Annotated in this window: 98 protein-coding genes and 2 pseudogenes (2 of these 100 cut by a window edge); 41 read left to right on the top strand and 59 right to left on the bottom strand. The window is 69.0% G+C overall.

The window, feature by feature from the left end; translation table 11 throughout:
- On the top strand, positions 1-1,422 hold the 3' end of the coding sequence (locus ACYVF6_RS31725) for a tetratricopeptide repeat protein (protein WP_460526360.1). The gene continues 2,265 nt to the left of window position 1, outside the view; only the last 1,422 of its 3,687 coding nucleotides appear in the window; the start codon falls outside the window, past its left edge; it ends in the stop codon at positions 1,420-1,422.
- Between the two features lie 174 nt (positions 1,423-1,596).
- Entirely contained in the window at positions 1,597-1,857 is a 261-nt protein-coding gene (locus tag ACYVF6_RS31720; protein ID WP_460526358.1) for a hypothetical protein, read from the top strand.
- Between the two features lie 75 nt (positions 1,858-1,932).
- On the opposite strand, the gene ACYVF6_RS31715 is transcribed toward ACYVF6_RS31720, so the two are convergent.
- The 21 genes from ACYVF6_RS31715 to ACYVF6_RS31615 form a co-directional block, all read right to left on the bottom strand.
- Positions 1,933-2,616 (bottom strand): RNA polymerase sigma factor, encoded by a 684-nt coding sequence (locus ACYVF6_RS31715; protein ID WP_460526356.1) that lies wholly within the window; start codon positions 2,614-2,616, stop codon positions 1,933-1,935.
- An 18-nt stretch (positions 2,617-2,634) separates the two neighbouring features.
- A complete protein-coding gene (locus tag ACYVF6_RS31710) occupies positions 2,635-3,468 on the bottom strand; it encodes a S8 family peptidase (protein WP_460526354.1) in 834 nt (277 codons plus the stop codon).
- A complete protein-coding gene (locus ACYVF6_RS31705; protein WP_460526352.1) occupies positions 3,465-4,193 on the bottom strand; it encodes a GAF domain-containing protein in 729 nt (242 codons plus the stop codon). The genes ACYVF6_RS31710 and ACYVF6_RS31705 overlap by 4 nt, the downstream gene beginning before the upstream one ends.
- 317 nt (positions 4,194-4,510) lie before the next feature.
- Positions 4,511-5,584 carry a zinc ribbon domain-containing protein gene (locus ACYVF6_RS31700; RefSeq protein WP_460526350.1) on the bottom strand — a complete coding sequence of 358 codons (1,074 nt, stop codon included), beginning with the start codon at positions 5,582-5,584 and terminating at the stop codon, positions 4,511-4,513.
- Between the two features lie 569 nt (positions 5,585-6,153).
- Positions 6,154-6,747, bottom strand: a complete 594-nt coding sequence (locus ACYVF6_RS31695; protein WP_460526348.1) for a phage tail protein — start codon at positions 6,745-6,747, stop codon at positions 6,154-6,156.
- Positions 6,748-8,700, bottom strand: a complete 1,953-nt coding sequence (locus ACYVF6_RS31690) for a baseplate J/gp47 family protein (protein ID WP_460526346.1) — start codon at positions 8,698-8,700, stop codon at positions 6,748-6,750. It abuts the gene before it with no gap.
- A gap of 46 nt (positions 8,701-8,746) precedes the next feature.
- Positions 8,747-9,157, bottom strand: coding sequence for a GPW/gp25 family protein (locus ACYVF6_RS31685; RefSeq protein ID WP_460526344.1), 411 nt, complete (start codon positions 9,155-9,157; stop codon positions 8,747-8,749).
- 3 nt (positions 9,158-9,160) lie between these two features.
- On the bottom strand, positions 9,161-9,553 hold the full coding sequence (locus tag ACYVF6_RS31680) for a PAAR domain-containing protein (protein ID WP_460526342.1): 393 nt from the start codon (positions 9,551-9,553) through the stop codon (positions 9,161-9,163).
- A 33-nt stretch (positions 9,554-9,586) separates the two neighbouring features.
- Entirely contained in the window at positions 9,587-11,302 is a 1,716-nt protein-coding gene (locus ACYVF6_RS31675; protein WP_460526339.1) for a type VI secretion system Vgr family protein, read from the bottom strand.
- Between the two features lie 28 nt (positions 11,303-11,330).
- A complete protein-coding gene (locus ACYVF6_RS31670; RefSeq protein ID WP_460526337.1) occupies positions 11,331-12,038 on the bottom strand; it encodes a CIS tube protein in 708 nt (235 codons plus the stop codon).
- A gap of 9 nt (positions 12,039-12,047) precedes the next feature.
- Entirely contained in the window at positions 12,048-12,476 is a 429-nt protein-coding gene (locus ACYVF6_RS31665) for a phage tail protein (RefSeq protein ID WP_460526335.1), read from the bottom strand.
- A 20-nt stretch (positions 12,477-12,496) separates the two neighbouring features.
- A complete protein-coding gene (locus tag ACYVF6_RS31660) occupies positions 12,497-15,049 on the bottom strand; it encodes a hypothetical protein (protein ID WP_460526332.1) in 2,553 nt (850 codons plus the stop codon).
- 186 nt (positions 15,050-15,235) lie between these two features.
- A complete protein-coding gene (locus tag ACYVF6_RS31655) occupies positions 15,236-15,409 on the bottom strand; it encodes a DUF6760 family protein (RefSeq protein ID WP_460526330.1) in 174 nt (57 codons plus the stop codon).
- The gene (locus ACYVF6_RS31650) at positions 15,406-15,774 is read right to left on the bottom strand and encodes a hypothetical protein (protein ID WP_460526328.1); all 369 of its coding nucleotides are present in this window, start codon (positions 15,772-15,774) and stop codon (positions 15,406-15,408) included. Before ACYVF6_RS31650 ends, ACYVF6_RS31655 begins: the two co-directional genes overlap by 4 nt.
- A gap of 122 nt (positions 15,775-15,896) precedes the next feature.
- The gene (locus ACYVF6_RS31645) at positions 15,897-16,346 is read right to left on the bottom strand and encodes a phage tail protein (RefSeq protein ID WP_460526326.1); all 450 of its coding nucleotides are present in this window, start codon (positions 16,344-16,346) and stop codon (positions 15,897-15,899) included.
- 29 nt (positions 16,347-16,375) lie between these two features.
- Complete coding sequence (locus ACYVF6_RS31640; RefSeq protein WP_460526324.1) at positions 16,376-17,923, bottom strand: phage tail sheath family protein; 1,548 nt, start codon at positions 17,921-17,923, stop codon at positions 16,376-16,378.
- A 6-nt stretch (positions 17,924-17,929) separates the two neighbouring features.
- On the bottom strand, positions 17,930-18,655 hold the full coding sequence (locus ACYVF6_RS31635) for an eCIS core domain-containing protein (protein WP_460526322.1): 726 nt from the start codon (positions 18,653-18,655) through the stop codon (positions 17,930-17,932).
- 598 nt (positions 18,656-19,253) lie between these two features.
- The gene (locus tag ACYVF6_RS31630) at positions 19,254-20,927 is read right to left on the bottom strand and encodes a sigma-70 family RNA polymerase sigma factor (RefSeq protein WP_460526320.1); all 1,674 of its coding nucleotides are present in this window, start codon (positions 20,925-20,927) and stop codon (positions 19,254-19,256) included.
- A 319-nt stretch (positions 20,928-21,246) separates the two neighbouring features.
- Positions 21,247-21,435 (bottom strand): hypothetical protein, encoded by a 189-nt coding sequence (locus ACYVF6_RS31625; protein ID WP_460526318.1) that lies wholly within the window; start codon positions 21,433-21,435, stop codon positions 21,247-21,249.
- 374 nt (positions 21,436-21,809) lie between these two features.
- A complete protein-coding gene (locus ACYVF6_RS31620; RefSeq protein WP_460526316.1) occupies positions 21,810-22,004 on the bottom strand; it encodes a hypothetical protein in 195 nt (64 codons plus the stop codon).
- Positions 22,005-22,228: 224 nt separating this feature from the next.
- Positions 22,229-22,744, bottom strand: coding sequence for a DinB family protein (locus ACYVF6_RS31615; RefSeq protein WP_460526314.1), 516 nt, complete (start codon positions 22,742-22,744; stop codon positions 22,229-22,231).
- Between the two features lie 134 nt (positions 22,745-22,878).
- On the opposite strand from ACYVF6_RS31615, the gene ACYVF6_RS31610 reads away from it, so the two are divergent.
- Positions 22,879-23,304, top strand: a complete 426-nt coding sequence (locus tag ACYVF6_RS31610; protein WP_460526312.1) for a RidA family protein — start codon at positions 22,879-22,881, stop codon at positions 23,302-23,304.
- A 19-nt stretch (positions 23,305-23,323) separates the two neighbouring features.
- Here ACYVF6_RS31610 and pdxR read toward each other — a convergent pair whose 3' ends face one another.
- Positions 23,324-24,787 (bottom strand): MocR-like pyridoxine biosynthesis transcription factor PdxR, encoded by a 1,464-nt coding sequence (gene pdxR / locus ACYVF6_RS31605; RefSeq protein ID WP_460526310.1) that lies wholly within the window; start codon positions 24,785-24,787, stop codon positions 23,324-23,326.
- A 121-nt stretch (positions 24,788-24,908) separates the two neighbouring features.
- Between pdxR and ACYVF6_RS31600 the strand changes: the two genes are divergently transcribed.
- The 3 genes from ACYVF6_RS31600 to ACYVF6_RS31590 all read left to right on the top strand — a co-directional run bounded on the left by ACYVF6_RS31600 (position 24,909) and on the right by ACYVF6_RS31590 (position 27,571).
- Complete coding sequence (locus tag ACYVF6_RS31600) at positions 24,909-25,406, top strand: YybH family protein (RefSeq protein WP_460526308.1); 498 nt, start codon at positions 24,909-24,911, stop codon at positions 25,404-25,406.
- A 143-nt stretch (positions 25,407-25,549) separates the two neighbouring features.
- Positions 25,550-26,326, top strand: a complete 777-nt coding sequence (locus ACYVF6_RS31595) for an RING finger protein (protein ID WP_460526306.1) — start codon at positions 25,550-25,552, stop codon at positions 26,324-26,326.
- On the top strand, positions 26,327-27,571 hold the full coding sequence (locus ACYVF6_RS31590; protein WP_460526304.1) for an ImmA/IrrE family metallo-endopeptidase: 1,245 nt from the start codon (positions 26,327-26,329) through the stop codon (positions 27,569-27,571).
- Here ACYVF6_RS31590 and ACYVF6_RS31585 read toward each other — a convergent pair.
- Entirely contained in the window at positions 27,556-29,166 is a 1,611-nt protein-coding gene (locus tag ACYVF6_RS31585; RefSeq protein ID WP_460526302.1) for an alkaline phosphatase D family protein, read from the bottom strand. The genes ACYVF6_RS31590 and ACYVF6_RS31585 overlap by 16 nt on opposite strands.
- Before the next feature lie 424 nt (positions 29,167-29,590).
- Positions 29,591-30,226 (bottom strand): DUF1330 domain-containing protein, encoded by a 636-nt coding sequence (locus ACYVF6_RS31580; protein WP_460526300.1) that lies wholly within the window; start codon positions 30,224-30,226, stop codon positions 29,591-29,593.
- 95 nt (positions 30,227-30,321) lie between these two features.
- On the opposite strand from ACYVF6_RS31580, the gene ACYVF6_RS31575 reads away from it, so the two are divergent.
- On the top strand, positions 30,322-30,921 hold the full coding sequence (locus tag ACYVF6_RS31575) for a TetR/AcrR family transcriptional regulator (protein ID WP_460526298.1): 600 nt from the start codon (positions 30,322-30,324) through the stop codon (positions 30,919-30,921).
- Positions 30,922-31,082: 161 nt separating this feature from the next.
- A pseudogene (locus tag ACYVF6_RS31570) lies at positions 31,083-31,398 on the top strand (transposase); the annotation flags it as partial.
- An 819-nt stretch (positions 31,399-32,217) separates the two neighbouring features.
- On the opposite strand, the gene ACYVF6_RS31565 reads toward ACYVF6_RS31570, so the two are convergent.
- Entirely contained in the window at positions 32,218-33,372 is a 1,155-nt protein-coding gene (locus ACYVF6_RS31565; RefSeq protein WP_460526296.1) for an IS256 family transposase, read from the bottom strand.
- Positions 33,373-33,511: 139 nt separating this feature from the next.
- Here ACYVF6_RS31565 and ACYVF6_RS31560 point away from each other — a divergent pair, with 139 nt between their 5' ends.
- Positions 33,512-33,787: a hypothetical protein gene (locus ACYVF6_RS31560; RefSeq protein ID WP_460526294.1), complete on the top strand. Its 276-nt coding sequence runs from the start codon at positions 33,512-33,514 to the stop codon at positions 33,785-33,787.
- Between the two features lie 11 nt (positions 33,788-33,798).
- Here the strand turns inward: ACYVF6_RS31560 and ACYVF6_RS31555 are convergent, their stop codons facing one another.
- From ACYVF6_RS31555 to ACYVF6_RS31540, 4 genes are all read right to left on the bottom strand, one after another.
- Positions 33,799-35,265, bottom strand: a complete 1,467-nt coding sequence (locus tag ACYVF6_RS31555) for an alpha/beta hydrolase family protein (protein ID WP_460526292.1) — start codon at positions 35,263-35,265, stop codon at positions 33,799-33,801.
- 84 nt (positions 35,266-35,349) lie between these two features.
- A complete protein-coding gene (locus ACYVF6_RS31550; protein WP_460526290.1) occupies positions 35,350-35,967 on the bottom strand; it encodes a DUF2461 domain-containing protein in 618 nt (205 codons plus the stop codon).
- A 10-nt stretch (positions 35,968-35,977) separates the two neighbouring features.
- Positions 35,978-36,418 (bottom strand): EF-Tu/IF-2/RF-3 family GTPase, encoded by a 441-nt coding sequence (locus ACYVF6_RS31545; RefSeq protein ID WP_460526288.1) that lies wholly within the window; start codon positions 36,416-36,418, stop codon positions 35,978-35,980.
- A gap of 28 nt (positions 36,419-36,446) precedes the next feature.
- Positions 36,447-37,163, bottom strand: a complete 717-nt coding sequence (locus ACYVF6_RS31540; protein WP_460526286.1) for an NAD-dependent epimerase/dehydratase family protein — start codon at positions 37,161-37,163, stop codon at positions 36,447-36,449.
- A gap of 128 nt (positions 37,164-37,291) precedes the next feature.
- Here ACYVF6_RS31540 and ACYVF6_RS31535 point away from each other — a divergent pair, with 128 nt between their 5' ends.
- Complete coding sequence (locus ACYVF6_RS31535; protein ID WP_460526284.1) at positions 37,292-37,795, top strand: hypothetical protein; 504 nt, start codon at positions 37,292-37,294, stop codon at positions 37,793-37,795.
- Positions 37,796-38,724: 929 nt separating this feature from the next.
- Entirely contained in the window at positions 38,725-39,660 is a 936-nt protein-coding gene (locus tag ACYVF6_RS31530; RefSeq protein WP_460526282.1) for an RNA polymerase sigma factor, read from the top strand.
- A gap of 3 nt (positions 39,661-39,663) precedes the next feature.
- Here ACYVF6_RS31530 and ACYVF6_RS31525 read toward each other — a convergent pair whose 3' ends face one another.
- Positions 39,664-40,626 (bottom strand): epimerase, encoded by a 963-nt coding sequence (locus tag ACYVF6_RS31525; protein ID WP_460526280.1) that lies wholly within the window; start codon positions 40,624-40,626, stop codon positions 39,664-39,666.
- Between the two features lie 848 nt (positions 40,627-41,474).
- On the opposite strand from ACYVF6_RS31525, the gene ACYVF6_RS31520 reads away from it, so the two are divergent.
- On the top strand, positions 41,475-42,122 hold the full coding sequence (locus tag ACYVF6_RS31520; RefSeq protein ID WP_460526278.1) for an RNA polymerase sigma factor: 648 nt from the start codon (positions 41,475-41,477) through the stop codon (positions 42,120-42,122).
- A 261-nt stretch (positions 42,123-42,383) separates the two neighbouring features.
- On the top strand, positions 42,384-42,668 hold the full coding sequence (locus ACYVF6_RS31515; protein WP_460526277.1) for a hypothetical protein: 285 nt from the start codon (positions 42,384-42,386) through the stop codon (positions 42,666-42,668).
- Positions 42,669-42,782: 114 nt separating this feature from the next.
- Here the strand turns inward: ACYVF6_RS31515 and ACYVF6_RS31510 are convergent, their stop codons facing one another.
- Positions 42,783-43,064 carry a hypothetical protein gene (locus ACYVF6_RS31510; RefSeq protein ID WP_460526275.1) on the bottom strand — a complete coding sequence of 94 codons (282 nt, stop codon included), beginning with the start codon at positions 43,062-43,064 and terminating at the stop codon, positions 42,783-42,785.
- Between the two features lie 69 nt (positions 43,065-43,133).
- Positions 43,134-43,997: a lysostaphin resistance A-like protein gene (locus ACYVF6_RS31505; RefSeq protein WP_460526274.1), complete on the bottom strand. Its 864-nt coding sequence runs from the start codon at positions 43,995-43,997 to the stop codon at positions 43,134-43,136.
- 194 nt (positions 43,998-44,191) lie between these two features.
- Here ACYVF6_RS31505 and ACYVF6_RS31500 point away from each other — a divergent pair, with 194 nt between their 5' ends.
- Positions 44,192-47,005: a PKD domain-containing protein gene (locus ACYVF6_RS31500; RefSeq protein ID WP_460526273.1), complete on the top strand. Its 2,814-nt coding sequence runs from the start codon at positions 44,192-44,194 to the stop codon at positions 47,003-47,005.
- Positions 47,002-47,724 (top strand): AMIN-like domain-containing (lipo)protein, encoded by a 723-nt coding sequence (locus ACYVF6_RS31495; RefSeq protein ID WP_460526272.1) that lies wholly within the window; start codon positions 47,002-47,004, stop codon positions 47,722-47,724. Before ACYVF6_RS31500 ends, ACYVF6_RS31495 begins: the two co-directional genes overlap by 4 nt.
- Before the next feature lie 148 nt (positions 47,725-47,872).
- Here the strand turns inward: ACYVF6_RS31495 and ACYVF6_RS31490 are convergent, their stop codons facing one another.
- Genes ACYVF6_RS31490 through ACYVF6_RS31480 form a run of 3 tightly spaced genes read right to left on the bottom strand, consistent with a single transcriptional unit; the run spans position 47,873 to position 50,078 of the window.
- Positions 47,873-48,412, bottom strand: coding sequence for an ROK family protein (locus tag ACYVF6_RS31490; RefSeq protein ID WP_460526271.1), 540 nt, complete (start codon positions 48,410-48,412; stop codon positions 47,873-47,875).
- Entirely contained in the window at positions 48,409-49,149 is a 741-nt protein-coding gene (locus ACYVF6_RS31485) for a phytanoyl-CoA dioxygenase family protein (RefSeq protein ID WP_460526269.1), read from the bottom strand. The genes ACYVF6_RS31490 and ACYVF6_RS31485 overlap by 4 nt, the downstream gene beginning before the upstream one ends.
- Positions 49,150-49,190: 41 nt before the next feature.
- Positions 49,191-50,078, bottom strand: coding sequence for a helix-turn-helix domain-containing protein (locus ACYVF6_RS31480; protein ID WP_460526268.1), 888 nt, complete (start codon positions 50,076-50,078; stop codon positions 49,191-49,193).
- A 1,215-nt stretch (positions 50,079-51,293) separates the two neighbouring features.
- Between ACYVF6_RS31480 and ACYVF6_RS31475 the strand changes: the two genes are divergently transcribed.
- On the top strand, positions 51,294-51,527 hold the full coding sequence (locus tag ACYVF6_RS31475) for a hypothetical protein (protein ID WP_460526267.1): 234 nt from the start codon (positions 51,294-51,296) through the stop codon (positions 51,525-51,527).
- Here the strand turns inward: ACYVF6_RS31475 and ACYVF6_RS31470 are convergent.
- The 4 genes from ACYVF6_RS31470 to ACYVF6_RS31455 form a co-directional block, all read right to left on the bottom strand.
- A complete protein-coding gene (locus tag ACYVF6_RS31470) occupies positions 51,517-56,400 on the bottom strand; it encodes an AAA domain-containing protein (protein ID WP_460526266.1) in 4,884 nt (1,627 codons plus the stop codon). The genes ACYVF6_RS31475 and ACYVF6_RS31470 overlap by 11 nt on opposite strands.
- A gap of 68 nt (positions 56,401-56,468) precedes the next feature.
- Positions 56,469-57,173, bottom strand: a complete 705-nt coding sequence (locus ACYVF6_RS31465; protein WP_460526265.1) for a formylglycine-generating enzyme family protein — start codon at positions 57,171-57,173, stop codon at positions 56,469-56,471.
- Positions 57,174-57,245: 72 nt separating this feature from the next.
- Positions 57,246-58,535, bottom strand: a complete 1,290-nt coding sequence (locus tag ACYVF6_RS31460; protein WP_460526264.1) for a DUF4041 domain-containing protein — start codon at positions 58,533-58,535, stop codon at positions 57,246-57,248.
- Positions 58,536-58,565: 30 nt separating this feature from the next.
- Positions 58,566-59,564 carry a hypothetical protein gene (locus tag ACYVF6_RS31455; RefSeq protein ID WP_460526263.1) on the bottom strand — a complete coding sequence of 333 codons (999 nt, stop codon included), beginning with the start codon at positions 59,562-59,564 and terminating at the stop codon, positions 58,566-58,568.
- Positions 59,565-59,828: 264 nt separating this feature from the next.
- Between ACYVF6_RS31455 and ACYVF6_RS31450 the strand changes: the two genes are divergently transcribed.
- The 6 genes from ACYVF6_RS31450 to ACYVF6_RS31425 all read left to right on the top strand — a co-directional run bounded on the left by ACYVF6_RS31450 (position 59,829) and on the right by ACYVF6_RS31425 (position 69,882).
- On the top strand, positions 59,829-61,550 hold the full coding sequence (locus tag ACYVF6_RS31450) for a prenyltransferase/squalene oxidase repeat-containing protein (RefSeq protein ID WP_460526262.1): 1,722 nt from the start codon (positions 59,829-59,831) through the stop codon (positions 61,548-61,550).
- Positions 61,551-61,667: 117 nt separating this feature from the next.
- Positions 61,668-62,510 carry a viperin family antiviral radical SAM protein gene (locus tag ACYVF6_RS31445; RefSeq protein ID WP_460526261.1) on the top strand — a complete coding sequence of 281 codons (843 nt, stop codon included), beginning with the start codon at positions 61,668-61,670 and terminating at the stop codon, positions 62,508-62,510.
- A gap of 924 nt (positions 62,511-63,434) precedes the next feature.
- Positions 63,435-64,475, top strand: a complete 1,041-nt coding sequence (locus tag ACYVF6_RS31440) for a mechanosensitive ion channel family protein (RefSeq protein WP_460526260.1) — start codon at positions 63,435-63,437, stop codon at positions 64,473-64,475.
- Positions 64,476-64,564: 89 nt separating this feature from the next.
- A complete protein-coding gene (locus ACYVF6_RS31435; RefSeq protein ID WP_460526259.1) occupies positions 64,565-68,293 on the top strand; it encodes a LamG-like jellyroll fold domain-containing protein in 3,729 nt (1,242 codons plus the stop codon).
- Positions 68,294-68,309: 16 nt separating this feature from the next.
- A complete protein-coding gene (locus ACYVF6_RS31430) occupies positions 68,310-69,095 on the top strand; it encodes a hypothetical protein (RefSeq protein WP_460526604.1) in 786 nt (261 codons plus the stop codon).
- A gap of 127 nt (positions 69,096-69,222) precedes the next feature.
- Complete coding sequence (locus ACYVF6_RS31425) at positions 69,223-69,882, top strand: lytic polysaccharide monooxygenase auxiliary activity family 9 protein (RefSeq protein ID WP_460526258.1); 660 nt, start codon at positions 69,223-69,225, stop codon at positions 69,880-69,882.
- A gap of 60 nt (positions 69,883-69,942) precedes the next feature.
- Here the strand turns inward: ACYVF6_RS31425 and ACYVF6_RS31420 are convergent, their stop codons facing one another.
- The 3 genes from ACYVF6_RS31420 to ACYVF6_RS31410 form a co-directional block, all read right to left on the bottom strand.
- Positions 69,943-70,524, bottom strand: coding sequence for a TetR/AcrR family transcriptional regulator (locus tag ACYVF6_RS31420; RefSeq protein ID WP_460526257.1), 582 nt, complete (start codon positions 70,522-70,524; stop codon positions 69,943-69,945).
- A gap of 8 nt (positions 70,525-70,532) precedes the next feature.
- Entirely contained in the window at positions 70,533-71,501 is a 969-nt protein-coding gene (locus ACYVF6_RS31415) for an amidohydrolase family protein (protein WP_460526255.1), read from the bottom strand.
- A gap of 284 nt (positions 71,502-71,785) precedes the next feature.
- Positions 71,786-72,760 carry a sigma-70 family RNA polymerase sigma factor gene (locus ACYVF6_RS31410; protein WP_460526254.1) on the bottom strand — a complete coding sequence of 325 codons (975 nt, stop codon included), beginning with the start codon at positions 72,758-72,760 and terminating at the stop codon, positions 71,786-71,788.
- Between the two features lie 110 nt (positions 72,761-72,870).
- Here ACYVF6_RS31410 and ACYVF6_RS31405 point away from each other — a divergent pair, with 110 nt between their 5' ends.
- Positions 72,871-73,008, top strand: coding sequence for a hypothetical protein (locus tag ACYVF6_RS31405; protein WP_460526252.1), 138 nt, complete (start codon positions 72,871-72,873; stop codon positions 73,006-73,008).
- On the opposite strand, the gene ACYVF6_RS31400 is transcribed toward ACYVF6_RS31405, so the two are convergent.
- Genes ACYVF6_RS31400 through ACYVF6_RS31375 form a run of 6 tightly spaced genes read right to left on the bottom strand, consistent with a single transcriptional unit; the run spans position 72,989 to position 83,279 of the window.
- Positions 72,989-73,288, bottom strand: coding sequence for a hypothetical protein (locus ACYVF6_RS31400; protein WP_460526251.1), 300 nt, complete (start codon positions 73,286-73,288; stop codon positions 72,989-72,991). The two genes, ACYVF6_RS31405 and ACYVF6_RS31400, sit on opposite strands and share 20 nt — an antisense overlap.
- A gap of 40 nt (positions 73,289-73,328) precedes the next feature.
- Positions 73,329-74,786 carry a COG1470 family protein gene (locus tag ACYVF6_RS31395; protein ID WP_460526250.1) on the bottom strand — a complete coding sequence of 486 codons (1,458 nt, stop codon included), beginning with the start codon at positions 74,784-74,786 and terminating at the stop codon, positions 73,329-73,331.
- A 22-nt stretch (positions 74,787-74,808) separates the two neighbouring features.
- Positions 74,809-76,305 carry a hypothetical protein gene (locus ACYVF6_RS31390; RefSeq protein ID WP_460526249.1) on the bottom strand — a complete coding sequence of 499 codons (1,497 nt, stop codon included), beginning with the start codon at positions 76,303-76,305 and terminating at the stop codon, positions 74,809-74,811.
- Positions 76,305-78,398: an ATP-binding protein gene (locus ACYVF6_RS31385; protein ID WP_460526248.1), complete on the bottom strand. Its 2,094-nt coding sequence runs from the start codon at positions 78,396-78,398 to the stop codon at positions 76,305-76,307. The genes ACYVF6_RS31390 and ACYVF6_RS31385 overlap by 1 nt, the downstream gene beginning before the upstream one ends.
- Positions 78,391-79,065 carry a Pvc16 family protein gene (locus tag ACYVF6_RS31380; protein WP_460526247.1) on the bottom strand — a complete coding sequence of 225 codons (675 nt, stop codon included), beginning with the start codon at positions 79,063-79,065 and terminating at the stop codon, positions 78,391-78,393. The genes ACYVF6_RS31385 and ACYVF6_RS31380 overlap by 8 nt, the downstream gene beginning before the upstream one ends.
- Positions 79,066-79,079: 14 nt before the next feature.
- On the bottom strand, positions 79,080-83,279 hold the full coding sequence (locus ACYVF6_RS31375; RefSeq protein WP_460526246.1) for a DUF7933 domain-containing protein: 4,200 nt from the start codon (positions 83,277-83,279) through the stop codon (positions 79,080-79,082).
- A gap of 145 nt (positions 83,280-83,424) precedes the next feature.
- On the opposite strand from ACYVF6_RS31375, the gene ACYVF6_RS31370 reads away from it, so the two are divergent.
- On the top strand, positions 83,425-84,816 hold the full coding sequence (locus ACYVF6_RS31370) for a COG1470 family protein (RefSeq protein WP_460526245.1): 1,392 nt from the start codon (positions 83,425-83,427) through the stop codon (positions 84,814-84,816).
- 127 nt (positions 84,817-84,943) lie between these two features.
- Here ACYVF6_RS31370 and ACYVF6_RS31365 read toward each other — a convergent pair whose 3' ends face one another.
- Positions 84,944-85,420 carry a response regulator transcription factor gene (locus tag ACYVF6_RS31365; protein ID WP_460526244.1) on the bottom strand — a complete coding sequence of 159 codons (477 nt, stop codon included), beginning with the start codon at positions 85,418-85,420 and terminating at the stop codon, positions 84,944-84,946.
- A gap of 368 nt (positions 85,421-85,788) precedes the next feature.
- On the opposite strand from ACYVF6_RS31365, the gene ACYVF6_RS31360 reads away from it, so the two are divergent.
- The 3 genes from ACYVF6_RS31360 to ACYVF6_RS31350 all read left to right on the top strand — a co-directional run bounded on the left by ACYVF6_RS31360 (position 85,789) and on the right by ACYVF6_RS31350 (position 87,277).
- Complete coding sequence (locus tag ACYVF6_RS31360; RefSeq protein ID WP_460526243.1) at positions 85,789-86,469, top strand: hypothetical protein; 681 nt, start codon at positions 85,789-85,791, stop codon at positions 86,467-86,469.
- A gap of 89 nt (positions 86,470-86,558) precedes the next feature.
- On the top strand, positions 86,559-86,957 hold the full coding sequence (locus ACYVF6_RS31355) for a MerR family transcriptional regulator (RefSeq protein WP_460526242.1): 399 nt from the start codon (positions 86,559-86,561) through the stop codon (positions 86,955-86,957).
- Positions 86,924-87,277: a thioredoxin family protein gene (locus ACYVF6_RS31350; protein WP_460526241.1), complete on the top strand. Its 354-nt coding sequence runs from the start codon at positions 86,924-86,926 to the stop codon at positions 87,275-87,277. The genes ACYVF6_RS31355 and ACYVF6_RS31350 overlap by 34 nt, the downstream gene beginning before the upstream one ends.
- Positions 87,278-87,505: 228 nt before the next feature.
- On the opposite strand, the pseudogene ACYVF6_RS31345 reads toward ACYVF6_RS31350, so the two are convergent.
- A pseudogene (locus ACYVF6_RS31345) lies at positions 87,506-87,988 on the bottom strand (O-antigen ligase family protein); the annotation flags it as partial.
- A 580-nt stretch (positions 87,989-88,568) separates the two neighbouring features.
- Here ACYVF6_RS31345 and ACYVF6_RS31340 point away from each other — a divergent pair.
- From ACYVF6_RS31340 to ACYVF6_RS31330, 3 genes are all read left to right on the top strand, one after another.
- Positions 88,569-89,873 carry an anthranilate synthase component I family protein gene (locus tag ACYVF6_RS31340; protein WP_460526240.1) on the top strand — a complete coding sequence of 435 codons (1,305 nt, stop codon included), beginning with the start codon at positions 88,569-88,571 and terminating at the stop codon, positions 89,871-89,873.
- 126 nt (positions 89,874-89,999) lie between these two features.
- Entirely contained in the window at positions 90,000-90,893 is an 894-nt protein-coding gene (locus ACYVF6_RS31335) for a sigma-70 family RNA polymerase sigma factor family protein (protein ID WP_460526239.1), read from the top strand.
- Between the two features lie 82 nt (positions 90,894-90,975).
- Positions 90,976-91,428, top strand: a complete 453-nt coding sequence (locus ACYVF6_RS31330) for a carboxymuconolactone decarboxylase family protein (RefSeq protein WP_460526238.1) — start codon at positions 90,976-90,978, stop codon at positions 91,426-91,428.
- Positions 91,429-91,464: 36 nt separating this feature from the next.
- Here the strand turns inward: ACYVF6_RS31330 and lepB are convergent, their stop codons facing one another.
- From lepB to ACYVF6_RS31310, 4 genes are read right to left on the bottom strand one after another with little or no spacing between them, the layout of a single operon-like run.
- Complete coding sequence (gene lepB, locus ACYVF6_RS31325; protein ID WP_460526237.1) at positions 91,465-91,908, bottom strand: S26 family signal peptidase; 444 nt, start codon at positions 91,906-91,908, stop codon at positions 91,465-91,467.
- A 5-nt stretch (positions 91,909-91,913) separates the two neighbouring features.
- Entirely contained in the window at positions 91,914-93,761 is a 1,848-nt protein-coding gene (locus ACYVF6_RS31320; RefSeq protein WP_460526236.1) for an ABC transporter ATP-binding protein, read from the bottom strand.
- Positions 93,762-93,764: 3 nt separating this feature from the next.
- The gene (locus ACYVF6_RS31315; RefSeq protein WP_460526235.1) at positions 93,765-94,250 is read right to left on the bottom strand and encodes a hypothetical protein; all 486 of its coding nucleotides are present in this window, start codon (positions 94,248-94,250) and stop codon (positions 93,765-93,767) included.
- Between the two features lie 12 nt (positions 94,251-94,262).
- Positions 94,263-94,811, bottom strand: a complete 549-nt coding sequence (locus ACYVF6_RS31310; protein ID WP_460526234.1) for a MauE/DoxX family redox-associated membrane protein — start codon at positions 94,809-94,811, stop codon at positions 94,263-94,265.
- Positions 94,812-94,915: 104 nt separating this feature from the next.
- Here ACYVF6_RS31310 and ACYVF6_RS31305 point away from each other — a divergent pair, with 104 nt between their 5' ends.
- Positions 94,916-95,059 carry a hypothetical protein gene (locus ACYVF6_RS31305; RefSeq protein ID WP_460526233.1) on the top strand — a complete coding sequence of 48 codons (144 nt, stop codon included), beginning with the start codon at positions 94,916-94,918 and terminating at the stop codon, positions 95,057-95,059.
- 173 nt (positions 95,060-95,232) lie between these two features.
- Here ACYVF6_RS31305 and ACYVF6_RS31300 read toward each other — a convergent pair whose 3' ends face one another.
- Positions 95,233-95,691 (bottom strand): MarR family winged helix-turn-helix transcriptional regulator, encoded by a 459-nt coding sequence (locus tag ACYVF6_RS31300; RefSeq protein WP_460526232.1) that lies wholly within the window; start codon positions 95,689-95,691, stop codon positions 95,233-95,235.
- Between the two features lie 166 nt (positions 95,692-95,857).
- Here ACYVF6_RS31300 and ACYVF6_RS31295 point away from each other — a divergent pair, with 166 nt between their 5' ends.
- The 4 genes from ACYVF6_RS31295 (at position 95,858) to ACYVF6_RS31280 (ending at position 103,590) form a co-directional block, all read left to right on the top strand.
- The gene (locus ACYVF6_RS31295; protein ID WP_460526231.1) at positions 95,858-96,925 is read left to right on the top strand and encodes an alkene reductase; all 1,068 of its coding nucleotides are present in this window, start codon (positions 95,858-95,860) and stop codon (positions 96,923-96,925) included.
- A gap of 26 nt (positions 96,926-96,951) precedes the next feature.
- The gene (locus ACYVF6_RS31290; RefSeq protein WP_460526230.1) at positions 96,952-98,319 is read left to right on the top strand and encodes an MFS transporter; all 1,368 of its coding nucleotides are present in this window, start codon (positions 96,952-96,954) and stop codon (positions 98,317-98,319) included.
- 76 nt (positions 98,320-98,395) lie between these two features.
- Entirely contained in the window at positions 98,396-100,711 is a 2,316-nt protein-coding gene (locus tag ACYVF6_RS31285; protein ID WP_460526229.1) for a family 43 glycosylhydrolase, read from the top strand.
- Positions 100,708-103,590: an alpha-glucuronidase family glycosyl hydrolase gene (locus ACYVF6_RS31280; RefSeq protein WP_460526228.1), complete on the top strand. Its 2,883-nt coding sequence runs from the start codon at positions 100,708-100,710 to the stop codon at positions 103,588-103,590. Before ACYVF6_RS31285 ends, ACYVF6_RS31280 begins: the two co-directional genes overlap by 4 nt.
- Here the strand turns inward: ACYVF6_RS31280 and ACYVF6_RS31275 are convergent.
- Genes ACYVF6_RS31275 through ACYVF6_RS31265 form a run of 3 tightly spaced genes read right to left on the bottom strand, consistent with a single transcriptional unit; the run spans position 103,574 to position 106,880 of the window.
- Entirely contained in the window at positions 103,574-104,608 is a 1,035-nt protein-coding gene (locus tag ACYVF6_RS31275) for a LacI family DNA-binding transcriptional regulator (protein WP_460526227.1), read from the bottom strand. The two genes, ACYVF6_RS31280 and ACYVF6_RS31275, sit on opposite strands and share 17 nt — an antisense overlap.
- Positions 104,609-104,658: 50 nt before the next feature.
- Positions 104,659-105,258 (bottom strand): TetR/AcrR family transcriptional regulator, encoded by a 600-nt coding sequence (locus ACYVF6_RS31270; RefSeq protein ID WP_460526226.1) that lies wholly within the window; start codon positions 105,256-105,258, stop codon positions 104,659-104,661.
- Entirely contained in the window at positions 105,258-106,880 is a 1,623-nt protein-coding gene (locus ACYVF6_RS31265; RefSeq protein WP_460526225.1) for an MFS transporter, read from the bottom strand. The genes ACYVF6_RS31270 and ACYVF6_RS31265 overlap by 1 nt, the downstream gene beginning before the upstream one ends.
- Positions 106,881-107,178: 298 nt before the next feature.
- Here ACYVF6_RS31265 and ACYVF6_RS31260 point away from each other — a divergent pair, with 298 nt between their 5' ends.
- From ACYVF6_RS31260 to ACYVF6_RS31245, 4 genes are all read left to right on the top strand, one after another.
- A complete protein-coding gene (locus tag ACYVF6_RS31260) occupies positions 107,179-108,561 on the top strand; it encodes an ammonium transporter (protein WP_460526224.1) in 1,383 nt (460 codons plus the stop codon).
- Complete coding sequence (locus ACYVF6_RS31255; RefSeq protein ID WP_460526223.1) at positions 108,558-108,896, top strand: P-II family nitrogen regulator; 339 nt, start codon at positions 108,558-108,560, stop codon at positions 108,894-108,896. Before ACYVF6_RS31260 ends, ACYVF6_RS31255 begins: the two co-directional genes overlap by 4 nt.
- On the top strand, positions 108,893-111,181 hold the full coding sequence (locus ACYVF6_RS31250; protein WP_460526222.1) for a [protein-PII] uridylyltransferase: 2,289 nt from the start codon (positions 108,893-108,895) through the stop codon (positions 111,179-111,181). The genes ACYVF6_RS31255 and ACYVF6_RS31250 overlap by 4 nt, the downstream gene beginning before the upstream one ends.
- A gap of 104 nt (positions 111,182-111,285) precedes the next feature.
- Complete coding sequence (locus tag ACYVF6_RS31245) at positions 111,286-112,767, top strand: serine hydrolase (protein ID WP_460526221.1); 1,482 nt, start codon at positions 111,286-111,288, stop codon at positions 112,765-112,767.
- Positions 112,768-112,781: 14 nt separating this feature from the next.
- Here ACYVF6_RS31245 and ACYVF6_RS31240 read toward each other — a convergent pair whose 3' ends face one another.
- A complete protein-coding gene (locus ACYVF6_RS31240) occupies positions 112,782-113,576 on the bottom strand; it encodes a helix-turn-helix domain-containing protein (protein WP_460526220.1) in 795 nt (264 codons plus the stop codon).
- Between the two features lie 65 nt (positions 113,577-113,641).
- On the opposite strand from ACYVF6_RS31240, the gene ACYVF6_RS31235 reads away from it, so the two are divergent.
- Positions 113,642-114,133 (top strand): hypothetical protein, encoded by a 492-nt coding sequence (locus ACYVF6_RS31235; protein ID WP_460526219.1) that lies wholly within the window; start codon positions 113,642-113,644, stop codon positions 114,131-114,133.
- Positions 114,134-114,164: 31 nt separating this feature from the next.
- Positions 114,165-114,610 carry the beginning of a hypothetical protein gene (locus ACYVF6_RS31230; protein ID WP_460526218.1) on the top strand. It continues 496 nt past the right edge of the window, so 446 of the gene's 942 nt are visible here — the first part of the coding sequence; its start codon is at positions 114,165-114,167; its stop codon lies off the right edge, out of view.

Genomic DNA, 114,610 nt, shown 5'->3' with positions numbered 1-114,610 from the left:
GGCGATCTGCTGCGATCCGGCCGCCCGCAACAGGGCGGCGGCGAGCGCCGGGCAGCGTTGCTTTCCCTGCACTACAGCCTGGCGAAACGGCATCAGGACTGCTGGGAGTGGTCGCTGATCGCGGCGGAACGTGCCACCCACGATGCGGCGCCGGTCGAGGCCGTGGCCTTCCTCGGAAGGGCCCTGGAGTCGGCGAAGACGGCAGGCGTGGACGGGTCCGGGATCGCGCGTGTGCAGGAGCAGCTCGGCGACGCCGCCGAGGTGGCCGGGCTGTACGACCAGGCGGTCGAGGCGTACCGGCGGGCGCGGAAGCTGCGCTCCGACGACCCGGTGGCGGTCGGTGACCTGCTGCGGAAGCAGGGTGATGTCGCCGAGCACGAGGGCAGGTATCCCGTCGCGCTGCAGCTCTACAAACGCGGCTTCCGGGCCCTGGAAAAAGCCGGCGACACCGCGACGGTCGCGCGGGTCAAAGTCAAACTGATGTCGATGTACGCCTCGATCAGACTTCGGCAGGGAAGATATTCCGAAGCGATCAAAGTGCTGGAAGACGCCGTGCATCTGGCCGAGCTCAGCGCCGACCTCGCCTCGCTGGCGCATACCTATTATCTGCTCGATTGGGCGCACACTGATCTCGGGCAACCCGATCCGCAATATCGGGCGCTCGCGCTGCCTATATACGAAGAATTGGGCGACTGGCGCGGGCAGGGAAATGTGTTGAACAACCTGGGCGTCGACGCCTATTACGAAGGTCGATGGGACGACGCCGTCGAGCTCTATCGGCGTAGCCTGGAGGCCTGTGAGCGCGTAGGAGCGAGCGTGCTGGCCGCCGCGGCGACACACAACATCGGGGAGATTCATTGTGACCAGGGCTATTTCGCCGAGGCTCGGTCCGAGCTGCACGCGGCGCTCGAGATCTGGCAGCTGAGCGGATATCCGGGTGCGGCGATGGCGATCGCCAACCTAGGGAGGCTGGCCGCGCGTACGGGTGCGTTCGAGACGTCCGAGGCGTTGATCGCCGAAGCGATGGCAGACCTCGACCGGATCGGGGCGGACTCGCTTGTTGTCGATGTGGAGATGCGGGAGGTGGAGCGGCGTGTGTTGATGGGGGAAGGCGCTGCCGCTCTCGAGCTGGCGACCGCCGTACGCGCGCGGGCGGAGCAGCCTGTGCAGCAGGCGTTCCTGGACCAGATGATCGGGTGGGCGCGGGCGCAGCTCGGCGACTTCGACGCGGCCCGGGCGGCGTTCTACGCGAGCCTGCGGATCGCCCAGCAGGTGAACGCGCGGTACGAAGAGGCGCGGACCCGGGCGGCCTTGGCGCGGCTGGCCAGACTGCGGGCGGGGGGTGTGGCGACCGACGCCGAGGCGGACCAGATTTTGGCGAGTCTCGGTGTGATTTGGACTCCACTTCCGCCGTTGAGATAACGTGAATTCTCGACGGAACGTGACGAAAGTGTGGGCGCGGTGTCCGTTTACGCACGAGATTCGCCTTAGGCGCGCCTGCGCAAACACGTAAAGTTAAGGGCGAGGCCGCTTCCTGTCCGCTACCGATGTGCCTGGGTGATGTAACCGGTAAGTGGTTTCGGCGACAATACGACCATGGAGACCGATGTGGCGAGGAGACTGGTCGGCAAGTTGCGTGACTTCGCGCAAACCCAGCTCGATGGGGAAGAGCGTGCGTTGTTTGCGTTGCTCGTCGCGCCTGGCGTCGCCCAAGCCTACCCAGAAGATGATGTACACGGTTTCGCGATGACCGACTGGAGTCCGCAGCCGCTGCCCGACGACCTCGTGAACGCGTTGCGAGCGGGTGGCCTGCGAGTGGTCGGCCTAGGGGAGTCTGGTAACGGTAACGAGCACTAGTGGTGGAGTGGTTGGGGCCTGGCGTCGAGGAAGTCGTGGGGAACAGGCCCTAACCCGCAATGGTCTACGTGTGGTCTATCCGTAGATGGCTTTTCGGGCAGAAGTGGAGCAGACTTCGCAGGTTTCGGCGTGGCGACCTGCGGCTGCGATCCCTTGTTGGTCCAGGATCTGTGGCAGTTGGACGCAGGCGGTGGCTGTGCCGTTGGACAGCAACTGCAGTACCAACGCCGCCCGGAGCCGGCGGCGGGCGCGGTGGAGGACGACCTTGGCGGCGCCGTGCCGGATGCCCAGCGCCTTGGCGACGTCGGAGATGTCGAAGCCCAGCGTGACCAGCCGCAGGGCGACCGCGTCGCGGCGGGAGAGGCCGCCGACCAGGCCTTCGACCATGGTGGCGATGTCGCGCAGGGCGGTCAGCTCGGCGGGATCTTCCGAACCGTTGACGGGTTCGGTGTCCTCCGGCTCCGACAGGACCAGCCGCGACCTGTCCCGCCGGGTGTCGACGGCGGTGTGCCGGGCGATCGCCAGCAGCCAGGCCCTGAACTTGTCCGGATCGCGCAGTTTGTGCAGCGACTGCAGGGCACGCGCGAACGTCTCCTGCACGGCGTCGGCCACCTGGTCGACGTCACGCAGCTGGTCGCGGACCGCCAGCTGCACCACGCCGACGAACTCACGGTAGAGCGCGGCGAACGCGTCACGATCCCCGCCCCGCACCGCTTCGACCAGCTCGGCGGTGCTGATGGTCTGGTCAGTACTCATCATGCTGGCTCCGAACGCTGCTCAGACACCATATGGGCTCCAAGGTTTGTCCGGCAGGGCGTTGTCGGCCAGGGCCTGCAGAACTGTCTTCACCTGAAACGGCGTCGCGTGTGGATGACGTGACAGCACGAGGGCCACCAGACCCGAGATGTGCGCTGCCGCGAAGCTGTTGCCGGTGGCGCGGATGGTCTGGCCGCGCAGCCAGGGCACTTCGATGTCGATGCCTGGTGCACCGAACTCCACTGGTGGAGAAGGGTTGTAGTCGAATCGGAAAGGGTCCTTGCCGCCATGGGCGGCAACGGAGATCACGGAGGCGTACTGCGAGGGGTAGCTGTCGACCGGGAGGTTGTTGACCGCCGACACCAGCGTCGTACGGCGGAAGTACGCCAGGTCGCTCAGCTCGTGCAGCTCGGCGAAGTGCTCACGCTTGCTCGTGCCCAGCGACAGGTTGACGATGTTCATGCCGTTGTCGATCGCCCAGCGCAGGCCGGCGGTGAACACGGCGCCCTGCCCGGACAACCGCGAGCCCAACACGCGAACGCTGTAGATCTCGGCGTCCGGCGCGATCATACGAATGATCCCGGCGCAGGCCGTGCCGTGCCCGAACAGGTCGGTGTGTGTCTCGTGGGTGAGCTGGACCTTGCCGTTGCCGTCGAGCTCGACCACCACGCCACCCTGCACGGAGCCCACCGCCGGGTGGCTGGCGTCGATCCCGCTGTCGATGACCGCGACTCGGACGCCGCTGCCGGTGGAGCCGCCCCATGCCCATTCCCTGGTGATCGGAGAGTCGAGCTCGAGTGGCGAGGTCCGCGGTAGGCGGTGCCGGTCGAACTGCTGCGACCACGCCGGCCTCATGGCAGTGGTCTTCCACGCACGTACGCGAGGAAGTCGCGTACTAACCGGGTCGCTGTGGACCGTTCGATCGGACCGACCTGGCCCAGCTCGGCGAACGCCGCCGCGAGCTCGGCCAAGTCGGCGGAAGGCGCCGGGGAGTCGGCGGCCACCCGGTCGAGGGCGGCACTGAGGTCTTCGGTGTGGGACGCGGTTCCGGCGGCCGCGAACAGCGCACGGCCGAGCTCGCCGAACGCACGGGCACCTTCGATGGCGAGCGCGGCCTGCGTGGCGAACAGCGCGAGCAGCTCCATGTCCTGGCCGGCGGTGGGGGAGGCGTCGAGCACCTCGATCACCCCGATCACGCCGCGCGAGGTCTCCATCGGAACGGCGAGAATCGACCGCGGCCGGTAGCCCGTCGTGGCCGCGAAGCCGGCGGCCCAGCGCGGGTCGCTCTCGACCTGCTGGACGGCCAGCGGCTGACCGGTCAGCGCGACCCAGCCCGCGATCCCTTCACCTGCGGGCATCCGGCGGTCGAGCAGCTCGATGTCGGCACCGCCACTCGCGGCGGCGAAGACCAGCTCGGACTCGTCCTCGCTGAGCGTCAGGATCGAACAGGCGCCGGCGTCGAACAGGCGGCGGGCGGCCGCGGTGATGGAGGTGAGCAGCTCGAGGTGGCCAGGTGGTGCCAACGCGGGTCCAAGCTCTGACGCGATTCTCGCCAACGCGGCGGCCACCTGCTCGACCATCTCACCCCCAGGGCCCGCGTTTCGGGCACTGCTGTCGGCGGTTGCCCCTACCCCTAGGTCACCGCAGTCCGAAGTCTTGTCCAGTCCCTTGCGATCACCACATGTGCGGCTCCGCCGCGTGGCGCCCGCGCGGGCTCACCCCACTCTCCCTCGGGATGCTGCCTTACATCGACCGCGCTGGCAAGCCGTTTCAGGACATTGGTCGGCGTTGGTCCCAAGTCAGGTCTAAAGGCCCTGTCGGTTTGCACCGAACGGGCTGCCGGGCGGCCCGTTCGGTCAGCTCGCTGGACGATCAGACCCGTATGATGTGGGCCGGTTCAGTTGCAGATTCGGCACTGCCGCGCGAAGAACTCCACACCTGAAAGCGATGTCGCCTGGCTCCTGCCTTCCACCGCAGGATAGACGTTGACGATCTGAATCGCGACCGTTCGCACACCTTCCGCCTTGACGTCGAACTTCTGGAATTTTCCGGGTTCGTCCTCCAACGTCAGATCGACCGAGCCGCCGCTGCTGAAGAACAGCCTGATCTGCCGCGGCCGTGGCCTTGAGAGATACGTCGCACGATCACTGGACGCGCCGTTGTAGATGCCGATCGCCGCGAGGTCGACGGGCTGGTCGAACACCGCGGCGATGCGCTGGCCCTCGCCGCTGCCCTGCACGCCCTCGGCCCAGAACGTCTCCGGGTCGAGGTCGAGAACGGCGGCCGACGCGGGATGCCCGCGCTCGGAGGTGATGGCGGCGGCCTGGACCGGCCGGACCGGCTCGACCTTCGGCCAGTATTGGTTGACGTTGCCGACGAGCGCTCGCTGGATCGGAGCACGGTAGGCGATCAGACCTCCGATCAACGCGAGCGGAATGGCCAGCTTGACGAACAGCTTCAGCCTCCGGCCGCGTCGCCGGCTGCGGGCCATCGACTCGCGGACAGGGCGATCGCCGGCGGCGACCGGCACGCGCTTGCGCATGAAGATCCGGCGGTACCACGGCGGACGGTAGACCGCCGCGTCCTTCAGTGAGTAACCGCAGTGCGAGCAGAAGTTACGGGACGGCTCGTTGCCGGATCCGCAGTTCGGGCAGATCAGGTCGCCCGCCGCCTGCGGTGGCTCCGGCGGCCGGACGGGCCGGGGCGGTGCGGGCGTGGGCGTTCCGGGGAGCACCGGCTCGATCGGCTGCGTGGGAGGCGGCTGCTCCGGCTGCGGAGTGTTCGCGATCAGCGACCGGGCCCGCTCGGCCTGCGACGGACCGGACGGCTTCTGCGGCTGGGCCGGTTGCTGCGGCTGGCCTGGCTGGCCTGGCTGGCCGGGCTGGGGAACGCCCTGCGCTGGTTGACCGGGCGCCTGCGGCAACAGCCCTGTGGGCTGCTGCGGGCCGCCGGACGCACCGAATCCGCCCATGCCGCCGCCAGACGGTGGGCCGTACGGCGGAGGTGGAGCGGCCTGCCGTGACGCACCCTGCGACGGTGCGCCCTGCGGCGGCCGGCCCTGTGGCTGACCCTGTGGCGGTCGTCCGGGTGGTGCCTGTCCCTGTCCAGGCGGCCGGCCCTGCGGAGGTCCCTGCAAGGGTCCTTGTCCCGATCCGGGCGGGCCATTCTGTCGCCCACTCTGCGGCCCGTACTGCGGCCCGGACGGCGGGCCACTCGGACCGGCCGGCGGTCCGTTCCGCGGACCCGGCCGGGGCCCGGACTGGAAGCCTGGCGGCGGTCCGGACACCGACGACGTGGATTGCACAGTAGGCAGCACGGTCGTCTGACCGGCGCCCTGTTCGGTTGCCTGCTCGCTCGCCTGCACGGTCAGTGGTTCAGTTGCGTGTTCGACAGCGGGCTGTTCCGTGGCCGGCGGATCCCACCCGCGGAACGCGCCGCACCCGCCGCAGAAGTCGGTCGGCGGGCTGTCGACATGCCCGCAGGCCGGACAGGGTGCCGGTCCCTTGGGTGGCGGAGCGGTAGGTGGCAAGGCTGGAGTGCTCAACGTTGCACCTCGATGTCCAGTCGATGGGGTATGTGAGCCGGCTTCGACGCGCGGATGAGGGCGTCCAGACGTCGTGGGTCGATGGCCCGTTCGGCCGGCACCCGGAGCCGCACGATCAGCGATGGCCGTGGGTCCCCGGGCGGGGGACAGTTGGGTTGCGGCGACCAGCGCGTGCCGCCGCTTTCGATCACCTCGGGGTCCAGCCCGGTCGCGAGCCGGATCAGCTCGCGTACGCAGGCAAGCGTTCCCTGCCACTTGTGCAGTTCCGCCGCCCGCGCCACCAGTCGCCTGCGCAGCTCGACGGTCGGGGTGTACGCCTCGACCATGCCGATCCAGCTGCCCAGCCAGGCCAGGAAGTCCGGCGGCGTGAGCTTCGGGTCGAAGTAGCTGTCGAGGTTGTCGAGCGTGGCGTAGACGGGTGCGAGCGCCTCGTCGAACGCACTGACGAACCGTTCGGTGAAGTCCTGCTCCTGATAGATGCCAGGAAGCGCCTCGATCAGGTTGTGCGGGCTGGACAGCCCGGGCACCAGCCCGCGTCCGACGTAGCGCGTCCGCCCGTTCGAGCGGCCGTTCACCAGCTCCTGCGTCATCTACGTCACCACCCGCACCAGGTGTTCGTAGGAGTAGACCAGCGCGTTCGAGTCGACCGTGAGGCGCTGCACGGCCTCGGCCCGCTCGGTGGTCAGCGGATCGGTCGGGAACAGCCGTACGTCGTCGACCAGCTCGACGCCCGGCAGCGGCTGCAGCACGGCGTAGACATCGCCGACCTGCACGGGCCGGCCGAACGGCCAGCCGTCGCTGTCGGGGCCGCCGGACAGCGGGTGGAAGTAGCGGTACAACGTCTCGATCGCCTTGCGTTCAAGCGCTTCGGTGTCGGTTCCGGGCCGGGCCCGCAGCTGCGCGACGACCGTGATGCCGTGGTATCGCGGCGGTTCGACCACCAGCCGGGTGCCGATGATGCGCCGCTCGTCGAGGTACTCCGCCAGCTGGCGCAGGGTCTCTTCGGCCGGCACGAGGTCCTCGAACCGCAGCCGGCCCTTCTCGTCGTCCGGTGCCGCGGGCACCAGCAGTACCCGCACGACGCCCGCGAGCGCGGGGTCGTCGGACGGCGCGGTGCAACGGACGCGGGCGACCTCGGGCACGGCCTGCCGCGCGAGCTGTTCGTAGTCGGCGGCGGTGACCGCGCGGTTGCGGGTCTGCAGCGCCAGCGGCCCACGCAGCTTGGCGTTCTCGATGTCCTCGGCGTCGACGCCGCCGCGGGCCGGCCTGCGGTTCTCGACCTTGCGGATGTTGGTGACCTGGCTCTTCACGATGCCGATCGCGCCGATCGCGACGTTGCCGCGCCGCCCACCACCGGTGCGGTACGAACGCACGCGCAGCGAGGCGCCCTTCTCGGGAATCGCGCCGTACTGCCGCAGCGAGCCGTCGGACTCGCGGACGGCCGGGCCGAACGCGATCTCGCCGCTGGTCGCGTCCAGCCGGAAGTGCCGGTCGGTGGGCCCGCTCGCCGCGAAGTCGTTGACCGGGTGCCACTCGCGCGTGCCTTCGCGTTCCTCGGACTCGACGACGACCGGCTTCTCGCCGGGGATGACGGGCCGGCGCTGGAGCTGGAACCGCTGGCCGGGAACGCCTTCGGACGTTCCGAACCACTCGTCGGCGATGGTCTCCGCCTGGACGATCGGAGTCGTGCCGCCGACCGTCGCACCGGTCAGTGTCGCGACCCTCGGCGACGCGCTGTAGGGCGGCTGTCCCGCGCCGCGCGGAATCACCCGGCAGCGCAGCCAGGCGGCGCGCTGGTTGTCGATCAGCGAGCCCGTGTGTCCTTCCGGTACGTGCAGGACGACCTCGCCGGACCGGTTGAGCCCGCCGGTGTTGTCGTGGTCGAGCTCGCATGCCGTCCAGCCCGATCCGGTCCAGGCCTCCCAGACGATCGGCGGGTTGCGCGGGTCGACGCCGACACCTTCGACGGCACCGCTCTCGAACTGCAGCGCGACCGCACATGACGGCACCGGCTGCGAAAGCCCGACCAGCAAGGCGTCTCCGACCACGGGCACGCGCTGGAAGCAGTTGAACGCGGCGTCGCCCGCGACGGTCTCGGGGTGGTGCCTGGCCGGCTGGTCCACGAACGCCGAGGCGAGGTGGCTGACCTCGCACGGCACGATGTTCAATCCGACGACAGTGGTGAACATGACCGCTTCCTCGGACTCGGTGCGCTTGGTCGCCACCTCCGTGCCCGCCGCGATCGTCAACGTCTCCTCCGCAGGCGACGTCAGCCAGAACGTCACGTCGCTGCGGGCCGCGGTCGGCGGGAACAAACGGACGCCGACCAGCTCGAGGAACTTCACATACATCCGGTCCGGCACCCGGTTGAGCCGGAAGAAGAGCTGGTCGACCATGTACGCGAACGTCTCGATCAGCGTCACGCCGGGGTCCGACACGTTGTGGTCGGTCCACTCCGGGCAACGCTGCTGTACAAGGCGTTTCGCGTCGTCGACCAGGTCCTGGAACCGGCGGTCGTCCAGATCGGGCGCGGGCAGGCTCATTGGGTCTCTCCGGTCTCAGTTGAGGTCGAGACGGAATGCAGGTTCATCACGCCTCCCCGGTTTCGTGGGGCGGAATCACATAGAAGGGGAACACCAGGTTGCGTGGGTCGTTACTACCGCGCAGGGTGTACCGGACATCGATGTACAACGTGGACGGAGCAGCTTCGTCAACGGTTACAACGACGTCCTGAAGTTCGATCCGGGTCTCCCAGCGTTCGAGCGAAAGCCTGACCTCGTGGGCGATCATGCCGGCGGTGCCGGCGTTGGCGGGCGCGAAGACCAGATCGTGCACCGCGCAGCCGAACTCCGGCCGCATCGGCCGCTCGCCGTACGCCGTGCCGAGGATCAGCCGGATGCTCTCCTCGATCTCCTGCTCGCGGGTGATCAGGGCGATCCCGCCGGTGGTGTCGGTGCGCAGGGGGAACGCCCAGCCGGCGCCGATGAACTCTTCGGCCACGGGTCAGCCTCCGATCAGGACGGTGGTCGCGGACCCGATCAGCTGGCCCTGCATCGCGAAGTTCACAAGACTCGTGGATCCGGTCTTCGCGGCCGGCTTGCCCTCGATGAGCACCGAGCTGCTGCCGACCGTGACGGTGCCCTTCTGCGTGGGCGGCGCCATGTGCGGGTCGGCCGGGTGCAGGCCGACGTGTGGTGGCGTGTTGAGGCCCCAGGATCCTTGTACGGCGGCGGGTTTGCCGGTGATCAGGGTCTTCGTCGCGAGCTGCATGGTTAGCGGCGAGGAGAACGGCATGGGCGGTGCCGGCTGCGGCGCGCCGGTGCCGGGGTTCGGTATCTGGTGAAGCGTGCAGGTGTAGACAATCTTGTCGCCGAGTACCGCTGCCGGTGTACCCATGGTCTTGTTCCTCGTCCCCTCTGCTTCTTCGTCTCAGTTGAGCTTGATCGGCTGGCCGGTGACCTCGACGATGGCGCCTTTCAGCGTGAGCTTCGCGGTCGCCTCGACGCTGACGTTGGCGCCGCCCTTCACCGTGATGTCCTGGTCCGCGCTGATCTCGACCTTCCCCTTCGAAACCAGCTTCATCGTCTTGCCCTGCTCGTCGAGCAGGATCTGGAGCTCGCCCTTGCCGGTCTTGATCGTGACGGAGTTCTTCTCGTCGTCGAAGATCAGCGTGTGGCCGACCCGGGAGGTGAAGCCACGCCGGTGGATCTGGCCGTTGGTGGCGTTCACCAGCTCGCCGTCGCCGAGCTTGGGCTTGTCGACACCGTTGTAGATACCGCCGATGACGTACGGGCGGCGGGCCTGACCCTGCTCGAACGCCACCAGTACCTCGTCGTTGACCTCGGGCAGGATGACCGTGCCGCGGTTGGCGCCCGCACCGGCCTGGACCGTGCGCACCCAGTCGCTCTGGAAGTCCTCGGAAAGCCAGGGAAACTTGAGCTTCACCCGGCCGAGCTTGTCCGGATCGGCGACGTCGGTGACCAGTGCGACGGCAACGCCGGACGTGCGGTGCACGGGCTCGCCACTGCCGTTGTTGCCGTTGCTCGCCGTCAGGCTGAGCAGCGAGCGATCCTGTTGCCCGCTGACCGTGAACGCCGTGGTGTAGCCGGACTTCGGGTCGTAGGTGTGCCGGGCGGACGACAGCACGTACTTGCCGTCGAACGGCTCGCCCAGCAACGACAGGCTGATCGCCGCGCCGGCCTTCAGCTTCGGGTTGCCCCGCGCCACACCGTCGAGCTCGGCGAACGTGCCCGACACCTGCTCGGCCGTCACCTTGGCGACGGCGTCGACCTCGGACTGGTTCTGGAAGGCGCCTTCGGTGCGTACGTAGGTCTTGCCGCCGAACATGCCGGCCAGCTGGGCCGGCTTGGTCTGCAGGGTCGCGCTCTGGGTGTCGGCGGGTGCGGTGCCGACGACCGGCTGCTTCTTCATCACGTCCCAGCCGCGCACCTCGACGTTCTGCACCTGCTCGGCGGAGGTGATCGTGGCCCGCAGGCGCAGCAGGTTGCTGCCGTAGACGAGCTGCAAAGGGTTCTTGGTGGCGAGGCCGGTCGACCCCGGGCCGCCGCTCGACTTGATCGGCGACTTGAAGCAGAGCTTGCTCTCTTCGACGACCAGTTCGTAGCCGACCTCGCGGGCGAGGCTTCGCAGGAACGCCCAGTCGTTCTCGGCTGCCTGCGTGACGTGCGGATAGACGCCGCTCGTCGAGTCGATCGCGCCGACCGGCACGCCGGCCCGCCCGGCGACCGTGCGTACGACGTCGGAGTAGGTCACGTTCTTGTAGGCGTAGGTGTTGATGCCGCGGAACAGCCGGTGCGAGTTGTCGAATCCGCGGACGACGGTGAGCGTGTCGCGCTGGTCGTAGTCGAGCTCGAGCGCGGTGACCTCGCCCTCCACCAGCGGCTCGCCGGACGGCGAGGCGTCGGAGACCGCGCTGATCTTTGCCTTCGACCCGACCTTCGCGCCCAGGGTGTCGAGGACGATGCGCTTGGGGTCGCGGAAGCAGAGCACGAACATGTCGGGCATCGTGCGGTTGTCGTCGACGAACGCGGACACCAGCAACGGCTCGACCTCGGCCGGCATCGGCCGGCCGTCGAACTCCACCACCCACTTGGTGGTGTGCTGTTGTTGCTGCTGTCCGATCATCGAAGCGCGCCTTCCTGTTGGCTTCTGCTCAGTTCTGGCTGGGGATGCTCGGCACGCCGGGCAGCGGGATGCGCAGCTGCGTGCCGGTCGGAAGCCGTTGCGGGTCGTCGATCTGGTTCTCCTGGGCGAGCAGCCGCCACATGCCCGCGTCGCCGTACTCTCGATACGCCACTGACTGCAGCGAGTCGCCCGAGACCACCAGGTGCGTACGCAGCGCCGAAAGCCCACCGGACGTGGGGTTCTGCGCACCCTGGTCGACCGGGAACTCCTCGAGCTCGACCGTGCAGGTCGCGCGCAGCGGGATGCCGTCGGGCTTGAACAGCGTGTACTTCGCGCTCACCGACTTCATGAACGCGACGAAGTGCACCTTCCCGCCCCAGCCGAACTGCACGAACGGCGGCGACGGCTTGTTCGACGACACCGCCTGCGGCAACGGCTGCAGGCAGGCGAACAACGTGTCGACGTCGCCGGAGACGTCGGTGTTCTTGGTCGTACCGTCCAGGAACAGCTCGAGGCTCATCGACGACGGACCGGCACCGCGGAACTCCGGTGGCGCGGTCTTCTTCGCTCCGGGGGAGTCGGAGCGGCTCCAGTTCGCGCTCTTCTTGATGGAGTACTCCTTCGGGTTGAACTGGAACTCGATCCGGCCCTTCCCGTTGACCGTCGCCGACCCACCCGGTGCGCCGCCGGACGACGACGGCTGGATGAATGTGAGGTACGCCTTCTCCAAAGCCATCGCTTCCTCCTAAGCCAGGAACCCGTGGTGGGCGAGCTCGAGCGTCTCGGTCGCCACCTTCGCGGAGTTGACGTCGAGCGTGGGACCCTTCCAGCGCAGCGGCACGACCTCGCGCAGCGTCCAGGTCCAGATCTCCTTGCCGTCGACGGTCATCGCGGTGATCGCGGCGTTCCCGCGGGTCACACCGCCGGCCAGGCTGGAGAACCAGGTCGCGATCTTCTGGGTGTCGGCGTTGACCGCGCGCGTCAGCTTGATCGGGGTGTACTTGATCCGGCCGGGCAGCTGGTGGACGTAACCGTTGTTGCCGCCCTCCTCGCGCTGCTCCATCGTGACCTCGCAACCCATGCCGTCGCAGCCGGTGAACGTGCCGAGATCGTGGCCGTCGATCCTGACTTTGAAGCACACCGTGACAGCTGGGTCCAGAGTGACTTCGGACATGGTGTTCTCCTTCTGAGCTGCTAGCGGTAGGGGTCGGTGAGCAGGCCGGCACGTTCGCGGTCCAGACGCAGCTCCGCGCGTAGCCTGCTGCGGATCCGGTCGTAGAGCTGCCTGGACAGCTCGTCGAGATCGCCGGGCGAGGCCGCCGCCAGTGGGTTGGAACCCCCGCCGCTCGGCCCGGGCGCGCCTCCCGGGCCGAGCCCTTCGGCCGTTGCGTTTCCTGTGGCCGCAACGACCGAGTTCATGGCGGTGTTCGCAGTCGAGGTCGCGCTCGACACCCCGTTGGTTACGTTGTCGGCCAGGTCTCCGGCTGCTGCGGTGGCGGAGTCGGCGAGCGAGCTCACCGGACTGAGGGCGGAGCTGACGGTGGAGGTCGCCGCGTCTGTGAGGCTGCTGGGCACGCCGGCGGGCGTGACCGGCATGGAAGGCAGGCCCGGAAGGCCCGGCAGGCCCGGCAGGTTGCCGAGCGTCGGCAGCCCCGGTGGCGAAGGCAGCTCGGGCATCGACGGGACACCGGGTGCCGACGGGAGCGCCGGCATCGAAGGCATCGACGGTGCGTCCGGCATCGAGGGCATGGCCGGGATGCTTGGAAGCGACGGCATGGCCGGTGCGGCCGGGAGGCCGGGCAACCCGAACCGCTGCACGACGCCCGGCGCGGCCGAGCCGCCGTTGGAGGCGGCCGGCCGGACCAGTCGTCGCCCGGAACCCGGATCGGCCGGCGGTGTCAAGCTGCGTTGGACCGGCGCCTGCTGGGCCAGGAACGCTGGCCCGGTGCCGACACCAGACGCAGGCATGGTGCCGGCACCGGGGGTCTGTGGGAGTACGGCATGCGCGGAGTCGCCGTCCGATCCGCCGCCGGAGACGCTGCGCTGCAGGCTGAGCGGCTCGAGGGCGCGCCATCCGAGCAACGGCTGGACGCCGGTCGCCGCCTCGCCGGCTGGGATCGGGAGGTCCGCGGCGGAGCCGAGCAGGGGCGCGACGCTCGTCTCGGTCTGGCGTTGCAGCGCCACAGCCTCGACGTCGAGCGTCGAGGCCGGGTGGGACTCCAGCGGACGCGAGTCTTCCGGGGGCGTATCCACCGCGCTGAGTTCTGCCGAGGACGTGTCCGCCGGGTAGGACTCGGCCGGGGCGGACTCCGCCGGGAAGGAGGCTGCCGCGTGAGATTCGGCCGGGGCAGGCTCTGCTGTGTAAGACATCGCGGGTGTGGGGACGGCCGGGCTCGCGGGGGCCAGGGAGCGCTGTACCACCGGCTGGGTGCCGAGCACCGGCCGTAGTTCAAAAGGGTCCGAGCCGGGTGAGGTGCTCGAGTCCGGGATCACGTGCATGGGCTCGCCGAGACCGAACCTGCGCGGCTTCGGCGGCTCGACGGAGGCGGGCTCGTCGATCGCTCGCTGGATCGGCTGCAGAGTAGGGGCGGTGAGATCCGTGGGATCCGCTTGCGGGCTTGACGATTCCACGGTCTCGCTGGTGCCGGCCGGTGTTTCCGGTGCGGCCGGCATGGTCTGGATCGTCGGCATCGTCGGCACAGCCGGCGCTTCCTGCCCGGCCGGCTCGGCAGGCGTCACGACCGGGTCGGCGGGCGCCGGCGTCGGGCGGGTGGGGGAGCTGGCGGCATGCAGCTGAACCGTGACCACCGGCAGCTCGACAGCGCTCGCGCTGACGAGGTTGGGGCGCGCCGGCCGGACCGGCGGTTCGGCGGCAGAACGTTGTACGGCCAGGCGTGAGATCGACGGGCCGTCCGAGGTGAGCCCGGTCGTCGGAGCCGAAGCAGCCGAGGCGGTGGCGTCGTCGCCCGGCTCCGCGGCGGGTACGGAGATCGCTTCGGCGGTCTCACTCACCGTGCGGGCCGGTTGGGTGCTGTCGGGCAGCCTGGGTGCTGCGGCGAGCGGTAGGCCGACGTTCTCGGCTGCCGTTCCTCCGGCGACCGTTCGCTGCACGGTGTTCGCGCCCGCGGCTTGCGAGGGGGCTGTCGCGCTGCCGGCCGAGTCGGCGAGTGGCGTCTCGCCGATCAGTCCGGCGACGGTCTCCGGAGTGGAGCTCTGGTGCGTGCCAGGCTGGGTTGTCCGCTGCACAGTGGCGGTGGACGAGCCCGGGTCGCCGCTCGTCGCCGGTTCCGCTGGCGGCGAGGCTGCCTCCGTCGTGGCCTGCTCGGAAGCGGCGGTCTCGGAAGCAGCCGGGCCGGAGCCGATCCCTTCCGGGACGGTCGACTCGGCGGCCGGCAGCCCTGCGACCGGCAGGTCCGCGACCGGCTGCGTGGACGCCGCCATCCGCGAGACAACCGGACCGGAGCCGGCAGCCAAGCCTCCGGAAGCCGCCCCGGATGTCATCGTCCCGGTGGCCGCGAACGGCTCGCCCGGAACGGCCTTGCTTCCGAGTCCCCGTGTGCGCTTGCCGCCGGCCGATCGTACGGGCATGTCCAGTGCCCGCTGTACAGCAGCCGGACGGGCCAGCCCGCCCACCGAACCGCTCGGTGCGTCGGGCGAAACGGCGTGCCCCAGCGGTTCGAGCGCCGCCAGGCTCTGCCACGACACCAAACCGGCTTCGAAGGACGACGTCCCGACGGTCAGCGGCATCTGCTGTACGACGCGCTGTACCGCGGGCGTGGAGCGCCAGGCCCCGTCACCCCCTTGCCGAGCGCCACGATCGCCGGCGGATGTCGGCTCCGCCGGCGAACTGCCCTCGGTGGCGTTGGTGGCTTCAGGGTCCGTCGAACGACCCCGAAAGAACGTGGCCAGCCTGTCGAAGAGCCCCACCGCGGATCACCACCCCCCGCTGTTGTTGTCGGCGGAGCGGCGCCGGTTGATCGCGGCGATCTGCGCGACGTACCGGTGCCGCTCGGCGTGTTCCAGATCGAGGATCTCGCCCATCGACCAGTGGAAGTGATAGGCGACGTACGCGACTTCCTCGTACAGCTGATCCGTCGCGTACGTCACGATTCCCCCAGGCGACCACCGGCGAGGTCCACCGTGAACTCGTGCGAACAGGCCGGGCAGACCAGTTCGGCGCGGGTGTGTCCCTCGGCGTTGACCCGGCGGTACAGGTCCTGCAGGAACGCGAGATCCGAGGCGAAGAAGTCCTCGACGATGCCCGCGTGGATGTCCTCGATCGTTCCGATCCTGGTGATGACGCGGGCGAGCAGGACGACCGTGAGGTAGGCCGGGTTCTCCCGTACGCGGTCGTCGCGCAAGGGGATCAGCTCGTCCCGTGCCGTTGCCAGCCGCATCACACCGTGCCGGTGCACTGTGCCGCTCGCGTCGACGTATCCACGCGGCAGCACGAACGAGAACTCCGTTCGCATCGACTCCGACGTACTCGATGCACTGGAGGATCCGCTCGCGGAAGCCACTCCGGCGGAACCCGGGTTGACCGAGGCTTCCGTCGCGGCTTCCGCCAACGTCGTCCCACTCACCACGCGCCGCATCAGGCCGCCTTGAGCTCTTCGTAGGAGATCGTCAGCTTCTCGGTCAGCACATCGGTGGCGCCGGCCTTCATCGCGCCGAGCTCCAACGACACCGGCCAGGCGTTGACCATGTTGTAACGCTTGACCTCGGCACCTTCGTAGTCGTAGACGACGACCGATCCGGTCTTGCGAACCTGGCCCATCTTGCCGAACCGGGAGTCGTTGATCCACGTCTCGAAGCTCTTGTCGGCGGTCAGCGCGCGGGTCACCGTGATCTGTCCGGCCTTGGGGCGGCCGGGCAGGTTGGTGATGGAGTACTTGCCGTCGTTGGTGTTCTGCTTGAGCTCGATCTTGTCCTGCTCCATCTTCAGACCACTGACTTCGGTGATCTGCTTGATGGTCACGCCGTCGTACTCGATGCCGAACGAGTGACCGACTGCTCCATCCACCGCGGCGTTGGGGAATGCCATTCTGGGTTTCTCCTTTGCTTACTGATCGCTTATTCGCTGACCAAGCTGGTACCGCTGGACATCTGGGCCAGCCGGAAGACCACGAACTCGGCCGGTTTGACCGGTGCCACGCCGATCTCGCAGATCACCTGACCGAGGTCCATGCTCTCGGAGGTGTTGGTCTCGTCGTCGCAGCGAACGTAGAACGCCTCGTCCGGCGTGAGCCCGAACAGCGCGCCCTGCCGCCACTGCATGACCAGGAACGCCGCGATGGTGCGACGGATCTTCGCCCACAGCGCCCGGTCATTCGGCTCGAAGACCACCCACTGCGTGCTGTTCAGGATGGATTCCTCGATGAAGTTGAACAGGCGGCGGATGTTGATGTACTTCCATGCCGGGTCGGACGACATCGTGCGCGCGCCCCACACCCGGACACCGCGGCCGGGGAACGAACGGATGCAGTTGACGCCGATCGGGTTCAGCAGGTCGTTCTCGCCCTTGGTGAGGAGCAGGGTCGGAGCCAGCGCACCGCGGATGACCTCGTTCGCCGGTGCCTTGTGCACGCCACGCGTGTCGTCGTTGCGCGCCCAGATTCCTGCCAGGTGACCGCTCGGCGGGATCGTCATCGGCTTGCCCGTCGCCGGGTTGATGGTCTCCAGCCAGGGGTAGTACAACGCGGCGTACGCGGAGTCGTAGTTGGCCGTCTGCCGCCAGCCCTGAACCTGCTGCGGAGAAAGGCCGGGCGGCGGGTCGAGGATCGCCACGCGGTCGCCCATCAGCTCGCAGTGGGCGATCATGCCGAGCTGAACGCCTTGTACGGCAGGCAGATCGATCAGTCCGTGCTCGTAGGCCGCCATCAGGTCGGGCGCGCACACCATCGTGATCTCGTCGATGGCCTCGAGCCCGCCGATGCCCGTGCGGGCGGCGGCGTCGCCGGTGTACTTGTCGGCGGAAAGCGTCGCGGGCAGGGCGGCCTGGTCGGGCGGCGGAGCCTGCAGCTCGGCGCGACCGCGAGGCGGTGCCTCGAGCTCGCCCTTCGCTTCCGTTTCCTCGAGCGTGATGACCTTGGACCGGGTCTTCACCACGGTGATGACGTTGTTGCGGCCCTTGGCGACCGTGACGGGGTCGTGTTCCTCGACCGTCCGCTCACCGTCTCGGACGATCAGTTTGAAGCTGCCCTCGGGCGCGTTCTCCGTCGTGGAGTCGGCGACCTCGATGGACAGCCGCTGGGATGTCCCACCGTCGACGGCGCGGACGCGGAGACCTCCGACCACCGCCTCGGGTGCGGGCTTGCGGCCGGTCTGACCGTTGCCGCTGCCGCTGCTGCTGCTTCCGTCCGCGCCGATGCGCAGCACGTAGCACATGCCGCCACCGTTCTGGAAGTAGCCGTACACCGCGTGCGCGAGGTACGAGCCTTCGACGAAGTCGCCGAAGGTGTCGACGAACTGGCTCCAGTTGGTCACCAGGACAGGTGTGTCGGTCGGTCCGGTCGCGGCGAGACCGACGAAGGCCGCGACCGCGGTACCGACGCCCTCGATGGGCTTGGAACCGGCGTCCAGCTCTTCGACGTACACGCCGGGCGACAGATAGGTGGGCATTACCGGTTACTCCTCTTCCTTGGCTTCTTCGTCTTCTTGGCGTTGCACCGCGGGGCCGGTTTCGGCGACGAGGTCGCCGGCACCGGGTTCGACCGTCTCCGCGGCTTCGGCGTGGCGTTGCACCGCTGGTGCGGGCTGGCTCATCACGCTTTCGGCGTTGGCGACCGCGGCACGCTCGAACCGGTCCGACGGGTCGCTGACCCGGATGCCTCCCGGCGCGGCTTCGCCGTCAACCGGACCGTTGCGCTGCTGCATGACGTGCGTGAGCTCGTGCGCCAGCGTGGTACGGCCCGAGTGACTGTCCGGGTCGTACGCGTCGCGCTGGAAGACGATGTTGTTGCCCACCGTGTAGGCGTGGGCGTTCACGGCCTTCGCCGACTCGTGGGCATGGCCGCCGGTGTGGATGCGTACGTCGGAGAAGTCCGCACCGAGGCGGCCTTCCATGTCGGTGCGGGTGTCGGCGGGAAGCTGCTGGCCGCCTGCGTTGATGACGTCGTGGACAGGGGACTGCTGCGGTTCGGCCTCGCGCTCGTCCTCGACCAGGCGGGAGACCGTCTCGTTACCGACGATCCGTTGCAGCCCGGCGACACCCGCCGGACCAAGGATGTCCACCCGTCCGGCCATGGCGGCGTCGACGTGTTTGCCGTCGAGGGCGTCCGCCCGAAGGGCGGCGCCAGTTTGGTCATGAGCGGCCAAGCCGTCTCGTTCGTGGTCGTGCGCTCGTTCGTGCATGGGTTCCTCCCACTAGACGTTCGCTCAGCAGGGAGGTTGGTGTCGTTCACGGGGGTCCTGGGCTTAGGGCAGTGTTGCCTGCCCGATCGGGCAGGCCGGTCTGCCCGGAGGGACCCTCGGGACAAATGCGCGCGAAAAACGAGCACGAAAGAGACGAAAGCCGACCGTCGTCTGTGGCCGTTCGACGGTCGGCTTTCGCAAGGGGGCCAGTCCGGAGGGTCGTGGAGGCCCCGGACCGGGCGTTTGTTGGCTGGCCCGCAGTACGTTGGCCATCAGGGGGACACAGGCCAAACGCAGGCCGCACCCGGGCCAGCCGGTGACCGCTCCGGCGTCCAATTCAGCATGCCCCGGAAACCTTCGCGGTCACCTCACCTGACACCGCAGGCGCCGGATGATGACGGCGTTCCCGGACTTTTCCGGATTTTCTCTAGACGATCTGTTCCAGGGGGTCGCCGGTCAAGCGCGCGGCGCATGGCGCCGTTGGTGGGGGTGGGCACAGCCGGAGGAGGAGCCAGGAGGGGCCTCCGGCGATCGACGACAACGCAGCCGGCGTGGATGCCAGGCGTCGCGCGTCAGGCGACCCCCTGGAATAGATCGTCTAGCGAACCCAGATCTCGTCGCTGTCGTGCTCGCCGCCGCTGTCGACCCGGACGTAGACGGGGTAGCGCTCGTCGAGCAACAGCTCGAGCGGTGGGTACGTACGGACGGCCGCGGTGATCCGGCCCCGGCGGTCGGCGGTGCCGGTGCACTCGTAGCCGTGCGGGATGACCAGGCCGTACGCCGAGCAGCTCCAGGTGCCGTCCTCGACCAGCGGTGGGCTGTCGGACACCGTGCCGGTCGGCTTGGACATCGCGTGCAGCAGCGGTCCGGCGATCCGGAGCCTGACCTGGTTGCCCGGTTCGGCGTGGTAGACCTCGCCGGCCACGTAGTCGCGGCGGTCCCAGCTGCCACCCGTTATCTGCCGGGTCTCCAGCACGAGCCGCGGCTTGGGCGCCGGCGGAGGTGGGGTCGGCGTGGGAGTGGGGGTCGGCTCGGGTGTCGGCTTCGGTGGGGGAGTCGGTGTGGGGGTGGGCTTCGGCGCCGGCGGCGGAGTCGTCGGCACCTGGCTCGGCGTGGGCCGCGGCGCCGGCTCCTGTGTGGGCTTTGGGCTCGGCTTCGGCTTCGGCTCGGGGGATTTCGAGGGCTTCGGCTTGGGAGACGGCTGCTTCTTCGTGGGCTCGACCGGCGGTGGCTGCTCCTTCTCCTTCTGCTTGGAGGCCACCGGCTTGGGTTCAGCCCGCGGCGCGGCGTTGTCGTCGGAGACCATCGAGACCGCGGCCATCGCGATGCCGCAGAACACCGCGATCGACGCGGCCGCGATACCGGCGGTACGTGCGACCGAGCGGCCGGGGACGGTGGGCGGGCCGCTCGAGCCGGTCGTCGCGCTGGTCGCCGCGGCGAGCATGGCCGCGACCTTGGAGCTGCTCGCGATCGCGAAGTAACCGCTGAACGCGAACGCCGAGCCGAGCACGAGGTGGCCCAGCACGACGCGCAGGCTCGCGCCGATCTCCCTCAGGTCGGCCAGTGCGAGCGAGCACTTCGCGCAGACCTTCAGATGCTTGTCGACCTGGCGGCGGGACAGCAGGCTGAGCGTCCCGCGTACGTAGGCACCGAGCTTGCCGAGGGTGTTCTTGCAGCCGGAGTTGTCGCCGTGCTGCTGGATGTGGACCTGGAGGTACTCACGGCTGAGCGCTTCGCGTGCACGACCGGACAACTGGGCGGCGGCGTTGGCGGAGACACCGAGGAAGGCCGCGGCCTCCTTGGTCTGCATGCGCTCGACCTCGACGTACCACAGAACTTCTTTCTGGGCAGGGGTCAGCCGCTCGTAGGCCTGCGTGATGTAGTGCTGGTCGAGCGCCTCGATCGCGGGATCGTCCGGCTCGACGGGAGAGTCGAGCACGCCCTCGTCGTCGGACGGGACGTTGCGACGTCGGACTCGGGCCGCGTTCTGCGCGACGTTGGAGACCGCGCGCAGGAGGTAGGCGCGAAACGCCTCGGTGGGACCGTTGCCGTGTCGGACGGCGTCGAGTACCCGTGCGAACGCCTCAGCCGCGATGTCTTCTGCCTCACCGCTGTGGTCGTACTGGTGGGCAGCACGCAGCGCGGCGGGATGGTGCCTTCGCCAGAGCTCGGCGTAGGCCTCGTCATCTCCCGCGCGTAAATCGGCAAGTAGTTCGCGATCCGAAGGGCCGTTCGGAGTCTCGTCCCCATTGGCTCCGCCGGCTGGGCGCATGCACCATCTCCCTCCTCCCACGGCCCGCTCACACCGTAATGCCGGCCGGGTACTTTACGCAATGCCGGCGTTGACGGCACGATCCCCTTGCATCCGTGGAAGTGAGGGTTGCACCGAGCTACGTCGATATGGCCAAGCCTGCTTGATCGTTTGGCGGCAAGAACGACCTGCGGCTTGCCGCCGAGGTCGTAGCGTACCCGTTCGAGCGGCCGGCCCGGGCAGGCGCACGGGCCGGCCGCCCGGTCACCTGAATGCCCCTATCCAGGTGACCCACGACCCTGTTGCCGGACTTGCGGTTCAGGACGCGACCGCACGCCAGTTAATCGCGTTCAGTTGCAGCAGTCCGTGCTCCAGGGTCCATCTCCAGCAAGTCGACCCACACGAGCGCGATCTCCGTCCCAAGGTTGCGCAGGAAGGCCTTGAGCGGTTGAGCGGTGTCGATCGACAGCGGAGCAAGCTTGCAGACCAGGACGCGGTCGTCGGCTGGTTGCCAGGCGCCGAACCCCATGACCCAGTCGGTGGGGATGTTCCGTCCGGGATGACGGCGGCGTAGCTCGAACCGCCACCAGTCCCCGCGACATGGGCCGTCGGCTGGACGCTTCGCGGAAGCACTAGCACGGCGGTCTCCGTTCACGTTGGCTCTCCCGACCCGGTCGACAACATGCCCTCGGTGACGCGAGCCGGACGTCTGCCCCGGCTCTTTTCATGTCTCGTTGACCGCTGACACGGTTACGGCCGGAAGATGACGAAGGCCATTGTGTGACGTGAATCACACGGTTCTACGCAGAGTCATGAACACCTGGTCAGGGCGAGGTTACTCACCGATATATTTCGCGAACTTTGGGGCTATCCGCGAAGTGAGTACAGATCCGGACCAGGTCGTCAGGACCGGAGCGCCGGCTCCAGCAGCCAGTGCCGCTCGCCGGGGAGCCGCGGACGTGCGACGGCGTGCGAGCCGGCTCCGCCTCGCACCAGTCCGCAAGCTCCGCCTGCTCGCCGGTCGCGAACGCCTTCGCCAGTTGGCGAAATCCGCTGCTCGTCGCGGTCGGCGGCGAAGTCGTAGAGGTTGGAGTGCACGGCCCACGCTTCTCTGTGAGCGCCTTGAGGCTCGGGTGCAGTTGCTCGTACGCGAGCGCGGTGTTCGCCCACACGGTCATCTGGGGAGTCGCAACGGCGAGGCGAGCGGTGGCGGCGTCCGATATCGGTCGCTTCGTTTCCTGGTGGGGACGCGAGTGTGAACGACCTCGAACGCCGGCCAGCCGCCCGCCTGCCTCTGTCTGGGTGGGGTGAGCGTGGCTACGTCACGCGTAGCCGGTGTCGCCGTCCAGCAGCTCGCGGATCGCGTCGAGGTGGCCGAGGTGGCGTGCGGTCTCCTCGATCATGTGGCACAGGACGTACCGCGTCGACGCGGAATCCTTGCCGGCGTACGGTCCCTGCTCCAGCGCGTCCAGCGACACGCTCGCCACCGCGGCGCGGGAGCGCGCGCACTCCTCGTCGTACTCGTCGACTAGTTGGGCGAGCGGTACGCCGTCGACCATCATCTCGGCGTCGGGGTGGCCGCCTTCCCGCCACGGCGTCTGTCCCTCGTCGGGTACGCCGAGGAGGTTGAGCTGGAACCAGGAGTACTCGTTCCAGCGCAGGTGCGCGACGACACCGGCCATCGTCATCAGCGGCGACGACGGCAGCACCGGACGGTGGGCGTCGGCCTCGGCGAGGCCTTCGCACTTCTTGCGTACGCCGGCGCGTTGCACGTCGAGCCAGCCGTTGAGATAGGTGCGTTCGTCTGCTGTGGTGAGCAGATCCTTGCGAGTGGTCACGGATTTCTCCAGGAAGGTAGAGCGATCATGGGCTTCGCGGGCGACATGGCGCGCTCACCTCCTTCCTGTTCCGTTCCTCTCCGCCAAGCGATTCGGTTTGTATTAAAGCACGGGCCCTGTGAACAATGGCGGTCGTGACTGCTTTCGAGCTCAGCACGCCGCCGAAGCTGCCGCGGCCCGCCGGCTACAGCCACGTCGCCGCGATCGCGCCGGGCAGCCGGCTGGTCTGGACGTCCGGCCAGATTCCGGTCGCGCCCGACGGCACCGTCGCCGAGGGCGACTGGGAGGCGCAGACCCGCCAGGTGATGCTCAACGTCGGCGCGGCGTTGGAAGCCGGTGGCGCGACGTGGGACGACGTCTTCAAGCTGACCATCTACGTCGTCGACACCTCGGAGCTGGTCGTGGTCCGCACCGTCCGCGACGAGTTCGTCAACACCGACCGCCCGCCGACCAGCTCCCTGGTCCAGGTCGCCGGCCTGATCCGCCCCGACCTCCTCCTCGAAATCGAAGCCGTCGCGGCCGTCGCTGACCCCGGCGCAGACCAAGCCGCTGGCAATTAGTTTTTACGGGTCACCCAAACTAATTAATTCCGTCGCCGGCCCCGGCTACGGCGAGCAGGCAGCTTCGGAGCCGGCGCAGGCCTTCGTCGATGCGGTCGGTGGGGATCGCGCCGTAGCCGAGGACGAGGCCCGGGCGCGTGTGTTGCGGCCGTGCGGAGAACCACGAGAGTGCGGGCAGGGCCACGCCTGCTCGTCGCGCGGGGTCGACCACGTCGCGGGTGTCGTCGACGGTTTCGGAGCGGAAGTAGGCCGCGACGTGCAGGCCGGCGACCGACGGCACCGGCTCCAGCCAGCGCGTGAACCCGCTCGCCAGCGCTCTCGTCAACCGCTCGTGCCGGGCGCGGTAGACCGCGCGTGTCCTGCGTACGTGCCGGGCCAGCCCCCCTTCCTCGATGAAGCGGGCCAGCGCCAGCTGGTTGGTCAGCGGGCTGTGCCAGTCGGTCACATACTTCGCCGCTCGCAGCGCTGGCAGCAGCGACGGCGGCGCCACCAGGAAGCCGAGCCGGAGAATCGGCAACAGTACTTTGGAGAACGACCCCACGTAGATCACCCGGCCGGCCTGGTCCAGGCTCTGCAGCGGCTCGATCGGCCTTCCTGTGAAGCGAAACTCGCTGTCGTAGTCGTCCTCGACGATCGCCGCGTCGTGCCGTTCGGCCCACTCGAGCAGCGCGAACCGCCGCGCCGGTGACATCCGCATGCCGAGCGGAAACTGGTGCGACGGCGTAACGAACACCAGGCGTACGTCGTCGGGAATGGCGTCGACCACCAGACCCTCGGCGTCGACCGGAACGCACACGACGGACGCGCCGAGCGACTCGAACAGGCGGCGGACCGGTGGATAGCCGGGGTCCTCGACGCCGACCCGGCTGCCCGGCTCGACCAGGACCCGGCCGATCAGGTCGACGCCCTGCTGCGTTCCGTTGACGATCACGATGTCGTCCGGATCCGCTTTGACAGAACGGGAAACGCCGAGGTGCCGCGCGATCGCCGCGCGCAACTCGACGTGGCCGGCGGGGTCGGCGTACGCGCCGTTTCGTACGCTGCCGGCGCGCAGCTCGGTCGTGAGCAGGCGCCGCCAGGTCTGGTACGGGAACAGCCGCGCGTCTCCCAGGCCGAGCCGGAAGTCGTACTCCGGCTCGTCGGTGAGTGTCGGCGGCTCGGGCGCCTGCTTCCAGACCGCGCGCGGTGTGAGCGGAGTGGGCTGGCTGCCGGCGCGCTCGCGGGTGGCGGCGGCGCGCTGCCGTACGTCGTCGCTGACATAGGTGCCGGCACCCACCCGGCTGGTGACGAAGCCCTCGCCCGCGAGCTTGTCGTACGCGGCGATCACGGTGTTGCGCGCGACCGAGAGCTGCTCGGCGAGCTCGCGGGTCGGCGGCAGCGGATCGCCGGAACGCAGCCGGCCGTCCAGGACCGCGGCGCGGAGCTGGCGGTAGATCTGCCCGGCCAGGTCGCTCTTTTCGCCGAGGCTCAGATGAATCTCCACGGTGCGCACGTTATGCGGCTTCGCCGGATTGGCGCAGTGTGACCTGCCCGAATTGGACCTGGTCGCGGATCCACTGCCTGCTTAGGCTCGCTGCTCGATGTCAACAACAGGGAGGGTGACCATGGCAGGGCGAGTTCGTACGGTGATGGCGGGTCTGCTGCTGGCGGCGATGGGTGCGGTGCCGGCGGCGCAGCCCGCGTTCAGCTCGAGCGCCGAGGCCGCGTCGGAGACCGGCGGCGGGTCGTCGTCGTGCGCGGCGGAGCTGGACCGGACGATCCAGCGCTTCACGACCACATTGCTGGGCCGCGATCTGGAGGGGTACCTGCGGCTGTGGACGGATGACGCCGTGCTCACGCTCAACAGCGGCAAGATCATCGTCGGCAAGGCGGCCATCCGCGACTTCTACGCCGGCCTGATGGGCGTACCCGGCTGGACGGAGACGTTCGACGAGGTGAGCAGGAAGATCTACGACTACCACACCGCGTACGTCGTCGACAACGTGTTGTTCGAGAACCCCGACTCCGGCGTACGCTCGCCGCTGGCGGTGAGCCTGACGCTCACGCGGGTGAACGGCCGGTGGATGGTCGTCGGCGAGCACATCACAGGCGTCGCGGAGTAGGTTCGGTGTCGGTGCCGTACGCTGCTCAATCGGTCTGGGCAATCGGCCTCGCGACGCGCCGGGCGACGTCCCCGGTTGCGCGGAAATGAAGTGAGAAGCTGCTACCCGTAGCCGCGAACTGAAGCAGGCGAGGGGAGCAGGGGATGTCCGCGATCTTGGAACAGCCGACGCTGGAGCAGCAGCCAGACTGGTTCGGCGAGCTGGTCGGGCCGCGCGCCGCCGAGGTTTTCACCAGATATGCCGTGCCCTGCCTGCACTACGCGCACTGGGCGGCGTTGTATCGCTACCGCCTCGACGACTGGACCGACGAGACGACGTACGGCACCGACCGCTATCGCTGCTTCGCCGCTCAGCTGTCGAGAGTGGTCGCCGACCGGCTGCCCGGAGCCAGGGCGCACCGGCCCAACGAGATGTTCGGCACCCCGTTCACGATCGAGACCGGGCGCTTCCTGGTCTACACCTATCGCTACGGCAAGACCGCGCGCGACCGCTTCCAGGGCATCCCGTTCCGGGAAGACTCCGGCATCCGGGCGAAGATCGCGTCGCGGCACCACGACGGGCAGGGGCAGCTCGACTACCACGGGCTGCCCCCGATTCCGTTGTCCAGCGTGATCTTCCTGGCCTGGGCCGGCAACCGCGACGACGGGCTGTGCCGGGCGTTCCTCGCGATGCCCTACATCTCGGTGGTCGACGGGCTGCTCTATTGGCACGACGACAAGTTCCTGGAGCTCGACGTGGGTACGGGCCGCAGTCTGTACGGCCTGCCCGTGCTGCCCGGCACCGCCGGCCCTTCCGGCTCGGCCTCGGTCGGCGAGACACCGGCCGGCACGGGGTCGCCGGCGCTTGCCGCCGACTCGCGGCCCGAGGTTCCGAAGCCGCCGGCGTTCGACCTCGAGCTGATCGACGAGGGGGCCGGCTAGGTGGCCGACAGGCGGACGGGTGCGTCGCGCCCGGGTGAAGCACAGGCCGGCGTCACGTCGCTGACGACAGCAGAGGACGCCGTCCATGCGATCCTTCCCGGCGATCTCGAGGCGGCCAAGGCAGTCGCGGCGGCGTTCGACCCGGCTCGGCTCACGCTGGCCCGCGAACGTGCCAAGCTGGCGAAGAAGGACTTAGCCGAGGCGGTCGGTGTCACGCCGACCGCCGTCACCCAGTTCGAACGCCGGCTGGCCAGGCCCGCGCCCGAGACCGTCGTACGGCTGGCGAGCGTGCTCGGCCTGCCGGTCGGCTACTTCGCCCTGGGGCGGGCGATCGTGCCGATCGAGGAGGCCGGCACGCACTTTCGCAGCCTGCGCTCGACCCGGGTCGCCGAACGCACCCAGGCGCGCGCGACGATGAGCCACCTCGCCGAGCTCGTCGGCGAGCTCGAACGCGTCGTGCGCCTGCCCGACCTCGACGTGCCCGAGATCGAGGCGGCGCCGTCGGTCGCAGCGGTGGAGGTACGCCGGGCCTGGCGGATCCCCCACGGGCCGTTCCATCATCTGCTGCGCACGCTGGAGTCCAAGGGCGTCGTGATCAGCATGGCGCGGTTCGGGGCGGGGGAGCGGATCGACGCGTTCACCTGCCGTTCGGCCGACCTGTCGCGGCCGTTGATGTGCCTGACCAAGGATCGCGGCAATCCGTTGCGGCGTCGCTTCAGCGCGGCTCACGAGCTCGGGCACCTCGTACTCCACGGCGGTTCGGCGGCGGCGCCCGGCTCGGCGCGGCAGGAGCAGGAGGCCGACAGGTTCGCGGCGGAGCTGCTGATGCCCGCGCGCGACCTGGAGCCGTTGCTGCCGAACCGGCTCGACCTGGCGTACCTCTTCGAGGTGCAGAAGGTCTGGGGTGTGTCGGTGCACGCGTTGCTGCGGCGCAGCCACGACCTCGGCGTGATCGGCGAGTCGCTCTACCGCCGGGGCATGGTGACGCTCGGCCAGCTGGGCTGGCGTCGCACCGAGCCGACGGGCACCTATCCCACCGAATGGCCTTCTCTGCTTGCCGAAGCGGTGGAGCTGGCCGCGGCGCGGGGGGTGACGGAGCAGAGCCTGGCAGACGACCTGTGCCTGCCGATGGTGGAGGTGCGCGAGCTGCTCAGCCGTACGGTCGACGAGCGGCCGAGCCTTCGGCTGGTGTCCTCCGGATCGTCGCCTTCGCCTTCGCCGTCGCCGGGTCAGCCCGCGCGCTGAGTTACCTGCCCGGTCTGCCCGGCCTGTTCGACCTGCTGGATGCCCGGCCGGCCCGCCTCGACGTAGATGCTCGCCGCGGTCTGGATCGGCGCGCCCGGCTCGGTGACGTACGGCACGACCTGGTAGTCGGTGCGCCAGGTCGTCGGCGTGATCTCGCAGCGGCCGTAGCCGCGCTGCGAGTTGTGGAACTTCATGTGCGGGTTCTCCCGTAGCCAGGTCTGGCCGAGGCTGTCCATGGGGCTGCCGTTCTGGCCGGAGCTGATCGACGTACCGAGGAACTCGACGCCGACCGTCGGCGAGGACTGGTCGGCGAAGTTCAGTTTCAGGTCGGCGGCGGCACTGCGGTGCGCGTCGCCGGTGAGGATGACGAGGTTGTCGACGCCCTGTTGCTGTACGCCGTCGAACAGCCGTTGCCTGGCCGCGGCGTAACCGTCCCAGGTGTCCAGGCCGTAGCGGACGCCCTCGCCGTCGGTGTGGTCGGCCTGCATCATGAAGACCTGGTTGCCGAGGACGTTCCAGGTGGACCTGGAGCGGTCGAGGCCGTTCAGCAGCCAGGCCTCCTGGTCGGCGCCGAGCATGGTGCGGCTCGGGTCGAACCGCTCGTCCTGGTTGGTGAGCTGGACGTCGCGATATTGGCGGGTGTCGACCATGTGCAGGCTCGCGAGCCTTCCGAACGTGAGGCGCCGGTAGAGCAGCATGTCGGGTCCGTCGGGCTTGGCGGCCAGGCGTAGGGGCTGGTTCTCGTAGAACGCCTGGAACGCGGCGGCGCGGCGCTGCAGGAAGACGGCGGGATCCTGGTCGGGCTCGGTGTCGGGCTGTGAGTGGCTGCCGGCCCAGTTGTTTTCGACATCGTGGTCGTCGATCGTCACCAGCCAGGGGAGCGCGGCGTGGGCGGCCTGGAGGTCGGGGTCGAGCTTGTACTGGCTGTGGCGGATGCGGTAGTCGGTCAGCGAGAACGTCTCTGCCGCCGGCAGGTGCCCGCGGCCGATCGTGCCCTGGCTGCCGCCTTCGTAGATGTAGTCGCCCAGGTGGACCACGAAGTCGAGGTCGTCCTGGGCGAGGTGCCGCAACACCGTGAAGTGGCCTTCGGGAAGGTTCTGGCAACTGGCGAACGCGAAGCTCAGGCTTGCCAGCCTCGCGTCCGCGCTTGGAGCGGTCCGCGTCCGGCCGACAGCGCTGACCTCCCGGCCGACGCGAAACCGGTACCAGTACACGCGATCCGGCCGCAGGCCCCTGACGTCCACGTGTACGGAGTGGGCGAGGCTCGGTGTGGCCCGGGCGTCTCCCGCACGTACAACCCGCTGGAACCGCTCGTCCTCGGCGACCTGCCACTGCACTGAAACGTCGACCTGCGGCATGCCACCCTTGCCATCCAGCGCGGTCGGGTCGGGAGCGAGCCTGGTCCAGAGGACCACACCGTCGGCCACCGGCTCCCCCGACGCGACGCCCAACCTGAACGGGTTGCCAGGAATCCTGACCTCCGCGAGCGCGGGCCTCGCCTCGACCACTTCTGCACCAATCGCGGCGGCGAGCGTGCCGCCACCAGCCATCGCCAAGAACCGCCGGCGGTTGGACATAGTTCGTCGACCGGACATGATCGGATCCCCTCCCTGACAGACCGTCCGCATCGTCATGTCCCAGCCGGCGACTGTCAACGGAAGCGGCCAAGGCTGGCCAACGCCCTGTTGCATCGTGCGATCGTTTGCCAATTCCGCGTTACGGCCGAACTCGTCGCTCGCCGGGCGCAAGGCCGCAACCTTCAGCGTGGCGGCGATGTCGCCCGAGCAGGAACGCGCCTTCGACCGGGGAAGCCCGCTTGCCGGACGGCTGAGATGCCGGCGTGGACTCGATCGTCGTTGTCGGCTTCGCTGCCGACGTTTTCGTCTCCGCGACCGCCCCGTGACGCCTGCTGGCTCGGCTATGCCGTCACCATCCGAGTTGTGGCCACCGGGTTCGTCCGCGCCCATCCAGACGGCGACGGCGCGGCGATCGCCGACCTACGCGCCGCCGGCGTCGTGATCACCGACCGATGGCCTGGCAGGTGAGCCGGATCGCGTGGGTCGCCGCGGCCGGGTACAGGTTCTGCTCGACTTCGGTGTGGGTCGGGTCGGCGTCGAATGCGGATCTGGCGGCGTGGTCGGGGAACGAGGAGATCTTGACCAGGTCAGGGCCGGGCCGGCCGGCCGGAGCTGTCTGCGGGTCCAGGATGTACTCGATGTGGTAGCCGAACCTGGACCGCAGGGGCTCGGTGCGCTCCTCATAGGTTCGGTAGGCCTCGCCGGTGCCGTCGCGGTAGGTGGCCACTTCGACGGTGTATGCCCGCGTAGTCGGTCCGGTCGGTGACGGGTCGGCCATGCGCAGGTATCCCTCGTAGGTCATCAGGTCTACTGATCCGGCGCGCAGAGGTTCGATCTGCTGGAACTCGGGGTCGGCGTTGAAGCGTTGGTACGCCTTCTTGTCGTCGTAATGGACGAGGTTGACGATGTCGGGTAACGCGAGTTGGTCTGCCTGGACCGTTGTGGGGCGCAGGCTGAGGTCTGCGGCGCCGCCATAGCGGGCGACGATCGGTGGCAGGTTCTGCAGGTAGTCGGCGAACATCTCCGGGTCGCGGACCCAGATGAACACGAGTTGGTGGTACCGGCGCCGGTCGGTCATGTTGGTCCCCTCTTGGCCTTAACGCGACATGCTTCGCGCTAAGTCTAGAAGTGCCGAAGACGCTAACGCAACTGCAGTCGTGTTAATGTGCAGGTATGGAGGAGCAGGTGGATCGGGTCCGCTCGAGGCCGGGCGGGCGCAGCGCCGATGTCCGAGACCGCGTCTTCCGCGCAGTGCGGGACGCCCTGGAACGCGGCGATCCGGGCGCGCTGACGATCGAGGAGGTCGCACGGCGCTCAGGTGTCCACAAGGCCACGATCTACCGTCGATGGGTGTCCACCGCCGGCCTGGTCGCCGATCTACTCGTCGCACTCACCCCAGTCACCACACCGCTGCCCGACACCGGCGATCTTTGTCGCGACCTGACAGACGTCGCCACCCGCGTCGCCGAAACCGTCGCCAGCCCGATGTCACAAGCCATGCTGCCGCTGGTCGCAGCAAGTACCGAAGACCGCCTCGCCCATGCCGCCGCAGGCTATTGGGCAAGCCTGTTCGAACACACCGCAACCATCGTCCGCCGAGCTCAGGAACGCGGCCAGGCAGCCACCGATGTCGATCCAGTCCACGCGATCGAAACGCTGGTCGCCCCCATCTACCTCCGCGCTCTGATCACCCACCAGCCGATGGACACCGCCGACATCACAGCCCTGGCCACACGGACGGTCCGGATGCTTCAGCCCTCCACAGTCCCCTAGACGAGTGATTCCTCCTTATGGGTGGGGACTGTGGATCGAACGGTGTTTCCGGCCTGACGCGTCAGCCTGACGGTCGGCGGGAGGGAGCCGTGACGGCGGCGACACCGGATACGGCGAGACTGGGCGGTGTGGCGAAGAAGAGGGAGCCGAAGGCTGTGTCGGCTGAGAAGCAGGGCCTGTCGTTGACGGCCGGATGGGCTGCTCAAGCAGTCGACCAAGGCGGAGCTCGAAACGGCGTTGAACCAGGAGATGACCGAGCACCTGGGTTATGAGAAGCACGAACCGGTCGGCGCAGGGTCGGGCAACATCCGCAATGGCACCCGGAGCAAGACGGTGTTGACCGAAGCCAGCGGGCATGTCGAGATTGACGTGCCGCGGGATCGCGCGGGTACGTTCGCGCCACAGATCCTCAAGAAGCGGCAGCGACGGCTGACCGGGGTCGACGAGGTGGTGCTCTCCGGTAGGGCACCATCCCTCGGCCGGCGGTGCCGAAAGTGCGGTGCATCACCTCCTGGATGTTGCGCAGCTCGACGAGCTCGTCACCGACGAGCACCTCAAACTCAAACAGGCATTGGCCGCCTGCCCACACCTGGACCGGACCGCACCCCGTGTCGCGGCGTTCGCCGACATCCTCACCTGGCGCGGTGTAAGCCCGCCGGGCAGTGGTCGGTATGCCGAGGTCGCAGCTTCGACCCGTGTTCGCCAGACCGCTTCAGCCTCGCGGTAATGCGCCTTCGCCCCACAACCGCGCGGCCGCCAACGCTGCCGTCGCAGTCGCTCTTGCGCAGACCCTAGGTCACCCATTTGCCGCGGCCACGTCGTCCAGGTACGCCCTCGCGGCGCGAGTCCATTCGCCAATCTCCTCAGGCGTGGCCGGCGGGTCCATGGGGAGGCTCCTCAGTTGTGCCGCATAGAAGCTATGCACGCTGTGCGCCCACGTCTCAAGCGCTTCCTCGACGTCGTCGCCGTCAGGCTCCTCGGCGAAAGCTGGGCCACATCAACCGGAAGGCCGGGGGTGCCGCGCCTCATCCTCATAACCCGATGATTCCGGAAACTGAGGCCAGGTCCGGCCTAGATGGCGTAGCTGTCCTTCCACCTAGCCCGTAAGCCGCCGAATCGACCCGGTCACGAAAACTGGGCCAGCGCCAAATTGCACCAGAGAAATCACCTGGGCACAGCGACACCGAAAGACAGCGAACCAAACCGCGCAGGTCACCCGGCACAAAGTTCAAGATCAAACCCTGCCAAGAAGTTGACGCGGGACTGTCTGGTAAACGGTGTGCGGGCCCGGCGTTTTCAGTGATTTGTGGGCTCGAAGCGTCCGGTGAAGGTGATTGCGAAGGCGTTGAGTGGTGCTTTCCACCGCATCATCCAGCGGGCTCTGCCGCCGCCGGTCGGGTCGAGCGATCTGGTGACAAGGTACAGACACTTCAACGCGGCTGCGTCGGTCGGGAAGTGCCCGCGGGCCTTGACCGCTCGGCGGTAGCGGGCGTTGATTGACTCGATGGCGTTGGTGGTGCAGATGACCTTGCGGATCTCGAGGTGGTACTCGAGGAAGGGCACGAACTCGGCCCAGGCGTTCTCCCACAGCCGCACGATTGCTGGGTAGCGGGTGCCCCACTGGTCGGCGAACTCGTTGAAGCGTTCCTTGGCAGCGGCTTCGGACGGAGCGGTGTAGACCGGTTGAGCGCCTTGGCGATCACGTCGCGATGCTGGCGGCCGGCGTAGCGGAAGCTGTTGCGGATCAGGTGCACCACGCACTGCTGGACCACGGTGTGTTCCCAGGTGGTGCAGATCGCCTCCGGCAGCCCCTTTCAAGCCGTCGCACACCGCGATCAGGACATCGGCCACGCCGCGGTTCTTCAGCTCGCTAAAGACCTGCAGCCAGAACCGCGCGCCCTCACCGCCCTGGCTGCCAGCCCAGATGCCGAGGATGTCGCGCTCACCGGCGGTCGTGACGCCCATGACCACGTAGAACGGGGTGTTGCGGACCTGCCCCTCGCGCACCTTCACCACCAGCGCGTCGACGAAGATGACCGGATAGATCGCATCCAGCGGCCGGCAGGACCACTCGGCCCTCTCCCCGACGACCTTCTCGGTGATCCGGCTGATGGTGTCCTTGCTGACCTTCGCCCCATAGACGTCCTCGAAGTGCGCGGCCACCTCCCCAGTGGTCAGCCCCCGCGCGGTCAGCGACAGCACGATCTCGTCGATCCCGTTCAGCCGGCGCTGCCGCTTCTTAACGATCGCAGGCTCGAAGGTCTCCAGCACCGTCTTGGTCAGGCTAGACAACAACCCGCCCGGGCCGACCAGGCTCACTCCCCGCTCGCGAGCCTGGACCAGCAGCCGCTCCGCGAGCTCCTTCTCATCGATCTCCTCACTCGCCACGTCGCCGATCATCCCAGCGTTCGCGGCAGGCTCCTCAGCAATGAACTCGGTCGTGTCCGTCACGGCCATCCCTCTCGGTCAGGCCGGGCCCCGCACACCGTTCATCGGACAGTCCCGTTGACGCACGACACCGGGTGCTGCGGGTGGTGCGGGTGCTGCGGGTGCTGCCGGTGGTGCGGTTGGTGCCGGGTGGTGCCGGGTGGTGCGGGTGCTGCGGGTGCTGCGGGTGGTGCGGGTGGTGCGGGTGCTGCCGGTGGTGCGGGTGGTGCCGGGTGGTGCGGGTGCTGCCGGTTCTGCCAGCCCAGGCCGCGTGCTGCTTCGCGCACTGGCTCGGCGATCAGGTTGGCCGGGGCGTGGCCGCGACTCGCTGCGGCTGTCCGGCACCTCGTACGGCGACCTGGCCGACGTGCAGGGCGCGTGGCCGGGTGGTCCAGGACCGGGCGACCATCGCGGCCTGGGTGGGTGGCGGCCGCGATGATCGGGCCTGGGTTATGGGCAGGTGGTGCCGCTGGGTGGGATGGTGCGGTCGGCGAGGTAGCGGTCGATGTGGTCGCGGGCGCAGGCGTTGCCGGGGTAGAGGGTGTGGCCTGGGCTGTCGTGGTAGACGCCGCCGCTGCCTGGCACCTGGGCGAGCACCCGGCTTGTCGCCTCGTACTCGTTCCAGTTGCCGGCACCGAGCAGCGGTGGGAGCCCACCCGGCAATGGTTCCGGCAGGTTCGTGGCCTTGGCCGGCCAGCCGACGCACAGCAAAGTGTTCATCGCGATCGTGTCGGTCGCGCCGACGTCGGGCACCAGCCGGCGCAGTCGGCGGACCGTCGCTTCAAGCTCGGACTGGTCGGAGAAGTGCGGCCAGTCGAGGCACTCCACAGCGGCGGGAGTGGGCACCGACGCGTACGGCCGCTGCGGCGGCGCCGGTGCGAACCCCGAGGCGTCGCCATTCTCGGCGTCAACGATCGCCTGCGCGAGCATGGGCCAGGTTTCGGAACCGCCCTTGGCAAGCGCCAAGCCGAAGCCCTGCAGGTCTCTCCCGTCGTAACGCGCGTCGACTGCCGGCGCTGGGATCGGCGTGCGGTCGGCCTTCGCCACCAGGCGCCGCCACCGCTGCGACAGGTTCGTGCCGTGCAGGACGCAAGCCGGAGTGTCCGCGCACCAGTTGAAGAACCTGCGGATCGAGTGCTCGTTCGCCAGCGCCAGCCCGTCCAGTTCGCGGTTCCAGTCGCGTGCGCTGTGGTTCCAGGTGCCGTCGAGCACCATCGTGCGTACGCGCTGCGGATAGAGCCGGGCATAGGACTGCGCGATGAAGCCACCGTAGGAAGCGCCGTAGAAGTTGACCTGCGCCTCACCGAGCGCCCGCCGGATCGCCTCGACGTCGCGCGCGTTGCTGGCGGAGTCCATATGGTCGAACAACTCCGGGTCGCGCACCCTGCACTCGTTGGCCGCGGCCCGGTTGCTTGCCGCCAGCGCGTCGAACTCCTGCTGGCTACGTGGGTAGGCCGGAACCCGCGTCGTGTGCCAGGTGCACGGGAGGTTCGGCGTGCTCAGGCCGGGCAGGCCGGGACCTCCCCTGATGTCCCAGGTCACGATGTTCATCCGCTGCCGCAGCCCGGCGAACGCCTGGTGACCGTACAGCCGCATCAGCTCGATGCTGTTGCCGATGGGGCCGCCGAAGTTGACCAGCACGGAGCGCGCGGGCGGTGGCGTCGCATCGTCGGGTTTCAGCCGGCCAACCATCAACGTGAGTTTGCGCCCACCGGGCTTGGACCAGTCGAGCGGCACTTCCAGCGGAGCGCACTCCATCTCCACGTTCGGAGGATCGCCTTCCGGACATGGCGCCCAGCGCAGTGACATAGGCCGGCTCACCGATGGCGGCTCCGCGGCGGCGGCTGCGGTGGCAGGGAGCAACACCACAGCCAGCGCGAGCACCAGCATGGCTCTGAGGGGGTTGAAGGTGGTCATGGGACAACCTTCTTGGTGGGGGAGGGGGTTGCGCATCGGAGCAGGGTTTGGGATTGGAAGTCATACCGTGGGCTGAGGAAAGCGCTAGCGATCGCAGGTAGCGTGCTCCTGAAGCCAACGAACGAACGGCCGAAGCTCCTCGAGTGCCTCGAAGACCCGGTCCCGCGCCTCCTCTGTATGCAGCCAGTCGTCGCAGCCGAGGTAGCGGGTCGCGGTCAGCGTACGGTGCCGCAGGAGATCGGCACGCTTGTGATCCCGGTCGTAGTCGCGCGGAACGCGTTTCGTGACCTCGCCGGCGATCTCATATCCCTTGGCCCGCAGGGTTTCCAGGACGTCCACGAGCTCCGCGCCCGCAGGGCTCGCGATCGCCGCGCGTACGACATCGATCCGCTGACTCCTCCGGAAGCCCCGCACCACGAGCCCGTCGAGATCGAACGTCACGACGCACTGGGTGTAGTCGCCCACGAGGAACAGCGCCCGCTGGCGCTGCCACGGCCAGAGCAGTTTGTCGAAGCCCCAGACGAAGAAGTCGTCATACACAGGATCGAGGTCCGCAATGTCCTGCATCAGCGCGATCATCGGCTGCCGGACGAGCTGTTCGCGCTGCTCGCGTAACGCCCGCCGCTCCTCCATGGTGGGATCGCCCTCGAGGCGCAGGAGTACGTCGAACGCCCGCTCCGGCCAGCCCTTGAAGCGTCCCATGGCAGCCGGCCTAGGAGCTCGCCTGCCCGCTGCCGCCAGTGCCGCCAGTGCCGCCGGTAAGGAGGTCGCCAGGCGCCAGATCCTGCTTCGTCAGCCCGCGGAACAGCAGGCCGACGTTCTCACCGGCTCCAGCCTGCTGTGTCGTCTTGCGGAACTGCTCGATGCCGTCCACGACAGCCGACGCCTGCGGACTGCCGGCCCGCGTGACGGAAACCTGCTGGCCGACCTGGACCTGCCCGGACTGGATCCGGCCGGTCGCGACCAGCCCGCGGCCGGTGATCTGGAAGACGTCCTCGACCTGCATACGGAAGTCGCCGGACGTTGCCGGAGCCGGCGCCGGCGCGGCTGCCGCGGGGTCTGCCTGCTGAGCCATCGCCGCGTGGCCCTGGGCCAGCATCTCCTCCGGCGTCGGCGGGTCATTGCGCCTGCGCACCCTGCGGAACCATCCCATGCACCTGATCGTAGAGCGGCCGGCCAGGTCAGCGCGGCAGGCCGGCGCCGGGACACACTCCCCAACCAGGCAGGTCGGGTACGTCGCCGTACCGCGAGGAGTCGTTGGTCGGCCGGTACCCGATGTCGTTCGCGAGATCCCACTGCGCCGGCTGGTTGGCCGACATGCCGTGGCAGACGGTGAACCGCACGTCGGCCTCGAGCGCGCGCTCGACCAGGCGCCGGAGGTCGTCCGGCGCCAGCCAGGCGGGCATCGCCTCCAGCGCTGGCGGCACAGGGTAGACCGCACCGAGGCGGAGCACGACGACCTGGATGCCGTGGCGGTAGGCCGCGACCCGCCCGGCGGCCTCGACGAACGCCTTGGTCGCGCCGTACGGGCAGCAGGGAGCCGGCGGGAGTGCGGGCGAGACGAGCGCGCCGGGGCGTACGTACTGTCCCATCGCGTGGCCGGAGCTCGCCAACACCACCTTGCTTACACCGGCGTCGGCGGCAGCTTCCAGCACGGTGGCGGCGGCGATCACGTTGGGCTCGTAGAGCTCGTCCCAGGTGGCCTCGGGGTTGGCGCTGGCAGCGAGATGGACGACCGCATCCATGCCCTCGACCACGCTCGCGGCGAACGCCGGGTCGGTGAGGTCGCCTGCGTGAGGGCCGCGGAGGTCGGTCTCGCGTACGTCATGGTGCTCGCGCAGGCCGGGGAGCAGCAGCCCGGCAACGCCACCGGCCGCGCCGGTGATCAGTACCCGCATGTCGTACGAATCTATGGCCTCGGAGTCGCGGCCGCTCGGGAGGGCATGGGGTGCCTCTCGCCTGGCCTCGCCGCGCCGATATCGTCAACGGGTCCTCGATCCATGTCGCTCGTTCCATCGGTTGCGTGATGCCGCTGCAGACCCAGACGCCCCTCTATCGCCGGCTGCGCACGCTGGCGCTACTCGAGTACGCCAACATCCCTTTGCAGGCGTGGATCTGGTTCTCCCAGATCGGCCTGCCCCTGAGCGGCCCGAACGCGGCGGGCTTCTTCGCGTTCGCCATCGTGCTGCTGCAGGCCGGGGCGTACTGGGTGGTGAAGCTGCGCCAGCTGCAGGCAGGCCTGGCAGCGCCGGAGGGGATGGAGCTGTTCGCGAAGCTTCGCCTCGCGAACCTGCCGCTCCTGGCACTGGTGGGCGTGTACGTCTGCCGCGCGGTCTCCATAGTGCCGTCGCGCGGCACGATCCCCGGCTTCATCTTCTTCGTGGTCGCAGTGCTGGAGTACGTCAACTACTTCCACATCCAGCTCATGCACGACACTGCCGGAGACCTGAACCGGCTCCGCCGTACCGGCCTCCGCAAGTCCCACCTCGCCCGCGACCTGTCCCGCCACACCGCCCAAGCTGGTTCCTGACCTCCTGCGGGCTACTCGCCCGACCGTCGGTGTCCCAGGCCTCGCCTGGCCGGCCTCCGTGACGTGTTGTGCGTGCGCTTTGCCTGTCGACTGACCTAGGAGATGGACAACACAAGCAGCAACTCCGAGGCAGACTGACGCGCGGGAGGGAACGTCCTTGGACGGCCAGGAGGCGGTGTCGTGGAGCCTGCTAGAGGATCGCGAGCTGGCTGAGCTCGAGGACGCCCAGGGGATGACCTTGGAAGATCCTGGCGAGATACGGGTTGGCCATCGTGCGGGCCTGGATCGCCAGCGGCGAGATGTTCCGTCAATGCAGGCGTCGTTCTCGAGATGTCGGTGACCGACCGGCCGGAATGTCGCAGGACGACATGGAGAGCCTCTCGAACGAGGTGGTGAGCCGGGCCTTGCTCGACGAACCGAGGCCTTCCGATGGTCGAAGACACTGCTGCACGATCCGGCCGAAGCGCCGCTGCTGGAGGAGTACGCCGATCCGACGAATGAGGCGGAGACCGTAGCCATTCAGTTGGATGCGTCGTCGGCGTTGGCGAAGATCGAGGACCCGCGGCAGCGACAGCTTCTGGCCTTGCGTTCAGCAGGCTTCAGTTGGGCCGAGATTGCGGAACGGGCCAACTTCCCCACGGCAGCTGCGGCCCGGGCCTTCTACGACCGCCTGCAGGAGAAGCTGCGATGAGGTCAGGCATCGTTCCGGTGTTGGAAGGACACCGTTCATCCTCTGGGCGGTCGACATCCTGCGATCCGAGCGCGAGAGGCCGCAGCCGGAACGGATCCTCACGTTGACCTTGACCGACCTCGATGATCGGCTTGCGGATCGTCCGGGCCGTCGGGCCATTCTGGAGGTGGTCGAGCAAAGGCTCTGGCTCGCACCTGTCTGGCGAAGCGGCGTCCGGCCGCAAGGTGAGCCGTCCGGCTTGACGGAGGGACTGGAGCTCCAGTTCGAGGCGGTGCGCCCTGGAAGCTACACCAGTAAGACGGTCATCAAGAACGTCGACGACACCATGCCGATGGCAATCATCGAGGCGAGTCTGGTCAGAGCAGTGGAGCTGGCGACGTTGATCAAACGGTCGTCGATAGGCGCGAGTGTGGACGACACGTTCGTGCGTCGGGTCGATTGGCAGGATGCCGATGACGTCGGATGGCGCGTCAGGGGCCGCGAGCGGCCTGCCGCCATGACCAGCACTGCCGAGTTGGTCGAAGCGGTAGCTGAGGGCGATCGTGCTGCGTTCGCGGAGTTGTATCGCGAGTTCGTGAGTGTAGTGCGGTTGGCGGTGTGGGATCAGCTGCGGGACGCGGATCAGGTGGCTGCTGTGGTGCAGGAGACGTTCGCGCGGGCGCTGCGGGCGCTGCCCAAACTGCGTGATCCGAACAGGTTCAGGCAATGGTTGCTGGCGATCGCCCGCCACACCGCGGTGGATGCGCGGCGGGACCAGTCGCGGCTGGTGCCGGCGGACCCGGACGATGCGGAGCCACTCAGCTGGTCGGAGGACTCAGCCGAGCTGGCCGCGCTACGTGATGTCGCGGCCATGGTCGAGGGCATGGTAGGCGGACTGTCGCGCCAGGACGCCGTGGCGTTGCGGCTGGTCACGTTGGGCTTCGATGTGTCGGACGTCGCCAGGGCACTGGGGGTGGGGAACGAGGCGGCCAGGGTCCTGCTGCACCGCGCGCGGTCTCGGCTGCGTTCGGCCTTGGTGCTGCAGTTGCTGTCCAGCGGACCTACCACCGCCTGCTCCCAGCTGACCGAGATCCTGGATCACCAGGGCATTGCTGCCGCCGGCCGGCACGCCGAGACCTGCGAGACCTGCTCGACCGCGGCCCGCAAGATCGTCTACGGAGAGGGACCGCGGTGAGGGCTATCGTGCGCGGCGTCTGGGGGAGCGGTGAACGAGGTCTGCGGCGGCGGTGGGCCAATCGGGGAGGTCGAACCTGAAGCCGGAGTCGAGGAGGCGGGTGGGGACGACGCGGCGGGACTTGAGGAGGAGTTCGGTGTCGGTGCGGAGGGCCCAGGCACCGAGCTCGGCCATCCAGGCCGTCGCGGGGAGGCCGAGGCGGGTGCCCCAGGCGCGGCGGAGGTCGCGCATGAAGTCGCGGTGGGGGAGGGGGCCCGGCGAGGAGAGGTTGATGGGGCCGGTCAGGTCGTCGCGGGTGAGGAGGTGGTCGACCGCGCGGACGAAGTCGCGGTCGTGGATCCACGAGACGTACTGCCGGCCGCCGGCGACGGCGCCGCCCAGCTGCCGGCGGACCATGCCGAGCAGAACGTCGAACACGCCGCCGCGGTCGGGGCTCATGACCATGGCGGCGCGGAGGGCGACCTGGCGGGTGTGAGGCGTGCCGGACTCGGACTGGGTGCGTTCCCAGGCCTTGGCGATCTCGACGCTGAACGCCCAGTAGTCCGGTACGCCGGCCTCCGTGCCGCCGATGACGCCGGTGGCCTCGTCGTTGGGCGCGTCGTACCGGTGGGCGTAGATCGTGGCGGTGCTCATCTGCAGCCACACCCGCGGCGGGCGAGCCGCACCCGCGATCGCCTCGCCGACGACACGCGTCGAGTCGACCCGCGACGACATCATCTGGTCGAGGTTGGCCCGGGTGTAACGGCAGCTGACGCTACGTCCGGCCAGGTTGACCACGACATCAGCGCCGTCGATCTCGTCGGACCAGGTGCCGAGCGTACGACCGTCCCACCGAACGAGGCGCGCGCCAGGCGGCAGCGCGGCCGCCCGGCGGCTGAGGACCACCACCTCATGACCGCGTTCGGCGAACGACCGGCCCAAGATGCCCCCGACTTGCCCTGTACCCCCAGGCAGCACAACCTTCATGACGATCCAGTGTCGAGGATGCGCTCGTACCTCAGGACCGCGGGCCTCAAGGAACGATCGAGGAGGGAACTGGGCCGCGACGCTACGCGTCAGACCCAACCAGATTCCCGATGCCGGCATCTCGGCGTGCAAGCTGACGTTGAGGGCGGGTATTTCGAAACTCGTGAGTACGTCAACGCCGTTAGGCGGAAAACGATGGGACGATAGGCCCTGTCCTTTTAGGGACTTTAGTCTGTGGGTTGTACAGCCAAATGGGCGGTCTTTATCCGCGGCGCAAGCCGGCCGGACGCCGATTCGTCGCACGCTTTACGTGCAGTAGAATGTGTCTACCCAGGTCAGGCGCACGCGCGCCGGATCCGGCAACCAGGAGCCTCCAAAACCTGGAGAAAAGTTCCGACAACCGGATGGTCGTCCCAGTGCTCATGTGAGTTGGGATGGGCGAGCCTGGCAATCTCCGGGCAAGTAATTCCGGACCGGAGATTCACCTGCAAAAAATCGGTGTTTGCGCGTGCGATGCGAAATACTGCGCAAAGAACTGGTGCCAACGGCCATGGCGACGTACTTGGGGAGTGCGGCGCCACAGGTCGCAGGTAGGGGTTGGGCAGTTCAAAAAAGAAGACAGTAGGGGCGGGACAAAGATGTTGGGCGAAGTCAGAACCGATCGTGCGCGGCTCGGTACGGAAATTGATGGGGAGTCATTCCTTCAATGGGCCGCGGAGACGATCCAACCCAAGGCAAAGGAGATCGGTCCGGTTGAACCTACCGGGCCGGCCGAGGAGCAGGGCCAGCGCCAACAGCTCGAGCTTCCCGAGCAGGCGTCACAGCCGCCGAGCCGGATCGCTTTGTTGGTGGAGGCGAGCCGGGCTGGGGACCAGACGGCGTTCGGGCAGCTGTACAAGGAATTCGTCGGCCTCGTACTGAAGGCGGTACGAGACCACCTGAGGGATCCCGATCTCGTGGCGGACGCGGTACAGGAAGCGTTCGCGCGCGCACTGCAGTCGCTGAACAAGCTGCGGGATCCGGACCGGTTCAAGCAGTGGTTGCTCGCCATCGCGCGGCACACCGCTGTCGACATTCGGCGGGATCAGTCGCGGTACGTCTACTCCGAGCCGGAGGAAGACACACCGGCGAACCCGGCGGACGACCCGGCCGACGTGACGGCTCTCCGGGAGATCTCCGGACTCGTCAACGGCGTGGTCGGCGGCCTCGGCCGGCGGGATGCCGTCGCGCTGCGGCTGGTGGCGCTCGGGTTCGACGTCGCGGACGTGGCGGCGGCGCTCGGGGTCAGCCATGGTGCGGCCAAGGTCGTTCTCTACCGTGCCAGGCGGCGGCTGCGCGCGCAGCTCGTACTCCAGCTGCTCGCTGCCGGCACCGGCGCGGCGTGCCAGGAACTGTCCGACATCGTCGACGCGGACGGCGTCGCGGCGGCGGGCAAGCACGCGGAGGCCTGTGAGGTCTGCTGCACGTTCGCACGCAAGGCGATTTACGGCGGCTGACGCCAGCACACAAACGCGCTCAGACGACAGAGAAGCAGACGGCTCGCCACACATGTGCGGGCCGTCTGCCATGCCCGACCGACCATCGACGCTCCAGGCAGACAACGCAGAAGCCCTGCCAGGCTTGGCGAAACCCTGCTCAGCGGCCGGTCGATTGACGTTCTGACGACACCGTGCCGCCGCCCGCCCACCAACCCCTGCGGCTACTCTCCTGCAGCGTTCTGGGGTATTTGCCCCAAAGACAACGAAGGAGAGAAATAGATGCGTAAGTACGCACTCGCCGCCGCAGGCTTCTTCGCACTCGCGACGGTCTTCGGTGGAGTGCTGGTCCCAGCCGCGCAGGCCGACACTGGCGCCTGCACGTCCTACCTCGAGGACGCCGGCGAGGACACGTCGGTCCGCGTGCAGGTGTGCGCGGAGACCGAGACCGCGGGCGACGCAGTCTCGCAGGAGTACGCGATGACGATCTGCCTGCCGCTGATGAGCATGACCGGCCTGCCGGAGGAGCACACCCTCGCGGCGTGCGCACTGGCCATCGAGCCGTAGGCCGGGAGAAAAGACGGACGCTGCGCTGTCGGGATCTCCCCGTACGATCCCGGCACCGCAGCGCCCATCTCCGAGCGCCGGGCACAAGCCCCCACAGAGCCCGGCGTCGAAGCCTTACCGAGGAGGTGCCGGCCTCCCGCGGTCCTTGTCGAGCCGGCGATCCTCGATCGCGGTCGCCAGCACCGCAAGTGTGATGACACTGAGGACGACCAGGCCGAAGACGATCAGCATCGCGGGCCACACCTCGTCCATCAGACGACCGCCGTGCTCGACGAGCAGCCAGATCGCGCCACCCCAGACAGCGGTCAGAATGACCGTTGCGATCACCTCGCCGGAGATCAGCAGGAAAACCCCGGCGATGATCACGATGATGACGCCCCAAACCCAGAGGTCCATCGCGCACCCGCTTTCGCCGTTTCATCCAGTACAACACGGCAGAGCCGGCCGACGCGACTGTCGAAATACTCATCCGCGACCTGAGTACGCGGCGCCAACCAGCAGATCGAGGTAGACGAGGTTCACCGCGACGTGGACCACGATCACAGCCCAGAGGTTGCGGTACCGCGACCAGAGGTAGCCCTGCATCAGCCCGAACACGCCCTGGAACGCGACGATGCTCGCCAGCCCGAGCCCAAGCCCCAACGTGCCCAGCCGGTCCAGGTGCATGAACGCGAACACGAGCGAGCTCACCAGGATGGCCGGCCACCGGCCGTACAGACTCTCGAGCCTGGTCTGCAGCCAGCCGCGGTAGAAGAACTCCTCGAGCACACTGGCCGTCAGCAACGTGAGCGACGACGCGACCGCCAGCGTGATCGGGTCGGGCAGCTCCTGGGTGACCGGTCGCGCGAACGGCCAGACCTCCGAGAGCACGAACCACACCAGCACGGCGGGCACGGGCGCGAGCCAGACCACCGGCCGTGGAATCGCCCGGGCGACCGCGCCGCCACCGAGCCGGCGGCCCAGCCGGATGACGACCAGCGCGGCGAGCAGCAGCATCAGCACCTTCAGCACGAGGTACCAGGCAGTCTTCGACAGCCCGAGAATCGTGAACGGGAACGCCACGGCCAGCGCCAGCAGCACCAACGCCTCCCAGCGCAGCCGCGACCGGGGGACGTCCGCCAGCGGTTCGGAAACCTCGGTACGTGGCGGGATCAGCCGCGTGAGCAGCATGGCTGCCAGCGCTGGTACGGCCGTCGCCCACAGCGACGACTTCGTGGCACCCGGGTCGGCGGACGTCATGATCGACGTGTTGCCGCTGAGGATCAACCATGAGTACACGAGTCCGAAGACCGCGACTCCGGCGGCGACCACCACACGTCGTCCATTCATACCCAGATCCTCCGGGATCCACGCTGCCCTGACGATCGATCGAACGTAGGACCCGCCCTCGTTCGTCCGGAGGACACCGCCGCTGACAACAGCCGGTTGCCTGGAGTTTCGCAATCGGCCGACACGGAGATTCGGGCGGAGTAAGGTCTGCACTCAGTTTCGCCAGTTGATCCGGAATGCCTGTGGGGGGCTCAGTGAAACGCCGCAGCCAAGGGCTCGCGTTCGCTCTCGTCGTCGTTGTCTCCGCTCTGCTCGCCGTCGTGCAGGCGCCGGCCCAGGCCGTGCAGAGCCGGCACGACAGGATCGTCAGCGCCGTTCCGTCGGCCAGCACACCGCACGTTCTCGACGGCCGCGTGCTCGCCGTCGTCGAGGCCGGTGATCTGATGGTGCTCGGCGGCCGGTTCAGCCAGGTGAGCTCGCCGGACGGGCAGACCACCTACAACCGCGACAATCTGGTCGCTTTCGACAAGCACACGGGCCAGGTGAGTACGGCGTTCGCGCCGCACACCGACGGCGACGTGGAGGCGCTCGTCGTCTCGGCCGACGGCAACTCGGTCTACGTCGGCGGGCGGTTCGACACGATCGACGGTCAGGGCCCGAGAACCCTTGCCAGGTTGAGTCTTTCCGACGGCACACCGGTGCCGGGCTTCACCGCGCCGAGCCTGAACGGCCGGATCAACGACCTGAAGCTGTCGGACGGGCGGCTCTGGATCGCCGGCAACTTCGGGTACGTCGCCGACCGCCTCCAGCCCGCGCTCGCCACGCTGAACGCGGCGACCGGCGCGTTCGACTCGTTCACCCGCGTCCAGTTCGCGGAGCCGCGAGAGGAGGGCCAGGGCCTGCAGGTACTCAAGTTCGACATCACGCCGGACGGAGACCGGCTGGTCGCGATCGGCAACTTCACCACGATCGACGGCCAGAGCCGTTACCAGGCAGGCGTGCTCGACCTCAGCGGCCCGAGCGCGACGGTCGCCGACTGGCAGACGCAGTTCTTCACCACCGCGTGCTCGGGGGCGTTCGACTCCTACATGCGCGACGTCGACTTCAGTCCGGACGGCGCCTACTTCGTGATCGTGACGACGGGCTCGTACGGCGGCGGACCGCCAGGCGCGTGCGACACCTCGAGCCGGTTCGAGACCTCCGCCACGGGACAGGCGATCCAGCCGACCTGGGTCGAGTACACCGGCGGCGACACCACGCTGTCCGTCGCCGTGACGGGTGCGGCGGTCTACACCGGCGGGCACTTCCGCTGGCAGAACAACCCGTACGCCGGCGACCAGGCCGGCCGCGGCGCGGTCGACCGGCCCGGCCTGGCGAGCCTCGATCCGGTCAACGGCGTCCCGTACACCTGGAATCCCACGCGTACGTTGGGCGTCGGCGTCTTCGACATCCTCGCGACCGACGAGGGCATCTGGGTCGCGTCCGACACCGACCGGATCGGTGACTGGCTCTATCGCGGCCGGATCGCGTTCTTCCCGCTCACGGGCGGCACCGAAGTCGCCGCGCCCTATCCCGGCGAGTTGCCCGGCACGCTCTACACCGCGCCGGCGGGCACGACGAGCGTCCTGCGGCAACGGAGCTTCGACGGAACGACGCTCGGCGAGCCGAGCGACGCCGGCACCGGCGGGATCGCCTGGCAGAACACCCGCGGCGCGTTCATGCTGAACGGCACGCTCTACACCGGCCAGTCCGACGGTGCGTTCGTCCGCCGTACGTACGACGGCACGCAGTTCGGCACAGCGGTGACGATCAACGTGGCCGACCAACTGGTCGCCGACACCATCTGGCACAGCCACATCCAGACGGCCAACGGCATGTTCTACAGCAACGGCCGGATCTACTACGCGCGGACGAGCACCAACCAGTTGCTGTACCGAAACTTCAACGTGCAAAGCGATGTCGTCGATCCGCGCGCGGTGGTGGCCGACACCGGGACCGCCGGCATCGACTGGCGGCAGGCGCGCGGCATGGTGCTGGCCGGCGACACGTTGTACTTCGGCTACAGCGGATTCCCGGCGGGCCTGCGCAAGGTGCACTTCGCCGACGGGCAGGTGACCGGACCCGTCGAGATCGTCAGCACGGAAGGCGACTGGAACAACCGCTCAATGTTCCTCTACGCCGGCGTGCCGAACCAGCCGCCGGTCGCGACGTTCACCGTCGCGTGCGAGGACCTCACCTGCTCGGTCGACGGCAGTGGTTCGTCCGACCCGGACGGCAGTATCGCCGGCTATGAATGGACCTTCGGCGACGGCGGTACGGCAACCGGGGCGACCGCCTCGCACACCTACGATGCCGAAGGAAACTACGACATCACGCTCACCGTCACCGACAACAGCGGCCGCGCCACCCAGGACGTCGAACCGGTCGAGGTGGCCGCGCCGCTCCAGGGTGTGACGTTCGTCGGCGCGGCGGCGACCAACGCCAACGCACAGAGCTTCCAGGCCAAGGTGCCCGACGTGGTGCAGGCCGGCGACCGGATGCTGTTGTTCCTCACGTTGAACGCGACCGACCGGACCATCACACCGCCGGCCGGCTGGACGTTGCTCGGCGCAGAGCCGACCAGCTCGGCGACGACGAGCGTGTGGCAGAAGCAGGCCACAGCCTCCGACGCGGGCAGCCAGGTCGGCGTCGGGGTGTCGGCGTTCACCAAGGGCGCGCTGACGGTCGTGGCCTATCGCGGTCCGAACCTCGTCGTCCGGGCCTGGGACAGTGCGCCGGAGGCGACGGCGAGAACCACGCACACCACGCCGGCGCTGGCCGGAGTCAGCGGTGCGAGGCTGGTCAGCTACTGGGGTGAGAAGTCGTCCGGAACCACCAGCTGGACCATGCCGGCCGGAAACACCAAGCAGAGCGAGACGTTCGGCGAAGGCGGCGGCCGGATCGCTTCGCTGCTGGCGGAATCGGACGCGCTGGCAGGCACCGGCACGGTCGGCGGCCTGGCGGCGACGACCAACTACGCCAGCGCGCAGGCGTCGATGTGGTCGATCCTCGTGGGGCCCGCCCAGTGAGCGACTCGAAGACCGATCCGGTGACAGGCCCGGCGACTGTGCCGGCGAAGCTGCTCGCGCTGGTCCACCGCAGGCCGTTCGTGGCGGGCGGGATCGCGGCGGTTGTCGTCGTGGCGATCGTCCTCGCGGTGCTGGCGTTCCGCCCGGATCCAGACGATGGCACCGGGCCGACCGCCGCACAGGAAACGCGGGCAGCGCCGAAGTCCGCCCGGCCGGGCCAGGCCGAGCAGCAAGGTCCCACTCCGGAGCCGACGACCTCGGCGACGCCCGCCGATGCCGCCGAGCTCGCGCCACCCGCGGAGTACTCCGACCGGCCACGTGGCAACGATTCCACGGCCGAGGCCCGCCTCGTCGGCGTCGACGCGGGCAAGGGCAGGGGCTCGGAGACCGTCACGTTCTCCTTCGACGGCAAGGGAAAGCTGCCGAAATACCACGTCGAGTACACCGATGTCGTCCGCCTCTATCCCGACGAGGAGCCGATCCCGGTCAACGGCAACGCCTACCTCGTCGTGTCGTTCGAGCTGACCGATCCCAACCAGGCCGGCAAGCTGTCGTTCCCGCCGAGCATCCAGGCCGGGCAGCCGCAGATCCAGGAAGTCCTGCTGTACGACAACCTCGCGCGCAGCCTGAAGTTCGCGATCGGGCTGGAGCGCAAGACCCGCTTTCGCGTACTGACGCCGAAGGATCCCAGCCGGCTCGTGGTCGAGATCCAACGGTAGGCCCAGGGAGACCAGAACCTCGTAGAGTGGCCGGATGGCTGACCTCTATATCGACGTGTTCGCGAGGACGGTGGCGAGCGCGTGCCCGGCGGTTTCGAGGGCGTCGGGAGCCTGGCGGGCGGCGATGCCGGCGCCGGACGCGAAGGACTCAAGGTTGCCTTCGGCCGGGTCGTGGTCGGGGAATCGGCAGCTCCCCAAGGGCGATCGCCTCGCCGCGGGCGCCGCGGACGAGCCGGCCGTCGGCGATGAGCGTGGACGAGAGGCCGATGCCGATCGACACGTAGAACAGGCCGGACGTTTCGGCGCCCGCGCCGAGCTTCCACTCCGCGAGCGCGCCGCATCGAACGTCGGACTCGACGATGGTTGGGCCCGGGCCGAGCAGCTCGGCGGGCTGCCGGCTCCGGGCCAGTACCTCGCGCGAGGTCAGCCGGCCCGAAGCGTCCACGTACTCAGGGAATCCGGCGCCGGCCGCGGCGATCCGCCAGCCGCGCTCGGCCGCCTCGGCCCGCAGGTGTGCGGCGAGTGCGAGCGTGCCGGCCAGCTCCGGATCGCCGAGGCCGACGTCGGAACGAGGGGTGGGTCGCTCGGCCTGGAAGCGGATCCGCCCGTTCGGGTCGAGCAGTCCGCCGGCGAGCTTGGTGCCGCCGATGTCCAGGCCGAGCACGACGTCGTTGGTTTGTCCGGTCATTTCCAGTCGGGCCGCTGCCAGTAGTAGTCGTGCGGTGTCTCCAGCTGACGCGGCGGGGCGGCGAACCCCATGATGTACGCGCGTCGCGGGCCGTCCGAGCGGTTCGGACCGGCGTAGTGCACCGTACGGCAGTGGTGGATGGTGCAGCCACCCGCCGGCAGCGGACACGCGACAGCCAGGCTTTCGTCGACGGCCTCGTCGGCCTCGAGCGCGTGCGCCTCCAGGTCGACGATGTGGTGCGATACAACGCCGGCGTGGTGGCTGCCGGGCAGGAAGTGCATGCAGCCGTTCTCCACAGTGGCTTCCTGCAACGGCATCCAGACGCTCAGCGAGGAGTGTTCGTACACGGGGTTCCAGTAGGCCTCGTCCTGGTGCCATGGTGTCGGCGCGCCCAGGCCTGGAGGTTTCAGGATGGCGTGGTCGCCGCCGCGTTTGGTCTCGTCGCCCAGGAGCTGCTTGGCGATCGACAGGGCGTTGGCGCGGGCCTGCGTCTCGACGAGCTCGGGTGCGTACTTCTCCGGGCTGAGGATCTGTGGCAGCGTTTCCACACCGTCCTCGTTGACCTTGGTCAACTCCAGGTGGTCGCCGTCGGCGAAAGCCGCGCTGCCGCGGGCGAACAGCTTGTCGTAGACCTTGCGGAGGAACTCGATCTCGTCCGGAGTGGTCAGGTCCTCGATTCGCAGGAAGCCGTCGCGATGGAACGCCGCGACCTGCTCCTCGGAAAGTTCGTACGTCATGGGTTCGACCGTAGGCCCGAGACGGTGGAGAGACTTGCCTGTCAGGGCCGCTCAGTTGTCCGGAAGGCGCGTGCATGGTCGCGGACGGTGCGCGCGCTGATGCCGAAGTGGGTGCGGAACGTCCGCGAGAAGTGTGCGGGCTCCTGGAAGCCTGTGGAGTAGGCGATCTGGGTGATCGGCAGGTCCGTGGCGATGAGTTGCTCGCGGGCGCGTTCGAGGCGGTAGCGGCGGAGATACGCCATCGGCGTGACGCCCAGGGCCTCGCGGAAGCAGTGGGCCAGGCGCTTGGGCGAGAGGTGGACGGCCCTTGCGAGGGTGGTGAGGTCGAGGCGTTCGGGGTAGTGGTCGCCGATGAACTCCAGGGTGGCTTGGACTTCGGCGCGCAGGGTGAGGCCCGGGATCGTTGGCGGCAGGTCGGTGCCGGTCAGCTCGATGACGTCGGCGAGGGCCAGCTCGGCGTAGGCGCGGGCGCGGAAGACCCGGTCCGGGCCGTCTCCCGCCGCCGACCGGACGACCTCGGCGATCAGGTGACGGAGGTGGTCGGGCGGTTCTTGCAGGAGGAGGGGGAGCTGGAGCTGGGCAACCAGGTCGACCGCCTCGAAGAGGAGCAGGTTGCAGCCGAAGCCTTTCAGGGAGAGGGGCTCGGTGGCGTGGTTGGCTGACGCGCGCGAACGGCCGGGTGGGAGGATCGCGACCTCTCCGGGGCGGGCGGTCGCGGTCTCGTCGCCGATGGCGATCGTGCACTCGCCCTCGAGGATCAGCCAGAGCTCGCACCATGGCTGGACGTCGAGGTCCAGGCGCCAGCCGGGCTTGACGGTGACGTCGTAGGCCTGGTGCAGGCGGAAGGCCGCGTTCTCCCAGAAGCCCTCCAGGTCGACGTGGTCCTGGCGGATCCAGTCGGTGGCTGAGGGGAGCTTGGTTGCGGTCATTCGTTCAGCGTCTCACCCTTTGTGGGTTTGGTTGGTGCTGGTGGGCTGGTGCTGGTGGGTGGGTGGTGGCGGGGGCCAGTGGATTGGTGGCGGCGGCGGAGCTTGTTTCGGCGGCCCCTCCAAAGTCAAGACGCTGTCTCACGGCGGCGAGCGCATCCTCATTTGGCTTGCTCGGCCTTGCTGGGGTTCCTGTGCCGCCGTGAGACAGCATCTTGACTTCGGAGCCTCTGCCGCCAAATCGAGAAGCCCTTGGCGGTCAAGCAAGCTTGACCGCCACTAACCCGCCGCCGCCACCAATCCACCGGCGGGCGGCCGGCTCTCGATCCGACGGCTGCCGTCGCCTAGCCATCCGCAGTCGATCGGTGGGCGGGCCGGCTCCCGATCCAAGCCCGCCGCAGGTGATTCGCACGTGATTGGCGTGGCCCGCCGGGAATCTTGGGGGTGGCGCGATACGTGCGCTATCGCCCGTAGTTGCCGGACTTTGGCGAGGGGTCAGACGTCTCGTCGAAGTCTGACGAATTTTCCTGGCCGAAGCAGAGGACGAACGGGCAAATCCGCGCTACGGTTTCAGGTGTAGGGCGGCGGCTTCCCCCGTGGCTGCCGCCCTCACCATATCTTTCGGCCGCTCGTCTGGGCGGCCCTCGTCCGCGCTTGGCCTGGTTCGCCAACTCTGCAGCGCGCGTGCTTGTCCACCCGCTAGGCTCTCGTCGTTTTGTGCGGGAGTGACTTCCGTATTGTCCAGGGCCGGATCGTTGCCCTGGGCCGGCATGACCGTCGCGCGGGGAGGCGCGGCGTTTGGGGTGGGGAGAGTCAGGGTGTCATACGTTCGTGCCGTCGTCGACGGTGTGCCGGTGTTGTGGGCCAGGAGCGACGGGCCGCTGCGGGCCGGGTTCCGACCGGGGTCGATGGGCATCGACCTCGGCATCGCAACCTCGGGTTCCCGCCCCAGCAGACTTCGCAAGAACGACCACATGACGACCTACCTCCACCCCGGGAGTCGCGCGGTCCGGGGTAGTCCACGCCCTGCACCTGGCTCGCCGAGTCCGTCGGCGCCGGCACGAAGCCGCCGCGCCCGACGCCCGAGCCTTCGGGCACCATGACCAGCGCCGTGCTCATCGCCTGCTTCGCGACAACGTTCAGATCGTCCGGGGTCACCTTCCGCAACTCGGCCAGCACCTGCTCCGGAGTCCTGGGCTCCGCGCCGACCAGCAGGTTGTGTGCCGCGTCCGCCACCATCCTGCCCGCGACCTCCGGCTGCGCCAGCACAACGTGTTCGCGCTGGCGTTCGCGCTCGCGCGGGAGAACGAGCTGGCGGCCGAGCAGCTCCGGATCATCGGCGGGAAGGTCACAGAGGACCCGTGGGTCTACATCGACGACGGCGGGACCGGGGATCCCAGCGTGGGCTTCTGCAAGATCCTGGCGATCGTGCAGCGTGCCGTCAGTCGCTGATCGACTGGACGCGGACGGTGGTGTGGTTGCCGTCGGGCAGGTCGTAGGTGAGCTCCTGGCCTTCGCCGGCCTCCGCCAACTGCTCGGCAAGCGGGTGGTCGGGTGCGAGCCGTTCGATGCCTGGATCCGTGTCGACGGTGCTGAGGACGACCCTCGCGGTCTCGCCGGTGGAGAGGTCGAGGTAGGTGAACACCGCTCCTGGCCAGGCACGGCCCGGCAGCCGATCGGCCTCGACCGGTTGGCAGCGTTCGAGCCAGGCGTCCAGTTGGACGAGGCGGTCGCGTAGGCGTTCGTGCTCGGCCGGTGTGCCGGTGCCGGCCGGCAGCTTGCGGATCGCGGCCGCCTCGGCGGCGAGCCGGCGTTGGGATGCCGCTCCGACCTCGATCACCGCGGCCGGCGTTGGCCCGGCGGTGGTCATGAGGGCGCCGGCGACCGGCTGTTCGAGGTGGATCGCGCTGTCGGTGGCCTGCAGGCCGGGCTGGATGCCGAGCCTGTCGAGTGCCGACCACACCGGCTCGAGCGCGGCCACGGGGTCGCGGGCGAACCGGCTCGCGGCAACGCGTTCGAACCGCCAGCCCATGCGTTCGAGCTCCAGCTGGTGCAGCGGATCATCGGGTACGGGCATCGGCAGCTCCGCCGGGTCGCCGTCGCACTCGATCGCGAGCCGGCTGGTGCCGCCGTAGACCACGAGGTCGATGGAGTAGCGGCCGGAGACGTACTGCGGGCGTACGTGATAGCCGCGCTCGTCCAGCGCGAGGTAGACCCGCTGCTCGAACAGCGTGTCGAACGACTCGTGCCGCAGGTCGGCGAGCACCTCACCGAGCGCGGCGCCGGAGCGCTGCTCACGCGGCCGGCGCAGCGCCGTGAGGTAGTCGGCACGCAGGTCCTGCTTCGGCAGCTGCTCCGCCCGCACGCTGTAGAACACCCATACCTGGTCCTGCGCCCGGCTCGCGGCGACGTTCAGCCGCTGCTTGTCGGCCTTCTTCGACAGCGTGCCGAGCCGGCGCGGGCCGCTGTCGCCCTGGGTGGCGGCGACCATCGACAGGAACACGACGTTGCGCTCGTCGCCCTGGAAACCCTCGGGCTTGTCGACCCGCAGCGCGCGGCGCTCCATCTCGGCCGGGCCGAGCCGCTCGACCAGCAGGCTGGAGATCAGACGCGCCTGCTCCGTGCCGAGCAGCGTGATCACGCCCATCGACTTGCCGGAGTAGGCGGGATCGGCGCAGCACTTGCCGATCGTCTCGACGATCTCCTCGGCCTCGGCGCGGTTGGTGGTGCGCTGGCCGGTGCCCTGCGTGCGGGCGCCGTCGAGGAACGTGGTGCGGATCGGCGGCAGGCGGTCGAGGCCGAACTGGCGTACGGGCAGCAGGTCGTCGCGGTAGCAGAGCCCGTTGGAGAAGTCGATGATCTCCGGCATGCAGCGGAAGTGTTCCTTCAGCATGACCGGGCTCGGCGCCATCGTCTTGGCGTGGTCGAGCAGGCTGCCGTAGGGGTCGAACAGCTCGCGGGACGGGAAGTCGGGCAGCAGCTCGGCCCGCAGCCGGAAGATGCGCTCGAAGTCGATGCCGACGCTCTCGGGGCTGATCTGCTCGTCGTCGCCGACCACGAGGACCTTCTTGCCGAGCCAGAACAGCAGCAGGGCCTCGTGTCCGGACTGGCTGGCCTCGTCGACGATCACGACGTCGAACAGGTTGGGCCGCTCGAACGGCACGCTGGCGACGACCGAGCGCATCGGCATGATCCAGGCCGGGATGGCCGAGTGGGCTCGGGAGAGGGCGGCACGGGCGTCGGCGTGGTATTTCGGGGCGTACTTTCCGGTGCCCTTGCCGGCCTTCTTCAGCGTGGCGGCGTAGACCCGGAGGTTGCGGGCTTCCTCGGCCGTCATGCGGCTGCGGCAGAACCGCCAGGAACGGTTGACGGCCATCGCCTCGGTCAAGCGGCGCTTGCGATCCTCGGCGCTGCGCAGCTGGTCGGCGAGCAGCTGCCGGCGGACGGGATCGAGCTGCTCGCGTAGCCAGCGGTCCTGGGCCGACCAGGCGTAGGCCGCCTCGATGTCGGCGAACCGGCTGTCCCACAAAGGGGAACCGGGATCGACCGCGAGCTGGGTGGCGACTGTGGGGGAGCTGCGGGCGAGGCGGTCGAGCAGCCGCTCGGCTTCCTGTACCTGCGCGGCCGCGGTCCAGGCGGCCTCGAACTCTCTCCATGCGGCGGCATAGCCGTCGACATCCCACTCCTCGACTGCCCGGGTGGCGGCCTCGATGGCGGGGTGCGGGTGCTCGCCGCGGCCGGCACGGCGCAGCTGCTTCAGCACGGGCTCGCGGCGGTGGGTGAACTCGGCGAGCTGGGCCTGCAGGTCTTCGCGGAACAGCGCTGCGTGCAGCGACTCGATCCAGGTGAGGTCGTGCCAGCGACCGGCGGCCAGGCCGGTGCGGACGCCGACCGCGCGGGCGGTTTCGTACGCCGGACGGAGCTTGAGCGCGCGCTCGAGCGCGGCGAGTTGCTCCTCGAGCTTGGCGGTGCGCATGCGGAGGCTGCCGGCGGTTTCGCCCTGCCCCCACTCGGACTCGAGGTCGCGCAGGCGGGCGGCGGCGGAGCAGGCGGTCGCCGCGGTGAGCGCGCGCTGCTCGGTGTCGCAGGCGAGGCCGTCGACGCGAACGTTGGCGAGGACGGCATCGGCTTCGCGCGCGAGCTTGGTGGGGCGGCCCAGCCTCTGCAGGGGTTTGCCCTTGGCGAGGTTGTCGGCCAGCAGGCGGAGCTGGGTCTCGGCCTGCCGGGGATCCAGTGCCTCCAGGCCGGTGATCCGGGCCGGGCCGAGGCGTACGAGCGCGCTCTGGATCTCGGTGAGGTTGGTGCGGGTGTCGTCGGAGAGCTGCTCGAGCGCGCGAGTCTGACCGGTCCAGACCTGTTGCAGGGCGCCTGGTGAGAGCTCGAGCAGGGAGAGCTCGGTCAGCTCCTGCCGCAGGGTGAGGACGATCTCGCGCAGTGGCTCGAGCTCGGCTGGGTCGATGCCGCGCAGGTCGGGGAGCGCGGCGTCGGCCGGCCCCGAGTCGAGCATGGAGTCGAGGCGTTCGCGCAGGCGGAGGCGGTCGTTGTCGAGGTCGGCGAGCTCGGACGGCGAGACGAGGTCGGTGCGGTCGGGGATCGCGTACGTCGCGAGGCTTCTGGTCTCGGGTGGGAGGCGGAGCAGCTCGAGCAGGCGGAGCGCCTCTTCCGAGGTGACTCTGTCGGCCTGGTCGTCGGGCTCGGCCAGCCAGCTGTAGGTGGGCTCGTCGGCGCGGAGGCGCTCGGCGAGCTGCTGAGGCGTGCCGGCAGGCCTGCCTTCGTACGCGGGAACCTGCTGGCCTTCCCAGGCGCGGAGCTCTCGCAGGCCTTCGAGTGCTTGGTCGCGGTCGGCCGCGGCGGCGTCGAAACGCGTGCGCAGGCGGGCGAAGTCGTCGTCGAGCGCGCGCTCGTCGCTGCGTTCGACGCGGTCGATGAGGTTGTTGACGGAGTGCTCGAGCTCGGACTGGGTGCGGGCGGAGCTGCCGGTGACGTCGACGCAGAGGTCGCGTACGTCGTCGGGGAGCAGCTCGCGGACGCGTTTGAGGGCCTGGGCCTTGTGGCTGACGATCAGCACGCGCTGGCCGTGGGCGAGCAGGTCGGTGACGAGGTTGGCGATCGTGTGGGTCTTGCCGGTGCCGGGTGGGCCCTGGACGGCGACGACGCGGTGCTCGCGCAGGCCGCGGAGGACGGCTTGCTGCTCGTCGTTGGAGGGGAGCGGGAAGTAGACCTGCTCGTCGTCGTTGTCGTTGGCGGCTGCTTCGGCGGTGTCGTCGAGCGCGGTGGTCTCGAGGAGCACCTGGGCGAGGCTGTCGGGGACGCGGGTGCCGGACTCGATCGCGTTGCGGATGGTGTCGATCGCCTTGTAGAACGCACCGGGGTCGCGGGGGCGGAGGATCAGCGCGGGCGCGAGCGTGACGCTCGCCTGGGTGGCGCCGCGGGCGGTCTCGGGTGGCGTGAAGGAGTCGGAGACGAGCGTGTCGTGGCGATGCACGTGGGCCCAGCGGCGGGCGGCGGCGAAGGCGGTGTGCTTGTGCTCGGCGGGCTCGCGTTCGGGCGCGGTGCCGGCGAAGAGGTCGCCGAGCTGGTCGAGCTGCTGGAGGTCGGCGCGTAGCTCGGCGGCGAGGTCGGCCGGGATGTGATCCTCGGCGTCGAGCATGTCTTCCTCGAGCCGCGGCTCGGGATCCTCCGGATCGACGCCGACTGTGAGCCGTCCGGTGTCGGCGTCGAGCCCGATCGCGGCGCGGACCGTGATCAGGTGGCGGCGGGCCTGGACACCGCCGGAGCGGGCGTGCAGCAGGCCGAGACCGAGCACGATCTCGAACGTCTCCGGGCTGCCCCGATGATCTTGGTGGAGGGCGTAGAGCTCCTGGTAGGCGGCGCGGACGGCAGCGTTGCGGCGATCGCGTTCGGCCCATTGCTGCCAGGTGGGAAGCCAGTCGAGGTAGTCGGCGGCAGCCTCCTCGCCCGCGTCGTCGCGCAGCCTGGGCTGGCTGTGGTCGGAGGCGTAGAGGTCGGCGTGGACGACGTGCCTGGCCAGGGTGTCGGGCAGCTGCGGCGGAGGCTCGCGGTCGATTCGTTCGATGGCCAGCCAGTGGGCCTGCGTGGTCTGGTCGTCGCGCGTCCAGATCGCGTCGACCTGCCGTGAATCGGCGGGTATGTCCGAAAGCCACACCACGCGCGGGAAGCGGTCGAGGGTGCGGACAGGGCGGGTGCGCAGCGCTTGGAGCTCACGCAGGAACGTGAGCAGGCGCAGCGCCCGGTCGGCGCGCAGGTCGTTGGCCGCGGTCGGCTCCTTGGTCGTCGGCTGTGCTGGCTGGGTCGGCTGGTTCATGCCACCCCCAAAAGGCGCGGCTTCCCATGGTGCCAGCAACGACCGACAGCCTCCAGCCGGTTCCCGGGTCAGGCGGTCGCCGCGGGCCGGAAACCGATGCCGTCGTTGGTGGCCTCGTAGGCGCCGTGCCGGCGGGCGCAGCGGGCCAGGTCGCGGCAGTGGAACCAGGCGCCACCTCGGGTGATGTGCGGATCGGTGGCGTACTGATCTTTCTGCGCTACCTGCGCTGGCGCACCTGGATAGGGGACGTAGAGCGTCGACGTCCACTCGTCGCAGTTGCCGGCGAGGTCGAGCACACCGAACGGGCTCGCGCCGCCCGGGAACGAGCCGACGGGGAGGGTTCCGCCGGCGCCGTACTCTCGCAGGTTGGCCCGGGTGGGGTCGAAGACGTCGCCCCAGGGGTACTCCCGCGCGTCGTCGCCGCGGGCGGCGCGTTCCCACTCGTCCTCGGTGGGGAGTCGCGCTCCCAGCCAGTCGCAGTAGGCGGCGGCCTCGGGCCATGGAAGGCCGGTGACGGGATGGTCGGCTGGTCCGCCCGGCGCGGGGCGTCCGGTGGCCTCGGCGAATGGTCGCCACTGCGCGTTGGTGACGGGCGTCCTGGCGATCCGGAACGCGGGAACGTGGATCGCGGTGCGCGGGGCCTCCTTCCGGAACCACTCCAGCTGTGCCTGCAGGTCGCTGTGTCGTTCGAAGACGGCCTGGACCTCGTTCGCCGGCGTACCGCGGAGGACCGTTCCCGCCGGGATCGACACCCAGTCGATGGACACGTTCATGCGCCCGAGCCTGCCAGCGGATCGGGCCGGCAGGCATCGGGCCGGAGGCGGGGGCGGCCTCGTTCGTTGGACCTACTCGGCCTGCGTGCTGGCGCGCCACTCCAGGGCCTCGGCGGTCTCGTGATACTCGAGCAGGTGCTTACCGGCGAAGTCCTCCAGCAACACGCGCACGTCGGCCGGGGTCGCGTAGAAGAACTCGCGCCGCAGGTTGACCTGGTTGACTCGCTTGGCTTCCAGCGCGTTGTGCAGCTTGGTCTCCAGTCCGACGGCGTCGTCGCTGAAGATCAGCGCATGGGTGTCGAACTTGAACGGCACCGACGCGTCACCGAGCTCCCTGATCCGATCGTCCGGCTCCAGCCGCCGGGTCATGCCGATCTTCACCACGTCCGGCCCGAACGCACCGATGTTCGAGATGACATAGACGTAGCCCGCCCGGATGTTCGCCTCCCGCGCCTCGACGGAGCCGATCTCGTCGTCGATCTCGGCGAGCTTCGCCTCCAGCTCGGTCGTGTCCTCTCCGTTGTCGCGGAGCTTGGCCAGGGCGGAGCTGTAGTGCGCCTGCTCCTTGAGCAACTTGGCCTTCTCACGTTCGAACTCGCGTTGAGCTTTGGTCTCCTCGCGCTGGCGTTCCCGTTCGGCGCGGATCTCCTCCTTCTCCTCTTCCTGCTTGCCGCGGTAGTCGGCGGTGAGCTTGAGCTCCTGGACGCGCGCGAAGTGGTACTGGTCGGAGATCCGGATCGACATCGTCTTGCCGAGGCGGGCGATGGTCTCGCGTACCTTGGCCAGCCGGTCGGTGGCCGCGGGCAGCCGATGCGGACGGACGGACTGGACGGCGCTGTCGGCTTCGGCGTTGTACGCGCGCAGCATCAGCTTGGAGAAGTCGCGGACCATCGTGCGGCCTTCGGCGGCCGAGCCGTTGACCTCCCACTTGTCGGTCGCGTGCACTGCTCTGCCGTCGCTGATCAGGGACTTGATCTCGTTGCGGAGGATGTCGAGCCGGAGCTTGTACGCCGGGGCGTCGTCGAGCGGGTGGAGGTAGCCGTAGATGCCGGCCTCCTGCAGGATCGCCAGCTCCTGGGTCTCGACCAAGGCGGCTCGGGACTGCGTGAGCTGCTCCTCCAGACTCGCCAGCTCAGCGCGCTGCTTGCCGACCTCCGTGGCCAGCTGCGCGGCGTCGAGTCCGTCGAGGTCGGCGAGCCGCTGGCGGAGGCCGGCGTACTCCGCTTCGAGCTGGCTCTCCTCGATCCACCACTGCCATCCGGTGGGCGCGGCCGGCCAGGTCGGGTCGGGCTTCCAGTCGTTCGGCGGGGTCCAGCCGGCTGGGGGCACGGGCCAGCCTGGTGGAGAGTTGAAGATGGGCATACGGACCTGGTCCGTTGCGCTCGGTTTCAGTTACAGCTTCAGTCGGCCCGCCTGGGCGAGGACGTACAGCGCGTCGATGGTGGTCCATTCGTTCAGGCGCTTGACGCTGGTGCCGCCCCAGTCGACGTAGTCGTTGCCGAGGGCGATCTTGTCGGAGACCTTGTAGTAGCGGCTTTCTGCCGGCCAGCCGCCGTCCGGCAACTGCTTGCTCTCGAGCAGGTCGAGCGCGTCGGCGGTGCGATGGTCGTCGAGGGCGCCGGCTTCGGCGAGGCCGCGGAGGCCGCCGAGGTAGTCGTAGTGCCAGTAGAGCGGGTAGTGCAGCTTGGCGAACTCCCGACGCATCAGCTCGCCGTCGCTTCGCCGGTAGAGGAGGCGACGGGTGAGGAAGATCTCGGCCGCGCGCGCGGCGGCGGCCTTCGCCTGCTTGCCGCCGTACGCCGCCAGGCCGCGCATCGGCAGCAGCGTCTCCGAGAACGCGGAGGTGTCGGCGCTGGGGTTCTTGTCGCAGTTCCAGCCGCCGTCGGGCCACTGCCAGTGCAGCAACCGCTCGACCAGGGCGTCCGTGCGCTCGTTGGTCAGGCCCAGCGCACACAGACTGCGCAGCACATTCCCCTGCTGCGACGCGCATCGCCGGTGCCGCCCCTCCATCACCGGCACGCCCTTGCGGTTGTAGACGCCCGCCTTGCTCCGCGCCTCGAACTCCACGTAGAAGTCGTCGGTCAGCCAGGCCTCCTGCACCTGCTCGGCCAGCGGCCGCAAGCTCTCGTCGCCAGGCGGATATCCGAGATCGGCGAGCGTGGCCAGTACCCAGTGGGCTCCCTGCCACTTGGCGTAGACGGCCACCGTGGATCGCCCGTCCGGCCCGCGGTTGGCGAGCAGCCGCTCCACCCGCGCCGACTGGCGGACCTCATCGCGCAGGCGCCGCATCGGGCGATAGTCCGCGGGCTCGCCCAGCACCTCGGCCCGCACCCGCCACCGCACCGCCGCCTCGTCCGACTTCAGCAACCGGTCGACGATCTGACTTGCCATTCCCACACCATACGGTAGGCTCAAAATCTCGTCTGCCGAATTGAGAATCTGGCTAAATGATGACGAACGAATCCAATTCTTAGTAGACTAGTTGATATCGCTCGCTGCAAAAGGCGGAGCGAACTTCAATGATACCAGTGCTTGGCGAATTGTCTCGACAGGCGAGATCTGCAGGCGGGTAGAACTCCGTTCCCCCTCCGCCATGCTTCAATGCACTCAAGTTTCAACCTCCCTTGCCACGTTTACATGTCATGGGGAGTCGCCATGGGGATCGCAATCGCCAGGACCGCCAGAAGCGCCAAAAGCGCCCGAGCGGCCATCTCCGTCCGACTCATCCTGCTCACCAACCGCCGTCGTTTTGTCCTGCAACTGGACGGTACGCGCTTCTCGTTCCTGCGGCTCTCCATCGATGGCAACGACTTGCGCTCGGATAGTTTCAGTCGTTCTTTGGAGGCGTGCGTAGATGCCCGCTTGGGCTTGAGCATCACCTACCTCGGCCTGCTCGACTTCCGTGTCGACGGGCCCGGGCTCGAAGTCGTTGTCGTGGCGACGGTTTCGGAGCGCGCGGCGTTTCCCGATGCGATGGCCCTGACCATCGAAGAGGTCGAGATGTATGCAATGCCCGTCGATGGTGCCGAATATCTCGAGGCTGCCTATGAATGGGCTATTGCTGCCGGGGCGATTCGGCTGGGCCAAACTGTCCAGGACGCTTTCGGGCGGTCGCTGGACTACCTTGGTCGCGGCATGGTATCTGAGGACGGAATTCATGGCTGGAACCAATACCGCGACGACGATGGGTTGGGTGTTCTTTCGACGGCTCAAGGGCTGTTGTGCTACGTGTACGCTCACCGCAACGGCGTCTCACATCTCGTTGCGGAGACGTTGACTCGTTTCCAGAACGAGGATGGCGGATGGCAGGTACGCCGTGCATTGGAAGGGGGCAGCAGTCAGATCTCCGTCACCGAAAGCACTTGCTTCTGTCTACGCGCACTCCATGAGGCCGGCCGGTCCGAGGCTGACCCGGCGATCGCTGCTGGAATCGACTGGCTGGAGGCGAGCCAGGACGCGAGCGGGGGCTGGCGTTCGTCTGCCCGCAGCGGCGAACCATGCGTTAGCGCCACCTCGGCCGCCGTTCAGGTCCTGGTCGAATACGGCGGCACCAGGGCCGTTGCCAAGGCTGTCGCCTGGCTCAAGCGTGCACAGTGCGACAACGGAGGGTGGGCACGGGAGACGGCCTCGAGCTCCGACATGGCGACGCCTGCCTATACCGCGCACGCGATTGTCGCGCTGCTCGCGGCGGGCGTCCCAAAGGATGATGGCGTGATCGTACGCGGTTGCGACTACCTCATTGGCGCGTTCGACCGGTCGCGAAGCGAACCATGGGCCTCTACGTACTATCGTTCGATCGTCGACCCTTCCAGGTCTGCCCGTATGACGTTCCGCCTGTTCGCCACGCCTTGGGTGCTCGCCGCTCTCATACTCGCCGGCCGTGACCTGGACGATCCGCGCATCCTGCTCGGCGTCGAGCGTCTTCTCGCCCTGCAGGAGAGCAATGGCGCCTGGCGCACGGATGCCCAGGAACCGGATCGGCGCTCGATCTGGGCCGTACACGATGCGCTCTTCGCGCTGCGCACGTTCGTAGACGCGAGCGGCCGGCTGGCGATACACGGGATCGTCGCCGCCCATCAGACGACGGAGCGGCGGCATCTGGAGCGGCTGTTCGTCCATGCTGTCGGCGAGGGGGCAAGGGCAGGGCCGATACGCAGACGTGCACACACCGCTTGGCTCGCGATTCTCACCGGTGCGGTCACGAGTATGGCGGTCGTCCAGTTCGGGATCCTCGACCTGGTCTCTTCGTTCTCCTGGGTTCAACGCTCGATGGCCGCGGTGATTGTCGCCGCTGTGAGCATCGGAGGCGTGGTCCTGCCGGCTGTGATCATCGAAGAGTACAAAATACGCAGAAGCCGAAAATGTGACAAAATGTAATCATTCTCCGCCAGTGCGTGTCTTGGCCATTTGGGGCACATGCGCCCCGCTCTGTCGCTAGCCTCTTTGCCCGTGACGAGTCACGGGCAAAGAGGCCCTGCACCCATCATTCAGGCAGTGAACTTTCACTTTTGGCAGCCGTGCAACATGCACTGTTGGTACTGCTTTGCTGAGTTCCGAGATGTCCGCAGGGAGGTTCTGCCGGACGGGCATCTCGAGCGTGAGGATGCACTTTCGGTGGTCAAGCACCTCGGCGAAGCGGGGTTCACCAAGTTGACGTTCGCGGGTGGCGAACCACTGCTCTCGCCTTGGTTCGCTGACGTGGTGAAGGCGGCCAAGTCGGCCGGCATGACTACATCGGTCGTGACCAACGGCTCGCTGTTGAATGATGTTCTGGTCGATCAGTTGCGCGGTGTGCTCGATTGGTTCGTGCTCAGCGTGGACAGTCTCGCGCAGCAGACCAACAGCAGTATCGGTCGAATGACGAAGAGCCGTCCTTTGACAGAGGACCGCTACCTCGAGATCTGCGAGCAGATCAAGCGAATTGGCGTGGCGCTGAAGGTGAACACCGTGGTGAGCAGCGCAAACTGCTCAGAAGACATGAGTGCGTTCATTGGCAAGGCGAGACCGTTGCGCTGGAAGATCCTCCAAGTGTTGCCGATCGAGGGTCAGAACGATCGCCACGTCGATCGGTTCCTGCTTGACCGTCTGAAGTTCGACGGGTACGTGGCTCGGCATCGGCACCTCGAGGATCAAGGCATCACGATCGTGCCGGAGACGAATGACGACATGATCGGCAGTTATGCCATGGTCGATCCGGCTGGGCGGTTCTATGACAATGTCGACGGCACGTACAACTACAGTGATCCGATCCTGGACGTAGGGGTTGAACGAGCGCTCGAGCAGGTCCGGATCGATCCGGAGAAGTTTGTTCGGCGCGGAGGCGTCTACGACTGGTAGCGCTGCTCAACCGCACAGTTCGTTGGCCACGGACCGTAGCCACGGCTGGGCGAACGTCGGCTCCTTGACGATCACTCTGTGCAGAGCGGCGCGGGTGCCTGGTTGACGGCCGGATTCGACGAGGGCGACGGCTTCGGCCAAGGCTTGGCGGGTGTGCGGTCGTCGCGGGGGAGGGTGAGCGACTCGTCGGACGAGTGGTGGCGGGTGACGGAACGGTGAGCTTGGGCTGGCTGTCGCCGAGGTAGGAGCTGACGAAGCGGTCCAGCGACACGTTGGCGATCGCGCGGGGTGGGAGGTCGGAGGTCCACGTTGCCTGTTGGTGCCAGCATCAGGTGTTGGGGCTGGTCTTGGTCTGTTCGGTCACGCCGATGAACGCAGCTTGCGCCGCACCACCGGCCATGGCACGCGTCCGGCGGCGATCCAGCGGCGGAGCTGGTGGTGGAGCCACTGGTAGGTGCGGCCGCGGTGGGCGAGATCGACGAAGACCACCGGTCGCGGGGCGCGGGCGAGCTGCTCCGGCGCCAGCCCGGCGGCAGCCCGGCGGCAGCCAGGTTCGTCCGCAGTTGTTCGAACGCCATCGGCAGGTCACCTACGCCGGTCATCGACAGTGGCAGGAGGTGCAGCCGGTCCTGCCAAGACGTCCTTGCCAGCGCCGGCGCAGCGTGCCAGCACCTTCGCCGCGCACGACACGAGCGACTGGAGATACCACAGCGAAGGCGCCTGGCAGCCGGAAAGGAGCGTGCCGAGTTGGTCCCGCTGGACGAGCTTCCAGCGGAACGGGCGGATCGGCTCTAGCTGCGACGACACGTCTTCCATTGCAGCAGAACGTGGCCGCCAACGGCATGGGATTTTCTGTGTGAAGCGGCGCTCTTACGGCAATGTCTCATATTTGGCCGTATCCGACCCAACTCCGAGGACTTTCCTATGGCACAAGACCTGTGGCAGGTGCTCCATCCGTTGGCCCTCCTCCTGCTCACCGCGCTCGTGGCCGTCGCCATTGTGGAGACGGCGCATCGGGTGCTTCAACACGCCGGCAGGCGGGTTCCGCTGCTGCGTGAGCTGGCCAGACGCGAGCACCGGCCGATGTTGTGCCTGGCCGTGATGTTCACCACGCTGATCGTCGTCAGCACGACCTGGGAGCCGTCCGACTGGCGCGGGCCGGTCAAGCACGGCTTGCTGCTGGCCACGATCGGGTCGTGCGGCTGGCTGATCGCGACTCTCCTGCTGGTGCTGGAGGACGTCGCGTTGTCGCGGTTCCGCCATGACATCGAGAACAGCCTGGGCACCCGCCGCGGCCGCACTCGCATCATGATCCTGCGCCGGCTGTCGACCACGCTCGTCGTCGTGGTGACGATCGGCGTGGCGCTGACGACGTACCCGACGATTCGCACGGTCGGCATGAGCCTGCTGGCCTCGGCCGGTCTGCTCGGTGTCATCGCCGGTCTGGCCGCGCAGCCGTTGCTCAGCAACCTGATCGCCGGCTTGCAGCTGGTGTTCGGCAACGCTCTCCGAGTGGACGATGTGGTCGTGGTGGAGGGCGAGTGGGGGACGGTCGAGGAGCTGACGCTCAGCTACGTCGTGGTCAACATCTGGGACGGCCGGAGGCTGATCGTGCCCACGTCGTATTTCACCAACAAGCCGTTCCGCCACCTCACCCACAGCGGCGCCGCCCTGATCGGTGCCGTCGAGCTGGACGTGGACTGGAGCGTGCCGATCCAGGAGATGCGTGCCGAGCTGGTGAGCTTCTGCACCGACCACCCGCTGTGGGACAGCCGCGCGATCGGCCTGCAGGCGGTCGCGACGACCGGTGCGATGGTACGGATCCGCGCGATCGTGAGCGCCGCGAACGGCGACAAGATGTGGGAATTGTGCTGTGACGTACGTGAGCACCTGATCGAGTGGACCCGGACGAACCATCCGATGGCACTTCCGAGGGTTCGCGCCTCCATCGTCGAACCGCCTTGACGCGGGTCCCAAGCTGACGCACCCTCTGGTCGCATGCCGAACGCCACGCGTCGAAGGCGCAAATCCGGCACAGCGATTGGGGAGGGCGAATGCGTAAGCCGGCTGGACTTCTCGCGCTCGTGCTCGTCACGACCGGCTTCGCCGCGGCAGCGGTCTCGGCCGAGCCAGCCGGGCGAGCGGCGTCCGCGCCGCCCGAAACCCCGGTCGCGCACTACACGCTCGACGAGGGCACAGGCCCGATCGCGCACGACACCTCGGGCAACGGGCACGACGGCACGCTGGTCGGCGGCACCACCTGGTCGGCCGGCGTCTACGACACCGGTGCACTGGACTTCAACGGCGGCAACGGATATGTCCGGGTCGACGGCGCCGTCGTCGACACCACGGCGAGCTACACCGTGGCCGCCTGGGTGCGCACCGACACGCTGAACGGCTATCGCACCGCGGTCAGCATCGACGGCACCGGGGTCAGCGCGTTCTATCTGCAGCTGCGCGGCGACACCCAGCGCTGGGCGTTCACGACGCAGGTGCGCGACGCGACCGCCGCCGATCCCCAGCGCTCGCAGGTGAACGGCACCGGCGGCACCGCCACCGGCCAGTGGTATCACCTGACCGGCGTCTACGACGCGACCGCCAAGCGCATCACGTTGTATGTCAACGGCCTGCGCCAGGAAAGCACGGCGTTCACGCCCACCTGGCGCGCGAACGGCCCGACCGTGATCGGACGTGCGCTGTGGGGCGGGCTCGTGGACTACTTCGACGGCCGGATCGACGATGTTCGGTTCTATGCCGAAGCGTTGCCCGCCACCAGCGTCGCGAAACTGGCCACCGGCGCGCACTATGCGTTCGAGGAAGGCAGCGGCACCACCGCCGCCGACGAGACCGGCAACGCGCCGGCGGGAACGCTGTCTGGCGGAGCTACCTGGACGGACGGCTTGGTAGGCGACTCCGCGGTCGCGTTCGACGGCGGCCAGGCCATGATCGACGTGCCCGCGCCCATCGTCGACAGCACCTCGAGCTTCTCCGTGTCGGCGTGGGTGCGTCTCGACCGGATCTCCGGAACGCAGATCGTCGCGGCCGGTGAGCCGGGCGGTGCTTTCGCCCTGCGGGTCAGGGACGGCAGGTTCGAGTTCGCCCGCGCTCCCGACACCACGGCCACCGCCGGCGAGCCGGCCCGGGCCGGCGAGTGGTATCACCTGGTCGGAGTGTCGGACGCCTCGAGCGGGAGAGCCACGCTCTATGTCAACGGTGCCGCGGCGGCGACCGCCGCGTCGACCGATGCCGCCAAGGCGACCCGGCTCACGATCGGCCGCGGGCTGGCGGGCGCGGTCGACGACGTAAGGGTGTATCAGTTTGTCCTCGGATCGACCGAGGTGTTGAACCTGTCGGCGGCCGGCTCGTGGTCGCTGGAGGACGGTGCGGGTGCGACGGCCGCCGACGACTCGCCGAACGGCACCACAGGCACGTTGCGCGGCGACGCGACCTGGGTGCGCTCGGCGTCGAGCACCGGACTCAGCCTGGCCGCCGGCGCCGACCTGACGATGGGCGACGCGGCGGCGCTGGACTTCGGCGATCGATCGTTCTCCGTCGGCGGCTGGTTCGACCGGACGGCCGGCACGGGCGGGCAAACCCTGCTGGCCAAGGGATATCGGCTGTCGGTCGCGGACCGGCCGGGGCACGTGGAGTTTTCGGTCTCTCGGGTCACGGTTGGTACGACGGCGGCGTTTCCGGCGCGCGAGTGGCACCACGCGGTCGCGATCGTCGACCGGGCCGCCGGAACGATCCGGCTCCAGGTCGACGGCACGGCGCAGGCCGTCCGGGTGGTTGGCGGATTGTGTGCCAAGGCGCGCGGAACGTTCGCGGACATCAAGGCTTGTTCGGGCTTGTCGGCGTCGTCGGACCGTGCGTTCACCGTGGGCAGCGCCGACGGCAGGGGGTTTCTGACCGGCGGCGTGGACGAGATCCGCGCCTATCCGTACGCCCTCACCGGGCAGCAGGCCGCCGGCCTGGCGAACTTCAACACGGTCCGGATCGACGCGAGCCGGCCGGGCCCGCGGATCCCGGAGTCGTTGTGGGGCGCGTTCTTCGAGGAGATCAACTACGCCGGCGTCGGCGGGCTGTATGCGGAGCTGCTGCGCAACCGGTCGTTCATGGAGAGCGCGACCACGCCGGTCTGGTGGAACTCGTTGTCGGGCACGGCCGCGCTGGACCCGCAGCAGCCCCTGAACGCGAAGCTGACCCGCTCGCTGCGGCTCAGCGTGCCGGGATCCGTTGCCAACAACGGGTATTTCGGCGTGCCCGTCAGGGGCGGCGAGCGGCTGTCGTTGTCGCTGTGGGCCAAGGCCGCCGAGGGATTCGACGGCCGGCTCGGTGTCCGGCTGGAGAAGGCGGACGGTAGTGCGGTGCTCGTGAGTGCTCATCTTCGTTCTCCTACAGGGGATTGGCGCCGGCTGAAGGTCAGTCTGCGGGTGCCGAAGAACGTAACAGCGTCCACCGACAATCGTTTGGTGATCTTCACCGAGGGCGGCCCGAGCGACGCACCGGTGTGGCTGTCGACCGTCTCGCTGTTCCCGCCGACCTACAAGGACCGGCCGAACGGGCTGCGCATCGACCTGGCGAAGAAACTGGCCGGCATGAATCCCGCGTTCCTGCGCTTCCCCGGCGGCAACTATCTCGAGGGCGGCGTGCCGGCCAACCGCTTCGACTGGAAGCAGACGATCGGACCCATCTGGGAGCGGCCCGGACATCTCAACGACGCTTGGGGATACTGGTCCGACGACGGACTCGGCCTGCTGGAATACCTCCAGCTGTGTGAGGATCTCGGTGCCGAGCCGGTGATCGGCGTCTACGCCGGCTACAACCTGAACGGCACGCACGTACCCATCGAGCAGCTCGGGCCGTACGTCCAGGACACGCTGGACGAGATCGAGTACATCACCGGCCCGGTCACCTCGGAGTGGGGCGCGCGGCGGGCACGTGACGGGCATCCGAAGCCGTTCACGCTGCGATACGTCGAGATCGGCAACGAGGACATCTTCGATCCGGCACAGACCTACGACCAGAGGTACGCCGCGTTCCACGACGCGATCAAGGCGGAGCACCCCGAGCTGCAGCTGATCGCGACCACGCCGGTGCAGAGCCGGACGCCCGACGTGATCGACGAGCACTTCTACAACTCGCCCGCGTTCTTCGCCGGGCAGGCGCACCGGTACGACAGCTACTCGCGCTCCGGGCCGAAGATCTTCGTCGGCGAGTACGCCGTGACGCAGGGCTCGCCGACCGGCATCCTCGCGGGCGCGATCGGCGAGGCGGCGTTCATGACGGGGATGGAGCGCAACGCCGACGTGGTGAGCCTGGCCGCGTACGCGCCGCTGTTCGTCAACGTGCACGGGCAGCAGTGGTCGACGAACCTGATCGGGTACGACGCGCTGGACAGCTACAAGTCGCCGTCCTACTACGTGCAGTCGCTGTTCGCCCGTAACACCGGCTCCGTCGGGTGGCCGACCGAAGTCGCCGCGGCCGGCGGGAACGCCTTGTATTCGGTGACGAGCCGCGACGAACGTACCGGCACGGTGTATGTGAAGGTGGTCAACCCGAGCAACGCCGTGCAGTTCGGCAGCCTGACGTTCGCCGGCGCGTCGATGACGTCTCGGGGTAGCGCGATCGTACTGGGCGGGAAGGAGCCGAACGCCCAGAACACCTTGGAGAACCCGCGCAACGTCGCCCCGCGAACGGAGAGTGTCGATGGGGTGAAGGCGACCTATCAGCAGTCGTTCGAGCCACAGTCGCTGACGATCTTCCGGCTGCGTACGCGTTAGGGTTGGGCGGCATGCACTGCTTCGGCTGCGCGTAGACGAACGCGATCGGCTGCTGGTCCGGCTGCGGCAGGGTCTCGAGGCGGACCCACGGGTGGCGGCCGCGTGGCTGGAAGGCTCGTGCGGCCGGGGCGAGCCCGACGCGCTGAGCGACCTGGACCTGGCCGTTGTCGTCGCCGATGGCGAGCTGGCGGCGGTCGCGGATCGGCGATGGGTGGCGCGGCTCGCGGAGCCGTTGCTGTTGCTGGAGGCGCCGCAGAACGCTCCGCCCGGTGGTGCGTTCCTCACGTCGTTCTTCAGCGGAGAGGCCGGACCGCAGCAGGTCGACTGGCTCTGGCTTCCGCGCTCGACCGCGCGCCGGCCGCGGGAGTCGCTGCTGTTGTTCGATCGCGCCGGCGTCGAGTTCGATGCGGAAGCCGGCGAGGACGGGCAGCCCGGAGCCGTGCCGGAGCGGACGGCGTACGAGGTGGCCGTGCACGCCGTTCCGTGGTTCTGGGCGACCCTGCTGTGGAACGCGAAGCACGCCGCTCGCCACCCGGGCGACGACCGGCTTCCGATGCTCTCGCAGACGGCAGGAGCGGTCCACGACGTAGAGCGGTTCCTCGACCCGGGAACAGTCCAGCCGGCACCCGAGCCCGTCATCGAACGCCCGGCCGATCGGCTGCCGGTCCTGGCAGACCTCGCCGACCGGATGGAACGGCTGATGGCCCGGGCTCCCGCGCTCACTGAAGGCGTGTCCAGCGCGGTTCCCGCTCAGTTCCGCCGCTACCTCCAGGTCCTGGAGCAGGTCGGCCTCGGTACGTGAGCCGGACGGACATCGCAGAGGAGAGACAAACGTTCCGTTGAAGTTCAAGCCAGGCGCGTATACGCTATGCATGGGAGCGCTCCCATTCCGGCATCATTCCGATCTGACGGCGAATGGAGGCATCACCATGCGCGTGTGCACTACCTCCGGGCCTGTCACCACAACGCGGCGCATCCTGATCCTGATCACAGCCGCGATGGCCTGCCTGTTCAGCTGGACGCCGGCGGCCTCGGCCCACGGCACCATCGTCAGTCCCGCGACCCGCGCCTATCAGTGCTGGCAGGACTGGGGCGACGACCACCTGAACCCCGCGATGCAACAGGAAGACCCCATGTGCTGGCAGGCCTTCCAGGCCAACGCCGACACCATGTGGAACTGGATGAGCGCCCTGCGGGACGGTCTCGGCGGCAACTTCCAGGGAGCGACGCCCGACGGGCAGCTGTGCAGCAACGCTCTCGCACGTAACAACTCCCTCAACACCCCCGGACCGTGGAAAGCCACCAACATCGGCAGCAACTTCACGATGCAGCTGTACGACCAGGCGAGCCACGGCGCCGACTTCTTCAAGGTCTACATCAGCAAGAACGGGTTCGACCCGACCACCCAGAGCCTCGGCTGGGGGAACCTCGACTTCATCATGCAGACCGGCAGCTACCCGCCGGCGAACAACATCTCGTTCAACGTCCAGACCTCCGGCTACACAGGGCGGCACGTCATCTTCACCATCTGGCAGGCCTCCCACCTCGACCAGGCCTACATGTGGTGCAGCGACGTGAACTTCGGCTAGGAGATCGGCCAACCCGGTGCCGGCAAAGCGCCGGCGCCGGACCGGCCCGCAAGCCTGCCCCTAGTGAAGGGGCAAGCCGGCTTCGAGATGGGACATCGCCTCGTCGAGCAGGTCTACGAGGTCGGCGTTCGGGTCCTGCTGGGCGGCGAACATGGCGGACAGGCCGACGCCGATCACCGCGCCGGCGATGGCGCGGACGCCCGGGTCGTTCGCCGGGCGGCCGGTGCGTTCGGCGACGAGCTCGGTGAGGACGCGCATCGGGCCGGCGAGCTCGTCGATCAGCGTGGCGCGCAGCGGTGGGGCCGACAGCATGAGTTCGACGCGCTGCCGGAGTTCCCTTTGCCGAGTTGCCGAAAGCTCGCCGAACGTCGAGCGCAACGCCGAGCGCAGGGCGGTCACCGGGGAGACCGCGGCCGGCTGCGCACGGATCCGCGCGACGATCGCCGGGTCGAGGTCGTCCCACAGCACGACGGCTTCCTTGGTGGGGAAGTAGCGGAAGAACGTACTCTCCGACACCTCCGCGGCCGCCGCGATCTGCTGCACGGTCGTGCTTTCGTAACCCTGCTTGTGAAACAGCCGCAGCGCCTGCCGCTGGATCGCCGCCCGGGTCTGGGCCTTCTTGCGTTCGCGCAGTCCGCTCATCGCCGGGGTCACAGTCCCAGCAGGCGTTCGGCGTTGCCGTGCGCTATCTGCTCCCGGTCGCTCGCGCTGACCGGCACGTCGTCGAGGAAGCGCCGGGCCACCGGCATCGAGCCGTACGGATGGTCGGTCGCGAACAGGATGCGCTCGGCCCCGACCTGCGACAGCAGGTTGAGGAACGTCGGCGTCCAGTTGAACGCGGCGAAGGTGTAGTGCAGGTTCGCGAGGAAGTACGCGCGGATCGGGCGTTCCAGCTTCACCACGTGCTCCATGACGTACTCGAATCTCGGCAGGAAGAACGACAGCCCTTCGCCCATGTGCCCGACGACGAGCTGCAGCCGCGGGAAGCGGTCGAACGCGCCGCTCAGCACGATCCGGAGTACGTGCGTCGCCGTCTCGACGTGCCATCCCCAGGCGCTGGTCGCCAGCGCGCCGGCCACCGCCGGGCTGTAGTTGCCGGTGTAGGAGGCCTCGACGACCGCCTGCGGCGGTGGCGTCGGGTGGAGGTAGATCGGTACGTTCAGCGCCTCCGCCCGCTCGAGGATCGGCCAGAAGAACTCGTCGTCGAGGTAGCGCCCCCGCGTGTGCCCGTTGATCATCGCGCCCACGAAGCCCAGCGAACGGACGGCGCGCTCCAGCTCCCCGGCCGCTTCGGAAGGCGCTGACGTCGGCACGGTCGCGAACCCGGCGAACCGGCCGGGGTGTCGCCGGACGATCTCGGCGAGCACGTCGTTGGTGTCGCGGGCGAGCGGCACCGCCTCGGCCGCGCTCGCCTGCTCCACGCCGGGCGAGGTGAGCGACAGCACCTGCACGTCGACGCCGGCGGCGTCCATCGCCGCGATCCGCCCGTCACCGACCTCGTTCAACGCGTCGACGATCCGCCCACGCCCCATCGCCCGCGCCTGCTCCGCCAGCGAACGTCCGGCGCTGTTCCAGAACGCGTCGGTGCCGAAGTGCTCCTCCAGCGCGATGGTCCGCATGAGCTGCCTCCAGAAAGTGAAAGTCGACCTTCATTAGAAGGTACACCCTCACTTCTGGAAACTCGCCCGGCTGAGCCGGTTGTAGGTCTCGGCGAGCTTCCTGTCGTACGGAGCGACGCAGGCCGGTGGTGGGCACGGACGCGCCCGATCCTTTCTACGCGACGCCAGGCTGATCGCGAGCAGCCGCGGCGCCGACACCTTCGTGCACCACCTCACGCCGCTGGGCTCGGTGCTGCCGGACGCGGGAGTCGCGTCCGACGGAGCCGGGTGACGCCGGCCCGAGCTCAGGCGGGCAAGGACTCCGGCAGGCCGAACAACGGGAACAGCGACAGGTCGAAGAACGCGACGACCTTCTCCACCAGTTCCTTGCCGACCGTGAGCACCTGCACCGAGTGCGGCTCGAACGCCGTCCGCCCCTCGCGCCGGATGTACAGCGCCACCGCGGGCTGCCCGTTGGCCGACGCGCGGACGGCCCGCATCCGTCCGGGTGCGCCCGGGCAGTGCGCGAGCGTGAGCCGCACCACGTTCTCCCGACCGACGAACCACTCGGGGAACGGCGGCATCTCCCACACGACGTCCTCGTGCAGCACCTCGGTGAGTGCCGTCATGTCGAAGCTCTCGAACGCCTTGAGGTAGCGCTCCAGGAACTCCTGCCTGGCCGGGTCGTCGAGATCTCCGACCGACTCCTCCGCCGGCGAGATCTCCTCCAGCTGTGCCCGCGCCCGCTGCAGCGCGCTGTTGACCGCCGCCGTGGACGTGTCGAGCAGGTCGGCGACCTCGGCGGCTCGCCAGGCGAGTACGTCGCGGAGGATGAGCACCGCCCGCTGCCGGGCCGGCAGGTGCTGCAGCGCCGCGACCAGGGCCAGCCGCACGCTGTCGCGGGAGACCGCGACCGCGGCCGGGTCCTCCGGCTCGGTGGCGTAGAGCACGTCCGGCAGGGGCTGCAGCCAGCTGATCTCCTCGTCCGGGTGCAGCGGACCTTCCGGCTCACCGTGAGGCCCGCCCAGTCCGGTCGGCAGCGGCCGCCGGCCGCGGCTCTCGAGCGCCGTCAGGCACGCCGACGTGGCGATGCGGTACATCCAGGTACGCAGCGACGACCGGCCCTCGAAGCCGTCGAAGGAGCGCCAGGCCCGCAGGTAGGTCTCCTGCACCAGATCCTCGGCGTCGTGCACGGAACCGAGCATGCGGTAACAGTGTGCGAGCAGCTCGCGACGGTACGGGTCGGTCAGGCGCGCGAAGTCTTCTCTGTCCTGCTGCATACAAAGAAAGACCGCCGCCGATGTCGAAAGTCATCGATGAGATTCGTCGACAAGTGAGGTCAGTACCAGAAGAGGGCCTGACCAGCCCAGAACCGACGAGGAGAAACGCCATGTGCCCCGCCTGCGCCACGATCGCCCTGACCATCGCCGGTGTGTCGTACGCCGTCAACAAGCTCCGCAAGCAGTCCGCGAACCACGAGCGCGACGACGCGGAGACAAGCGCGAACGCTACGAACGCTGTCGCCTGAGCGCCCAGGTTCGCAGCCGCCCGAGCAGCGCCACGACCGCCCACAGGGCGAGCGTGGCCAGCTCGATGCCTGCCACACCCAGCACGAAGGCCAGCACCCACCCCCAGCTGTCCGCCATCATCCCGGCCACCAGCAGGACGCCGCCGGTAACGACGCCGGCCGGGATCGTCTGCTGGACCACGCGGGCCGGCGCGCCGAACGCCCGCAACGCCAACGCGACCGGCACCGCCAGCAGGATGACCACGATCGAGAGCGCGAACAGAATCGGAGAGAACTCCACGGCCCCAGCGTGCCAGGCCGGCCCTCCCGGCGATCCACCCCTATTGCGATGGCCAGGTGGTGAACGTCAGCTGCAGCTGGCCGGGGCTCGGCCCGGGTCCGCTCTCGACCGAGGCCGCCGAGAAGCGCCCTTCGTCGGTGCGTACGCAGAACGCCTCACCCGGTGGCAGGTCTTGCACGGGCACCCGCTGGTTGGTGTACGTCGCCGTCGCGCAGGTCTGGTACGACACGTCGGAGGTTCCGATGTCGGCGATCCAGGTGTTGTTCACCGGTGTGACGAAGCGTTCGTCGGCGGTGTCGGCCTCGAACCAGATGTCGGCACCGTCCTGCGTCTGCAGTCCCTCGTCCAGGTCGGCGAGGAACGTCTGCTGCACGGTCAGCATGCCGCTCATGTAGAACCGGGGCGCGACCGTCGCAGGGGAGGACGGCTCCATCGTCGCGGGCGGAGGCAGGACCGGCTTGATCGACGGCGTGGGCAGGCTGCCGCTCTCGGAGGAGGAGGGCATGCCGTCGTCGGAGCCCTCCGGATCGTCCGACTCCTCCGGTGTAGGCGTCTCCTGCGGCAGAGGTGACGGCTCCGCGGTCGGCCCTGGGAGGTTCTGCGTGGGTGCCGGCGACGGAACGGCTGTCGGGCCGATCGTCGTGGTGGTCACCACCGGCGGAGGTGGCTCCTTCAGCAGCGTGTACACGCCGTACGACACCGACGCCACACCCAGAGCCGCGATCGCCGGGATCAGCCAGCGCGGGAGGTACGGCAGCTGGACGAACGTACCGGTCACGGGCAGGGTCTCCGGCGGGCCTGGTGGCGGCCCGCCCGGCATCGGCGCGGGCAGGTGCTCGACCCGGACCTCGAACTCCCGTTGGGCTTCCGGACCGACCCAGCGCCGCCGGTCGGGCTTGACCAGGATGTCCGTCGTCAGCACGGTCCCCGGCGGGATCTCCAGCCGCGGCGCGGAAACCTTGAACAGCAAGGCGATCTCCGGATCACCGGCCATGATCCGCGCACTGATCGGCAGGTTCCCCGTGTTGGCCAGTGCGAGCCGGTACCGGGCCTTGCGCCGGCTGCGCGCGATCCGCGGCACCAGCTTCGCGTCGAGCGACTCGAACGATCCAACGGTCAGCACGCCGTCGGCGAACGCGCCGACAGTGGGGTTGACCGTCGAGCGCGCCTGCACGCGAAACGGCACGGTCCCGGTCGGCGTGTGCGGATACCGCGGCGGCCGGATCCGAACCTGTACCGTCCGCTCGCCGTCGGGGAACAGCTCGACCTGGGAAGGTTCGACGACCGACCAGGGTGCGGGCGCGCCCAGCACCTCGATGAAGACGCGCTCGACGATCGTTCCGCGGTTGGTGACCGTCACCTCCGCCACGACCTCGTTGCCCGGCTCCACGACGTCCTGCGGGACCTCCATCGAGATGTACAGCAGTTGCCGTTGCTCCGGCGGGAGCTCACGGCGCTCACCCGGCAGCTGTGGCCGGTAGGGATCGCCGTACATCATCACAACCCCCTGTCAGGGACGGCTAGTTCGAACGTTCGAAGGTGGCGAAGGTGATTCGAAGCTGGCCCGGGGTTGGACTGGGTAGTTCGTCTACGCGGAACATGGATGCGCGGTCCTCACTGGTCTTGACGCACACGACCGAGCCGACCGCCAGGTCGGCGAACGAGATCGAGTCGTCCTTCAGCTCCGCCGTGGCACAGGCGTCGAACGAGGGCTGGACCCGGCCGAGGTTCGCCAGTAGCGCGTCGTTGGCCGGCTCGAGCACGCGGTTCTCGTCGTTGTCGCCGACGAACGCGACGTCCGATCCGTCCGCGCCTGCTTCCACCAGCTCGCCGTTGTCCAGGTTGAGCGCGCCGGGCTGCGGGATCGTGGCCTCCTGCTGGATCCGGACCTTCGGTCCGGGGGGCGGCGTGTTCTGGTTCTGATCGCCGTTGTTGTTGTCGCCCTGGTCACCCTGATCGCTCTGGTCGCCTTCGTCCTGATTCTGATCCGGAGTCTGGGTTTCCTGCGGCTGCTGCTGGTCGTCCTGTTGCTGGTCGGCCTGCTGTTGCTGTTGGTCGGCCTGCTGCTGGGCGGTGAACGGGTTCTCGTTGGCAGCGTTCTGCTGCTGGACCGCCGGCCGGATGATGAACGCCGCGATCAGCGCGACCGCCGCGGCCGCGGCACCGACGAGCAGCATGATCGGCCACTTCGGGATGATCGGCAGCTGCACCAGGCTGCCGTTCAACGGGACCGGCGCGGCACCGTACGGCTGGACCTCGACGGTGAACGGCCGTTGCGCCTCCTGCCCGGTCCAGATCAGCTGCCGCGGCTTCATCACCAGCCGGGCCTGTGCCGTGCTGCCCGGCGGGACCGTCAGCGCCTGCGGTGACGCGGTCGCGACCAGCGCGTGCTCGGGGTCGTCGGCCACGATGCGCGCCTGCACCGGCTGGTTTCCGCCGTTCATGACGGTGATCTGGTACGTGCCGCGAAGCTTCTTGCGGACGATCTGCGGCGCGATCCGGGCGCTGAGCACGTCGAACCCGGAGACGACGACCACGCCCGACTCAGCGGCGCCGACCGACGTGTCGACCTGGGAGGTGGCCCGCACCTGGAACGGCATCGGCCCGCTCGCCGTGAACGACTCCCTGGGCGGCGTGAACGTGATCTGGACCATGCCCTCGGCGTCGGGGTAGAGCTGGATGCGCGGGTTGTCGATCTGCGCCCAAGCACCGGCAGGCCCCACCACGTCGATGCCGACGTCCTCGACAATCGTTCCCTGGTTGCGAATCGTCACCTCCACCGTTGCCTGCCCACCTGGATCGACGGGCACGGTCGAGGTGGCGATCGCGATGCTCAACGCCTGCCGCTGCGACAACGGGCCTTCCTGCCGGTAGCCCGGCGGGCGCGCCTGCTCCGGCGTCGGCAGCCGCGGACCGGGCACGTTCGCCGGCGTGCTCGACCACTCGAGGTACGCACCGCAGTTGGTGCAGAACGCCGATCCAACCGAGTTCTGGAATCCGCATACCGGACAGTTCATTACTGAAGCTCCCTCACCAAGTCGTAATAGGCACCGAACTCCGAGGGCAGGCAGAGCCGGCCGAGCTTCCGGTACTCCCGTGCGACCGCCGCCACCAGCTCGGCCATGCCGACCGCCACCTCGCGTTCCGCGGCGAGATAGGCCGCGGTGACCGCGATCGACCGGATGTTGCCACCCGCCAGCTCGAACGACTGTGCGCAGAAGTCCAGGTCCAGGTTGCCGGCGCGGGGCAGGATCGAACCCAGGCAGGTCTCCCACAGCAGCTTGCGGTGATCCTCGTCGGGCAGCGGAAAGTCGATGATGACGTCGAGCCTTCTGGTGAAGGCGTCGTCGACGTTGGCGCGCAGGTTCGTGGCCAGGATCGCGAGGCCGTCGAACGACTCCATCCGTTGCAGGAGGTACGCCGTCTCGACGTTGGCGTACCGGTCGTGGGCGTCGCGTACCTCCGAGCGCTTGCCGAAGATGGCGTCGGCCTCGTCGAAGAGCAGGACGCCGTTGACGCCGGTCGCCTCGGTGAAGATGCGCTCGAGGTTCTTCTCGGTCTCGCCGACGTACTTGTCGACAACGGTCGCGAGGTCGACGGCGTACAGGTCGAGCCCGAGCTCGGCGGCGATCACTTCGGCCGACATGGTCTTGCCGGTGCCGGAGTCGCCGGCGAACAACGCCGTGACGCCGACGCCACGGCCACCGCCCGGCCGCATCCGCCAGTCCCGCAACACCTGCTCGCGGTGCCGGGCCCTGGCCGTGAGCTCCTGCAGGCCTTCGAGAACGAGCGGCGGCAGTACGAGGTCCTTCCAGCCGACGCCGGGCTCGATCCGGCGCGCCAGCCGCTCCAGCCCGCCGGCGTTCTGCGCGCGGGCGCCGGCTCGCAGGTGCGCGGCCGTCACCACGCCACCGTCCAGCAACGACTGCTGGCGGGCGGCCTGCGCGGCCTTGCGTACCTGCCCGGCCGACAGTGCGTACTGGCTCACGACCGTGGTGTGGTCGAGGTCGTCGGGAGCCTGCTCGGCGAGGTAGCTCCGCCACAACCGGGCGCGGTCGGCGGGTCGCTGGACCGGTACGTCGACCAGGACGGGAGGCGTGCTGGACCAGTGCGGATCCCAGGTGCCGCTGCCGATCAGCAGCACGGGCACGGGCAGGTCGGCGAACGCACGTACGTCGGCCGCGCCGCGGTCCGACAGCGCCTCGACCGGTCCGGCCACGAGGCCGGCGCCACGCAGCCGGGCCTCGCGCGCCAACAACCGAGCGGCGTACGCCGCGTCCTCGCCGGTACCCAGCCGGCCGAGGTCGACGCCGAGAATCGTGAAGCCCGCCTGCGAAAGCCCGCCGAACGCCGCCGCCATCGCCGCGCCACCCGGCCGGTCGCGCAGGTAGAACTGCTCCGCTCCGGCGCGCAGCGCGTTCGCCAGGCCCGGCACCACGTCGGTGTCGACGTCGAGCGGCTCGGCAGCCGTCAGCGCCGCGTCGTCGTCGTCCGTCACCAGGTGCGCCACCGCGGGATCGGGCCGGTCGTCGTCGAGCAGGTGGGCCGTCACCCGGTCGGGTACGCGTAGCGAGCGGGTCAGGAACGGGCGTTCGGGCTCCTCCACCAGGACGAGCCCGCCCGTCACCAGCGGGCCGTTCGGACCGAGCCGGGCCCGGCCCGGCGAGACGGTTGACTCGCCGCACAACTCGAGCGCGAGCCCGATCGTCGGGCGGCGCCTCGTCACGTCGTCGTTGAGGTAGCCGTACAGCCGCTCGAAGCCCGCGTCCAGGTCCGGCGCGAGCGCGACCAGCAGCAGTTGCACGTCGAGGTCGGAGAGGCCGAATCCCTTGCGCAGCCGGCGAAGCCGCGGCGGTTCCGGCGCGGCGTCCGCGTCGGCCTCGACCCGTCGCAGCAGCGCGAGCGTCTCGTCGTCGAGCGTGACCGGAGGCGCGAGCGCCGCGACGGCCGAGGCCAGCAGCCGGTCCACCTGGTCGTCGGACACGTACAACCCGCGGTACGGGTCGTCCGGTTCCGGGTCCGTGCTGCGCCGGTCGGCGACCAGCGCGGCGACCTGACGGCGTACGACACCGACCCGGCCGAGGAGGTAGGCGAGACCGGCCTCAGTCATTCCGGAGCTCCCGCCGCAGCCGGCGGCGGCGTCCGGCCAGCGACGACTCGTCGACGACCGCGTCGGGGTGTCCGGCCCCGATACCCGTTGCCAGAGCGTCGTTGCCCAGCTTGATGAGCGGCGGCTCCAGTGCCGGCGCGGCGGCGGGGTAGACCCGGCCGGTGTCGGTCGGCGCGCTCACCACGATGTCCAGTGACGGCTTCAGCTCACCGCCGAGTGCTGTCCACACGTCGGCGAACGAACGGTCCTGCGGCGGCGGCAGCGCGATCGTCACGGGCACTTCCAGGCCGAGCTCGCGCAACGAGCCGGTGAGCATGTCATCCGGAAGCTTCTCGTAGCGCAGGAAGCACTGCAGGACCGAGGCGAGCAGCCGGTGCTCGTCCTCGGGACGTTGGGTCCACGCGGTGATGAGGTAGGAGAACTTGAAGTATCGCGGCGGTAGCCGCCGTTCGGTGACGCGGCCTTCCTCGTTGTACTCGTTGATCAGGCCGCGTTCCCGGCGCCGCAGGTCCTCGCGGATGTCGTAGAGATAGACGTCGACCGTGGGCGTGTTGCGGCGCGCCGACCATTCCCTGGTCGGCGCGTCGAACACGACCTCGACGCCGGAACCGTTCACGACCTCGCGGCGAACGAGCGTTCGCAGTGCCTCATCGACTTCGTGGATCACACTGTCTCCGTTCGCTAGCGCCTGCTGATGAACCGTCGTGGTGCGACCGGGTTCGGTACGACCAGGTGTGGTGCGGTCACGTCCGCGAAGCTGTCCACCGGACCGGCCGCGATGGCCTCACGCTGACCGATCTGGTCGCGCGGGAACACGAGCATCCGGAACCGGAAGACACCGTTGGCGTCTGTTCGTACGGTTGTGCCGGCCGCGGGGTTCAATCCCTTGTCCCAGCGCAACGTGATGTCGGTGTCGGCGGGGAAGTCGCGGCCGACCACCAGCGCGGTGAAGCCGGGCGAGCCGACCTTCGGGATCTCCAGCCTGGGCTGGTGTACGGGAATCGACGCGCGGACCTCGTTGTCGGTCAGGTCCGGTTCCGTGGTGCTCGTGGTGGCCAGCGCACTGGTCAGGAGCGTGCCCGCGGCGGCCGGGCGTACCTTCACCACGACCTTCAGCGGAGCGGCGCCCGGCGCGAGGTCACCGAACTCGCAGCGCAGCACCGGGGCGACCACGCAGGTGCCGGCCGACGGCGTGACGGTTCCGACCTGGAGTCCGGCCGGCAGCCGGTGGATCAGCGTCACCTCGCGGGCGATCGCCGTTCCCGTGTTGGTGATCCGCAGCGTGTACGTCACGATCCCGCCGACGAAGCCGGGCTTCGGTGCGACCTGCTGCGTCAGCACGAGATCGGCCGGGCGCACCGTCGAGGACAGCACGACCTGGTTGTTGTCGGGATTCTCGTCTGGAACGGAGGTGAGCGCGTCCAGCGTCGTGATCAGGTCACCGGCCCGGTTCGGTACGACCGTGACGGTGAACGTCCGGCTGTCACCCGCGGGCAACGTGCCGAGCTCACAGCGGAGCTTCCGGTTGGCCGTCGTGCACGGCGTCGAGGACTCGATCGTCGCGGCCGGTGGCGGGAAGTTCCAGCTGATCTGGACCACGGTGTCGGCCGCGGCGGCCGGCCCGCTGTTGGCGACCACGACCTCGTAGGTGAGTGGCTGGTTGCCGTCGACCGGCTCCGGCTTCGCCGTCGCCTCGATGGCGAGACCGGTGCCGCGTACGGTCGTGGTGGTGTCGACGCGGTTGCTCGACGGGTCGGAGTCCGGGATGTCGAGCAGGACCTGCGTACGGTTCACGATGTCGCCGACGACGAACGGCCGGATCGCGATCTCCACGGTCGTGGTGGCCTCCGGCGCCAGCGTGCCGAGCTGGCAGCGGATCACGCGGCCGTTGACCGCGCAGTTGGCGGGAACACTCTCGACGCGCACCGCGGACGGCAGCGTGTCGACGACCTGGACCTGCGCGGCCTGCGGTCCGTTGTTGGTGACGGTGATCGTGTAGGTCAGGACCTCGCCATAGGGCACGGGGTCTGGGTCGTCGGCCACGGTGACCGCGATGTCGGTGCCGCGGACGAGCGTGGTCTCGGAGTCGGTGTTGTTGCTCTCGTCGGGATCGGCCGTCTCGCTGGAGACCCTGGCCGTGTTCACGATCTCGCCGGGATTCTGTGGCCGGACGACGATCGTGACCGTACGGGTCTCGCCGTTGGGTATGTCGCCGAGCGCGCAGCTGACCGTCTGGCCGTTGGCGGAGCAGTCGCCGGACGGCGTGGTCGACACCAGGTCCACGTCGGCGGGCAGGGTGTCGGTCAGCTGTACGTCGGTCGCGGTGTCGGTTCCGTGGTTGATGACGGCGACGGTGTACGTCACGGTGTCACCGAGCAGCACAGGATCCGCCGCGTCGGACTTGTCCACGGTGAGGTCCGCGCAGATGATGTGCACAGTGTGGGTCGCGGTGTTGTTGTCCTGGCCGGGATCCCGCGAGTCGGTGCTGACGGTGGCGGTGTTCACGATGTCGCCGCAGCGCGCGACGATGCGTACCTCGATGCGGAACGTCGCCCACGACTCGGCGCTCATCGTTCCGGCGTTGCAGGTCACCGTCTGGCCGCTTCGCTCGCAGCCCTCGTCGACCGAGAGGATCTCGACCTCGGCCGGCAGCGTGTCGACGACCGTGACGTTACGGGCCCTGGCCGGGCCGGCGTTGTTGACGTCGAGGAAGTAGGTGAACTGCGTACCCGGGTCGGCGTCGACGGCGGCGTTGTCCGGTGCCCTGGCCGCTCGTTGCGCCCGGGCGGTCACGTCGCCACCGCCCTCGCCCTCGTCGAGCGACGAACTCTTGAAGATCCGCACGTCGGCGTCGGAGATGATGTGCACGGTCTTCGACCCGGAGTTGTTGGCAGGATCAGGATCGGTGCTCGTGGTCGTGACCGTCGCCGTGTTCACCGCGTCGCCGGAAGCGTCCAGCTTCACTCGCACGCTGATGCTGAACGTGCGTCCGTCGCCGGCAGCGAGGCTGTCCACGGTGCAGGTGATCGTCGTCGTGCCGGTGCAGCCCGAACCGAGCTCCACCAGCTCGATCTGATCGGGCAGGGTGTCGCTGACCACGACGTTGCGAGCCGTGGCCGGGCCGCTGTTGAACACGTCGAGGAGATACCTGAACTCGTCGCCGGGCTCGGCGGAGTCGATCTCGCTCTCGCCCTGGATGGCGCGCTTGTCGATGTCGACGTCCGCGTCGGCGACGACGTGCACGGTCGCGTCGTCGGAGTTGTCGGCGCCGTTCGGATCCTCGGTGTCGCTGGTGACGGTCGCGGTGTTCACCGCGTCGCCGGTCTTCGCGTCCGCCTTGACCCGTACGGTGATCTGGAACCGGATGCTGAAGCCGGCCGCCAGGCTGGCCGTCGTGCAGGTCACGGTCGTCGTACCCGTGCAGCCCGCGCCGGCCGAGACGAACTCCACCTCCGGCGGCAGGGTGTCGGTGACCGTCACGTTCGTGGCCGTGCGCGGCCCGTTGTTGTAGACGTCGAGGTAGTAGGTGAACTCGTCGCCGGGCTCCACGTCCGGGATCGCGCTCGTTCCCAGCTTGGCCTTCTTCAACTGGGCGTTGGTGGTCTTCCTGGCCTTGGGCGCGACGTCGACGATGACGGGGTCGAGCGAGGTGCTCTTGAACAACGCGAGGTCCGCGGTCGGCCGTACCGGCTGCCAGGCGGGGGTGAGCTCGTCGGGATTGCTGGAGGTCACGTCGACGGGGTTGTTGCCCGTACCGGAATCGAACACCCAGATGTCGGATTGCCCTTGCGGAGCGGCGAGAGCGCTGGTTCGCGCCTGGGCGCGTCCCGAGCCCGAGCCGCCGCCGATGATGACCGGGTTGAACGCCGACGTGGCGATCTTCGCGCCGTCCGGCGACCAGGCAGGGCCGAGCTCGTCGAGACCGGTGCCCGGGTTGAGCTCGCGCAGGTTCTGGCCGTTGGCGTCGATGAGCGTGGTCCTCGTCCGCTCCCGGGGGAACGCCAGGTAACGCTCGAACGCGATCGTTCGCCCGTCCGGTGACCAGGCGGGCTGGACGTCGTCGTAGAAGCGGGAACCGCCCTCGACGATGAGGTCCTTGGTGTACTCAACCGGGTTGGAGCCATCGGCGTTGGCGACCCAGAGGTTGGCCTGATGAGTGGCGAAGTCCGCGGCGTAGGCGATCTTCGTGCCGTCCGGGGAGAACGCGGGATAGTCGATGTAGTTGTTCCTGTTACCAGGAGGGCCGATCGTGTAGAAGTTCGCCGGGTTGGCCAGCTCGAACACCACGAGATTGGTGCTGATGCTGAACGCGATCCGCGTGCCGTCCGCGGACCACGCGGGACGGTAGGCGCTCCCGATCCCGATCGAGCCACGCAGCGCGGCGGAGACGTTGGTGAGTCCGGTGCCGTCGGCGTTCACCACCCAGATGTCCTGGGAGGCCACCGGTGCGGCTCCCGGGTCGCTCTTCAGTCGTGGAGTGTCTGGTGGCGCGACGGTACGGCGCGAGAACGCGATCCGGTTGCCGTCGGGCGACCACGCCGGGTCCAGGTCCTCGACGTCGCCGGCGGGTCGTTCGACCACCGAGAGGTCGGCCTGCTGAGTGGCGTCGGCGCGCATCGTCCAGATGTGCTTCTGGCCGCCGGCGGCCGGCCGGACGAACGCGATCAGGGCGTCCGCGGGGTTGGTCGGGGCCAGACCGGCGCGCTGGGGCGCCGAGGCCGGCGGTGGGCCGACCGGTGGTTCGGCAACGGCCGATCCGGCGATCGGAGACGATTGGGCCTGGCTGGCGCCGAACGCGAGCGCGCAAGCGAGTACCGCGAGACCGGCCAAACCGCTGACGGTCACGCGCTTGCGGATACTGGAGCTGGTCACACTGGTCACGACAGAGTCCTCCCGGGGGTAAGACTCGCCCGATCCGGACCGATCGAGTACCGGCCAAGGTCCGACCATCAGGGCAGAAGTCCTTGCCCGAATGGGTACCTCTCGGGACGCTCCCAGCGACGGCGCCCGCTCGTACGGTCATGGCATGCCCGCCCATGTCTTCATCACAGGCCCGGCCGAACCCACCGGGACGCTCTTCGTCGAGCCCGACGGAGAGGTGACCTGCCAGGCCAGGGTCCGAAACACCGGGACCATCGTCGACCGGTTCACCATCGAGGTGGTCGGAAAGGCCGCCAGCTGGGTCGAGGTGGAGCCGCCCGTCCTCTCGTTGTTCCCCGACGAGGAGGGCGAAGTCACGTTGCGGTTCACGCCGCCACGGGCCTCGCACGTGTCGGCCGGGCAGGTCCCGTTCGGCGTGATGGTGACCTCCAGCGAGGATCACCGCAGCACGGTCGCCGAGGCCGTGCTCGAAGTCGGCGCCGCGACCGAGATCTTCGCCGAGCTGATCCCGCGCACGTCGCGGGGCCGCCGGGTCGGCCGCCATCAGCTGGCGATCGACAACCGGGGGAACGTGCCGGTCGACCTCGAGATCAGGGCCGCCGACCACGACGGCGAGATGCGTGTACGGGTCGACCCGCCCAAGCTGCGCGTCGAGCCGGGCGCGGCCGCGTTCGCCAAGGTCACGGTCAAGCCGGAGACGGGCTTCTGGCGCGGGCCGGCGCAGACCAAGCCGTTCGGCCTGCTGGTGGAGTACGGGCAGGAGCCGTACCCCGTCGAAGGAACCATGCTGCAGGAGGCCAAGCTCCCACGCTGGCTGCTGCCGGCGCTGCTCACCGCGGTGGCAGGCCTTGCCGTGCTCGCCGTGGCGTGGTTCGGGCTGCTTCGTCCGCAGATCAACTCCGCCGCGAAGACGGCCGTACGCCAGGAGGCCAAGCAGGCACAGCAGGCGGCGGCCAAGGCCAACGACCAGGCCGCGGCGGCCGCCAAGGACGCCGGTGACGCGGCGACGAAGGCGGACGCGGCGGCCAAGCAGGCGGCGGCTTCGAAGAAGACCGCCGAGAAGATGGACAAGAAGAGCGACAAGGTCGACGAGATCATCAACAACCCGAACGTGCAGGACGTGGTGAAGGGTGAAGGCGGGCTCGACGGCACGCCGTTCGACGACCGGCTCACGGTGCAGGCCGCGGTCGGCGACACCGGCACCGACTCGCTGACCGTTCCGAAGAACACGATCCTCTCGCTGACCGACCTCGTGATCGAGAACTCCCAGGGCGACACCGGAACGCTGACGCTGCGCCGCGGCGATGCGGTCCTGCTGTCGGTCGGCCTGGAGAACATCCGGCTCTACGACCTGCACTACGTCTCACCGATCCGGGTCGACGCCGGCCAGGAGCTCACGATGAGCGTCCGCTGTGCGGCGACGACGGCGACGGGCGGGAAGTGCCAGGCGGCGATCGACCTGGCCGGGTTCACCAACGCCAAGCCGAAGCCGAAGAAGACGGTGCCGGGCCAGGGTGAGCAGACCGCCAACCAGTAGTGAGCGCGCGAGCCCGGCCCTCCGGGCTCGCGAATGACCACGTTAACTACGGATTTCCGTGCTTCGCCACGCATCGAGACGTGGCGAAGCACGTGTTTCCGTGGTTAACGTGGTCATTCGGGTCGAACTAGACGAGGCCTTCGCGTACGACGTACGCGACGGCATGCGCCCGATTCTTCAGATGGAGCCGGGCTGTGACGTCCCGGATGATGTTCTTGACAGTGCGTTCGGAGTACGCGAGCTGCCTTGCGATCTCGATCGTGCTCATCCCGTCGGCGACCAGCTTGAGCACTTCCAACTCGCGTTCTGCGAACCCTGAGAAGGTGAGCCCCCGCGGTGTGAGCGTCTGTCGTTGCAAGCGGGCCACCTGGTCGAGCAGCCGGCCCAGCAGGTCGGGCGGCACGGTGCCGTCACCACTGCTGGCGGCCTGGATCGCCGCGACCAGGCGTTCGGGGCTGGCGTCGTTGCGACGGAGCAGCCCACAGCTGCCGGCCTCGACGGCCTGCAGCAGGTCATTGTCGTCGAGTTGGGTCGCAACGACGAGCACGCGGCCCCGGCCACCCCGGGCAGCTGCCCGGATGACGCGGATGGCGTCCTCGTTCATGCGGTCTGCGACGACGATCGTGACGGTCGGGGTGTCGCCCCGTACGTCCTCAATAAGGTTGATCTCCGGTCGATACCGCAGCTGGGAGGTTATCCCGGCTAGCGAAATCGGGTCGAAGGCGGTTACTAGAACAGGAATCCGATCACTCATGGCGTCCCCCTCGGCGCGAACCACAAGAGAGGTACAGACAATCTACTGACGCTCGATATTCGTACGGGTTACAGCAGTGGATGGTTCAATCTCGAAAAAGATTGGAAGAGCTGACGAGTCAGGGGGATTTGTCTGCGTACGCAAGGATCTGAGGTCAGTTCTGGCCAGTGCGGAAAGCGTTTGAGCGGGCTTTCAGGACGCCCGATATGGTGTCGCACGTGAACTCGGGAGGATTTGTCCACGTACGCAGGCTTCTGGTCGTTGCGGCGGTCGTGCTCACCGCCGGCCTCGGGCTCGGCGCATGCAGCGGCGACGGTGGCGACGACGGCCTGCTCGGCGCGCTGGAGAAGACACCACAGACCGCGACGACGCTGCGAACCTTCGGCTACGCCGACGAGGAGGCGATCGACAAGATCTCGGACGGCCAGCCCGACTCGGTGCGGTTCAAGGCGCTGTCGGCGTACGCCACCGGGCAGGTGTCGGGCAGCGGGCCGTCGCTGCGCGACAACGAGGTCTACCTCGAGCTGGCCAACTGTCTTGGGCCCGATGTGGTGGCGGCGCGTTTCGCGCAGCCGGTCGATGCGGCTTCGCAGGCGCAGGTGCTGGCGGTGGGTGTTCGTGCGGAGAGCGGGAAGTCGCCCGTCGAGGTGTGGTGCACGGCGGTCAAGCAGGACGTCGATGCGCAGGCGATGGCTGGGCGGGTGTTCGAGCGGCTGGCCGGGCCTCGGCAGAACGGCCGGTTGTGGAGCGACTCGATCGGTGAGCCGGACGTCGAGGTCTACGGCGACCTGGGTGTGATCCGGGTGATCGCCGCGCCGCCGGATCCGAAGACCGTGGTGTTCGGGCAGTTCCTCCAGCCGTTGGCCACCGGCGAGCTCGACCAGCTGACCAAGCCCTGAAGTGACACTAGGAGCAATACCGGGCCGGACTTTCGCGTTTGCCTTGACGTTGGCGACAAGGTCTAGCGTCGAGCATCGAAGGAGGCCGGATGCGGATCGGTGAGCTCGCGGAACGAGCAGGCACCAGCACTCGTGCGCTGCGTTACTACGAGACCCAGGGGCTGCTCGCGGCCCGGCGCGACGCGAAGGGCTATCGCGACTACGACGAGAACGACCTGCGCCTGGTCGAGGAGATCCGGTCGCTGCTGGCGATCGGCTTCGGCCTGGAGGACGCTCGTCCGTTCGTCGAGTGCCTGCGGGCGGGCAACCCCGCCGGAGACTCGTGCCCGGACGCGGTCGCTGTCTACCGCCGCAAGCTCGCCGAGATCGACGAGTGCATGGAGCGCCTGGCGGGCGCGCGTGCGCGGATCGCGGAGCAACTGGCCAAGCGAACCGAACTGGCTGAGGAGCCCACGTGTCCGAGACGACTGCCCAGATCATCAGCGTGACCGACGCGGACTTCCAGGAGCGGGTGGTCGGCAACCAGCTGCCCGTACTCGTGGAGTTCTGGGCCGAGTGGTGCCCGCCGTGCCGGCTGATCGCCCCGGTCCTCGACGCGCTGGCCACCGAGTACGCCGGTCAGCTGGTCGTCGCGAAGATCAACTCCGACGAGAACCCCGCGACGACGGTGGCGAACCGGGTGCTAGGGGTTCCGACGATGCAGGTCTACCGGGGTGGTGAACTGGTCAAGGTGATCGTCGGCGCCCGGTCCAAGGCCGCGTTGCTGCGCGAGCTTGCCGACGTGCTGCCCGCGGTCCAGGCCGCGTGACCTGCCAAACCTGCTGACGAACGCGCGTACCGGCCGGTCCGGTCTCGCTTCGAACGTCCACGCGACGGCGAGCGCGACCAGGGCCGGCCGGTTGCCGTTGAGGTCGCCGGACACCATCGCGTTGACCAGGAAGAACACCGCGAGCCCGAGCCAGACGGCGGCGTCGAGGCGGCGCGCGCGGCGAGCCAGCAGCGCCAGCGACAGCCCGGTGAAGAGCAGGAAGACCAGCCCGGCGACCCAGCCGGCCTCGACGAAGATCTCGGCGAAGATGTTGTGGGGGTACTGCGCCCAGCCGTTCTTCGTCAGTACCTCCAGCGGCTGGAGGTGGTCGACCAGCCCACCCCAGCCGACGCCCGACGGATGGTGCGCGGCGATCCGGCCACTGGCTTCGAGCAGGCGCAGCCGGGCCTCGCTCGACCAGTCCATGCCACCGCCGCCGGTCTGGACGATCCGTTGTACGGAGTGGATCGGCACGAACCGCAGCGCGATCCACACCGCGGCGCCCGCGCCGATCACGGCGGCGCAGCGGTAGATGCCGGTCCGCGTGCGGGAGGCGGTGAAGAGCAGCAGCACGAGCACGCCCAGCAGGATGCCGAGCACGGGCCCACGCGATCCGGTGGCGACGGTCGCGGCACCGAATCCTGCGGCTACCGCAAAAGCCGTCCACCGCAACCAGCCGGTACGGAGCAATGCGATGGCCGCACAGACCATCGCGGCCGCTCCAGCGCCACGACCGGACGCGAGCGTGCTCGAGCCGACCGCCGCGAGCCGGCCTTCCTGCGCGGGATCGAGCGTGAGCAGCGCCGACACCACGATCACCGCTCCGGCCAGGAACGTGCCTGCAGCCGTCAGCATCCGCCGCACCGGCGTGGTGAGCAGGAACATCGGCGTCAGCACGGCGATCAGCGTGTAGACCCAGATGCCGAAGATCTTGGCCTGGGCGTACGACGTGTGCGGCGCGAACAGCGTGGCCGGAACGAACGTCAGCCACAGCGTGAACACGAGGGCGGCGCCGCGCGGAACCCACTCCGGCCGGCGCAGCCAGACCACGAACGCGCAGCCGGCCAAGACGAACGCGCCGAGCTTGGCGAGGTCGACCGGCACCCAGGAGAACAGCGGGGTCGCCTTGACGTACCCGGAAAACAGCAGCATGACGAACGCGATCGGCACGACTACGTCGCGCCACGAGATGCGCACACCACGCACGAACCCACCCCAAGCTCCGACGACCTGGTGTGCGCAGGGCACACCCGACAACACCGCCCTCCCAGCGGCGTTGCAAGCTTAGGTGATGCCGCTCGACGCGTTGCGCTGGACGCGCCTGGACCACGCGGTGAACGCCGAGCAGGCGTTCGCCGGGTTGTTCGGCGCGAGTCCGTACGCGTTCTGGCTGGACAGCAGCCGCCTGCAGGGCGCGTCGCGTTACTCGTTCCTCGGCGAGTCCGATGATCTGCTGCCCGCCGGGTTCGACGCGCTGCAGGCTCGGCTTGACGAAGCCATGGCGACCGTCGACCTGGCGGGGCTGCCTCCGGAGGTCGCCTGCGGATACGTCGGCTACTTCGGCTACGAGTTGCCCGCCTACGACGGCGTACACCGCGCGCGGGTGTCGCCGTACCGCGACTCCGGCTGGCTGCGGGCAGACCGGTACCTCGCGATCGACCACTGGGAACGGCAGACCTGGGTGATCGAGCGCGGTGACGGTGCGTGGCTGCGCGACGCCGAGCGCAGGCTGGCGTTGCTGCCCGCCCTGCCGGATCCGGGTCCGGCGCGGGGGGTCGATCCCGAGCCGTTGCTGGTACGCGATCGTCAGCGCTACCTCGCCGACGTCCGGACCTGCCTCGACTACCTGCGGGCGGGGGAGAGCTACGAGATCTGCCTGACGAACCTGGCGGAGCTCCCGTTCGACGGTGACCCGTGGCTCGTCTACCGCCGGTTGCGCCGGCTGGAGCCCGCGCCACACGCCGCGTTCCTACGGCTCGGCGACCTGCACGTCCTGTCCGCCTCGCCCGAGTGTTTCCTTGCGATCGACGCGGACGGCTATGCCACGGCCTGCCCGATCAAGGGAACCTCGCCGCGTAGCTCCGACCCGGCGACCGACCTCGGGCTGGCCAAGGACCTGGCCGGAGACGTCAAGACGCAGGCCGAGAACCTGATGATCGTCGACCTGCTCCGCAACGACCTCGGCCGGGTGTGCGAGCCGGGTTCGATGAGCGTGCCGGACTTCCTGGTCGTCGAGTCGTCGGCGACCGTGCACTCGCTGGTGTCGAGGATCCGCGGCCGCCTGCGTACGGACGTGGGGCCGGTCCCTGCCGTGCGGGCGTGCTTTCCGCCGGGCTCGATGACGGGCGCGCCGAAGGTCCGGACGATGGAGATCCTCGACTCGCTGGAGACCCGGCCGCGCGGAATCTACTCCGGCGTTCTCGGCTATTTCGGATTGGCAGGCACCGCCGACCTCAGCGTCGTGATCCGTACGGCGGTGATCTCGGACGGCCTGGCGCGGGTCGGAGCGGGTGGGGCGATTGTCCTCGACTCCGATCCGGACGCGGAATACGCCGAGATGCTGCTGAAGGCCGCCGTGCCGCTGCGCGCGTTCTAGGTCCGGCTCGACGGTCGTGGGTGAACGTCGAGAGCCTCGGCCGCGTGACCGTCCGGCCGGCCTGCTCGTCACCTTTCGCCGACTCGATCCGTCAGCGAGGTAGGAGTCAGCTGAGGAAGGGACAAGGTGACCGTGACGCCCCAGGACTTTCTGGCGGTCGAGTTCGAGGGCCATCGCGCCCAGTTGCGGGCGGTGGCCTACCGCATGCTCGGTTCGCTGGCGGAGGCCGAGGACGCCGTTCAGGAGGCGTGGCTGCGGCTGGCCCGGTCGGACGCCGACGACATCGGCAACCTGGGCGGCTGGCTGACCACGGTGGTCGGCCGGGTGTGCCTCGACATGCTCCGCACCCGGAAGGCGCGGCGCGAGGAGGCGCTGGACGACCGGCTGCCCGATCCGCTGGTCAGCCGGGACGACGCTGACGACCCGGAGCAGCAGGCGTTGCTGGCCGACTCGGTGGGGCTGGCGCTGCAGGTGGTGCTGGAGTCGCTGACTCCGGCCGAACGGCTGGCGTTCGTCCTGCACGACCTGTTCGGGTTGCCGTTCGACCAGATCGCGCCGATCGTGGATCGCACGCCCGTGGCTGCCAAGCAGCTGGCCAGCCGGGCCCGCCGGCGGGTACGCGGGGCGGCGCCGAGCCCTGACCGTGACCTGGCGGCTCAGCGCCGGGTGGTGGACGCGTTCCAGGCTGCGGCGCGTGGCGGTGACTTCGAGGCGTTGCTGGGCATCCTCGACCCGGACGTGGTGCTGCGCGCCGATCGCGGTGTCAGCGCCGGCGGCATCATGAGCGTGCACGGCGCCGCCGCGGTGGCCGGCCAGGCCGCGACGTTCCGGCGTACGGCGTCGGCCGCGGTGACGTACTCCGTGCTGGTCAACGGAGCCGCCGGTCTGCTCACCACGATCGACGAGGCCCCGATCTCGCTGATCAGCTTCACCGTCACCGACGGCAGGATCGCCACGATCGACATCCTGTCCGACCCCGATCGGCTGTCCCGGCTCGACGTCGCCGAGCTGACCAACTGACCCGCGGACCACGGTCACCTTTCCCCGTTCGGATTCGTCAGCTCAGTGAAGGTCAATCGTCAACCAGCATGGAGGATTCCCCATGGAACCGCGGATCGCCGATGTCAACACGCTCTTGCCCGAGATCCAGCAGGTGGCGGGCGCACTGGTGAAGGTCGCCGGGAACGGTTCGGTGCCGCAAGCCACGGTCAGCCTGGTCTACCTGCGGGCCGGACAGCTCGTCGGCAACACCTACCAGGTGATCAGGCACTCGCGCGACCTCCGCGAGGCCGGAGAGTCCGAGGACCGGATCGCCGGCGTGGCGAGTTGGTGGGATGCGCCGTACTTCACTGACGCCGAGCGAGCTGCGCTGTCGCTGGCCGACGCCGTGTTCCAGCCGAACGCCCGGGGCACGGAGCGCGTACCCGACGACCTGTACGCCGAAGCCGCGAAGCACTATGACGAGAAGGCGCTGGCCACCCTGCTGACGCTGCTCGCCTCGGCGAGCTTCTGGATGACCATCGCCGTGCTTTTCAAGCCCCCGCCCGCCGCCTGACGGGAGCTGTTGTCGGTCTCCAGGCCGAGAGCTCCTTCAGCGGAGCTCCCGGACGACGACACCGAACAACTGGTCGCTGTAGTAGAAGCCGTAGATCCGGGAGTCGGCGCTCGCCGCACGATTGTCGCCGAGCACCACGAAGGCTCCCTCCGGAACGGTGGCCGAGCCGGCCGACAGGACCTCTTCCGGCACCACGTCGCCCGGCAAGGCCACCGCGCGTTTGAGGTTCCACTCCCGTTCCATCGGCTCGGCCTCCTGGCCGGGAAGCCGGATCATCCGGTCCGGCCGGCGTACGACGACGACCTCGCCGGCGCGGACCCGCGGCAGCCGCCTGCGCCGGACGAGGACCCGGTCGCCGGCCTGGAAGGTCGGCTCCATGCTGGCCCCGTCGACCGTCGCGAGGAGCAGGTGCCGGCGCGCCCACAGCACGAGGGCGAGCAGCGCGATGCCGGCCAGGCCGGCACCCGTGACGAGGAGCATGGACGTCAAAGCTCACCGCCCTGGTCCACGGTCGCGTATCCGCTGGCCTGCAAGGCGAACAGCCGGGCGTACGTGCCGTCGTTGCCCACGAGCTCGTGATGGTTGCCCTGCTCGGTGATCCGGCCGTCGGCCAGCACGACGATCTGGCCGGCGTCCCGGATGGCGCTCAGCCGGTGCGAGATGAGCAGGCTGGTCCGGCCCACCCGGTGCCGCTGCAGCCGCCGGTGGATCTCGTACTCCGCCTGCGCGTCCAGCCCCGCGCTGGGCTCGTCCAGGATCAGCAGGTCACGGTTGTCGCGCATGAACGTGCGGGCCAGCGCCAGTCGCTGCCACTGCCCACCGGACAGTGCGACACCGGTGTCGGGGTCGTCCTTCTCGCTCTCGGCGAAGAAGATCCGGCTCAGCAACGTGTCGAAGCCGCGCGGCAGGCCCTTGACGATCGTGCTCGCCCCTGCTGACATGGCCGCGGCCTCGACGCGTTCCCGGTCGTCGATCGCGGGCAGGTCACCGATGCCGATGTTGTCGGCAGCCGTGAAGTCGTACTCCATGAAGTCCTGGAACAGCACACCAAGCCGCTGCCGAAGCTCGGCGGGTGGCACCGTGCGGATGTCCACGCCGTCCCAGTAGATGGCACCGCGCGTCGGGTCGTACAGCCGGCCGAGCAGTTTGACCAGCGTGGTCTTTCCCGCGCCGTTGAGCCCGACGATCGCGGTCGCCTGGCCGTAGGGGATCGTCAGGTCGACACCTCGGAGAACCCACGGATGGTCGTCGTCGTAGCGGAACCACACGTCCCGAAGCTCGATGCCGTGGCGCAGCGCGGGCAGTGCACTGCCCACACGGGCCGGAGCCGGAGCCAGGTCGTCAGGGAGGTTCGTGACCTCGGCATGATGGGCGAACATCAGCAGCGCGTGATGCGCGGCAGCGACGCTGTTGACCAGCATGGCAAGGCCTGCTTGCGTACCGGCGACAGCGGCCACGAACGCCGTGACGTCTCCCACGCTGAGCCTCCCCGCCACGGCAGCGCTGACCGCCCAGAGCAGGCCGGCCGCCGCCACGCTCGCGCTCACACCGGCGAGCAGTGCCTGCGCCCGGAACTCACTCCGGTCGACCTCACGCTCGCCGGCCTGGATGGTGTGCAGCTCGCGAAGCAACCTGTCCTTGAAGAACCGGCCGGTGCCGAGGAGCCGGATCTCCTTGGCCGCCCGCGCGTCCGTGGTCAGGGCGAAGTAGAAGTATTGTCGCCGGTGCGCCGGCGTGAGTGCGACGTACATCTTCGCCCGACGGCGCGACAGCCTGATCTGGAGCGCCAGCGTGGGCACCGACCCGAGCAGGACGATCCCCGCGATGACCGGGCTGAGCAGGTACAGCGTGACGAGCAGGCTGACCATGGTGACGACGCCGCGACCCGTCGAGAAGAGCCCTGTCGTCGCCGGCGCGATCATCGCGCCGTCCGCCTGTGTGCACAGCCGGAGCTTGTCGAGGAACCGGGGACTCTCGAAGCGGGACAGGCCCTGGAACCGGTCGAGGGCGGAGTACAGCCGGTCCTGCAGCAGCCGGTCGATCCGGCGACGGTGCTCGCTTTGGACGTACGTCGTGAGCCGCGGCTCGATCGTGCCGGCCAGGCCCGCGGCGGACAGGCCGGCGGCCCAGATCAGGGCCGAACCGCCGGGCCGGGCAGCCACGAGACTGTCGACGAGAAGCTTGGTCTGCCAGGCGACCGCCGCCGGTGCCAGGCCGATGAGAAGGGCGGTGGCCAGCTGCACCAGCGTGAGGGGAGCACTGGCCCGCCAGCACAGCACCCAGGCCTCACAGGCGAGCCGTACCGAAGGGCGCGGCTGCCCGTCCTCTCGCACTGCTCAGACCTTGCTCGGTTCGAGCACAGCTCCAACGGTCGCCTCGGCGCTGCGTACAACACCGTCCGCATCGATCCGCAGGAACGACGGCATGACCATCACCTCCGCGCTCTTGACCAGCGCCGAGGCGTCCGGATCGGTGATCGTCGGCACGTCACGGAGCAGTTCGAGGAGCGGCTCGGTGTCATGGCCCGACCCGATGACCACGGCGAGGGCGTCGGTTCGCTTGCTCTGGTTGGCGAACTGCCTGGCTTCGATGACGCAGGAGCCGCAGCCGGCCTTGAAGAACCCGACCAGTCGTGGAGACTGCGGAATGCCCTCCGGCATCGGATTGCCGACGAACCTCAGCAACTCCACCGACAGGGCTTCCGCGTTGGCGTTCAGTGCTTCACTGTGCTCGCGCAACCTCCGTAGCACCCCGAAGGTGAGCAGCAGGTTGAGCAGACACAACGCGCCGACCAGCACGATGGCCGCGATCACGATCGTCATGGCGAACCTCACTTATCTTTCGTAGCTTGTGGCCGGTTTGGCCGGACTGAACAAGGCCACCAGGTCGTCCAGGCGAACCACGAGAACAAGGGCAAGGGCCGCGGCGGCGAGGGTGAGCACTGTCCACGCGGGGTCGCGCGGTGCCGCGGTGGCGGTCAGTCCGCCCACGAGGCCCGTGCCGCCGGCTGCCAGGAGGATCAGGTTGCGTAGGAGGTGTGGCAGGCCGAGGGGTGTGGAGGATGCGCCGAAACATCGGCAGGGAGCTCGGGAGCCGCGCCTGAGCTCGACGGCGATCACGGTTGTGAACGCCGTCAGCAGGCATGCTGCCAGGGCGAGTCCGGCCTTCGATGTGGAAGGCACGATCAGGAGGATCACCGACGCCGCCTCCGCGGCAACCGTGGCGAGCGCCAGCACGCGGGATCCGCGATACCGGGCCAGCCGGAGAATGACGACCGAGGCGACGAACTCCTCGTAGGCGTTGCGGTTACGGACCTTGCTGGCGAACGAGAACAAGAACACGCCGGCCAGGGTTACCTGGCAGGCCAGGACCACGTATTCCATGGGCGACCGCCTCGCAACTGGTCCCAGGGCCGGGCGAGGCTGTCTGCTCGCCGTCGCCCGGCCCTGGGAGAGCGTTATGTCACTGGCAAGGGCAGTGACCGTGCATGATGGAGCAGGGGCAGGTCGCGCAGGCCTTCCAGTGCCACTGGCAGAACCTGTCGTCGCAGCCGCACCTGATCTCCGCGGGAGCCGCCTTGACGGTTACCTTCGGGACGAAGATCGCGAGCATGGCGTCGCTGAGTCTCTGAACCAGAGTAGGCAACTCGGGTCTCCTCTCTCGAGCCGATGGCCGCGCGCTGGACCAGCACGCAGCCCGATTGGCAGCCAGGATCGCGACCGCCGTTGGCATCTTGCTGGCGCGAGAATGGCGCAACGGTCATTCCTGCGGTGCGGAGCGTGATTTTCGCGACCCAGATCGTTGCTACGGGGTGCGTTCGGCCGAGCGGGCGAGGTTGTCCTCGATCTGCTGGAGCACGGCGATGGCGGACTTCTGGCGCGCAGGCGGGAGGTCGCCGACGGCGCCTGCTTCGAGTTCGGCCCAGATGCGTTCGACCTCGCGGCGTACGGCCTGGCTGGCAGGCGTGGGCTCGACGATCGTCGCGCGCTTGTCGGTGGGGCTGGGCTGGAGGCGTACGAAGCCGGCCCGTTCGAGGCGGCGGACGGTGCGGGCCATCGTGGCGGAGTCGGAGTCGAGGGCGCGGATCAGCTCGGTCTGGCTCTGCGGGCCGCGGTCCCACAGTTGCATCATCACCAGCTCCTGCCCGAGGTGCAGGCCGAGGGGACGCAGCAGCTGCGCGGCGAGCATCCGGTGCAGGCGCGCCACCCGGACGATGGCGTTGGTGAGCGGCTGGGCCGGCATGGAGGGGTGCGTGGGGCTCATCTGGCTCTCGCTGGTCGGTTGCCTGTTCGGACAGTTGGCAGCCTACTGGATCAGGTGACGTGTGTCACATGGGCCCTCGGAATTCGTTCCCGCGATTTACCTGTTTAGACAGGTAATCGCTCGCCGCACCGCGCGGCGACCTTCGTCGAGAACAGGGAACCCGACCATGCCTACGGCATTCGACTCCTACGAGCTGGGCGGCAAGCGCCTGGCGAATCGCATCGTGATGGCTCCGATGACCCGCAGCCGTGCCTACGGTGCGGGGGCGAGCCCGCCGGACCTGGCGGTGGAGTACTACGCACAGCGGGCCGGTGCCGGCCTGATCGTCACCGAGGGGACGCAGCCGTCGCCGGTCGGCCAGGGCTATCCGGACACGCCGGGGCTGCACTCCACCGAGCAGATCCTGGCCTGGCGAAAGGTGACCGACGCCGTACACCGCGCCGGCGGCGTGATCTACGCCCAGCTCCTGCACACGGGCCGGATCGGCCACCCCAGCCTGCTGCCGGACGGGCTGCATCCGGTCGCTCCGTCCGCGGTTCCCGCGGCCGGGCAGGTGTTCACCCATGCCGGCCCCAGGGACTTCGTCGTACCGAAGGAGCTGACGGCAGCGGAGATCTCGCGGACCATCGAGGACTTCGCGGCCGCGGCTCGCAACGCGATGGCCGCCGGCTTCGACGGGGTGGAGTTGCACGGCGGCAACGGCTACCTGATCCACCAGTTCCTCGCCCCCAACACCAACCGCCGCACCGACGCCTGGGGCGGATCGCCGGCCCGGCGCGCCCGCTTCGGTGCCGACGTGGCGACCGCTGTGGCCGACGCGATCGGCTCCGAGCGCGTCGGTTTCCGGATCTCTCCCGGCAACCCGAACAACCACATCGCCGAGGACGACGTGGACGAGACCTACGGTGCCCTGCTGGTGCAGCTGGCGCTGCTCCGCCTGGGCTACCTGCACGTGATGGAAGGCGCGGACCGCGACCTGACCCCGCTGGTCCGCAAGGACTGGCCCGGCACGTTCATCCTCAACCCCCACACGGGATCCGCCCATACGGGCCCGGACGCCCTCGACCTGATCGAGGACGGCAGTGCCGACCTGATCGCGTTCGGCGGTCTCTTCCTGGCCAACCCCGACCTGCCGGCCCGGCTGGCTGCCGGAGGTCCGTTCAATGCGCCTGATCGCGCGACGTTCTACGGCGGCGATCACCGCGGCTACACCGACTATCCGGCGCTCGGCTGAACCTCTTTTCGGAAGGTGTCACTCAGATGTGGATGATCCTGTCCCTGGTGTGCGCGAGCCAGTTCATGGTGATCCTGGACGCGTCCATCGTCAACGTCGCTTTGCCCTCGATCCAGCAGGACCTCGCCTTCTCGCCCACCGGGCTGGCCTGGGTGGTGAACGGCTACCTCCTTACGTTCGCGGGCTTCATGCTGCTCGGCGGGCGGATCGCCGACCTGTTCGGGCACCGGCGGGTCCTGGTGGCTGGGCTGTTCCTGTTCTCTGCCGCCAGCCTCGTTGCCGGCGTGGCCACGGGCCCGGCGATTCTGGTGGTGGCCAGGGTGGTGCAGGGTGTCGGCGCGGCTCTGCTCGCCCCGGCGACTGTCGCCGTTCTGAACACGTCTTTCACCGAAGGGGGTTCACGGGCTCGGGCCTTCGGCGCCTGGTCGGCTGCCGGCGGTGTGGGCGGGATGGCCGGCGCGGTCGTGGGCGGTGCCATCACGACCGGACTGTCCTGGCAGTGGGTGTTCCTCATCAACGTGCCGATCGGTGCCCTCCTGATCGCGGTGGCGCTGATCTCGCTTCCAGGCAACGGGCCGGGTGAACGCCAGCCGCTCGACCTGCCCGGTGCGATCACCGGCACGGCGGGCCTGGCCGGCGTGGTCTACGGGGTCATGCAGGTCGCCGGTCACGGCTGGACCTCCACGCCCGTCGTCGCCCCGGTCGTCGCCGGCCTGCTGTTGCTGGTCGGCTTCGTCGTGGTCGAAGCACGCTTCGCCGCCCGGCCGATGCTGCCGTTGCGGTTGTTCCGCGTTCGAAGCGTGGCCGTTGCCAACGTCATGTTGCTCCTGTTCGGAGGCATCGCCATCGCGATGTGGTACTTCAGCTCGCTGCTCCTGCAGAACGTCCTCGGCTATGGTGCGCTGCAGGCCGGACTCGGGCAGACGCCCGCGGCGGTGACGTTCGTCGTGGTCGCCCGGGTGGCAGCCGCGCTGCTCCCACGTTCGGGCGTGCGAGCGCTCGTGCTCGCCGGCTGCGCGTTCTTCCTCGCGGGCTTCGGCTGGCTCGCGGCCGCGGACGCGAGCAGCGGGTACGTCGCGGACGTCCTCGGCCCGACCCTGCTCGTCGCGGCCGGCATCGGCCTGACCTTCCCGACGCTGATGTCGTCGGCCACCGCCGACGCGCCCGGCGCGGACGCCGGCATCGTCGGTGCGCTGGCCAACACGGCGAGCCAGGTGGGTGGAGCTGTCGGGCTGGCCGGCCTGGCGACGGCCGCCACCGCCCGCACAACCACGACCGGAGACCTCGCCGCGGGTTACGGGCTGGTCTTCCTGATCGCCGCCGGACTCGGTCTTGCGATCGCCTTGGTCGGCTTGGTGGTGCCGCAGCCTCGGATGGCCGGTTCGCGACGCTGAACGGAGATTCCTTGCCACCGAATTAACGATCACCTACTCTCCGGGTGATCGTTAATTCGCGTGGCGGGAGACGTGAATGTCTCGAAGACTGTCGTTCCGCGTGATCGTCGCCGGCCTGGTGTCGGCGCTGGTCACCACCGTTGCCGGGCTGTCGTCCGCCGGAGCCCCACACACCGCGTCCGCGGCCGGCGGGTCGTCCGGCACGTATGCCAATCCGTTGATGCGCGATGTCGCTCAGGCGTTCTCGGACGTCGGGCTGATCCGGGCGAAGGACGGTGCGTGGTACGCCTACGCCAGCAACACGATCATGACCCACGAGAACGCGGAGGCCGGCGGGCCGCAGCACCTCGTTCCGATGGTCCGGTCGACCGATCTGGTGCACTGGGAGTTCCTCGGCGACGCGTTCGACGAGGCGAACCATCCCCAGTGGGCCGGCTGGCCGAGCAAGGGCTACTGGGCGCCGGACGTGCGGTACGTCGACGGCGAGTACTACATGTACTACTCCGCTCCCGGCTCGACCGCGCTCGACGCGGCGATCGGGCTCGCGACCGCACCCACACCGGCCGGACCGTGGACCGACATCGGACGTCCGGTGGTCAACTTCGTCGCCGACAGCGAGGTGATGGAGATCGACCCGATGATGTTCGTCGACGACGACGGCACGAAATACCTCTACTACGGCTCGTTCCGGCGGGGCGGCCTGCACGTCGTGCGGCTGTCGGCGGACGGGCGCAGCGTCGTCGGCGAGTCCCAGCAGGTCGTCGCCGGGGAGCGCGGTGAAGGCGCGTGGGTGACCAGGCACGGTCCTTGGTACTACCTCTTCTACTCCGGCTACGGCTGCTGCATGGGTGACGTCGGCGGTGGCGGATACCCGGTGCTCGCCGGCCGGTCCACGTCTCCGACGGGACCGTTCGTCGACGCGACTGGCGTGTCGCTCACCGGCACGCAGCCCGGCGGGACGGTCGTGAACTCGTTCAACGGAAACACGCTCGCGGCCACCGGGCACAACGCCGTCACGGTCGACCGGTCGGGGCAGCAGTGGAACCTGGTCAACTCCGACTTCCGGTTCGAGCTGCCGTGGGGCGGGCGACCTCAGTCGATGGATCGGCTGGACTGGATTGGCGGCTGGCCGACGGTACGTGCCGGCCGATGGACGTCCGACCAGGCGCAGCCGGCGCCCGCGACGACCTGGACGGCGGGCAGCACGTTCACAGCAGCGGGACAGGCGGACCTGGCCGGCTGGCGGGCAGTGGGAACCGAATGGACGGTCGGCCGGGACGAGGCGAGCGGTGGCTACGTACAGCCGAGGAACGCGACCTCCGGACCCGCGTTGCTGCTCAACCGCACGATCGGCCCGTCCGACTACCGTGCCGAGGGCGACCTCAGGACGGTGACCGGGCAGCCCGGCAAGGCCGGGCTCGTCTTCGGCTACCAGTCGCCGAAGGACTACGCCGTCGCCTGGCTCGATCCCGTCCGTGGCTCGCTGCGCGTCGAGCAGCGAATGGGCGGCGAGGTCGTCAAGGCCGCCGAGACGGCGCTGCACCAGGGATTCCGGTTCGACACCTGGAACGCTGTGAGCGTCGAGGTCCGCGGTGACCACGCGACGATCCAGGTCGCACCCAGCCTGGGCGACAACCCGCTGGGCGAGCTCACGGTGCGGTTGGCGGACGCACTGAAAGGCGAGGCTCAGCTCGGTGTCGCCGCTGCCGGCGGGATCGCGCAGGGCGACAACCTCGGCATGGCCCGGTTGTACCGGCCGGTCACCGAGAAGATCCCCGACCCCGAGCTCGGCCGGCAGCTCGCCTCCTACAGCGACGAGTTCGACACAGGCTCCCTCGATCCCGCCTGGCAGTGGACGGGCATCGCCGACCAGGGCCGGCTCGAGGACGGCGGGCTGGTCTGGAACACCCAGGCCCTCGATCTGAGCGAGGAGAAAGGTCCCGCCGCCACTGTGCTGCTGCGGGACGCGCCCGAAGGCGACTACACCGTCGAGACGAAGCTTTCGCTGCCGTTCCAGGGCAGTACGGGCAACGCCCGCGCCGGCCTGATCGCCTGGGCGTCTCGGACGCAGTCGCTGCAGCTCGCACCCACCAAGACCGGTGCCGTACGACAGGCCTTCCTGTGGCCCGGCGCGGACGACACCCCGTGGCCGGAGGCGATCCAGCTCGGACCCAGTGCCGACATGATGTGGCTGCGGATGCGGCACACGACCCAGCCGGACACCGGTGAGCACCTGTTCCAGGCCGCGACCAGCCTGGACGGCGAGCACTGGCAGTGGGGCAGCTACTGGTACCTGCCGGCCGGCGCCGGTCCGCTGAAGCTCGGCCTGGTCTCGATGGGCGGCACGGGTACCACCGCGCGGTTCGACTACGTACGGACCTACCAGCCATGACCGGCCGGGAGGAGTACCCCACCGGCCGGCCGACCCGGCGTGCGTTGCTGGCGGCCGGGGGAGCGGCCGGCGCCGTGGCCGCGGGACTGCTGCCGAACGCGGCACCGCGCGCGTTCGCCGCTCCACCGACCCCACCGCCGGAGGACGGCTACGACCTCTGGCTGCGCTACCGCACGATCGCCGACGGCGAAGTGCTGCAGCAGTACCGCGCGGCGTTCGACCACGTCGTCGTACAAGGGGATCACGACGTGCTCCGCAACGCGGGTGCGGAGCTGTCGCGTGGGCTCACCGGGCTGCTCGGCCGGCCCGTGCCGGTGCGCGACCAGATCGGCAGGGGAGCGGTGGTGGTCGGCACCAGCAGCGCCGACGACCTCCGCGGCCTCGGCCCGGAGGGCTTCGCGATCAGCCGCCTGCACGATCCGGATCGGACGGTCATCGAGTCGGCCGGCGAACGCGGCGCGTTGTACGGCGCGTTCCGGTTCCTCCAGCATCTGCAGCGGCAACAGCCGCTGGACCGGCTGGCGCGGACCGACCGTCCGGCGTCGCCGCTGCGCATGCTGAACCACTGGGACAACCCGAACCGCACGGTCGAGCGTGGGTACGCCGGCAGGTCGATCTTCGACTGGGACGAGCTGCCCGGGCTCGACGAGCGCTACACCGACTACGCGCGGATGCTCGCCTCGGTCGGGATCAACCACACCGTGATCAACAACGTCAACGCCAGCGCGGAGTTCCTGCGTACCGAACGGCTGCCGGACCTGACTGCCCTGGCCGGTGTGTTCCGGTCCTGGGGCGTACGGCTGTGGGTGTCGGCCAACTACGCGAGCCCGATCACGCTCACCAATGACGATCCCGACCCGATCACGGTGGCCGATCCACTCGACCCGCGAGTCCAGAGCTGGTGGCGGGACAAGATCGACGAGATCTACCAGCTGGTGCCGGACTTCGGCGGCTTCCTGGTCAAGGCCAACTCCGAGGGCCAGCCCGGACCGCTGGACTACGGGCGCACCCATGCCGAGGGCGCCAACCTGCTGGCCGACCTGCTCGCGCCGCACGGCGGAAGGCTGGTCTGGCGTTCGTTCGTCCACGAAGGCTTCGACGACTGGGCGGAGTATCAGTACCGCGTCTTCGGGCCGCTCGACGGCGACTTCCACGCCAACGCCATCGTGCAGACCAAGAACGGCCCGATCGACTTCCAGGTCCGGGAGCCGGTGAATCCCTTGTTCGGTGGGCTTCCCCACACGAACCAGCTGATCGAGCTGCAGATCACGCAGGAGTACACCGGCCACGCGACGCACCTGTGCTACCTCGTGCCGGAGTGGAAGACGATCCTGGACTTCCCGACGCACACCGGTACAGGAGCCGGACCGACGGTTGCCGACATCGTGACTGGGGCCGCCTACGACCAGCAGAACGCCGGCTTCGCCGGCGTGGCCAACCTCGGCGACGACCACGACTGGACCGGCTACCAGCTGGGCGCGGCGAACACCCACGGCTTCGCCCGGCTGGCCTGGAACCCGCACCTGCCCGCCGCCGAGATCGCGTCGGAATGGATCCAGCTCACGTTCGGCTGCGACCGCCGGATCGAGTCCGTGCTGCGGCCGATCCTGCTCCAGTCCTGGAAGACCTACGAGGACTACACGTCTCCGCTCGGGATGGGCTACCTCACGTATCCGCTGGGCGCCCACTTCGACCCCGCGCCGACGACGACGCAGAACCTCTCCCACCACACGACGGCGGAGGGCACCGGCTTCGATCGGACCGCGGCGACGGGCAGTGGGTTCACCGGTCTCTACGCCGAGCACTGGCAGCAGATCTACGGATCGCTCGAGCAGTGCCCGGACGAGCTGCTGCTGTTCATGCACTGGGTTCCGTACGGGCATCGGCTCCGGTCCGGCAAGACAGTGATCCAGCAGATCTACGACAGTCACTTCGCAGGCTACGAACGGGTACTCGCGTTCCGGCAGGCCTGGAGCGGGCTGGCCGGGCTGGTCGATCGTTCCCGGCACGCCGACATCGCAGCGACGTTCGACGAGCACGTCGCACACGCCGAGCTCTGGCGCGACACGATCGTCGCGTACTTCTTCGGCTGGTCACGGGTCCTGTCGACCGGGACGGGCTGGCTGCAGCTGGCGTACCCGGGTGGCCGGCTGCTCTTCGGGGGCCGGACCAACCTCCTCGACGTCGAGATCACGAACGCGACGCACGACGAGCAGTCGGTGCACGCGGTCGTACATCCGGTCGACTCCGGCTGGCAGGTCGGCGAGACCATGGCCGTGGTGGGTTCCGGGGAGTCCGCCACGGTGGGCCTGCCCGTGCGGCCGCCGCTGATCGCCGACCATGTGGACCTGAGCATCGACGTCGCGCCGGCGCAGACCACGCTGGCCGCCCGGAACCAGACGTTCGTGATCACTCCGGACGCCGCCCAGTGCCATCTCGCCCTCGACGTGGGGACCGCGGACAGCCCGCTCGTCACGGGCTACGCCAGGCTCGCCCCCGGCACCAGCTGGGACGCGACACGTGGATACGGCTGGGTCGGCGGTGCACCGCAGGGCCGCGATCGTGGCGGGAGCTGGGACGCGTTGCGACGCGACTTCTGTGGCGACTATCCCGCCCGTACGCTGCGGATCCAGATCCCGGCGGGCCGGCACCGGCTGTCGGCGCTGGTCGGCGACGGCGGCCCGGACTGCCCGCCGACGATCATCGCCGAGGGCGGCACGGTGCTCGCCACCTCACCGGACCTGCCGGGCGGCACGTTCGTCTGGCTGCATGCCGAAGTGGACGGCGGAGCGTCCGGGCGGACGGCCGATCTCGTCCTCGACAGCCAGCCGGACCGGTTCTGGCACCTGGGCGCCCTGGTGATCACCGACCCGGCCTGATCACCGGCTCCTCGCGTGGAGGGACGGTCGTCTCCCGGAAGTCGATCTCGGTGGGCATGGCTGTGGGTGGCTCCGGCTCCGGCTCGCCCCGGATCGCCGCGATCAGGCGCCGCATGCCGTGCCGGCCGGACGTCTCCCGATCGACCCGGACGGTGGACAGCGCGGGCGTGCCGTACCGGACGAGCGTGAGATCGTCCCAGCCGGTCACGCTCAGGTCCGCAGGCACCCGCCAGCCGCGGTGGAACGCCGCGTGCATCACGCCGACCGCGATGTGGTCGCTGGCCGCCACCACCGCCGTGACCGGTGTGTCGTCGGGCAGCGACCGGACGGCCCGGACGCCGGTGTCGGGATCCCAGGGCCCCGTGAACTCGCCGTGCGACCGGAGCCCCAGCCGTTCGCAGGCGTTCAGATAGCCGGACCGGCGCAGCTCCGCCGACCTCCAGTCCTGCGGGCCGGCCGCGTGGAACAGGTCGCGATGCCCGAGCGCGGCGAGCCGGCTCACGATCTCCTCCATCGTCGCCTCGTCGGCGGCAACCGCCTCGACGGCCCGCAGCCGATGGTCGAACTCGTCGGTCTGGACGACCACGCCACCGCCTTCGGCGCTCAGTGTCAACGGGGCCAACGGGGTCAACGGAGTCACCGACAGCACGCCGTCGACCCGGCCGTCGGCCAGCAACTCGGCCGCCAGCGCGCTGAGCGACGCGGGGTTCTCGTTGACGCCGATTACGATCTCGACCCGATAGCCGAGCCGCTGCGCCTCCTCGCTGGCCGCGGCGACGGTACGTTCAGGGCCGGTCCATCCCGGCAGGATGATCGCGACCACTCCGGTGTTGCGGGTGCGCATCGCCCGCGCCGTGAGGTTCGGCCGGTACCCGAGCTCGTCGATCGCGGCCCTGATCCGTCCCATCGTCTCCACCCCGACAGTGGGGTCGGAACGCAGATAACGCGAGACCGTCTGGTGCGAAACCCCGGCGACAGCGGCGACATCGTGCAACGTGGGCCGGCGCTGAACGCTCATGCGGCAACGATACTGGCGACGGCTGCGTGGAGATTCCTCAACGACACAGGTCAGCGCGCCCGGATGCCGTCCAGCGTCAGCTCGACCATCCGCGGGATGTCCTCCACGGTGGGCAACGGCGAACCGATCAGCGCCCGCAGCACCAGGACGCCGAGCACCGCCTCGCAAACCGCGGAGAGGTCGGCGTCGGTTCGTACCTCGCCACGCTCGACGGCGCGCTGGAAGTTGGGCAGGCTGAGCTCGATCCGCCGCTCCACCGCCTGCCGGTACAACGTCCCGATCCGCTCGTCGCGCCCTGACTCGGATGCCGCCAGCCGCAGGAAGTTCAGCCCTCGCGGGGTTCCCAGGAACGAGATCAGGTCGGCGTAGACCTGCGCGAGGTCGCCACCGATCGACCCGGTGTCCGGCGTGGGCACCTCGACGTCGAGCAGGGCGGCCAGCGCGTCGTACGCCAGCTCGTCCTTCGAGGGCCACCGCCGGTAGACGGTCGCCTTCCCCACGCCGGCCCGCTCCGCCACATCGTCGACAGTCATCCGCTCGTACCCACGTTCCAGCAGCAGATCGGCGGCAGCGGCCTTGATCCGCCCGGCGGCATCGGGGTCGCGCGGTCTGCCACGGCGTGCGGGCGGAGCGACCGGCGGGTGGGACATCAGCGGATGGCCTCCAGTTCGTCCGGCTCCGGGACTGTGGTGACAGAGCCGAGCTGATCAGTTACGGCACCGGAGTCTGCCTCATCGTGCCCTTCAGGTCGAGTCTGCCCGTGATGCGGCATCAAGAACAAGGCCACGACGGCGCCAACCGCCACGACGACGGCCGCGACGATGACGGTGGTGTCCATCGCGTCGATGAAACCGCTCTTCGCCGTCGACGCCAGCGCCTCGCCGGCCTGCGCGGGCAGCCGCGCCGCCACGGCCAGCGCGCTCTGCACGTTGTCCTGCGCGGAGTCGGCCGCCGCGGCAGGCAGCCCGGCCACCGCGGAGCCGGACAGCCGGCCGGCGTAGACGGAGTTGAGGATCGAGCCGAGCACGGCGACGCCGAGCGCGCCACCGACCTGCCGGACCGTGTCGTTCACCGCCGAGCCGACACCGGCCTTCGACGGCGGCAGTGAGCCCATCACCGCCTCGGTCGCCGGTGCCATCGCGAAGCCCATGCCGAAGCCCATCAGGAGAACGGAGGTGAACACGCGCCAGTAACCCGTGCCCTCCGTCGTGCCCGCGATCACGACGAACGAAGCCGACAGCAGCAGGAGGCCGGCGAACAGCGGGATCTTCTCGCCGATCCGCTGGGCGATCGCCATCGCGAGCGGCGCGCCGAACGTCATGCCGATGGCGAGCGGCAGGATCCGGATCCCGGCACCGAGTGCGTCGTGTCCCTGCACCGCCTGCAGGTAGATCGACAGGAAGAACGCCGAGCCGAACAACGCGAAGAACACCAGCGTGATCGAGATCGACGGGATCGAGAATCGCCGGTTGGCGAAGAATCGTACGTTCAGCAAGGGATGTGGCGTCCGCAGCTCCCACAGCGTGAAGCCGGCCAGCACCGCCAGCGCCACACCGAACCCGCTGAGGATCACCGGGTCCGTCCACCCCCGGTCGGGCGCCTCGATGATCGACCAGACCAGCGTCGTCAGGCCTGCAACCGACAGCAGGCCGCCCATCCAGTCCAGCCGTGGCGCCTTGACGTCGCGCGACTCCGGAACGATCAGCAGGCCGAGCAGCAGGCCGAGACCGGCCACCGGCACATTCAGGTAGAACACGCTCGGCCAGCTGAAGTGCTCCAGCAGCCAGCCGCCGAGTGCCGGGCCGACCGCGATGCCGATGCCGGAGACGCCGGACCAGATACCGATCGCCTTCTTACGTTCGGACGGGTCGGTGAACGAGTTGGTGAGGATCGACAGCGTGCTCGGCATGATCAGCGCTCCGCCGATGCCCATCACCGTACGAGCCGCGATCAGCTGCTCCGGCGTGTCGACCAGGGCGCCCCACACCGAGGAGGCGCCGAACACGACGAGCCCGGCGAGCAGTGCCCGCTTACGTCCGAGCTTGTCGCCGAGCGCGCCGGCCAGCAGGAGCAGCCCGGCGAACGCGACGGTGTAGGCGTCGACGATCCACTGCAGCTCGCTGGCCGAGGCCGACAGCTCACGCTGCAGCGTCGGCAGCGCGACGTTCAGCACCGTCGTGTCCAGCCCGATGATCGCGAGGCTGATGCACAGCACCACGAGCGTTGCCCAGCGGCGCCTGTGCACCGCTGAGATTTCTGAAGATTGCTCCACGGGTTGCCCTCCACTACTCACTCTGAGTAATTACGAGACTGATAAGTTCCGTTTGAACGTAACGGACAACCCGCCGAAATTTGTTCCGGTTGCGTAGGGAAGTGAGGCTTAGTTCACACGTACGACATAGAACTCGCGACTCTGTAATCGGTCTGCAACATCACGCGTTTTGGAGCGAAACGCAGCGCCACCAAGCTGTGTGCAACTCAAACCAGACCAATTCTTCTGTGCGAGATGCCGTTGGGGGCGACGTAGGGGTCGCTGGGCGGCAAGTTTCCTCCCCCGTCAAGGAGTCGCGATGGATACAGGCGATACCGCGTGGTTGCTGGCTAGCTCCGCGCTCGTCCTGCTGATGACCCCGGGCCTGGCCTTTTTCTACGGTGGCATGACCCGGGCCAAGAGCGTGCTCAACATGCTCATGATGAACTTCGCCGCTATCGCCGTGGTCAGTGTCCTGTGGGTGCTGTACGGCTATTCGATTTCGTTCACCACAGACATCGGTGGCGGTCTGCTCGGTGGCTTCAGTGCCGTCGGGTTGAACGGCCAGATGGACATCCCCGCCTGGGACGGTGCCACCGTCCCGGCGACGGTGTTCGCTGCGTTCCAGTTGATGTTCGCGATCATCACGGTCGCCCTGATCTCCGGCGCGATCGCCGACCGGGTCAAGTTCTCGGCCTGGATGGTCTTCATCGTGCTGTGGTCGACCGTTGTCTATTTCCCAGTCGCGCACTGGGTGTTCTTCTTCGACGGGGGCAACGGAGGCTGGATCGCCGATCGCCTGCAGGCGCTCGACTTCGCCGGTGGTACGGCGGTCCACATCAACGCCGGTGCTGCTGGTTTGGCCCTCGCGCTGATCATCGGCAAGCGGGTCGGCTGGCGCAAGGAGTCGATGCGGCCGCACAACCTGCCGCTGGTGCTGCTCGGCGCGGGCCTGCTGTGGTTCGGCTGGTTCGGCTTCAACGCCGGCTCGGCCGTGGCCGCCAACGGAACCGCCGGCCTCGCCTTCATCAACACGCAGGTCGCGACCGCGGCCGCCGTGCTGGGCTGGCTCCTGGTGGAGAAGATTCGCGACGGTAAACCCACCACGCTGGGTGCGGCCTCCGGCGCTGTGGCCGGCCTGGTCGCGATCACCCCGGCCTGTGCGTCGGTCAACCCGATCGGTGCGATCGTCGTCGGTGTGGCCGCGGGCATCCTGTGTGGCATGGCGATCAGCCTGAAGAACAAGTACAACTTCGACGACTCGCTCGACGTCGTGGGTGTCCACCTCGTCGGTGGTCTGGTCGGCTGCCTGCTGATCGGGTTCCTCGCCACGGCGAGCTCGCCCGGCATCACGGTCGACGGCCTGTTCTTCGGCGGCGGGCTCACGCAGCTCTGGAAGCAGGCGATCGCGGCCATCGCGGTCGGTGGGTACTCGTTCATCGTGACGGGAATCATCGGCCTGGTGATCAGTAAGGTGATGGGCTGGAGGGTCTCCGAGGAGGCCGAGTCCGACGGCATCGACTACGCCGAGCACGCGGAGACCGCGTACGACTTCACCTCGATCGGCGTCAGCACCCGTCGGTTCATCGCCGGGGCCGAGCCGGAGCCCGAGGTCGAGGCTGCCCCGGAGGCGGTCGCGGGAGCCGACGGCGCCGAGGAGTCCGAGAAGTCCGAGGAGAAGGAAGGGAGCCCGGCCCGATGAAGCTGATCACGGCTGTCATCAAGCCGCACCGCCTGGATGAGGTCAGGGCCGCTCTCGAACAGGCCGGAGTCACCGGGATGACGGTGACCGAGGCCAGCGGGTACGGCCGGCAGAAGGGCCACACCGAGGTCTATCGCGGTGCGGAGTACGACGTCGACCTGGTGCCCAAGGTGCGCCTGGAGATCCTCGCCGACGACGGTGACGCGTCCGACATCGTCGCCGCCGTGACCAAGGCCGCCCACACGGGCCGGATCGGGGACGGCAAGGTCTGGGTCACTCCGGTCGAGACCGTGGTGCGCGTCCGTACCGGCGAGCGCGGTCCGGAAGCGTTGTGACTGCTCGCGAGGAGCGCACGGAAGCCGCAGACCTGCGGCTACGTGCGCTCCTCGCCGACGCTTTGAAGCACGACGACCAGCCTTCGACCGGGCTGGCCGTCGTCGCCGTCGGCGGATACGGCCGCGGCGAGCTGTCGGCGGCCAGCGACCTCGACGTCCTGCTCGTCCATGACGAGCGCCGCACCGACGTCGCCGGCATCGCCGAACGAATCTGGTACCCCCTGTGGGACGAAGGCGTACGCCTCGACCACAGCGTCCGTACGGTCGCCGAGACCCGCGAGGCCGCATCCGCGGACCTGCGTACGGCGTTGTCGTTGCTGGACGCGCGGCACGTCGCCGGCGATCCGGCCGTCACGATCGGGTTGCGTACCACCGTGCTGGCCGACTGGCGGCGCGCGGCGACCCACCGGCTCGGCGAGCTGCAGACCTCGTGCCGGTCGCGAGCCGACCGGGCGGGCGAGCTGGCCAGCCTGCTCGAGCCTGATCTGAAGGAGTCCAAGGGTGGCCTGCGTGACGGCGTCGTGCTGCGCGCGCTGGCGGCGACCTGGCTGGTCGAGGTACAACACACGTTGCTGGAACGCGTTCGCGGTGAGCTGCTCGACGTCCGGGACGCGCTGCACCAGGTGACCGGAGGCGCCGCGCGGCGGACGTCGGACCGGCTGCTGGCAGAGCTGCAGCCGGAGGTCGCCTCGCTGCTCGGCATGCCCGACCGCGAGGCGTTGCTGCGCCGGGTCTACCAGGCCGGGCGGACGCTCGCGCACCTCTGCGACACCACCTGGCGCCGGATCGACCGGCTGCTCGCCGATCGCGGTGGGCGCCGGACGGCGGTGCGGCGCACCGGGCCCAGGCCGGGACCGATCCTGACACCACTTGGCGGTGGCGTCGCGGTGTCCGAGGGCGAGGTCGTGCTGAGCACGGACGCCCGGCTCGGGCAGGACGCACTGCTGCCGTTGCGCGCCGGCTTCGAGGCTGCCGAGCGGCACCTGCTGCTGTCGCCGTACGCCTGTGACCGGCTGTCGCGGTCCTACGTACCGCTGCGGACGCCGTGGCCCGAGGAGGCTCGGCGGCTGTGGACCGGGCTGCTCGGCGCCGGGCGGGACCTCGTACCCGTGTGGGAGACGCTCGACCAGGCGGGCCTGATCGAGCCGCTGTTGCCGGAGTGGGCGGCCGTCCGCTGGAAGCCGCAGTGGTCACAGGCACACCTGCACACCGTCGACCGGCACCTGCTGCAGACGTGTGTGGAGGCGTCGGCGCTGGTACGCCGGGTGTCGCGGCCGGACCTGCTGGTCGCGGCCGCGCTGCTGCATGACATCGGCAAGGGCCAGCCCGGCGACCACTCGACGGCCGGTGCGGCGCTGGCCCGGCGGATCGCGCCGCGGTGGGGCTTCTCCGAACGCGACACGGCCGTCCTGGTCGGGCTGGTGCGACACCACCTGCTGCTGATCGAGAGCGCGACCCGGCGTGACCTGGACGACCCGGCGACGGTGAAGCGGGTCGCGATGGCCGTCGGCGACGCCGACACGTTGGACTTGCTGGCCGCGCTGACCGAGGCCGACGCCCGCGCGACCGGTCCGGTGGCGTGGACGCCGTGGCGGGCCGGGCTGCTCACGCGGCTGGTCGAGCTGGTGCGGGCGCGGCTGGAGCGCGGCGAGGTGCCGGCGCCGGCGCCGCTGGAGCCGTGGCAGTCGGAACTGGCTTCGGGCAGGGAGATCGAGGTGGTCGTCGAGCCGTCGCCGGACGGCGCGTCCGACACCAGCCGCGTGACGTTCGTGGCGCCCGACCAGGTGGGTCTGCTGGCGACGGTGGCCGGAGTGCTCGCGACCGCGCGGCTCAGCGTCCGGTCGGCGTCGGTCGAGACACTCGACACCGCAGGAGTGTCCGTGTGGTCGGTCGGCGGCGACCAGCCCGATCCGGCGTTGCTGCGCGAGCGACTGATCAGCGCACTCGCCGGCGGCATCGACCTGGCCGGGAGGCTTTCGGCGGCCGACCAGGCCTACGAGGAAGACCCCGACGTGGCGCCGGCGAACGTCCGCGTGGTGCCAGGCGTCTCCGCGACCGCGACCGTGCTGGAAGTACGCGCCCACGACCGGCCCGGCCTGTTCTGGCGGATCTGCGCGGCGCTCGCGGGAACGGGCTGCTCGGTGCGTTCGGCCCATGTGAGCACCTGGGCCAACGAAGCGGTCGACGTCTTCTACCTGACGACACCGGACGGCAGCCCCCTGCCCGAGCCCGACGCCGAAGCCGCCCGCGCGGCGACCGAGGCCGCACTGGCCGTCTACATCTAATTGCACATTTCACGTATATTTTCGTCGCGTCTGCAACGTTTTCGCCCCCCGCCGCGTGTTTGTGGGCAGCTCTTTCATGCCCATCAGTGATGACGGAGGGGACGATGCACATCAGACGTACATGGCGGCGTGCGCTCGCCTGGGTCGGGGCCGGCGCGACAGCCACCGGACTGCTGCTCGCGGGAGCACCGGCGGAAGCCGGGACTGGCGGCAGTGCCGCACTGGCCGAGCAGGTACGCCAGGCCATGGTCGCGCAGAAGTTCAACGAGGTGGTCGATCTGATGCCGCCGGCCAGCCAGGCAGCGGCCACCTCCGCACGAGACGAGGACGGCTTCGACCTGAGCGGCCAGCAGTCGCGGGCGCGGTCGAAGGCCGCGGTAGACGCGGCGGATCCGCCGCAGGCACATCAGATGCCGAACGTCGACACGGCGATCATCGAGCTGGATGGCAAAGGCCGTCCGGTCTCGGCGGTCGATGTGCTGATGAGCCCGAAGTACCCGAACGGTGTCGTCGTTCCGCTGAACAGGAACCTCGACACCACGGCCGTGCGCTGGCGTTCCTGGAACACCGCCGAGTGGAACGCGGGCTCGACCGGTTCGGTCGATCTCGTACCCGGGCGGGAGAACGCACCGCTGGAGCACATGGCGACCTATCCAGCGTCGGTGCTGAAGCTGATGGTCGGCTTCTCGGTGCTGCGGCTGGTCGACCGCGGCGACATCAGCCTGGATGACACACTGCCGTACCAGCCGGTCGACACCAGCTGTGGTGCGCCGGACACCGACACCATCCGTGGCTGGTTCGACCGGATGCAGACGGTCTCGGAGAACCGGGCCGCCTGCGCGTTGATCATGATGCTGTACCAGCGCAACGCCGTCGACGAGACCAATCAGCTGTTCCGTGACCTCGGCCTGCCGACACTGCAGATGGTGGCCGCCAGGGGCACCGAGACCGGCGGTGGCTGGATCAACACGATGAAGATGACGTCGATGGAGACGGCGAAGCTGCTTCTGGTGGTCAATTCCTCGCCGGGCGTGCTGTGGCGTAAGCCGACAGGTGAGCCTGTGACGCGGGATCTGCTGTCGGCGTCCTCGCGGGCGTTCTACTACGAGACGCTGAAGGAGCAGGGGCTGAACCAGGTGCTCACGACCACCAACTGGTGTGGCCGCGCGTACCCGGCGGAGGGCCTGATCCAGAAGGTCGACGAGCGCTGGATCAACCCGGCGGACGGCACGATGACCGTCGACGGGCGGGTCTATGGGCAGGACGTGCGGCCGTGCAACGCGCGGGCGGAGGTCACGTTCGCGCACAAGACGGGGTTGAGCGACCACGGCGGTGTCGACGCCGGGATCGTGCACTCGCTGCCGGGCAAACCGGTGCGCAACTACATCATGGTGGTCAACAGCAACCTCGGCGCCCGTTACACCGACGCCAACCGGCCGGCCGACCCGCCGGGGATCTACCCCGTCGCGTACACCGAGAAGCTCGGGCTGCTGGGCAAGGGCCTGGACGGCATCATGACGACGCGCCACTGCACGCAGGCCGTCGAGCAGGCGATGACCGCGGCACTGGCTGCCGCGCGCGGCTGAGGCGCTTGGTTCGCTCAGCCGAGCAGAGCACGCAGGCGGGCCGGGGTCATGCCGGTCTCGGCCCGCAGCGTGCGTGTGAGGTGGGCCTGGTCGGCGAAGCCGGTCTCGACCGCGAGCCGCGCGAGGTCGCGTTCGCCGGCGGCCAGCGACTCCATGGCCCGGCGAGTCCGCAGCCGGGCCTTGTAGCGGGTCAGGGTCTGGCCGGTGGCTCGCGAGAACACCCGCGACAGGTGGTACGGCGACAGCCCGGCCAGGGCGGCCAGCTCGCCGAGGGTGAGGGTGAGGTCGTCAGCCAGCGCCTCGCGTATGTCGTCGGCGGCTCGCCGCCGGCGGGCAGCGCGGGCCGGGAAGCCGGCCGCGACCGCTCGCGGCAGTAGGCCCGCGAGGACGTCGCCGACCAGACCGAACGCCAGCTCGGCCGTCGGGTGGCGCAGCAGCAGCCGGTGGGCGAGGTCGAGCGCAGGCGCGGTGAAGACGGCCTGGTCCGCGACGTTCGCGCGCAACCGGCTCCAGCCGCCGCCGGTGAGCGTCTCGAGCTGTGCGAGGCCGAGCGTGATCGACGTACACAGGTCGCCGCCGCGCGGGTGGGCCATGCGCTGTTCGCTGCCGGGCCGCTGCACGTAGCCGGTAGCCGCGTCGAGCACGGTTTCGGCGCCGTCGACCTCGCGGCGGAACAGCCCGCTGCGTACGAACACGATGCCGGAGCCCGTGATGGGCTCGACCGCCGACCAGCTGGGTTCCGTACCGTCACACGCGACGCTGGTGACGTCGACGCCGTCGGCGGACAGCAGCGATTCCCAGCTCAGCATGCTGACCAGCCTAGAGCGCAACATCGTTCAAGACCGGCGTCGCTCGTAGCGGCGAGAGTGGCGGGATGGACAACATCTTCCCGACCTTGCTGCACGCCGACGGCCCGTACCCGGAATGGAAGGACGAGCTTCAGCTCTACGGCCAGTTCGTCGGCTCGTGGGATTTCGTCATGAAAAGTTACGACGAGCGCACCGGCCGCTGGACCGAGGCACCGTACGAGGCGCACTTCGGCTGGGTGCTCGCCGGCCGGGCGATCCAGGACGTCTGGGGCCGCGCGGACCACGGATGGGGGACCACGGTGCGCTCGTACGACCCGCGCATCCAGGCCTGGCGGATCCAGTGGGCCGGACCACGGTCCGGCTTCTTCTCGACGTTCATCGGACGCCAGGAGGGTGACCGGATCGTGCAGCACGGCACGCAGCAGGACGGGAGCTCGCTGATCTGGAGCTTCAACGACATCACGCCGGACTCGTTCGTCTGGCGCGGCCAGGTCTCCGACGACGGCGGCACGACGTACCGGCTGGAGCAGGAGATGCACGCGCGCCGCCGGGTGTGACTGCTCGGGCGGGTCGGGCACACTTGGCCGGATGAACGGGCACGCCGACGCTGTGTGGCTCCAGCGCGAGATGATCCGCCGGCATCGCCTGGACGACGACGAGTCGATGGAGCTCAGGAGCGAGGTCTGGCGGGCCGCACGAACGAGACTGGACTGGCCGGTCGAGACCGTGGCCTGGGCACTGGACGCGGCACGGAAGGTCGTGTCCACCCGGCCGTTCAACTCGACGTACCTGCTCGGCCTGCCCTACGCCGCCACCCGCGAGCTCCCGGTGGAGCGGCGAGCAGAGCTCGCAGACCGCTGGACGTGGTTCGCCGACCGCGCTGACCTGCTGGGATACCTGTGGCCGGGCCCGCTGCCGGACCTGGCGTTGATCATCCAGCGGCTGCTCCCGGCCGGGCCGGGCTCACCCGATCCGCACCACGTGTTCAGCGACCGCTGCCCGCTGGCCGCCCGGCTGCGGCCCGAACTGCCGCT

The sequence above is a fragment of the Flindersiella endophytica genome (assembly GCF_054779015.1).
This window is presented reverse-complemented; position numbering and strand designations above follow the sequence as displayed.

Excerpts from the sequence above, each read along its gene's own strand:
- ACYVF6_RS31720 (WP_460526358.1), top strand. The coding sequence starts at position 1,597 with ATGGAGACCGATGTGGCGAGGAGACTGGTCGGCAAGTTGCGTGACTTC.
- ACYVF6_RS31715 (WP_460526356.1), bottom strand. The coding sequence starts at position 2,616 with ATGATGAGTACTGACCAGACCATCAGCACCGCCGAGCTGGTCGAAGCG.
- ACYVF6_RS31710 (WP_460526354.1), bottom strand. The coding sequence starts at position 3,468 with ATGAGGCCGGCGTGGTCGCAGCAGTTCGACCGGCACCGCCTACCGCGG.
- ACYVF6_RS31705 (WP_460526352.1), bottom strand. The coding sequence starts at position 4,193 with ATGGTCGAGCAGGTGGCCGCCGCGTTGGCGAGAATCGCGTCAGAGCTT.
- ACYVF6_RS31700 (WP_460526350.1), bottom strand. The coding sequence starts at position 5,584 with ATGGGCGGATTCGGTGCGTCCGGCGGCCCGCAGCAGCCCACAGGGCTG.
- ACYVF6_RS31695 (WP_460526348.1), bottom strand. The coding sequence starts at position 6,747 with ATGACGCAGGAGCTGGTGAACGGCCGCTCGAACGGGCGGACGCGCTAC.
- ACYVF6_RS31690 (WP_460526346.1), bottom strand. The coding sequence starts at position 8,700 with ATGAGCCTGCCCGCGCCCGATCTGGACGACCGCCGGTTCCAGGACCTG.
- ACYVF6_RS31680 (WP_460526342.1), bottom strand. The coding sequence starts at position 9,553 with ATGGGTACACCGGCAGCGGTACTCGGCGACAAGATTGTCTACACCTGC.
- ACYVF6_RS31675 (WP_460526339.1), bottom strand. The coding sequence starts at position 11,302 with ATGATCGGACAGCAGCAACAACAGCACACCACCAAGTGGGTGGTGGAG.
- ACYVF6_RS31670 (WP_460526337.1), bottom strand. The coding sequence starts at position 12,038 with ATGGCTTTGGAGAAGGCGTACCTCACATTCATCCAGCCGTCGTCGTCC.
- ACYVF6_RS31665 (WP_460526335.1), bottom strand. The coding sequence starts at position 12,476 with ATGTCCGAAGTCACTCTGGACCCAGCTGTCACGGTGTGCTTCAAAGTC.
- ACYVF6_RS31660 (WP_460526332.1), bottom strand. The coding sequence starts at position 15,049 with ATGCCGCTGACCGTCGGGACGTCGTCCTTCGAAGCCGGTTTGGTGTCG.
- ACYVF6_RS31650 (WP_460526328.1), bottom strand. The coding sequence starts at position 15,774 with ATGCGAACGGAGTTCTCGTTCGTGCTGCCGCGTGGATACGTCGACGCG.
- ACYVF6_RS31645 (WP_460526326.1), bottom strand. The coding sequence starts at position 16,346 with ATGGCATTCCCCAACGCCGCGGTGGATGGAGCAGTCGGTCACTCGTTC.
- ACYVF6_RS31640 (WP_460526324.1), bottom strand. The coding sequence starts at position 17,923 with ATGCCCACCTATCTGTCGCCCGGCGTGTACGTCGAAGAGCTGGACGCC.
- ACYVF6_RS31635 (WP_460526322.1), bottom strand. The coding sequence starts at position 18,655 with ATGCACGAACGAGCGCACGACCACGAACGAGACGGCTTGGCCGCTCAT.
- ACYVF6_RS31630 (WP_460526320.1), bottom strand. The coding sequence starts at position 20,927 with ATGCGCCCAGCCGGCGGAGCCAATGGGGACGAGACTCCGAACGGCCCT.
- ACYVF6_RS31625 (WP_460526318.1), bottom strand. The coding sequence starts at position 21,435 with ATGGGGTTCGGCGCCTGGCAACCAGCCGACGACCGCGTCCTGGTCTGC.
- ACYVF6_RS31600 (WP_460526308.1), top strand. The coding sequence starts at position 24,909 with ATGGCAGGGCGAGTTCGTACGGTGATGGCGGGTCTGCTGCTGGCGGCG.
- ACYVF6_RS31595 (WP_460526306.1), top strand. The coding sequence starts at position 25,550 with ATGTCCGCGATCTTGGAACAGCCGACGCTGGAGCAGCAGCCAGACTGG.
- ACYVF6_RS31585 (WP_460526302.1), bottom strand. The coding sequence starts at position 29,166 with ATGTCCGGTCGACGAACTATGTCCAACCGCCGGCGGTTCTTGGCGATG.
- ACYVF6_RS31580 (WP_460526300.1), bottom strand. The coding sequence starts at position 30,226 with ATGACCGACCGGCGCCGGTACCACCAACTCGTGTTCATCTGGGTCCGC.
- ACYVF6_RS31575 (WP_460526298.1), top strand. The coding sequence starts at position 30,322 with ATGGAGGAGCAGGTGGATCGGGTCCGCTCGAGGCCGGGCGGGCGCAGC.
- ACYVF6_RS31555 (WP_460526292.1), bottom strand. The coding sequence starts at position 35,265 with ATGACCACCTTCAACCCCCTCAGAGCCATGCTGGTGCTCGCGCTGGCT.
- ACYVF6_RS31550 (WP_460526290.1), bottom strand. The coding sequence starts at position 35,967 with ATGGGACGCTTCAAGGGCTGGCCGGAGCGGGCGTTCGACGTACTCCTG.
- ACYVF6_RS31545 (WP_460526288.1), bottom strand. The coding sequence starts at position 36,418 with ATGGGATGGTTCCGCAGGGTGCGCAGGCGCAATGACCCGCCGACGCCG.
- ACYVF6_RS31540 (WP_460526286.1), bottom strand. The coding sequence starts at position 37,163 with ATGCGGGTACTGATCACCGGCGCGGCCGGTGGCGTTGCCGGGCTGCTG.
- ACYVF6_RS31535 (WP_460526284.1), top strand. The coding sequence starts at position 37,292 with ATGCCGCTGCAGACCCAGACGCCCCTCTATCGCCGGCTGCGCACGCTG.
- ACYVF6_RS31525 (WP_460526280.1), bottom strand. The coding sequence starts at position 40,626 with ATGAAGGTTGTGCTGCCTGGGGGTACAGGGCAAGTCGGGGGCATCTTG.
- ACYVF6_RS31515 (WP_460526277.1), top strand. The coding sequence starts at position 42,384 with ATGCGTAAGTACGCACTCGCCGCCGCAGGCTTCTTCGCACTCGCGACG.
- ACYVF6_RS31510 (WP_460526275.1), bottom strand. The coding sequence starts at position 43,064 with ATGGACCTCTGGGTTTGGGGCGTCATCATCGTGATCATCGCCGGGGTT.
- ACYVF6_RS31505 (WP_460526274.1), bottom strand. The coding sequence starts at position 43,997 with ATGAATGGACGACGTGTGGTGGTCGCCGCCGGAGTCGCGGTCTTCGGA.
- ACYVF6_RS31490 (WP_460526271.1), bottom strand. The coding sequence starts at position 48,412 with ATGACCGGACAAACCAACGACGTCGTGCTCGGCCTGGACATCGGCGGC.
- ACYVF6_RS31485 (WP_460526269.1), bottom strand. The coding sequence starts at position 49,149 with ATGACGTACGAACTTTCCGAGGAGCAGGTCGCGGCGTTCCATCGCGAC.
- ACYVF6_RS31480 (WP_460526268.1), bottom strand. The coding sequence starts at position 50,078 with ATGACCGCAACCAAGCTCCCCTCAGCCACCGACTGGATCCGCCAGGAC.
- ACYVF6_RS31470 (WP_460526266.1), bottom strand. The coding sequence starts at position 56,400 with ATGAACCAGCCGACCCAGCCAGCACAGCCGACGACCAAGGAGCCGACC.
- ACYVF6_RS31465 (WP_460526265.1), bottom strand. The coding sequence starts at position 57,173 with ATGAACGTGTCCATCGACTGGGTGTCGATCCCGGCGGGAACGGTCCTC.
- ACYVF6_RS31460 (WP_460526264.1), bottom strand. The coding sequence starts at position 58,535 with ATGCCCATCTTCAACTCTCCACCAGGCTGGCCCGTGCCCCCAGCCGGC.
- ACYVF6_RS31455 (WP_460526263.1), bottom strand. The coding sequence starts at position 59,564 with ATGGCAAGTCAGATCGTCGACCGGTTGCTGAAGTCGGACGAGGCGGCG.
- ACYVF6_RS31450 (WP_460526262.1), top strand. The coding sequence starts at position 59,829 with ATGGGGATCGCAATCGCCAGGACCGCCAGAAGCGCCAAAAGCGCCCGA.
- ACYVF6_RS31440 (WP_460526260.1), top strand. The coding sequence starts at position 63,435 with ATGGCACAAGACCTGTGGCAGGTGCTCCATCCGTTGGCCCTCCTCCTG.
- ACYVF6_RS31435 (WP_460526259.1), top strand. The coding sequence starts at position 64,565 with ATGCGTAAGCCGGCTGGACTTCTCGCGCTCGTGCTCGTCACGACCGGC.
- ACYVF6_RS31425 (WP_460526258.1), top strand. The coding sequence starts at position 69,223 with ATGCGCGTGTGCACTACCTCCGGGCCTGTCACCACAACGCGGCGCATC.
- ACYVF6_RS31420 (WP_460526257.1), bottom strand. The coding sequence starts at position 70,524 with ATGAGCGGACTGCGCGAACGCAAGAAGGCCCAGACCCGGGCGGCGATC.
- ACYVF6_RS31415 (WP_460526255.1), bottom strand. The coding sequence starts at position 71,501 with ATGCGGACCATCGCGCTGGAGGAGCACTTCGGCACCGACGCGTTCTGG.
- ACYVF6_RS31410 (WP_460526254.1), bottom strand. The coding sequence starts at position 72,760 with ATGCAGCAGGACAGAGAAGACTTCGCGCGCCTGACCGACCCGTACCGT.
- ACYVF6_RS31405 (WP_460526252.1), top strand. The coding sequence starts at position 72,871 with ATGTGCCCCGCCTGCGCCACGATCGCCCTGACCATCGCCGGTGTGTCG.
- ACYVF6_RS31395 (WP_460526250.1), bottom strand. The coding sequence starts at position 74,786 with ATGATGTACGGCGATCCCTACCGGCCACAGCTGCCGGGTGAGCGCCGT.
- ACYVF6_RS31390 (WP_460526249.1), bottom strand. The coding sequence starts at position 76,305 with ATGAACTGTCCGGTATGCGGATTCCAGAACTCGGTTGGATCGGCGTTC.
- ACYVF6_RS31385 (WP_460526248.1), bottom strand. The coding sequence starts at position 78,398 with ATGACTGAGGCCGGTCTCGCCTACCTCCTCGGCCGGGTCGGTGTCGTA.
- ACYVF6_RS31370 (WP_460526245.1), top strand. The coding sequence starts at position 83,425 with ATGCCCGCCCATGTCTTCATCACAGGCCCGGCCGAACCCACCGGGACG.
- ACYVF6_RS31365 (WP_460526244.1), bottom strand. The coding sequence starts at position 85,420 with ATGAACGAGGACGCCATCCGCGTCATCCGGGCAGCTGCCCGGGGTGGC.
- ACYVF6_RS31355 (WP_460526242.1), top strand. The coding sequence starts at position 86,559 with ATGCGGATCGGTGAGCTCGCGGAACGAGCAGGCACCAGCACTCGTGCG.
- ACYVF6_RS31340 (WP_460526240.1), top strand. The coding sequence starts at position 88,569 with ATGCCGCTCGACGCGTTGCGCTGGACGCGCCTGGACCACGCGGTGAAC.
- ACYVF6_RS31330 (WP_460526238.1), top strand. The coding sequence starts at position 90,976 with ATGGAACCGCGGATCGCCGATGTCAACACGCTCTTGCCCGAGATCCAG.
- lepB (WP_460526237.1), bottom strand. The coding sequence starts at position 91,908 with ATGCTCCTCGTCACGGGTGCCGGCCTGGCCGGCATCGCGCTGCTCGCC.
- ACYVF6_RS31315 (WP_460526235.1), bottom strand. The coding sequence starts at position 94,250 with ATGACGATCGTGATCGCGGCCATCGTGCTGGTCGGCGCGTTGTGTCTG.
- ACYVF6_RS31310 (WP_460526234.1), bottom strand. The coding sequence starts at position 94,811 with ATGGAATACGTGGTCCTGGCCTGCCAGGTAACCCTGGCCGGCGTGTTC.
- ACYVF6_RS31305 (WP_460526233.1), top strand. The coding sequence starts at position 94,916 with ATGATGGAGCAGGGGCAGGTCGCGCAGGCCTTCCAGTGCCACTGGCAG.
- ACYVF6_RS31300 (WP_460526232.1), bottom strand. The coding sequence starts at position 95,691 with ATGAGCCCCACGCACCCCTCCATGCCGGCCCAGCCGCTCACCAACGCC.
- ACYVF6_RS31295 (WP_460526231.1), top strand. The coding sequence starts at position 95,858 with ATGCCTACGGCATTCGACTCCTACGAGCTGGGCGGCAAGCGCCTGGCG.
- ACYVF6_RS31290 (WP_460526230.1), top strand. The coding sequence starts at position 96,952 with ATGTGGATGATCCTGTCCCTGGTGTGCGCGAGCCAGTTCATGGTGATC.
- ACYVF6_RS31285 (WP_460526229.1), top strand. The coding sequence starts at position 98,396 with ATGTCTCGAAGACTGTCGTTCCGCGTGATCGTCGCCGGCCTGGTGTCG.
- ACYVF6_RS31280 (WP_460526228.1), top strand. The coding sequence starts at position 100,708 with ATGACCGGCCGGGAGGAGTACCCCACCGGCCGGCCGACCCGGCGTGCG.
- ACYVF6_RS31275 (WP_460526227.1), bottom strand. The coding sequence starts at position 104,608 with ATGAGCGTTCAGCGCCGGCCCACGTTGCACGATGTCGCCGCTGTCGCC.
- ACYVF6_RS31270 (WP_460526226.1), bottom strand. The coding sequence starts at position 105,258 with ATGTCCCACCCGCCGGTCGCTCCGCCCGCACGCCGTGGCAGACCGCGC.
- ACYVF6_RS31260 (WP_460526224.1), top strand. The coding sequence starts at position 107,179 with ATGGATACAGGCGATACCGCGTGGTTGCTGGCTAGCTCCGCGCTCGTC.
- ACYVF6_RS31255 (WP_460526223.1), top strand. The coding sequence starts at position 108,558 with ATGAAGCTGATCACGGCTGTCATCAAGCCGCACCGCCTGGATGAGGTC.
- ACYVF6_RS31245 (WP_460526221.1), top strand. The coding sequence starts at position 111,286 with ATGCACATCAGACGTACATGGCGGCGTGCGCTCGCCTGGGTCGGGGCC.
- ACYVF6_RS31240 (WP_460526220.1), bottom strand. The coding sequence starts at position 113,576 with ATGCTGAGCTGGGAATCGCTGCTGTCCGCCGACGGCGTCGACGTCACC.
- ACYVF6_RS31235 (WP_460526219.1), top strand. The coding sequence starts at position 113,642 with ATGGACAACATCTTCCCGACCTTGCTGCACGCCGACGGCCCGTACCCG.